Origin of the sequence: Arsenophonus apicola (genome assembly GCF_020268605.1) — a bacterium.
Taxonomy (GTDB): Bacteria; Pseudomonadota; Gammaproteobacteria; order Enterobacterales; family Enterobacteriaceae; genus Arsenophonus; species Arsenophonus apicola.
The window spans coordinates 3,114,260-3,229,602 of the sequence record NZ_CP084222.1; the positions used below are offsets into that span (position 1 = coordinate 3,114,260).

A 115,343-nucleotide genomic window follows, 5' to 3' on the forward strand; every position below is an offset into this window, starting at 1 on the left:
TCATCACCCAATTTACCATTCTTTTTACTCTCTTCTTCCATTTTGGCCTGAGCAGCAGCACGTACTTTTTCTTCAAATGCTTTTAATGTTGTTTCTATTTCTTGATCACTAAGTTTACTTTTATTAACAAATGCATCCTGTACACCGGCTAAAAGCTGTTGCCTATCAAGATTAATACCGATAGATTTTTGCTGCATTAAAGAATTATCCATGTAACGACCCAGCGATGCACCTAATGCATAAGCGCTACGCTGATCTTCATTATCAAATTTCTTATTTGCATCAGCAGCGAATACTTGCGACGTATTTAGCACCATAGACAAAGTTGTCACTAACAAAGTCGTTTTAAATAGTGATTTCATTCAGTTCTCCAATTACTTTTATTTATTTCAGTCAAGTCATAGTAAAATGTGTTAGCTAATCAACTGCGAGATAATACAATAAGTTAGGGGATTAAATATAGTTAAACCACGCTAATAAAAAGAAGTTACATGGTAAATCATAATAGAAAAAACTTCTCTAAGGCTGTATCTATAGGCATTATAGCGAATATCCAATCTATGTATTTCACTCCCGACAGGAGGTTCAAGTGGATTTACTTAAAAAATATGAAGAAAGACTTGAAGATTTGGAAAGCAAGTTATCTTTTCAAGAGATCACCATTGAAGCACTTAATCAAGTGGTTGTCGAACAACAACTTGAAATGGTTAAGTTAAAAGAGCATGTGCAACTGGTTACAGAACGATTGAAAGCCACACAATCATCACTGTTAACGCCAATTACGGAAGAAACTCCACCACCACACTATTAATCAGCCAGAAAATCAGCGAGCATATTTTCTCGCTGATCTATTGCAATCTCGGCGATTATTTTATCAACTTAATGGCAACCACAATCACCATGTCCATGAGAACAATCTTTGTCACCATGATGTTCACCATGACAACAACCACCCTCATGACCATCCTCATTATGGACATGGCCGTGTGCTAATTCTTCATCAGTTGCTTCCCGGATGGCAATAATTTCAACATTAAATTTTAAATTCTGACCAGCTAACATGTGATTACCATCCACGATAACTTCATCACCTTCTATACCCGTAATTTCTACTGGTACTGAACCCATATCGGTATCAGCTAAGAAACGCATACCAACTTGTAGCTCATCAACACCCACAAAAACATCTTTCGGTACACGTTGAACTAAATTATCATCATACTGACCATAAGCGTCATCAGCTGGGATCTCAATATCGAAGTGTTCACCAACACTGCGTCCTTCAAGTGCCTTTTCTAAACCTGAAATCAAAGAACCACGACCATGCAAATAATCAAGTGGCGCACTGGCCAATGACTCATCAACTAATACATCATCTTCTGTTCTCACTTGATAAGCCAGGCTCACCACTAAATCTTTCGCTACTTTTTTCATTACATCTCCTACAACGCCGTGGATAAAAAATTTTTCCGATTGTACAAAAAAAAAGTACAACTGTATTGAAACTTATAAAAAACGTTATTTTTATTACAAAGTAAAAATATCTATTCGCATATTTTTATCTTTGCTATGACTATCAGATCCATCTACCGTTTGAGATTGTTTATAATGACACTTCTGACATTCAACGTTTTCAAATGCATTTTTTTTGCCAAAGCATCAGCGTATCTTGAGATTGGCACTGAGGGCAAACAGCGCCAGCAATAAATCTTTTACGTGTTACAGACATCCACTATCTCGCTAATTAATCTTATGTTAATCCCAACTTTTTGGTTGTCCACGCTCTTGCGTTATTTCTATTTCAAACAATTCTTCAAGCTCTCTACGCGCTTCTTTGATTCGCGTCGCTTGACCAATTTCTCCCTCACCCGCTTTGGGGGAATTTTCTTTAAATATTTTAACATCTAGTCGACGAAAATGCTGTTTTGCTCGATGAGCCTGATGAGGATGTACACCTAGATTTATCAATGTCCGTTCACCCATCTCAAGAGCACTGACAAATGTTTCTCGGCAAAAATCCGTCACACCATTTTCTCTTAATTGATGCGCTTCAAAACGTCCTCGTGCCCTCGCTATAATATGAAGATTAGGAAAATTAGCCTGACATAGATGAACAATCCCCATCACTTCTTCTGGGTTATCGCTGGTAATAACAATCACACTGGCTTTTGCCGCACCTGCCGATCGCAATAATTGCAAATCTTGCGCATCACCATAATAAACTTTATAGCCATAGCGTCGCATAGTATGAATTGCACTAACATTTTGCTCCAATACCGTAATACGAATTTTATTGGCCATTAATAAACGACCAACAACTTGACCAACACGTCCAAACCCTACCAAAATAACTTGCGGATCGGTATCCTCAACAAAAGGTTTTTCAAGCGGTTCATTACGGACATTATACCAGTGAGTCAGTAATTTGCTGATTAGCTGCATTATCGGTGGCGTTGTCATCATAGATAAAGTAACAATAACTAATAACAACGACATCTGCTCATTATTTATGACTTTGACATTAATGGCAGTCGAAAAGATAATAAATGCAAATTCACCGGCCTGACTCAACACTCCAGCAAAAAGTAGACGTGAAGAACGACGCACCTGCGCTAACCAACCTAAAATATAGAGAATAACAAATTTTAATATTACCAAGATCACAACACCGATAATTATTTCTAATAAATGTGACCAAAGGATGGCTAAATTTAGTGACATGCCAACAGAAATAAAAAACAAACCTAACAATAATCCTTTAAAAGGCTCTATGGTGATCTCTAACTCATGACGAAATTCTGTATCAGCCAGTAATACACCCGCCATAAATGTGCCCAGCGCCATAGAAAAACCCAGTTTTTCCATAAAAAAAGCCGCCCCTAATACGACAAGTAAAGAAGCGGCAGTAAATATTTCATGAATACCGGACTTGGCAACCAAATGAAATAATGGCCGTAATAAATAGCGCCCTCCGACCCATAAACCAACAAAAGCCACTACTTTTAGCCCAATTTGATACCAATCGCTATCTGCTGTTCCGCTGGCAAGAAATGGAATAAGTGCCAATATCGGGATCACTGCCATATCTTGAAAAAGTAAAACGGAAAAACCTAACCGCCCACTTTCGGTATTATTCATGCTCCTTTCATGCATAATCTGTAAGGCAATTGCCGTTGATGACATGGCTAAGCCCAGCCCACCTACAACGGCGGCTTGCCAAGAAAAATGAATAATAATAAGCAAACCAGTAACTAATGCTGCTGTTATGATCACTTGAGCGGTGCCAATAATAAAAATTGAACGCCTTAATGTCCATAATTTAGTTGGATTAAGCTCCAGGCCAATTAAAAACATCAAAAAAACGATACCAAGTTCAGCGAAATGCATAATTTCATCAACATTTCTTATAAACCCGAGTACAAATGGCCCAATGACAATACCGGTTAATAGATATCCTAATACCGCCCCTAGACGAATTTTTTGGGCAATAGGGACCATAATGACCCCCGCAAGCAGGAATATCATAATAGAACGGAATAAACTAAATTCTTCCATAATTATAAACCTCCATGCTCTAAGGGTGATTTCAGCCAATCACGGTAGGCTTTAGCGCACTCCTGCATATCTTCCAGGGACTGTCTTCTTGCCATATAAATAATGACTGGCGATAACCACTGCATTTCACACATTAAAGCAATAAGTTCAAAAGGACGTAGCAATTCATTTAATGGAAAACGATTATAACCACCGTATTGATAAGCTTCCTGAGGCTCTCCGGTGGTAATAACTGATCGCCAGTATTTTCCTTTCAGTTGTTTACTTTGCTCACAAACAAAATTTCGCGTTAATACTCTATCAAACCACTCTTTCAAAAGAGATGGACAACTATAGGTATAAAGCGGATGCTGAAAAATGATAATTTCGTGCTGAGAAAGTAACTTTCGTTCATAACTAGCATTAATAAAGTAGTCTGGATAAGTACCATACAAATCATGTATCACAACATTGTCTAAATCCTGCACATATTCAATGAGCATCTTATTCGCCACAGATTCAGCAGGTTCAGGATGTGCATAGATAATGAGAATCTTGGGTGGTAGCGACATAATTAGCTCCTCAAAAGCGTGCCAGAAGCACAATTTTTAGTTAACATACACACCAAAGGCCATTTATATTCTTTAAAATTATAAATGATTTAATATATTATCAAGATACGGTTTATATGATTGTATTTTCTTCACTACAAATACGCTGTGGCATTCGGGTTTTATTAAATAATGCAACAGCTTCCATCACACCCGGCCAAAAAGTAGGCTTAATTGGCAAAAACGGCTGTGGAAAATCGACTTTATTTTCTTCAATCAAAGGTGAAATGCAACCTGAAGCAGGAAGCATTACTTTTCCTGCAACTTGGGCTCTCGCTTGGGTCAATCAAGAAACACCTGCCCTAAAAAAATCTGCCCTTGAATATGTGATTGATGGCGATCATGAATACCGCAAATTAGAAAAACAATTGCAACAAGCAAATGATAAAAATGATGGTCATGCTATTGCATTAATACATGGTCAACTGGATGCGATCAATGCCTGGACTATTCGCGCTCGTGCCTCTAGTTTATTACACGGTTTAGGTTTTTCCCAATTACAAATAGAAGAACCTGTTAGCGCCTTTTCTGGTGGATGGCGGATGCGACTAAATCTAGCGCAAGCATTAATTTGCCGTTCTGATCTCTTGTTACTGGATGAACCGACTAATCATTTAGATTTAGATGCGGTTATTTGGTTAGAAAAATGGCTTAAAAATTATTCCGGTACGTTAATCCTGATTTCCCACGATAGAGATTTTCTCGATCCTATCATTGACAAAGTGCTACATATTGAACAAGAAAACTTATTTGAATATACGGGTAATTATACTTCCTTTGAGCAACAAAGAGCGACTAAATTAGCGCAGCAACAAGCGCTTTACGACAATCAACAGGAAAAAGTAACTCACTTAAAAAAATATATTGATCGCTTTCGTTATAAAGCGTCAAAAGCCAAACAAGCACAAAGCCGGATTAAAATGCTAGAGCGTATGGAATTAGTTGCCCCCGCTCACGTTGATAATCCTTTTCATTTTTCGTTTCGGCCACCCGATTGTTTGCCTAATCCATTGCTTAAAATGGAAAAAGTTAGCGCAGGTTATGGCGACAAGGTGATCTTAAAATCGATTAAACTTAATCTGGTTCCTGGTTCAAGAATTGGTTTACTCGGCCGTAACGGAGCGGGTAAATCAACTTTAATCAAGTTACTTTCTGGTGATCTATTACCGCAACAGGGGGAAATTTCCTTAGCTAAAGGCATTAAACTTGGATATTTCGCGCAACATCAATTAGATTATTTGCGCATAGATGAATCGCCTTTACAACATCTTAGTCGCCTTGCTGTGCAAGAAACTGAACAGCATATGCGCGACTATCTTGGTGGCTTTGGCTTTAAAGGCGACAAGGTAAATGAGCCTTGTAGACATTTTTCCGGCGGGGAAAAAGCGAGATTAGTATTAGCCTTGATTGTCTGGCAGCGGCCCAATCTTCTGCTACTTGATGAACCAACTAACCATTTAGATTTGGATATGCGACAGGCATTAACAGAAGCATTGATTGCATTTGATGGTGCCTTAATTGTTGTGTCTCATGATCGCCATTTACTACGCTCAACAACTGATGAGTTTTACCGTATTCATCAAGGTCAGGTTGAACCTTTTGACGGTGATCTGGAAGATTATCAAAAATGGTTAACCGAACAGAATAAACAACAGCACCAACAAATTCGTCAAGAGCAGTTACAAGATAAGTTGCTATCAGGTAACTTAACTGCCCAAGATCGTAAAGAACAAAAACGACGTGAAGCAGAATTCCGCCAACGCACGCAACCAATCAGAAAACAGTTATCAATGTTAGAACAAAAGATAACAAGTTTATCCAATCAATTAGTTCAAATTGAACAAAAATTGGCTGACAGTGATATTTATAACCACAATCGTAAATCTGAGCTTAACAATTACCTAAGACAGCAAACTGAGACAAAATTCACATTAGAAGAAATTGAAACCGAGTGGTTAGCATGGCAAGAAACATTGGAAAATATGATAAAAGAGTTCGAATTTCAGGCATGATTCAATGCAACGCTGATCTTCTTATATATGATTAATAAAACATCGCAAAGCAAAGCATAAATGGATGAGGCTTGTGCCGTCAGTCACTACTCATCTAATTTGTTGATCATTAAACGGGCATTTATGATTAACGATCGGGCTTTTTCCTCGCGTTTTTGTAATAGCGCTAGGAATAATAAATCGGTCAGCGTGTTTTGTGCGGCACGAGAAGAAATTGATGAACTACGCCATTCATTTTCACTAGCGACACTTTCTAATACATAATCAGCTAACTTTACTAATGGAGTCTGTTGTTTATTACCAACAATAGCAATCACCTTAGCTCCATGTTGCTTAGCTATTGCTGCTGCCTCGCAAATATTTTTTCGCTTTCCACTAAATGAAATAGCGATCTGAATATCTTTTGTAGTAAGGGTTAGCGCTGTTGTTATCTGAACATGGTGATCTAAATCAACTAGCGTAGTAATACCTATTTTTTGCAATTTATAATAGAGATCTTTGGCTACTAACGCTGACCCACCAATGCCAACAATCTGTACTCTTTGTGCATTATTAACCAATGTAGCAACTTTATTAAAAACCGAATAATTAATTCGTCGTGTTGTTTCCATGACAGAATCAATTTTTTCTTGTGCCAGTTTCTGTGCAATAACCATCAAACTATCATTGCTGGCAATCTGATTATGAATAACGTTATGCATTCGCTCAGTAACTACTTGCTTACGCCCTAGTTCTTCACTAATAGCCAGTTTTAAAGCCGGGAATCCCTTGACACCAACTTTCTGACTAAATTTAACAATAGCGGATTGACTGACACCTATTTGCTCTGCGATTTGTTGTGATGAAAGTAGTAATACCGTTTGTGGCTGTTCAAGAATAAAGGTCGCAATTTTCTGCTGATTTAACGCTAATTGAGGTAACAACCATGAAATTTTACTCAATATCGCCATGCTATACTTAAGATTACTCATAATATCAAGCTTACCGATTAAAATAATTATGATAAATTATTCCTATTTTATTATCTATTATTCTAATCAATTAATAGCTGATTAAACAATAAATTAGCTAACAAAATATTATTTTCATTTTTCTCTTATTCTCTTATTACCATTAAAAAAGAATAGATTGCTTTGTGATCAATAACACACATAAAGAATAAATAATTCCTTAATATCTCTTAAAAACGACATATAGGAAATATCCAATGACATTAGATCTAAATAAAATGGTAACAGAAAGCCGTAACCCTGTTAGTAATAACATTGATACATTATCAACCTTAGATATATTAAAAATTATTAACCAGGAAGATAAGAAAGTGCCGATTGGTGTTGAACAAACGCTCGCTGAAATTGCGCTTGTTATTGACAAAGTTGCCTATGCTTTTCAGCATAATGGTAGATTGTTTTACAGTGGTGCTGGCACTTCAGGCCGTTTAGGCATTTTAGATGCAAGTGAGTGTCCACCAACCTATGGCACTCCACGTGACATGGTAGTCGGTCTAATCGCAGGTGGACACCAAGCGATTCTACAAGCGGTAGAAAACGCTGAAGATAATCCTCAGCTTGGTGCGGATGATCTTAAAGCTTTTAATTTCAATCAAACAGATATTTTAGTTGGCATCGCTGCCAGTGGCCGCACACCTTATGTGCTAGGTGCAATGAACTATGCTAAAACGACAGGAGCAACTGTTGCCTGTATTAGTTGTAACCCCAACAGTGAAATGGTCAACATAGCAGATATTGCAATAACACCAATTGTTGGCCCTGAAGTGATCACTGGCTCTTCACGAATGAAAGCTGGCACGGCGCAAAAATTAATCCTTAATATGATAACGACAGGTGCCATGATACGAATTGGGAAAGTATACGGTAACCTCATGGTAGATGTAGAAGCAACCAATGCTAAACTTATTGAACGGCAAAAACAGATTGTCATGGCTGCGACAGAGTGTGATAGAACAACAGCAGAACAAGCCCTTATTGAATGTAATAACCATTGTAAAACCGCTATCGTTATGATCCTTACCGGTTTTAGTGCCCAGCAAGCTAAACAAATGTTAGCTGATAATCATGGTTTTATTCGTGCCGCCTTAAAACAGCATACTGGCCATCAATAATCGTTTTAAAGGAAAAGAACCATGGCAAAAATAACTAATGAAATGCTAAAACAAATACTGGCAACTATTGGTGGCGCTAAAAATATTATTCAGTACGGCAACTGTATGACACGCTTACGTATCTCGTTGCATGACATACAACTAGTTGACAAAAATCGCCTCAAACAAATTCCCGGTGTTTTAGGATTATTGAAAGTGATAAACAACTACAAATTATATTAGGTCCAGGTAAGGCACAAACAGCTAATGATATGATAAAACAATTATTAGCAAACAGCTCTGAGACAGAAACAATATTACCCGCTAGCAATGATTTACAAAAAATTGCTGCTGACAACAAAAAACAATTAAAAACCAAACAAACTAGTGTTGTGCATAAATTTTTATCCACTTTTGCCACCATCTTTACCCCACTGATACCGGGTTTCATTGCCGTTGGTTTATTACTTGGCTTCGCAACATTGGCCAAACAAGTATACTATCCAGCGGGTCTACCCACTGAGGCAACACAACAGACTTTTCTTGTTCACTTAATACTTTATATGTCTGTCTTTAGCAAAGGCCTTTATGCTTTTCTAGGGATCTTGATTGGTTACAATACGCAAAAAGTTTTTGGCGGTTCAGGTATTAATGGTGCCATTATTGCGTCACTTTTTATTCTAGGCTACGATCCGCACGCAACAACAGGCTTCTTCTCCAATATGAGCACCTTTTTCAATTACACCATTGATCCTCGGGGTAACATTATTGGTATTTTACTCGCTTGTATCTGTGGTGCCTGGGTTGAGCAACAAATCAGGAAAATTATTCCTGCCAACTTAGATATGATACTGACTTCAGCAATCACATTGCTTATTGTTGGCGCCATTACCTACACCATTATTATGCCGATTGGCAGCTATTTGTTTACTGGTATGTCCTGGTTATTTATACACTTAAATGGCAATCCATTTGGTACCGCTATATTGGCGGGTCTATTTTTGATCGCGGTTGTTTTTGGTGTCCATCAAGGTTTTATTCCGGTATATTTCGCATTAATGGAGACACAAGGGTTTAATCCTCTTTTCCCAATCCTGGCTATGGCTGGCGGCGGTCAGATTGGTGCAGCATTAGCGCTCTATATTAAATCAGCTAAGGATTCTAGCTTACGAAATCAGATACGCGGGGCAATAATCCCAGGCATATTAGGTATTGCTGAGCCTTTAATCTATGGTGTGACGCTACCGCGCATTAAACCTTTTATAACTGCTTGTTTAGGCGGCGCCGCTGGTGGTTTTTTTATCGGATTAGTTGCCTGGTTAGGTCAACCAATTGGCCTCAATTCGGTTTTCGGTCCATCCGGATTAATTGCTATTCCATTGATGACATCTACAACTGGGATTTTTAACGGTATACTTATCTATATTGCTGGCTTACTGATTTCCTATTTATTTGGTTTTATTTTTACTTATTTGTTCGCTAGTAAAAATGCCGAACTAAATTAATGCAAAAAAGGGGCTGCCCTTTTTTGCATCACTATTGCAACCAAATAAAAGGAATACAAGCGAGGGTAAAAATACTCATTGTAATATTAAAAATAAACCAAGCATTCCGCCCGCGAAGCAGGATACCGATTAACGAACCAAAGCCAACCCAGATAAAACCACCGATTAAATTGACAATCAACATAACAAAACTTATGATCAGAATCGAGTTAACGTAGTTATCAGCCACACTATAACTACTAACCGCCCCTAACCCCATCATCCATGCCTTGGGATTCAAGAATTGTAATAAACTCCCTTGATACCATTTAATTGATTTAGCAACTTGAGACTCTGTATTAAGTTGCACATGGTGGGATGTAGCGAGTTTCCAAGCAAGCCATAATAAATAAAAACTCCCAACGAGTTTCATTATAATTTGTAACACTGGCGAAACCAGTAAAAGAACAGCAAGACCACCAGCAGAAATAAATAGTATACTCTGGATACCTAATATTACGCCGAATATTAAAGGTATTGAACGCCGTAAACCATACTGAGCCCCTGATGACGTAAATAATAAATTATTTGGACCAGGAGTAATCGCCACAATAAATAAAAAAGTAAATAGCGCAAAAATCAGCCCATGACTCATTTAAGATCCTTTGATTAACTATGATTAATCTTTTTTCATATTAAAAATAACAATATATTATCAGAATATATGTAAAATTAATTATTTAGATTTACAATTATGAGTAAAAATTTTCAACCAATAAATTGGGCTAAAAACCCTCATTTACAAACACTATTACCCCGTATTGTGAGGAAAAAGCCGCAAATCAAACCACTATGGCAACGCCTCGAATTGCCTGATGGTGATTTTATTGATCTCGCTTGGAGTGAAGATCCTCAATCTGCAAAACATAAACCTCGGCTAGTCATTTTTCACGGCTTAGAAGGCAGCTTTAGAAGTCCATATGCCCATGGCATGTTGGAAGCGACGAAAAAAAGAGGATGGCTCGGTGTAATTATGCATTTTCGTGGCTGTAGTGGAGAACCAAATCGGCAAAAACGTATTTATCATTCCGGTGAAATTACCGATGCCCGTTACTTCCTCAAATGGCAGAAAACAATTTACGGTCAAGTACCAATTGCCGCTGTTGGCTACTCGCTTGGTGGTAATATGTTAGCTTGCTATTTAGCTGAAACTGGGCAATATGCTGATGTTAATGCCGGAGTCATTGTTTCTGCTCCTTTAATGTTAGAACCTTGTTCAATTCGTTTAGAAAAAGGGATTTCACAATTTTATGAACGTTATTTACTAAATGGCCTTAAACGTAATGCAACACGCAAACTCATTCGCTACCCAGGTTCATTACCGCTTAATTTGCTACAACTAAAAAAACTAAAACGGCTGCGTGATTTTGATAATGTCGTTACGGCAAAAATACACGGTTTTAAAGATGCGACGGATTATTATAATCAATGTAGTGCTCTGCCTCGGTTACCCAATATCCGTGTGCCAACACTGATTATTCATGCAAAAGATGATCCTTTTATGGCGCCTGAAGTTGTACCAAATATCACCCAATTACCTGCTAATATCGAGTATCAAATAACAGAACATGGTGGTCACGTTGGGTTTGTTAGTGGCACATTAAAACAACCTCAAATGTGGCTTGAGCAACGTATACCTGATTGGTTAACCCCATATCTGGAGCCGTAATTTATGATCATTCCATGGCAACAACTAGCAGCGGATACTTTAAATAATTTGATCGAAAGCTTTGTCTTACGAGAAGGAACAGATTACGGTAAAGATGAGAAAACACTGGATGAAAAAGTTGAGGATATTAAGCAGCAATTACGATTAGGAAGTGTTGTGCTTGTCTGGTCTGAATTGCATGAAACGATAAATATTTTGCCAAAAACACAATTAGATCCTTTAATAACTGTATATATTACTATCTAAAAATAAATTTTACGTTATTGTAATTAATGTGTTAAAACATTGTGTTATCTAAGTGCGTAATGGAAGCTATTTATATGTCAGCTAATCATCCGATCATTGCGGTAACAGGCTCCAGTGGTGCGGGCACCAGCACTACTAGCCTTGCATTTCAAAAAATCTTTACCCAGCTAAAACTTTCGGCAGCAACCATTGAAGGTGATAGCTTTCATCGTTATACTCGCCCTGAAATGGATGTTGCTATTCGTAAAGCTAAAGAACAGAGTCGTCATATTAGTTATTTTGGGCCTGAATCCAATGACTTTGGTCTGCTAGAACGAAGTTTAATCGAGTATGGCGAAAAAGGGACAGGAAAACGTCGACATTATTTACATACCTATGATGAAGCAGTCCCCTACAATCTTCAGCCTGGAACTTTTACGCCATGGGAAGCATTGCCTAAAAATACCGATATACTATTTTATGAAGGGTTACATGGTGGTGTTGTAACATCAAAATATAATGTCGCTAAACATGTAGACTTATTAGTCGGCGTTGTGCCTATTGTTAATCTTGAATGGATCCAGAAGCTAATTCGTGATACATCAGAACGGGGTCATTCAAGAGAAGCTGTGATGGATTCAGTTATTCGCTCAATGGGAGATTACATTAAATACATCACCCCACAATTTTCTCGCACCCATATCAACTTTCAACGCGTTCCAACCGTCGATACCTCTAACCCCTTTGCCGCTAAAGCCATTCCTTCTCCTGATGAAAGTTTTATAGTGATCCGATTTAATGGTCTGACCCAGATCAATTTTTCCTATCTTTTAGCCATGTTACACAATTCATTTATTTCATCAATAAATACATTAGTTGTTCCAGGCGGGAAACTAGGTTTAGCACTAGAGTTAATTATGACTCCATTAGTAAAAAAGCTCGTCTCTAATAAGAAAATTATCCATAAAAGAAGCTAACAATACAGCATTATATTTTTACTTATATCAATTTTTTATTCTTATACCCACTTTAAGATTTAAACTGTGCATAAAATTATCTTTTATTTATAGTATAATAATAACGTTAACATTTCCTTGTTAATTATTTTATATAGTAATTATTTTATAATGTTAATATTTATTTTTGCTATAATTTGATAACTTATGAAATAATATATTATTATTCCAGTTTTATTTTTTATTTGTAATATTTACTTAGTGATACTTATTAATAAATACAATAAAACTAATCAACTTATTGCTAAAATATGAAATTTTTGGCTTATACAATATTGCTGAATCGAGACAGTAGAGACAGGATGCTTTTATTATGCTACAAAGCAAAAGCACATTTATAGTATGGTTAAGATCAATACCAAAAATTCCGAATCAATATACCCTATAGTTAATATTAACTTTCCCAAACTAAACAAGTTAGTATGCTATGTTAGAACTTTATAAGATGAGTCAGCCTTGTGAAGACTCGTATTTTGGTATTCAGGCTGCAATAACATTAGAGGATTAAGCGAATGGTTTTCGGCAAACCACACACAGACCCTACTCTTGAATGGTTTTTGTCACACTGCCATATTCACAAATATCCATCCAAAAGTACTCTTATACATCAGGGCGAAAAAGCAGAAACTCTTTATTATATTGTAAAAGGTTCTGTTGCTGTTTTGATTAAAGATGAAGAAGGAAAAGAGATGATCCTTTCCTACCTGAATCAAGGGGACTTTATTGGTGAACTTGGATTATTTGAGGAGGGGCAAGAACGCACAGCTTGGGTTAGAGCTAAAAGCGCCTGTGAAGTCGCTGAAATTTCTTATAAAAAATTCCGCCAATTAATACAGGTAAATCCAGATATCTTAATGCGGTTATCAGCGCAAATGGCTAAACGCTTACAAACAACGTCTGAAAAAGTCGGTAATCTCGCTTTTTTAGATGTCACAGGACGTATTGCACAAACATTATTAAATTTAGCCAAACAACCTGACGCGATGACGCATCCAGATGGGATGCAAATTAAAATTACTCGTCAAGAGATAGGTCAAATAGTAGGATGCTCACGCGAAACAGTGGGACGTATCCTAAAAATGCTAGAAGATCAAAATCTAATTTCTGCTCACGGTAAAACTATTGTCGTTTACGGTACGCGTTAATATTCTATAAACCAGTACCTACTTTTATGTAGCGTATTGGTTTTATAAGTTTGTTTTTTATTATTCTTATTAAATATATACTTCAATTATGAATATATAGCACACAATAATAATAAAAAAATCGAATAAAACGGTTAATAAATAAAATAAATTGGATAGCTGAATGATGATACTGATTTAATATGATATTCGAAATTAAAAATAATCAGACTATCTATCAGAAAATTAACTAGATAGCTAAAGTATAATGATCAAACCCTATTGAGTTTATTTTCCAAAAATGATTTTAATACCACGGCATTATTATGATCTTCATCTTTGCTGGAAAAAAGAAGCACCAAACAACCTGATTTTGTTTTAAGCAATAAATGTTGCCAACTATCAGGATTATTTTCTAACTCTGCAAAATAAAGTCGCTTAAACAACTCAAAATTTGCTGGATATTTATGAAACCATTTTCTTAAATCATTTGAGTGAGCAACATTTTTATTCCATTCATCATAACGAAGGTCTTGCTTTTTAATGCCTCTAGGCCATATCCTATCAACCAAAACCCGATAGCCATTATTACTGGCTTTGTCAGCAAAAACCCGTTTACAGATGATCATCTTGCTACCATTTTTTGATAATAAAGAATTTAACAAAAATTTTTTTATTATTTTTAATAGTAGTCTTTTATCGATAGTAAATACAAAAACACATGTTTTAATAATATTTAAACAAACCCTTTACCATAGACTACTTTTCACCCTATTGAAGTTTACATCTCAAGCAAAATAAAGCCTACTTTATCCAATATTGATAGTTATATTAATCATTGAATATAAATAGCCAAACTTGAACTAATTCTTGATAAATTAATACTTTAGAAAATTATTTAATAACTCATGTCCTTGCTCACTCAAGATACTTTCCGGATGAAATTGAACACCTTCAATAGGTAGTGTTTTATGCCGGATACCCATAATTTCATCAATATTTCCATCATGTAACGTCCATGCAGTCACTTCAAAAGTTGCGGGCAATGTTCCAGCATCAATCACCAAAGAATGATAACGAGTTACCTGTAATGGACGATTTAATCCTTTAAAAATACCTTGCTGATTATGATGAATTGCGGATACTTTACCATGCATTACTTCTCTCGCTTTAACAATAGAAGCACCAAAAGCCTGTCCAATCGCCTGGTGACCAAGGCAAACACCCAAAATTGGGATCTTACCGGCAAAATAGGAAATTGTTTCAAGTGAAACACCCGCCTGGTTAGGTGTACATGGACCTGGTGAAATGACTAAATGTGTCGGCGCTAATGTTTCTATCTCCGAGATAGTTATTGCATCATTACGCTTAACCACGACATTAACCCCTAATTCACACAGATATTGATAAAGGTTATAGGTAAACGAATCATAGTTATCAATTATCAAAAGCATAACTAGCTATCCAAATGATTTTTATAGTAATAATTCCTTAATTTTGATCTTTATTATTAAGGAAAATTGTACAGATTATAATACCATAATAACAAAGTTGGCTATCATACCATAACCGCAGAAAAAAATAGCTCATAAAAATCAATCAAAATGTTTCATTTCAATAAATAAACATAATAATTATTAATTAGAATAATTATAAGTGATAACTATAAATCATTATAAACTTCGTTATAATATTGACCATAAGGTTTTAAGTTATTTGATGTTATTTCGTTATATCGATAAATTTCACCAATATATTTAGTCGCTTCATCAAATTTGTTATCAATAAGATAATTATCATAGACTTCATTATAACATTTTATATTTCTTGGATTTGCCATAATTCCAATATCTACTGCCATGTGATTAATAATTTCTCGTTGGATCTCAATATTTTTAATCGTCGCAGCACCTTCACTCGCTAAAAAATAAGAAATAAAATTTGATTTAGATTCTATATTTGGCTTTTCTGTATAAAAAATATGCCCAATTTCATGGGATAGTGCTTGTATAGTCAAATTAGGATGATTCAAAACTCGATTTGAAATAAAAACAGTTTTCCGTCGCAAATCGGTAGCAGTTCCTTGCCCTCGTTGCGCTACAACTAATTTCCAACCATCAACTTCCAATGTTTTCAATGCTCGGCTCAATGTTGCTGAACTTGAAATAAGTATTTGTGTTTTTTCAGAAAATCGAATCTTTTCGCCCGGTGTGTATTTAATTTTCTCATCCAAAAAATAAGTAGACATAGGCGCCATATTTAACAATTCTGAAAATTGATTATTGTTATGTTCTATTTTAGGTTCAACAATATTTTCTATTAGTTTCTGGCAACTAGGTAGTAGCTTACTCAAACAATAATTCCTCATTAGCAACAATGATAACGATATAAATTAATAAACTGATGGATATTTTGTTTTATTATAAAGTAAAGTTTTACCGGTAATAGCAAGATAAAGGCAGATAAATTATTTTAGTTTTTTAATTGTCATTGAATATTAAAAAATTATGTTAAATTTAATAGCAGAAAATATTTTCTGCTATTAAATAAATTATTCTATACTGGCAGAAATAATTTTTATTTCTTCAGTCGGTACATTTTGGTAGGGACCAATATTTGTTGTTGTTACACTCGAAATTTTGTCAACTACATCCATTCCGTCAATCACTTTACCAAAAACGGCATAGCCAAAATCACGTTGGCCATGATCTAAGAATGCATTATCTGCTGTATTGATAAAAAATTGGCTAGTTGCACTATCCTTAGCTGATGTGCGCGCCATTGCAATTGTGCCACGTAAATTACGTAAGCCATTATCAGCTTCATTTTTGATTGGCAAGCGAATATTTGGTTGAGGTTGCAAACCACTAATAAAGCCACCACCTTGGATCATAAAACCAGGGATCACACGATGGAAAATAGTATTTTGATAATAACCTTCTTTTACATACTGAATAAAATTATCGGTAGTTATAGGCGCTTTTTTATTATTTAATTCAAGTAGGATATTCCCCTTAGAAGTCACTAATTTAACAATAGTAGCCTCAGCTGCGACAGCAAAAGAAGAGATGCTAACCATATACGCTACCAGTAGCGGCACAAAAAAACGTTTTAACATTCAAGTTCCTTTTAATTTTTTTTAGATGAAAATGTAAGCTAAAATTTAGTACCGTCAGGTCATTATACTAAGTAAAAATACATAACTGGCCTAAATTGACCTAATTAAATAATAGGATCTATTCTGTCACATTTCATATTTTTTTCTTATGTAAAAAATGTTATTTTTAATAAAATTGATTAACGGATAATCATCTATCTTTCATGTAGCTATCACTATCTTAATTTATCCTCTACAAGGTATAATTTCTCTACTTTAAGCCGAAATCAGCGAGAAACAATGATGACAAACAAAAATTACAACTATCACCAGACAAAATTTGTCACAAGCGCGCCTGATATTCACCATTTACCAAACGATCATGGGATAGAAATTGCCTTCGCTGGCCGTTCTAACGCCGGTAAATCTAGCGCATTAAATGCACTTACCCAACAAAAAAATTTAGCGCGTACCAGTAAAACACCTGGCAGAACAAAGTTAATCAATCTGTTCGAAGTCGCAGAGGGTATTAGACTGGTTGATTTACCTGGCTACGGTTATGCAGAAGTCCCCGAATCAGTTAAACGCCAATGGCAACAAGCATTAAGCGAATATTTACAAAAAAGAAAATGTTTAAAAGGATTGATAATATTAATGGACATTCGTCATCCATTAAAAGATATGGATATACAAATGATTGAATGGTCTGTGGCAATGAATATTCCAATACTTGTATTGCTAACGAAAGCAGACAAACTAGTTCCGAATAAACGAAAAGCGCAAGTTATTGCCGTACGTAATAAATTAAAAACCGTGGCTGGTAATTTACAAGTTGAAACTTTTTCTTCATTAAAAAAAATGGGTATTGATAAATTACAACTTAAATTAGATGAATGGTTTAACGAGCAACATTCTAAACATAATTAATCTACATGATGGATAATTAAAGGTATTTCTTTATCACCGCCGTTACATTTTCTTAAATACAAATAAAAAAATGCTCTAGTCAATTATTTGACTAGAGCAGCTTAATAATCAGCTTATCTGATTACACAAAGTAATAGATTTTAAAAATAGAACATCTTACCTCTGTACCCTACACGAATTACTTTACTTTATTTCGCGAAGAAAAAAAAGTTTTTTTGTTACTTTTTTCATCAGATTGAGGCTATAACTTTACTTAATGTAATCAATACCGATTTTTTTGATAACTTTAGTACTTAATTAGTCAATATTATACATTTTTAGTGATAAAAACTGCATGGTTTGGTCAAAACAGTAGGGTTACTCATCTAACAAAAGTCAGTGATTACCCACTATGTTATTTTGTCACAAATAAAATTAGTTGGTTTGATTAAAATTTTTATCGACAAATAGCATAAATGCAGCCTTATTCTTGCAAAATATTTTATTATTTAATGTGCTTCATCCCAATTATTACCAATACCAATATCAACTTTTAGTGGAACAGTTAGTTGCATACTTTTTTCCATTAACTGACGGATTTTTTGTTGTGACCTCTCAACTGCAGACTCTTTTACTTCAAATACTAATTCATCGTGTACTTGCATCAACATATAAAGATCAGGTTTTACCGATTCAATCCATTTATCTAATGCGATCATCGCTTTCTTTATAATATCAGCCGCCGTTCCTTGCATTGGTGCGTTAATAGCTTCACGTTCAGATGCTTTACGTCGCATTGCATTACGAGAATTAATATCAGGCAAATAGAGTCGACGTCCGGCTAGCGTTTCAACATATCCTTGCTCGGCAGCTTGCTTACGAGTACGTTCCATATAACTTAAAACACCAGGATAGCGCTCAAAATAACGATCCATATAATGCTGCGCTTGGCCACGCGTAATTCCTAACTGACGGGATAATCCAAAAGCGCTCATACCATAGATTAAACCAAAATTAATCGCTTTTGCGCTACGACGCTGTTCATTAGTAACATCAGTCAACAATACACCAAAAACCTCTGCCGCAGTTGCTCGATGAATATCTTTTCCTTCGGCAAAAGCATCACGCAATCCTTTATCCTGCGAAAGGTGAGCCATAATACGCAATTCGATTTGCGAATAATCTGCGGCTACAATTTTATAACCTTCCCGAGCAATAAACGCTTGACGGATCCTTCGTCCTTCCTCAGTTCTAACTGGAATATTTTGTAAATTAGGATCACGGGAAGAGAGTCTGCCAGTTGCCGTTACTGCCTGGTGATAGGAAGTATGTACCCGTTTCGTTTTGGGGTGGATCATCATCGGTAGTTTATCGGTGTAAGTCGATTTCAATTTTGACAAGCTACGGTGTTGCAAAATAATTTTTGGCAGCTCATGACTAAAGGCAAGCTCCTCTAAAACTTCCTCATTCGTGGAAGGTGTTCCACTAGGAGTTTTCTTTACCACTGGCAATTGAAGTTTTTCAAACAAAATGGCTTGCAACTGTTTAGGTGATGCCAAATTAAATTCTTGCTCAGCAATAGCATATGCTTCTTTTTCAATTTCCATTAATCGGCTTGCTATCTCCTGAGATTGTTTAGCAAGCTTATTTGCATCAATAAGCACTCCAATCCGCTCCATACGGGCTAATACCGGTACTAGCGGCATCTCTATCTGTTGAAAAATGCCTTTTAATTTTGGTTCTGCCTCTAGCTGAGGCCATAGGGTTTGGTGTAATAATAAAGTGACATCTGCATCTTCGGCTGCATAAGTTGACGCTTGTTCGAGTGGGATTTGATTGAACGTTAGCTGATTTTTTCCTTTGCCAGCAATCTCTTCAAAAGTTATAGTTTTATGATTGAGATGCCGTTGAGCTAAGCTATCCATATCATGACGTCCCAGTCCGGCGACACTATTTAATACGTAAGATTCCAGCATCGTATCAAAGGCCATATTTTTTAATTCAATATCATAATTTGCCATTATGCCATAATCGAATTTTAAATTCTGACCAATCTTTTGAATATTTTTGTCAACTAAAATCGGTTTTATCGCCGCTAATACCTCATCTAAGGGTAATTGTTGTGGCGCATCAAGATAATCATGCCCTAGCGGAAGATAAGCACCGTTACCTTCTTCGATGGCAAAAGAGAGTCCAATGAGATGGGCTGATAGCGTATCAAGGCTGTCAGTTTCGGTATCAAAGGCAAAACACTTTGCCGATTGCAATTTTTCAACCCATTGCATCAAATCAGCTTTGGTCAATATCGTTTGATAATGTTCTGTTGATAATGCGGCAACCGGCTCTTTAGCTAAAAAAATATCATTATTGTTAACAGAAGTAGTGGTTGAAGATTGAGCAGTTTTTTTCGTTAGCCAACCACCATTTTGTAAATCAGCTAACCAACACTTAAATTCATAACGACTAAAAAGCGCGTGTAACTTTTCAATATCAGGCGCCTGCATAACCAATCCATCATAATCTGTCGTTAAGTCAACATTAGTCTTAATTGTGGCTAATTTATAAGATAAGAAAGCAATATCTTTATGTTGTGCCATCTTTTCTGCTAATGTTTTCGATCCACGAAATCCCAATGGTGCAATTGCTGATAAGTTCTGGTAAATCGTTGCCAGATCGCCAATCCCTTGCAATAAAGCTAATGCTGTTTTTTCTCCTACCCCAGGTACACCAGGAATATTATCAGAAGAATCACCCATCAATGCGAGGAAATCAACCATCAACTCAGGCGGCACGCCATATTTATCAACAACCTCTGCCGGCCCTAAAATGGTGTTCGTCATAGTATTAATGAGTGTAATATTAGCAGTCACTAATTGAGCCATATCTTTATCACCTGTACTAATTAATACAGGTAATCCTTTCTTACTAGCCTGTAAAGCTAATGTACCTATTACATCATCAGCTTCTACACCAGCAACAACCAACAAAGGAAGCCCCATGGCAGCAACCATTTCATGTAGCGGCGCTATTTGTTCACGTAAATCATCAGGCATCGGGGGTCGTTGAGATTTGTACTGCTCAAATAATTCATCTCGAAAAGTTTTTCCTTTAGCATCAAATACGACCGCAATATGACTCGGCTTATATTGCATAATTAAACTACGGAGCATATTAAGAACACCATACATAGCACCAGTTGGTTCACCTGCACTATTGGTTAATGGGGGAAAAGCATGATATGCACGATAAAGGTAAGAAGAGCCATCAACTAGGATATATGGGTTTTCTGCAATTTGAGCCATAGTCTTTTTCATCATCAAAGTAATTAATAGTGATAGAATGCCACACTCATGAGAGAGAAACGAATTTTGCCTGAATTTATTTTCAATTTGTCACTTTTCCAACGCTGATAGCACCAGAACATCCTGTGGATAAACTTGTGTGTAAATCTTCTTATTATACTATATTCAATAGTTAAACAGATTTAGCTTAGAAAACAATATTAAATGAGAATCAAGACGTTACGGATAAAAATAATATCGCGCTGCTATTTTTGTTGGTTAACATTTTTTTGTGGATATTACAGAATAATATGCCAAAAAAAAGAAAAAATCCGCTGTTGTACCAATATGTTAAACCGTTGGCACAACAGGGTGCAATTCCAAACAAGCGGAAAAAAGATTTACTTATTTGCTAATTAAAAAGTTAACAACATCAGAATAAGCTTTAGCATAATGGTCGGCATCTTCAATGGTTATACCGTTGTTACGTACCATATACTTACCATTAACAAACATAGCTGGCACGCCACGTAATTGAAAATCGTTCGCTGCTTGCTGCTGTTTTACCACCAACGATTTAACGACAAAACTATTTAGCGCTGCATCATATTCTTCACTTTTGACGCCAGCTCTAATAAATAATGCTTTAATATCAGCGGGTGTATTTATCGATTCTGACTTTTGGATCCCTTCAAACAGCAACGGTGACACTTTATCCTCAACTTTTAACACCATTGCTACCGTCCAAGCTTTGGTTAACTCAGCGCCTAATGGCCCCAAAAAATCAACATGGTAGCGTTCCATTTTAATATCTTTAGGTAAATTTTTGGCTACTGTTTGTGAAACATGATAGATGGATTCAAATTGATAACAATGTGGACAGTAAAAAGAAAAAAACTCTACTACGCGAGGTGCATTTTGTACCGCTTTTTGTATTTTGATAAATTCAGTACCCTCTGTGTAACTTGCTGCAGAAACACTATAAGACATTACTAACCCTATCAAGGCTAACCAAAACTTATTCATATTACTCACTCTCCAAAAATATTTTCCATTTATTAATATGCTAAACCGGGTTGCAAAGGCTGCTCATTTAGCGCATTGATCTGTTCAGAAAAAAGTAACATCTGTTTACGCCAAAAATCATATTCAATCATCCAAGGAAAAGCACGCGCAAAAGCCGGATCTTCCCATCGCCGAACAATCCATGATAAATAATGAACCATCCGCATTGCCCGTAAAGGCTCAATCAGAGTTAATTGCTCCTTATCAAAATGCGCATATTCAGTATAACCTTCTAATAATATTTCCAGTTGAATTCGTTGTTCCCGACGTTCGCCATTTAAAAGCATCCATAAATCTTGTATTGCTGGGCCATTACGAGCATCATCAAAATCGACAATAAAAGGGCCATCTCGCCACAAAATATTACCAGGATGACAATCCCCCTGTAAGCGGAGGCAACGATATTGTTGAGACCAGCGTTTTTTTACTTCTTCAATTAGTTTATCAACAACTAATAGGAAACTCGGCTTTAAATCAGCAGTCAATAAAGAAGTATTAGCTAAAATTTCACGAGGCGTAATTAAATATTCATCAATTCCAATAGTTGGGCGAGAGGTAAAGTTGTGTTGGTATCCTATTTGATGAATACGTCCAATTAATCGGCCAACCTCTTCCAACTGTAACAAGTTATCAGCCTCATATTGCCGTCCACCAACAGCTGGAAAAACTGCATAGAAAAAACCTCTATACTCCAATACAGTTTGCCCGGCAAAAAATAGCGGAGCTACAACAGATAAACCTGCTGCATGTAAAGATAACATAAGATCATGCTCTTCTTGAATCTGAGTCTGATTCCAGCGAGCTGGACGATAAAATTTCACAACGTAACGCTTACGCTGTTCATCTACAAACTGGTAAACTCGGTTTTCATAACTATTCAACTCAAATATCCCTGAATCAGGGTATAATCCAACTTCTAATAACGCATCATGAATTAAATCGGGGGTAATCGTTTTGAAATGAAAAGCACTTTGCTGTGTCACTTTATTATCTCTATCAGGTTAATCTTTAATAATGCCCCGGGCACGTAAAAGCGCTGTTTTGAAATCGTCTTCATAATCTTTTTTCAATCCAGGTATCACAGCTTCCGTTGGAGAACTACGCATTTTTAAATGATAGATCAAAGTATCGTCGGTCAAATCACCTAGATCTCCTTTAAAACCAGCTTCATCAGCTAATTTTTGTAATAATTGAACCAAATTTAATTCTGGATATACCTGCCATATGGGGTACAGTAGTTCAATAACTTCTTTTAACCGATGATATTTCATTTTTCAATGCCTTAATAACAAATTATTTATACAAATTATCCAGGATTATTGACTAGGAAAAGTGTTACTTTGTCAATTAACATAAAATTTATATTTTTCTCCTATTCTTTACTATCATGTATTAAGTTAAAATATCAACTATCTAATCGATAAATATATTTATAATAAGTGTACCTAGCCGAATTAATTTTGGTTATATTCCATTAGCAATAATGAATAAAAATGACGGTTTTAACATACATTATCTACATGCAAAATAATTAACATATTGTAATGAATTTGCTACATAATTTAGATATAACTAATTTTTTTAATACACATATTTGTTTTATTAATTATCGCTCGCTCAAAAAAGCTGTTTTAATTCCTTTCAACACAATTTTTAAAGGTAATTGCTCATGATGCAACAGCATTTAAATGAAACAATTTCACATCACAATAACGAAGATATTCGCATTGTTCTATGTACAACACCCGATGAGGCAACCGCAAAAATCATTGCCAAACAATTAGTTGTTAAAAAACTCGCCGCGTGTGTTACGCTTTTACCACAAGCTATTTCGTTTTATCGCTGGCAAGATGAGCTAGAACAACAAACTGAAGTACAAATGCTCATCAAAACACATATCACTTTACAAGATAAAGTGTTTTCACACATTAAAACCTACCATCCTTACCAAGTTCCCGAATTGTTAGTAATAGCAGTAACCGATGGCGATATTAATTATTTGGCGTGGCTTAAAAAATCTCTAAATTAAATAAATATTGCCAAATATTTAGCGCTATTTACTGTTAAAAGTATTAATCATCAGCTGTGTTAAAAACAACCTATCCATAGAAAATAAATCTTTTGTTACTAAAAAACGCTAATAATCATTATCAGCGTTTTTCTTTAGTACATCCAATATGATAAATCTATCATTAGCAATATCACATACGAGAATTATAAAATAAATTCTTTAATTAACAGTTGTTTCATGTAAGAAAATTTGGTTAGGTTATAGTAATATTTACGCTCGGAAACTCTAACAAGCGAAGTTTTATCTCCTACAAATCTATACCCGAATGATAATTGTCACTATTAAAATGAGGGAATAAAAAATGTTTGTTGATTTTATACTTAATTGGCATTTTACTTACGTTATAAATAAGTTACAGCAAAACAAAACTAGCCCGGCAGATATTTTCTTAGAATTTAAAATAAATTCACAAACATTAGTAAATATCTCTATTTCATCATATTCAAAAAATGAAGAAATTATTACTATTCATTTTAGTATTTATCCGTTTGTAAGGCAGCCAAATCACTATTTAAATACGTGCCAGCGTAATCTTATTGTAAAAAGATTAATACTGGGTACAAAATTTAATAAAAAATCAAAACAGGAGATATCATTTTTTTCATAAAAAGGTTTAGCCATTTAAAAATAAAAAGGTTACTTCAATGGGAAAAACCATATCAGACAAACAGTTAGGTAGCTTGCACACATTTTTAAAACATGAGAAAGATCCCTGGGGAATTAAAGACTTAAACTCAAGATATGTTTATGTTAATAACTTTACGCATCTAGGAATAAAGCTCGATTTTAATATAGAAGGTATCCTTGATAGCGAATTACCTCATCCTGTGGCTGAATTATCCTCAGATTTAATAATACATGATAACAATGTAATTTTTAATGACAAAAAAGAGGCTGTCATTCAAACCTCATTTAATTTCAAAGAAAAAAAATTAAAACCCTACTTTTTTGAAAAGCGGCCATTTTATAATGAATCTGGTGAAATTATAGGAACAATTTACCACGGACGTGAATTAGCCAACTTATGTATAAACATCTGCCATCCTTCTGTATATTTATTCACTCCTCCTAATGATCTTTTTTCCAATAGAGAACTAGATATCGTTTTCCTTGCCCAGCAAAAACTTAGTAGTAAAGAAATAGCCAAATGCTTAAATATTGCTATCCAAACCGTAGAAGTCCATCTGAAGAGCATTTATAAAAAAGTGGGCGCACATTGTTTAAGACAATTCATTGAATACTGTAAATCAACCGGATTTGATAGATATGTTCCACAAAAATTTTTAAAAAACGGAATAAAATTTGTTAAATAAATCAGATACAAAACAATTAAGGGAGTTAATATATGTCTGACCATGCTTCATATTCACTATATAGGGTGCCTCTTAATGCCAGATTAAGTTTATTTAATGTAACATTAATCAGAATAGGGCAAATGACCTCACTATCACAATTTATGCTCGGCGCAATGTTGGGTCATGCCATGACATTTGAGCAGGCAATGATAGCAACATTATGCGGTACTTTAATACTAGAATTATTAAGTTTGGGTTTGGGAATTGCCGGGGCAAAAGAGGGATTATCAATTAGTTTACTTTCTCGGTGGTGCGGATTTGGGCGTCTAGGCTCAGCGCTGGTCGGGATAATTATCGCTGTTAGTTTGCTCGGTTGGTTTGGTATACAAAATTCAATTTTAGCTAATAGCCTCAATTATTCAACTAATAATTGGTTCGGCTTCAGCTGGGCTGCTATCATCTCAGGCTTGACGCTAACAACGTTAGTTGCTTTCGGCGTTAAGGCTTTAAATTGGACAGCAAAAATCTCTGTACCCCTATTTAGTCTGGTAGTAGGCTGGATTTTCTTTTTATTAGTAAAAGATCACAATATTATTAATTTAATCACCACTACACCTACCGGAACAGCAATGGGTCTAAGTGCTGCGATCACAGCCGTTGTTGGTGGATGTATGACTGGCGCCTTCACTACACCAGATATTAGCCGTTATTGTCAAAGTAGTAAGCATGTCTTTTGGATGACATTAACCTCAATTATCATCGGTGAATTTATTGTTAATGGGATTGCAATATTAATTGCCCACGCACTAAACACTCATGATGTAGTGACAATTATGGGACAAACAGCCGGATGGATAGGTCTTCTTACGGTTATTTTATCAGCTATAAAAATTAATGACTTGAACCTTTATTCTTCATCATTAGGGGTTGCTAGTGCTGTTGAAGGGCTGACAGGCAAAAAGTTGTCTTACGTTTGGCTAACAATTACTTTGGGATGTATAGGAACTATTTTATCTGTTTTAGGTATCTTAGAGGGGTTTGTCACTTTTCTCACTTTTCTCGGTATCCTTTTCCCTCCTATTATAGGAGTAATGTTGATTGATTATTATATCATTCACACTAATCGTAAATTACTCGATTGTTCTAGACAAAAGGGTGAATTACCAAGCTTAACATCAATACCCTTAGTCGGATGGAATGCCATTATATCCTGTCTATTAGGCAGCGTTGTTGGCGCTACAACCGACTTTGGCATACCATCATTAAATTCTTTATTAAGCGCTAGTATCGCATATTGGTTACTGTGCACTTTTTTAACAAAAAAATGAATCAACTATTTTTCAGATAAATATCTAATAGAATAAATATCTGTCCGCCTATCCCGCAAATAAGGTATCTCTAATCTGCTTTTTGCTTGTAAGTTAAAATCAACCTCGCAAAAAGCAAGATCTTCATCATTGTAAGATGCTACTTTTAACGACTGTCCACGTGCTCCTATTAATTGACTACCACCAAAGAAATTGAGATCTTTTTCTTTGCCCCATCTATTCACAGCCACCAAATGAATGCCATTTTCCAAAGCTCGACTGGCACAATTTATCGACCAAATATCTTTATTTTCTTTATGCCAGGCAGCGGGAAGAAACAGAATATCTGCTCCTTTCAAGGCTAGAATTCTTGCGAGTTCAGGAAAACCAGCATCATGACAAATCATTACCCCAATACGGCACTTTGGCGTGTCAAATATAGGTATCTTATTCCCTGCAGTAAACCAAGTTCTTTCATGGTTAACCAAATGCGTTTTTTGAAACGTTCCAATCCAACTTTTATTGTTTGGCGTCCAAATACCTGCTGAATTAAAAATTTTGCCTAAAATTTCTCCCCGTTCAATAAATCCGCATATAATGGTTAAATTTAGCTGTGTTGAGAGTTTACTTAATAACTGGTCAGTTTCTCCACCATTCGATTCACTAAGCGACCATAGTTTAGTACGTAATAATTCTGGCGAATAGCCAGTTGTTGCTAATTCAGGGAAACAGATAATATCCGTATTATTCGATGCCGCTTTTTTACATAATCTTTCTATTTTTAATAAATTACTTTCCTTATCACCCAAAATTGTATCAATTTGAGCAAGCGCAATCTGTAACAAAATTTATTCCCATAAAATAATTAAATCGTCAATTATATTAATAATTTTCATCTATAACAATACCTAAAATCTAGGTATTTACCTTAATAATACACTGTTTTATAATTACAAGATATCTGAAAAATAAATATTAAATAGTTGTTCACTAAACGTTATAAATTAATTTTTAATTTAATTAAAAGATTTCGTCAACACTTGGGAAATTTATTTAAATATCTATCAATAAAAATAATTTGGAGATAAAATCGTGTAGATGTTAATTTTTTATAGTATTTAAATTTGTCCTCAAAATTTCATGCAAGCGGTTATGTATATACTTTATAAAAAACATTTAGGATGAATTTTTCAAATACATTGATACAAAAATATTTTTATTAGTTTTAATATTATTGTAGCTAATTAATAGCATAGTTAGTCTTAATCGATTTGATGCTTGTTTAGTATTCTAAGAAAATAATTTTAGGTAAGTTACTATGTTTAATATACAACCAAAACGTAAAACAACTTTTCAGAGATTAAAACCCGGCATGGCTGTTTTCTATAATGAAAAAGTGTTAAAAATAATAAAGTTACGTAACATAAAACTAACAGAAAAGGGATTGATTTACCAATTTGATGTTGATGGTAGTAGTGGAATATTGATGGGCGAAAGTGGTACAAGAATCAGTATCATTAAAGAATAATAGGTTTATAAATATGAATCAATTCTAGTGATTTTTGCTTTTTATGTTATTACCTTAAAATTAATTATTAATATATTGATATATCTTATTAAAAATAATCAAACCGCCGTGAGTAGTACTTCAATAGAAAGTGTCTGCCGGTCTAAAATAGCAATAATTTATTTTACCGCTAATGTTGAATATCAATCTCCATTTAATTGATATAAATAACAAGATATTAAACATACTCTTAATAAACCACCAATTCTTTAACTAATAATTCGTTATAATATTAGAATATTTAATTCTTTTTCCCCATAATATAAAATGTTCTTTATAACAAATTAAATAAATAATTAAAGACTTCAGCATGATAGGTAAATTGAGTATGGTTAAAATTGGCATTACTGGCGTAATATTAGCAGGTGGACAAGCCCGTCGAATGAATGGGTGCGATAAAGGGCAAATCCAGATTGTAGGCAAACCCCTTTACCAATATGCAATTTCAAAACTGTTGCCACAAGTTGATTATCTACTCATTAATGCCAATCGAAATATTACCGAATATCAACAAGCAGGATACCCTGTCATTGTTGATACCATAGTCGATTTTGCTGGCCCTCTAGCTGGCATGTTAGCATCTCTTTATGCCGCTCAAACATCTTGGGTCGTTTTTGTACCTTGTGATGTTCCTGATTTTCCCGATAACCTAGTGATAAAACTTTGGCAAGGCCGCAAAGAAAATGTGGGCAGTTATGTCACTAGTGCCGGTTCAAACCATCCAACTTTTGCATTACTCCATCGTTCTGTTATTCCGGCACTAGAAGAAAATTTATTCAAGCATCAGCATAAGGTAATGTCTTTTATGGAAAAAATTTGCGCTTCCGCAGTAAATTTTGTTCAGGATGGCAAAAATTTTGTTAATCTCAATACATTGGCAGAATGCTATCAATGGGAGCAACAGCAAACAAATGATAAATAAAAATGTAATCCCACTACTGGGAATAACGGCTTATAGTGGCACAGGTAAGACAACGCTATTAAAGAAAGTTATTCCTTTACTTGGTAAAAAGAATATTCAAGTTGGGATCATCAAACATACCCATCACGACATGGACATTGATAAACCTAATAAAGATAGTTACCAATTACGCCAGGCCGGCGCCAAGCAAACATTAATTGCCTGTCAGCAACGTTGGGCATTAATGACAGAAACACCAGAAAACGCTACCCTTGATTTAACTTATTTAGCCAATCAATTTGATCCACAACAGACCGATTTAATTTTAGTTGAAGGATTTAAAGAAGAAAGTATTCCTAAAATTGCGCTATACCGAACGACAACTAACCGTCCCTTTGTGGATATTTTGGATCAACACGTAATAGCAGTTGCAAGTGATAACAAACAGACTACCCAACTTCTACAATTGGATATTAACTCTCCTGAACAGATCGCCGATTATGTAGCCAATTGGTTAGAATCAAATAAAAGCAATGACAAGTAACAAAATAGATTATATTTATTAACATAAATTTTATTATAAGCGCTAGATAAAAAATATAATCAACAATAATATTGGGTTATTCTGGACTAATCTAAGATAGCTTATAAAAATAAGACTAAAAAATAATTTGCTATTGATGATCAAGATATTAAGTAATTAATGCGACATCGTTTACACCGATTAAAATAAAAAATTTTATTTATTTATATTTGTAAGCAATTAAATAGCCACATAACATATATAATTAGATGATCAATCTTTTAATAAAGATAAACCCTTTCTATATTAGAAACTTATCTTAAGTAAGCTATTATTAAAATTATTTAAGTACGGTTTTAGCCAACCAGGAACGCGCTTAAACTACGCTGAAATTAAATCTTGCCATACTTAGCTAGTATCTTTTCAAAAGCCAAACTTTTATTAGGCTACTATCCAAGACACCTGAAACTACATAAAAATTAGCCAAATAATCAAGCTATTTTTGATTAAAACCACAAACAAGTATAAGGATTAGGCATGGGATATATAACAACAAAAGATAAAGTTGAAATTTTCTATAAAGACTGGGGGCCACACGATGCTCCAGTGATCTTCTTCCATCATGGCTGGCCATTAAGTTCTGACGATTGGGATAACCAAATGTTATTTTTCTTAGCACAAGGTTTCCGTGTGGTTGCGCATGATCGTCGCGGCCATGGGCGTTCCAGCCAAGTCTGGGATGGACATGATATGGATCATTACGTTGATGATGTTGCCGCTGTAGTGAACCATCTTGGCATACAGAAAGCTATTCATGTAGGCCATTCCACTGGAGGTGGTGAAGTTATTCACTACATCGCTCGACATGGTGAAGATCATGTTTCTAAAGCAGTGCTTATTAGCGCGGTTACTCCAATCATGATACAGAGCAACAATAACCCGAAAGGATTAGCTAAATCTGTTTTCGATGATATGCAGGCTAAGTTAGCCGCTAATCGTGCACAATTCTATTATGACCTCCCGGCTGGACCATTCTATGGTTACAATCGACCAAATGCCAAACCGTCGCAAGGCATTATTTTGAATTGGTGGCGTCAGGGCATGATGGGCAGTGCCAAAGCTCATTATGATTGTATTGTCGCTCTTTCACAGACAGATTTTACCGAAGATTTGAAACTTACTACTATCCCAACTTTAGTAATGCATAGTGTTGATGACCAGATTGTTCCTTATGAATCCTCCGCTCCGTTAGCGGCGAAATTATTACAAAACGGCACGTTGAAAACCTATACAGGTTTTCCACATGGTATGCCTACTACAGATGCGGATACTATTAATACTGAATTATTGGCCTTTGTACGGAGTTAACGGTTAGCCTTCAGAAGTTGGTGAAAAATGCCAACTTCTGATTTATAGGATATTGCATTCACACATCATTTAGAAAATTTATCAATGAAAATAACCACTAACAAGACAGGGATTATTTCATAGTAACAAACTCTTCTGCTGCCGTTGGATGAATTGCCACGGTATTATCAAAATCTTGTTTAGTGGCGCCCATTTTCAAAGCAACGGCAAAACCTTGTAAGATTTCATCCATGCCAAAACCGATACCATGAATACCGACAATTTTCTCTTCCTCACCAACACAAACTAACTTCATACGGCAAGGTTGACGATGAGCCGTTACCGCTGTGTACATTGAAACAAAAGAAGATTGATATACTTTAATTTTATCGCTACCAAATTTTTCTTTTGCTTGTGGTTCGGTAAAACCCACTGTACCTATTGGTGGATGACTAAATACCACTGTAGGTATATTGGTATAATCCAGAAACGCATCAGGTTTATTATTAAATAGACGTTCGGATAATCGACGGCCAGCCGCTACTGCAACTGGGGTTAATTCGACCGCCCCGGTATTATCACCGACTGCATACACTCTTTCTACATTTGTGTTTTGGAATTTATCAACTTTAATATAACCTTTACTATCCCGTTCTATACCAGCCAAATCAAGATCCAAATTGTCTGTCATTGGTTTACGGCCAATTGCCCAGATTAAGGTATCAACAGTTTGGGCTTTGCCATTTTCTAACTGTAAAGTTAAACTACCGTCAGAATTTTTAATGACGGCTTTAGGAATAGATTCAGTATGCAATGTTAGCCCTTCATTTTTCATGATCCCCACTAGTGATTTAACCACCATAGGATCAAAATGACGCAAAGGCGCATGCTGACGAACAAACAAATGGGTCTCACTACCCAAAGCATTTAACACGCCAGCTAATTCGACAGCAATATAACCTGCACCAACAACTGCAACTCGCTGAGGTAATGATGTTAATTGGAAAAAACCATCTGAATCTATCCCAAATTCCGCTCCAGGAATATCAGGCCAAGCAGGTCTTCCGCCAGTAGCAATTAGAATATGATCTGCAGTTAACTTGCTGCCATTAACTTCGATGGTATGAGCATCAATAAAACGTGCAAATCCATTAATTACCTTAACGTTATTAGTGCTCAAACCCAGTTCATAAGACTGGTGAATACGACTAATATAACTTTGCCGGTTAGTAATCAATTTCTGCCAATCAAATTGATTAATACTGGTATTAAAACCATAAGCAGGACCATAAGCTTGAATCGCTTCTGCAACTTGTGCGGCATACCACATGATTTTTTTGGGTACACAACCAACATTAACACAAGTCCCGCCTAAAGCTTTTGCTTCAATAAGAGCACATTTTTGGCCATATATAGCCGCACGATTTATTGAAGCAATTCCACCGCTACCACCACCAATAGCAATATAATTATAATGTTCACTCATCGTTAATTTATTTCCATTTTATTAATTAAATTACAGTTTAACGAACATTCTTATACAGGCTATTTATTAAGAACCCGTTAAAAACTACCAACCTACTCTATACGGAATAAAAAAATTTATTCCGGTACAATCCACTCTACGCAGGTATGGCCTATTCCTTCTGGTACTAAAATTTTATGTAACCATGGTAATAATGTACGGATTTGCTGTTCCAGTTTCCAAGGTGGATTAATGATGATCATACCCGAAGCCGTCATGCCTCGTTGATCGCTATCTGGACGCACGGCTAACTCAATCTTTAGTATTTTACGCATCCCACTATTTTGCAGTCCTTGGATCATTCGCTTAACTTGCTGGCGCAAAACTACTGGATACCAAATAGCGTAAATTCCTGTAGCAAACCGTTTATAACCTTCTAAAACCGCGTTAACGACGGACTGATAATCTGATTTTAATTCGTAAGATGGATCAATCAAAATAATGCCTCGACGACTTGATGGCGGTAACTTAGATTTTAACTGTTGAAAGCCATCTTGGCGTAAAACTTGTGCTCGCTTATCTTTTGCAAATTCTGATCGCAGTAAGGGATAATCACTAGGATGTAATTCAGTCAATACCAATTTATCCTGTTCGCGTAACAAAAACTTAGCCAATAATGGCGATCCTGGATAATAATGAAGCTCACCTTTAGCATTAAGTTTAGTCATTACTGCTAGGTAAGGAGCTAATACTGTCGGCAAATCATCTCTTTGCCATAAACGCGCAATTCCCTCACGATATTCTTCCGTCTTACCAGCATGCTTAGTTGTTAATTGATAACGACCAGCTCCAGCGTGGGTATCAAGATAAAGAACAGGCGTTTCTTTTTCCTTAAGGGACTCAATAATCAAACTTTGTACAATATGCTTTAACACATCAGCGTGATTACCTGCATGGAAACTGTGACGATAACTTAACATAAATTTATTACCATTTAATGTAGAAAACTATTTTATGAGAGCTAAAAATATAGCCATTATGCGGCTTATATTACCGCACATTTTATCATAGTAATATTAATCACTAATAATGACATAATGCCTTTATAGCATTATGCTAAATAGACTATTAACAATAAAAAGGTGAATGTAAGATGAGAAAAATACCATTATCAATATGTTGTATTGGGGTTATGCTTGCTAGTTACTCAGTATATGCTAGCCAACAAATAAATCTCTGTGAAATAAAAAAACAAAAATTACAGACCGAAATCGAATATGCTAAAAAACATGGTAATAAACATCGCCTTGATGGATTAGAAAAAGCGTTAAAAAATTTACAACATAATTGTACATCTGAATCTGTGTATCAAAAAAATAAAAATGAAGTTGAGAAAAAACGCTTAAAAGTCAAAGAACGTGAAGTTGACTTAAAAGCCGCGCAAACAAAAGGCGATAAGAATAAAATTAGTAAGCAGCAACAAAAACTACAACAAGCCAAAACTGAACTTCGTCAGGCAGAGGAAACATTGAAAGCAAGCAAATAAATCATCGGCAAATTAAACGGATTTAGATAAAAATAGGCCATGCTTAAAAATAACTTTGAGCAAATAATAGCCGTGCAGCATAAGGAGAGCAAAAGGTGAAAAACACGTTGAGTAAAAGTGTTGTTAGTGGTAAGAAAGCATTAACCTATTCAAAGAAGTGGGTTAATGTTATCTGTAATATTCCATTTATTGCCCATTTGATCCGTGCAGCAGAACGTTTTAATGACCGTATGGGCAATCAATTTGGCGCCGCTATTACCTATTTTTCTTTTCTCTCTTTGATCCCTGTCCTTATGTTTTCCTTTGCTGCAACTGGCTTTATACTAGCCTCTAACCCCGATTTATTGGAAAAATTGATCCGTGGTATTTCAAAAAGCATTAGTGATCCAACATTAGCCCAAACGCTGGAAAGAAGCATCGATACAGCTATTCGTCAACGTACTGCCGTCGGTTTGACTGGTTTAGCCATTGCACTTTATTCTGGTGTTAATTGGGTTAATAACCTTCGTCAAGCAATTTTAGCGCAATCTGGTGATATTTGGAAAAGAAACGAAGATGAGAATGAATCCATTTTTTTCCGTTATTTGCGTGATTTTCTTTTTCTCATTGGCTTATTAATCGCCTTAGTCATCACCATAACATTAACTTCTATTGCTGGTTCGGCACAAGCAACACTGGTTAGTCTATTGCATCTTGATGGTATTGAATGGCTACGTCCAATTTGGACAATAGTTGGTTTAACTATCTCAATTATGGCAAATTATCTACTCTTTCTATGGATTTTTTGGATCTTACCTCATCAACAATTTCGTCGCATTTCGCTACTAAAAGGAACACTAATCGCCGCTATTGGCTTTGAAATACTCAAATCTATTATGACTTGGGTATTGCCTAATCTGGCAAGCTCACCATCAGGTGCAGCATTTGGTTCAGTTATTGGGCTTATGGCTTTTTTCTACTTTTTTGCCCGTTTGACTCTTTTTTGTGCTGCCTGGATAGCCACAGATAAACCTGCATAACAATGCAAGCATAAAACTGACGCTCAATAATTTATTAGTGAAAAAATATTAGTAAATAAAATCCAAAAATTATGTTACATAAATACCGCTGAAAAAATTAATCACCAGTAACTATTTGCCGCATAACTGTATTTATTTTTAATGATAAGCTGCCTATTCATGATACCCATATAGTATTAAACTATAATTCTTTGCCATTCTTAATTAGCGCGGGTAACAGGTGAGCCTTCATTTACTTCCTGTTCCGTTGCGGATGTTGTCACTGCCGACCACAGAACTTGTTTAAACTTGTTCCTGATCTGCGCAATATCTAATCGTTTTTTATCCACTGGTTGAGATAAAATAAAGGTAGGTTCTTGCGCAACCAACCGTTTAGCATCCTCTGTTATTACAGCTAATGTTAATTCTGCTAAAAAAGCTTGCCGTAAGCGCTGGAACTGTTCCGGCGCAATATCTATGACACCATTCTGTTGTGAAATCAGACGCTGATTAATTAATATGTCAGTACTTACTCTGGCATAAGCCGCAAACAGTTGATCTAATTGCTGCTGTTTTTCTTGTACTATTTGTTCAAATATGGCCCGAGACACACCTTTATTATTAATGGCAGATAATTCTGCTAATAAGCCCTCGGTTACACTCTTCATTTTTTCAGGCGCTGCTGATACTAATAATGCACAGCTCGCTCTCTGATATTGAATACGGCAATCCATATTCAATCCAACAGCTTTGCCATATTTTTTGTCAAAAGTCTGTTTTATTGAGCGAAAAATAGTCTCTCTGGCTAAATCATCACGCCAATATCGCTTTAACATTTCAGAATCGTTAATGGTTCGCCAACCAAAATCCCAAGTCAGCGATAAAATATCTTTTGCTGGATCTAAGCTGGTTAAATTAATTATTTGTGGTGTAAGAACAGGCAGAGTGGCCATAGTAACCGGCATAGAGCGCTTTCCATTAAGTGTTGAAAAAACCTGATTAATATTTTCCGTCAATGTACGGCTATCTACATGGCCAGCGACATAAAGCGTCATTATATCAGGCGTATACCATTGTTGAACAAATTTGTTGATTTCTTCCAATTTAACCGGCGTAACTGGCATCGCACCCGGCTCATGGCCAATTAACGTTGATCCTCTTATTCTCGCCCGCCATAAAGGATCTTTTACATTAGCTGGGTGTGTTACTACCAAATTCTTTGGCAACTGCGTTATCATCATTAAGGATTTTTTATCAAATTGACCACCCGCTGCCGAGCCAGCCAACCATTGTAGTGCTTCTTTAAGTAATTCAGGTCGATTATTAGGTAAGCTTAGGTTATATAGGGTGACATCATAAGAGACAATCGCCGGCGGGATCGGTGCTGCTGGATCAATCGCATTGTGCCATAACTGCTGTAATTGCGAACTGCTTAAGGTTTTACTATGAAATAGTGCCATTTTGGGGATCAAATAGGTAAAGCCTCTTTGACTTGCTGTTTCTACCATTGAACCCGCTTTAATAACTAATCGCAATTGGATCCTATCATTCGGCCGCTGCGGTGTTTGTAATAGTTGCCAGGAAAAGCCATTATCTAATTTACCCTGCTGCCAGGCAGGATCAGGTTGCAAAGTTTCTGCCGGCAGTTGGCTGGACAAAGCCATTAGTACGCCACCAATAAAATACCGCATTTTAATGCCCTGCATGCAAACCTCTTGTTGTTAATTGTTGGATTTAACCATCAAATGCCACATTTATTTTTTATGGAAAGTACCACCTCAGGGCTTAGACAGTCGATCTCTGGTTAATTCTCATAATATTTGTGATGTTTTTAGATCCATAAGACTATCATGTTAGCCTTTAGGTTCACCACTAAGTTTTTTAACAGAGTATTGATGTAAATCGAATTTTATTAATCACATTATGGTTAAAAATAGTCGTTTAATACAGGCCTCTAATATTATCAGCTTAAACAATATAAAACATATTAATAATTGACTGTAGTACAATCAATAAAATCGTTAATTTATAAACAAAATTACTTAAATATAACGAATAACAACATCTATCACTAATGATCAAGTTTAATTAATGGGCTAATACAATTTTGACCTCTATATTTGTGTTAGAATTCTCATTCTAATAATTTTGTGAAATATTATTCTTATAGAAATTGATTAGTTTATTGAGTAGAAAAAACAATAGCGACTATCTAAGCCCTAGCCGCTATGATGAGAGGTTAACTATTTAAACATACCCGCTAATACTTTATTACTTTGACTAAATTCAGCATTTTTTATTCCAGCTAATGATATTTCATCAACTGGTATAATATTAGCCTTTTTTCTCCTCATCGATAGTTGAAATAATCTCATTTATAGCAGACAAACTAACTTTATCAATCGTTAAATCGTCAGCTAACTTATTTTACCGTTATCATTATTAACATTAATAGCATCTATATTTATTGTATTTCTACTGATATTGATACTAGACCGGTTTCTATAATCTCTATAGTTCCACTATTTTCCATATCACAAATAATTTTATTTTTAGATGCTCAGTAGCTGAAATTAAGTTTCTGTTAATTAAAGAGAACCTTATTTTTTTGTTTATTATTGATTTATTAAAATCTAATTTACACTATTTATTTTATCATTACCTGCAATATAATCTGAATTAATTATATCGGAAAATAGTTTAGTTGTTAAAATTTATAATGCTATCATAATTAACAAATAATAACTTAAGAGAAAATGTTACTTTTCCTTTATTAATATAAAAATATGCACAGTCCAACTTAATACTTTTAGTTTTTATTGTAGAGTTCAAAAATTCTTCTTGTGTATAATTACCATTATGACCAATAGCTAACTGCGCATTTTTTATTAATAAAATTACCTATTATATTGACACCCAGCTTATTCCTCAATAAATACTATTTATTATTTATTGGATTATTATCTGTTAAAATAATATTTGTATATTTAGCTTGAATTGTTGCGTCTTTTCCAATAGTTAAACCGGAAACAGGTATTGGATTTGATAACCTACTCTTTCCAATAATGGATAATTTATTCTGATTAGAAACTCTTACAATATTATCACCGATAATGGCATAAATCGTATTTGCTGATAGAGAACTATGATCCATTATCTTAACATGACGGGAGATAAGATCTAAACGTCCTTCTTCGCTACGATGAACATGATTAATACCTTTAAATACAATATCGCCATTTTCAGTCGGTAAAAGTAATTCTCCTGTCTGCACTTTATCAAAACCCACGTCTCTAAATCTGGCTAGAGAATGTTCATCTATATAAAAAACTTTTCCTACTAATAACCGCTGAATTGTTGAACCTGAAAACCAACAACCCTTACATTTAATACCATTAGGATTAGCAATAATTAGCTCTGCTGGTTGACCATTAACGGCTAACACACCTCTGAGGAAACTTTTTTTATCTGAAGTCACTTCATTAACAATAATTTTTGCTGCTACATCATTTGTATTCTCAATAATAACACCTTCTTGACTAATATTAAACTTTTGATAATAATTATGAGAAATACCATTTTCATCCGTTTTTTCAATATTAATATGTTCAATACCATTTTTAATTTCAACGCTAAGATCTTTTTTCTTAATATTATCGATAACTATATTTTGACTAGCAGTGACATGGAAAGAATAAAAGATACTGGCAATACTTAAAACGATAAAACTTAATTTATTTTTTCTCATATAACAACTCCCTTTAATTAACATAATAACACTTAGACTAAAGCGTTTTTATCTTAAATAGGTATTATATTTTTCGTCAAGAAAAATAAAAAAGAAAATATAATTATTTGTAACAATATTATTATTTTTTTACAGAAATAAACTTCAATAATAAAAACTGCTAATCCATTTTGCATTTTAAATATTGATCAGATTTTAATTTGATTAATAATAAAATTTATCATTCATATAACTAATTGCTGAATAAAACAATAGCACCTATATTGGAGTAGGCGCTATGACTAATAACTTATTTATATAGAAATAAATACTTTATTTTTCTGTTGACATTTTCCAACGCAGATCGATTTTTTTACTATTAGCAAGTTTCCAACTTTCATTAGTATTAATATTAGCTAATCCCGCGACATGAACAATAGGCTTAATTTTGTTATTAAGAATTTTAATATTACCATCTTTAGCTTTTAATTGCTGGGTATCAACCATTAAACCATTACTAGCTGCGATATTACTTCCCGATGTATCAAGCAATTCTTTAGCTTTTATGTTTACTACCCCACTTTTAATAGTATATTGCCCAATATTTGTTGTTTTTTTACCCTCGACCTTAATAATCCCTTTATTTTTTACATAATCAGCATTAATTTCCAAACGGCCATTACCCATTAAACCAGCATTATTGATAAACTCTTTACTTTTAAATACTAACTTAGAATTGTTGAATAAGAATTGGCCATATGATGATGGTTTATCACCTGTAAAATGATAATACTGATAATAATCTTCTTTATTATTAAACATGTTGCTTTTTACCACAACAATTGCATCATTAATACTTAAATAACTATTGATATTTTCAAATAAATCAACATTAATATTCATATCAGAGTTATTCATTTCAAAAGATGCATGATCAAATTTTAATAGCTTTGATTTGATGAACGATTTGTTTAAATGCTTATTTTCATATCTATCATTTCGTTTTTCACCAATAATCAATTTAGCATCTTGCTCATTAATAATGTCATTATCAACATTAGCATAAAGCCTTTTAACGCGTAGCTGCCCTTTATTAATAATACGACTATCACCCGTTTGTGTAATGCTCAATTCATCAAATTTTACACTTGCTTTTTCGTTAATCAACAAACCTGCATAAGGGCTATTTTCAAGCTGACCAAAGTGACCCGTAACCGAGTGAACATAGTCAGGATAAGCAGCTACACGATATAAATCCATTTTACCGTTTTCACCTTTACGAATAAGGGAATAATTAGCTGGAACCTCTTGCTTGGTAGAAAAATTATTTTTTACAAAATATTGATAAGGATTATCTTTAGGAGAAAATTTAATTTCATTATTGCCAATAATGGTTTTAAGTAAGTTACCTTTTAGATAACCATCAGACATCGCTGTTTCATTAGTGATAAGTGTTAATACTCCTCTATCATGAACTGACTTAATATTATTTTTAAATATAATCTTGCCTCCAGCTGAGGGATTAATTTTCAAATCTCCATTTTTATAGTGAATAGTACCTCCCTCTGAAAATAATGTTGATTCCTCATCGTTGATTAATTTAATTTTACCGGTTACTAGTAACTGTTGATCAGTACCGGAAAACGAACAACCATTACATTCAATACCATTTGGATTAGCCACCATCAAATATGCATTATCGCCTTGAACCCGTAATTCACCATTGAGTAAGCTTTTTTCATTAGATGTGACTTCGTTAATAATAAATTTTGCTGCTGAGTTCGTTAAAGAGGTTGGATTCTTAATAACCACACCTTTTTCACTGACATTAAACTTTTGATAATAATTATAGGAAATGCCATTTTCATTCGCTTTTTCAATATTAATATGTTCAATACCATTTTTAATTTCTACTGCCAGATCTCTTTTTTTATTATTATCAATAATAATATTTTCACTAGCATTAATATGAAAAGAAGAAAGAATGCTAGCAATACTTAAGGCGATAAAACTTATTTTATTTTTTCCCATATAAAAATTCCCTGTAATTAATAAATTAACGCTTAGACTAAAGCGTTTACATCTTAAATAAATATTAGGTAATGTGTCAAATTAAATAAAAAACATAAATATAATTATTAATAAAATTATTATAATAAAAATATTAATTATAATTAATATAAAATTTAATGATAAAAGTATTTTTAAATATTCTTATTATTTAAGATAATTTTCAAACTAGTATTATATTATTCATTTTATAAATAATTCCTTCTTGATTTATTTTTTTCTGTAGGGATTTAGTGGGTTATTTAATTTATTTAAGCTAAATATTACCCTACATCTGATAATATTAATATACAAGCTTGTTAGCTTAATAATAAAAAAGTGACAATAATACTAAAAATATTATTATCACTTCAGTTAATAAAGATATCAATTAGTCGCGAGTGACCACTAATTTATTAGTTAAATCGGCAGCAAAACAAGCAACCTGTTGACCATAATAACTATTTAACTCTGGCCGTGAGTGGCTACAGTGGGCAACAGCATGTAGACACCTGGCTGCAAATGCACAGCCTGGTGGTGGATCAATTGGACTTGGTAATTCACCGGTTAATTTAATCCGTTCACGATGTAAATCAGGGTTGAGCCGAGGGGTGGCCGATAATAACGCTTGAGTATAAGGATGGCGTGGACAGTTAAAAATTTGTTCTTTAGTGCCTTTTTCAACACAGCGACCTAAATACATCACCATCACCTCATCAGCGATATGCTCAACCACCGATAAATCATGAGAAATAAAAACATACGACAAACCAAAATCCTGTTGTAGATCCATCATTAAATTCAATACCTGTGCCCGCACAGAGACATCTAGTGCTGATACAGGTTCATCCGCAATCACAATATCCGGCTCAAGCATCAATCCACGCGCAATAGCAATTCGCTGTCTTTGCCCGCCAGAAAACATATGGGGATAACGCTGTAAATGTTCTGCCTTCAACCCTACTTTTGCCATCATATGCAATATCTTTTCTTTACGCTCCATCGCAGAGAGTGGGGTATTAATTAATAAAGGTTCTTCCAGGATTTGAGCAATTTTTTTACGTGGATTCAACGAGGCATAAGGGTTTTGAAAAACCATTTGGATTTTTTGCCGCCGCAATTTATGTGCCGTTTTATCTTTAACAAATAAATCCTGTCCTTGATAGTAAAGTTCACCTGCAGTCGGCGTCTCTATCATCGTTAATAGCCGCCCTAGCGTCGATTTACCACATCCCGATTCGCCAACTATCGCTAATGTTTTACCTTTTTGCAGCTCAAATGAAATGCCATCCAAGGCTTTTACCGTTCTATCCGCTGAAAATAGGCCACCTTTGACTGGATAATATTTTTTCAGCTCCGTTGCCTTTAGTAAGGGAGTTATTAATGGCTTACGTTTATTCATATTGTTGGCCTCCCATTATCATCCAGTGGAGCATGACATTTTACTTGCCTATCAGCGATAACATTCAATTGTGGCTCCTCAGTTCGACATTTTTCACCGACAAAAGGACAACGAGGATGAAGTAAACAGCCAATGGGGCGATCATATTTCCCCGGAACCACACCCGGTAGTGAAGCTAAGCGCTGTTTATTCACCGCAAATTCAGGCAATGCTCTCAATAGTGATTGAGTGTAGGGGTGACGAGGGGCAGTAAAAATATCACTGGCTTTACCCGATTCCACCACCTGCCCAGCATACATGACAATAATGTGATCAGCCGCTTGCGCTACTAAGGCTAAATCATGGCTAATTAGTACTAAAGCCATATTTTCTTGTTGTTGCAAACTTAACAACAGTTCCATAATTTGTGCCTGAATAGTTACATCAAGCGCCGTTGTTGGCTCATCCGCAATCAATAATTTAGGACGACAAGCCAGTGCCATTGCAATCATGACACGCTGGCTCATTCCCCCCGATAACTGATGCGGGTAAATGTTAAAGCGTGATTTTGGCTCAGGAATGCCTACCATGGTTAATAAATCTATCGCTCGCTGATAACAGCGACGATGATTACCGCCCTGATGAATTTTTAGCGTTTCCATAATCTGATAGCCAACCGTAAAACAAGGATTAAGGCTGGTCATCGGATCCTGAAAAATCATCGCCACTTCTGCACCAATTAATTGACAGCGCTCTTTTTCTGTCATGTTTAATAGATCACGGCCAGCAAAAGCTAATCTATCGGCGATCACATGGCCTGGCTTATCAATCAGCCCCATAATAGCCAATGAACTGACTGACTTACCTGAACCTGATTCACCGACGATACCTACCACCTCACCGGCTTTTACTTGATAGCTAATCTGATCAACTGCACGAAAAGGAGTACTTTGCTCACCAAAATGCACCGAAAGGTTTTTTATCTCTAATAATGCCATTAGATCACCTCATTATTGCTTGAGTTTAGGATCGAAGGCATCGCGCAAACCGTCGCCCATCAAATTAAATGCCAATACCGTTAGCAAAATGGCTAAACCAGGAAATGTTACGACCCACCATGCACTTTGCGTGAACTGCAAAACATCCGATAACATCGTACCCCATTCCGGAGTTGGTGGCTGAGCGCCCATACCAAGAAACCCTAATGCCGCCATATCCAAAATAGCATTGGAAAAACCCAAAGACGCCTGCACAATTAAAGGAGCAAAACAATTTGGTAAAATATTAATAAACATTTGGCGTAATGCACTCGCACCAACCACATGCGATGCCGTTACATATTCACGATTGATTTCCAATAATACAGCCGCTCGGGTCAGTCGCACATAGTGTGGTAAAGCAACAAAAGCCAATGCCAATGAAGCATTGACAATGGAGGGACCAAAAACCGCTACTAACACTAATGCCAGTAATAAACTGGGTAAAGCCAGCATAATATCGACAACGCGCATGATGGCAATATCAACCAAGCCACCAATATAACCGGCAAATAAGCCAAGTGAGACGCCCATAATCAGGGAAAGAATAACGACTAAACTACCAACCAATAACGATAAGCGTGCACCATGCATCAACCTAGATAATAGATCTCTCCCTACGTCATCAGTCCCTAAAATAAATTGCCAATTGCCACCTTCTTGCCAAACCGGTGGCGTCAATAAAAATTGTCGAAATTGTTCATTAGGTGAATGAGGAGCAAGTAAGTCAGCTAATAAAGCCATAACGACCATGAGGACAATATACCCCATGCCAATAACCGCTCCTTTATTGCGGCTAAAGTAATGCCAAAACTCTTGTAACGGTGCCAATGGCTCTGGCATCTTATCTATTTGTTGTTCAATTGCTTGAGACATAGTTGCCTTCCTTATTTTTTATACCGAATTCGTGGATCAACGATGCCATACAATAAGTCAACCAACAGATTAACTAATATTATCAAGGTTGCTATCAATAAAACTCCCCCCTGAACCACCGGATAATCACGACGTTGTAACCCTTCAATTAACCAACGCCCTAAACCTGGCCAAGAAAAAATAGTTTCCGTTAAGATCGCTCCGGCTAATAAGGTACCAACTTGCAAGCCTATCACTGTCACTACCGGCAACAATGCATTCCGCAACGCGTGGATCAAAATAACGCGACTTCGGCTTAACCCTTTTGCCCGCGCGGTTCGAATATAATCTTCACCCAACACTTCCAGCATAGAAGAGCGTGTCATACGCACTATTACCGCTAAGGGTATGGTACCTAAAACAATAGCGGGTAAGATCAAATGCTCTACTGTATCGATAAAATTGCCCGTTTCTCCCCACAGCAAGGTATCAATTAACATAAAGCCAGTTAATGGATAGCTATCATCCAGAAAAACACTATCACTCACGCGGCCTGAAACGGGAGTTAGATCCCAATGTACCGAAACCAGCATAATGAGCATGATCCCCCACCAAAAAATAGGCATCGAATAGCCGGTTAATGACATACCTATGGCGGTATGATCGAAAACAGAACCACGCTTAACCGCTGCTAATACGCCGATAGGTATCCCCACTGCAATCGCAAATATCATGGCACAAATACCCAATTCTAAGGTTGCCATAAATCGTGGCCAAAATTCTTGCCAAACAGGCAAACGACTTTTTAAGGAAATCCCCAAATCGCCTCGCAACACATCATAAACATAATTTAAATATTGTTGCCATAACGGTTGATCCAACCCTAATTGTGAGATCATCTGTGCATGACGCTCCGGACTTAAACCGCGTTCACCAGCCATAATCGTCACGGGATCACCTGGGATCATATGGATAAACGCAAAAGTCAGTATGGTAATACCGATAAACGTAGGGATCACAATACCCAAACGCCGAAATATAAATTGCCACATTCGATGATTTCTCTGTTAAATGTTGACTAATATACTTAAGTTGTTTGATTTCATTTGATTGAAAAACTAGCAAAGCCAACTATTACTCTATCAGTAGTCCCGATAGAGTAATTAATTAACAATCAACTCAGTACAATTAAATTTATTTTTTAATATCAACCACTTCGAAATGATGTTTGCCTAGCGGATCAACCACAAAACCCGTCACTTCTTTACGAATAGGCTTATATACCGTTGAGTGAGCGATAATCAAAGCAGGGACTTGTTCATGCATAATAGCCTGAGCCTGTCGATACAATTCAATACGTTTATTATGATCAAATGTTACACGCGCTGGCTGAATGACAGCCTCATAATCTTTATTACACCATTTGGAGTAATTGATACTTTTTGCTTTAGCTGCACAGCTAAATAAGGTAGCGAAAAAGTTATCTGGATCACCATTATCCCCCGTCCAACCAATCATTACCGTTTGATGCTCTCCATTCTTGGCACGTTTTAGATATTCACCCCATTCATAGCTAACGATGTTGGCTTTAATTCCCACTTTTGCCCAATCGGCTTGGATCATCTCTGCCATACGCCTAGCATTAGGGTTATAAGGCCGCTGTACTGGCATTGCCCAAATATCGATAGTGGTACCTTCCGCAATACCCGCTTCTTTCAGTAACACTTTTGCTTTCTGTGGATCATACGGGTGATCGTGAATTGCCTGGTTATATCCCCACATGGTTGATGGAATAAGCGTTTTCGCTTTCTGGCCTGCACCTTGGTAAACTGCCTCAATAATGGCATCTTTATTGACGGCCATTGTTAGGGCCAGGCGGACTTTTACATTATCAAGTGGCTTTTTTTCAGTGTTAAAGGCCAAATAGCCAACATTAAGACCCGGTTGTTCCATTAATACGATTTGTTTATTTTGCCTAATACGTTCAAGATCCGCTGGATTTGGGAATGCCATAACCTGGCATTCATTTTTCTGTAACTTGGCATAGCGTACTGCAGCATCTGGTGTAATTGAAAAAACTAAACGATCAATTTTAGGTTTAGCTCCCCAATAATCACGATTGGCCTTATAAAGAATGCGTGAATCTTTTTGATATTGAATTAATTGAAATGGCCCGGTACCAATCGGATCAAGATCAACCTGTTCCGGCTTACCTTTTTTCATCATCTGTTCGGCATATTCCGCAGATAAAATAGAAGCAAAATCCATTGCCATATCAGCTAAAAAGGGTGCCTCAGAACGAGTAAGTGTAAAACGCACAGTATGTTCATCAATCTTTTCTATCTTATCGATGATTTTATCCATATCCATACCAATAAAATATTCATAGCTGCCACCAGAAACTTTATGATAGGGATGAGTTGCATCTTTTTGCCGCATAAAAGTATAAATGACATCATCAGCATTGAATTCGCGGCTTGGTTTGAAGTTTTTGCTAGTATGCCATTTGACACCTTTGCGCAAATAGAAAGTATAGACTTTTCCATCATCACTCACTTGCCAGCGTTCAGCTAATGCCGGTTTTATCTCTGTTGTACCCAATTTAAACTCTACCAGTCGATTATAAAGTGGGATAGAACTAGCATCATAAGTTGTTCCTGATGCAAATAATTGTGGATTAAACCCTTCAGGTGAGCCTTCTGAACAATAAACCAAAGTTTTTGCCTGTACATTAGTAGAAATAATTAATGTAATCAAACTGATACTAAGAGATAAAACCCCTGCTTTTTTCATAAAAATTTTCATATTGTGCTTCCCCTGTTGTCACTTTATTATATTTTTTAAGCAATTTATTAAATAGTGTCACTGATATTGTAATTTAGTTATATTTTTATCATCGACGTTAAACAATAAATCAATTGTTGACGCTCACGTCAATACTTTTATTGCTGTTTTTTTAAACAAGCAAGAAACAATGATAAAACCTATAATTCACAAAAATAGGATAAAACAATAAATAATTTGCAATTTATTAGTGATAAATTCTAAAAAATACAACCAAAATAAGGATTAACAACTATTTTCATCTGCATGTCTAATTGGTCAATTAATGAACAATTATTGCTTGATTATGGTAAGATTTGCCAGAAAATCATAAATTCATGACTGACGATGAAACATAAAAATAGAAAATTAATATCAGGCAGGTATCCACTTAAAGTAAATACCTGAGAAGTGATCAATAACTAAAAGTGAGACGAAAACCAGAAATCATATTATCTTGCTTAATATCTGACGAATTTATTAGTGGGAAACCAACGAAAATCGTATAGCCCAATTGTTTATAACTGCCTTTTAGTCCTAGCGATGTATCAACTAAATACTCATCACGCCAAAAGCGCGCTCGATCTTCAGAAACAGAACCATAATCCAATGTCGCATAGAGCACATGGCCCGGCAACGGTGTATACCAACTAAGTTCATTCTTAATGTGCAAACTTTGTGAACCAGATATAATATTAGTTAACATTGCGCCACGCACGCTGCTGCTGTCACCGATGCTTTTAGCCTCTAATAAGCTATCCAGTCGCGAACGACTTAACTGCATAGCGGCTGTTGCCTCATAAAGAAAAATTTGTTTACTTATTTGCCAGGGTTGATTAATAGCAACTGAAAAATTAAAAATTTGCGGTCTTTTTAAATCCGTTGCCGGCGAAGGCATGGCACCAAACCAATTAGCGCCTTGCTTATATTCCATTGCCAGATTGAGCTCACCTCGTGGTAGATATTGTTGATGCTTCAGACCAACATTCCAATAAGTTGCCCTACGCTTATGAACACTCATTTCTTGGCCAGCAAAGTAGCCATTATTGGTCGCAATACTAGTGCCAAAATTCAAGTAAGTCTTACTATCATAACGTCGCTTAATCAAGTATTGAGCTTGCGCAGTTAATGATTTAGAACGACTACTTTTGTACAAATTACCGACCGATGTTTTGATACCATTGGCAGAATATTGATCTTGATAATTACCTGATAAATTAAACTGCCAGTTCCGAAAAGGTAGTGAGTAAAAGAATGTCCCAATTTTAACCCCACGACTATGGTCGGTATCTAAATCACGACTAATATAAAAATAGAAAAAATCATTTAATAGTGTAGGGTTATCAAACAGTAACATATTATCAATCATTAAATTGGCATAATCTTTAAGACCACTATTATCAACAGAAAGTCGGCCGCGAATAGCCCGTTTTTTCTGTCGATTAATGGTTAAGATACTACTATTAGCTGTATTAGGATCATCATCAACAGTAATTTTTGGTTGGGTTGAAGGCGAGTTCTGTAAATTTTCTAATCCTTGCTCAATGTCGCGAACATTAAGAATGGTTGTTTGCGGAAAAGCAGTACGCAGAGAATAGTGGCTTTTACCTGTATCAGCGTAACGAATATCAGAAATAAGACCCGGGATCAGTTCAATGCGTAAAATGCCATAAATGAAACTTTGTTCCGGTAGCGAAATTTTTGTCGTTACATAGCCAGAATCAATAAATATTTGATTCACTTTGGTGAGAAAAATTTTTATCCCCTCATCACCTAGACATTGACCAATAATATTATCTGCTAAGGTAGATAATTTTTTCTGTAGTGATATAGCAAATAATTCCTGACCATTAAAAAATACAAAATTAACATTCAAACAAGGAGATTCAATGGGATAAATTTTATTTTTATTAATATGTTGTAAGTTAATTGGAATAGCGACCGGTTGCTGTTGTGTGATCTCTTGTTTTGCCTCTTTTAAGGATAATTTGCCAACACCAACTCGTGCATAACCGTGACCATAAATAGCCAATAATAAGAAACATAGATACTTTTTCATCAGCATTCCTTCGCTATGAATTAAAAACGTGAATTCCCTTCACTGATAGATAACAAAAAGATAAAATTAATTTTTTTATAAAAATAAAAATATCAAAAATTAGCAACTATTTTATTCTTTATTAAACAAAAGACCAGAAGAGTAAAATTAATTATCATACTTATTGAATAAATTCAGAAAAAATACATTGAGACTTTATCTCTAATGTATTCAGTCTGATAATAAATTAAGTTATAGAATCAGTAGGTATGATTAAATAGGCAGAAAGGAAAAATTCTACTAAAAGCAGGGCTAGGAAATTTGGTCGGCGAGAGAGGATTCGAACCTCCGACCCACTGGTCCCAAACCAGTTGCGCTACCAGGCTGCGCTACTCGCCGAAAACGGTGTGCATCTTACTGCGACACGATAAAGTCGTCAATAATTTTTTAGTGAATATTTACTATTACGATGATAAAAAAATCAACAAGTTACTTTTTAATAAGTAAGTAAATAACTAAAGATTTATTTTGACAACAATATAATTAACAATAATATAAGACAACCCTTGATTATAATTTATATCAATTAGTATTATTTAATCATATTAATAACACATTAAAGATATTATAAATTCTATATGAAATAATAAGTTTAAAAAAAATTAATTGTCTTTTTAAAAAAGTTAAAATAAATTAATCAAAAATTTATAGATAGCAAATCATTTATTTTATAAGGATATAGCATGAATTTATCAAAAAACAATAACCATAAATTAGCTTTATTAGCATTAATGATATCAATATCATTTTCTAGGGATATATTTGCGTCTGAATTATCTGGAATAAATAATAATTCTATACCATCAAAACAAGCCACTGAAATTGTTAGTTCTAATGGAAAAATTAATTTAAATTCTACCGATAAGCCGTTAACGATTAATATATTACCAGCAGTTTCTTAGGGGCAGTTTAAAATTTCTCATAATAAATATGACAAATTTAATATTAGTGAACATGGCATAAAAATTAATAATGCCACTGAAAACCCAGCCAACCTTATTATTACTGAAGTGATTTCAGCAGAAAAATCCAATATCAATGGTAATATTGCAATTTTAGGCAATAATAAACCTCATTTAATTATTGCTAATCCCAATGGTATTAATTGTAGTGAACACTGCAGTTTCAATAATGTCGATCGTGTCAGTTTAATTACTTACCCATTTGAGAATAATATTCCCTCTAGCTATTTAACTAATAATATAAGAGGAAAACACATTCATTTTAAAAATATCAAACCAGGTAATTTTACCGATGCTAAGACAATACAATTATTAGCAAAATCAATCCATTTAGAATCCAGCCAATTAAATGTCAATGATATTACCATTGCAGTTCATGATACGCCTGTTATTAGCAATATTTTTACTACTATAAATAATATTAATGCGACAAAATTTATTAATATTACTGACGATATCCTACAAAATATAATCCTAGCTAAAAATGCAAAATTAACCATTGACGACCATTCAGCAATAAATAGTAAGCATAGTCATTTTACAATAAAAAATGGCATATTTAATAATTCTGGTACCCTTTTCAGCAATAAAAATAGTCACTATGAAATAATCAATGGAGAATTTTATAATAACGGTACCATAAATAATACTGAAATATTAGTCGTTACTGGAATCAATGCAAGTATTGACAATCAAGCAAAAATAAAAGGTAAAAATAGTCATTTTCTTATCAGAGATGGAAAATTTAATAATAATGGTAAGATAAAAAATACAGGATTAGTCGAAGTATTTGGCGATAATGCCATTATTAATAATCAATCTGAAATAGAAAGCAAAACTGGTCTTTATGAAATAAAAGATGGAACATTTTACAATAGCGGAATCATCGATCATAACCAAAAAGTCAACATAAAGGCAAATAACGCATATGTTGTCAATCAGTTTATATTAACTTCAGCAAAATACGATTTAACAAAGATAAAATCTAGTAAACTTCTTGATTTTAGCTTTGTATTACCCCATAAACGAAATGCTAATAACAATATTGAAATCGATCTTTCTAAAAATATTATGTGATAGATCTGTTTATTTTACTAATTAATATAAAACTATCATTAGCAATGATAAAAATTTATTTATCGCTGTTAAAAATACAATTTTTTAATGCAGTCATAATATTAGTAATATAACTATTTTTCTTTCTAGTAAAGACAAAGATTAATTATAAATAAAAATCCCTTGAAGATTAATTCAAGGGATTTTTAATCGATGAATAAATTATTGTAATAACGAGATATCGGCTACCTGTAAAAACAGATCACGCAACTGACTCAGCAAGGTCAAACGATTGATCCTTACTATTTGATCAGCATCCATCACCATTACATTATCAAAGAAAGCATTGATAATCTCACGCAGTGAAGCCAATTCGATTAATGCGCTCTGGTATTGTCCATCAGCAAATAATGGTGCTAATTTATCTTGTAATACAACTAGATGAGCCGCTAAGGTGACCTCTTCGGGTGCTTTTAACACGCTAGCGGCAACATTGTCATTCAATTTCTCATCTGACTTATTCAGAATATTGGCAACCCGTTTATTAGCCGCCGCCAGTGCTTCAGCCGCTTCCAAAGTCCGAAAATGGGTAACAGCTTTCACGCGGGCATCAAAATCGGCCGGTTTAGTTGGCCGGCGAGCTAGAACAGCCTGGATAGTATCAATACGATATCCTTGCTCTTGATACCAGGCACGAAAACGCCCCAACATAAACTCGACCACGTCATCGATAACATTTTTATTAGTTAGCTTATTACCATATAGCTGAGCCGTCTGCTGCGTTAACTCTAATAAATCTAGATCGTATCCCTTTTCAACAATAATACGTAATACGCCAAGCGCCGCGCGACGTAATGCAAAAGGATCTTTATCACCTTTAGGTGGTTGGCCAATGCCAAAAATACCTACCAGGGTATCCATTTTATCGGCCAGTGCTAAGGTAACCGCAACACGATTATTGGGTAATTGGTCACCAGCAAAACGAGGTTGATACTGCTCTTTGATTGCTAGCGCTACATCTTCAGCTTCACCATTTCGACGAGCATAATGCATCCCCATAATACCTTGTGTGTCAGTAAATTCGAACACCATATTGGTCATCAAATCACATTTGGACAACAGACCCGCACGAGTAGCATGATTAACATCAGCACCAATTTTAGCCGCGATCCAGCCGGCTAACACTTCTAAACGATCGGTTTTATCGCGCAATGTACCCAGCTGTTTTTGGAATAAAACTGTTGCCAATCGAGGTAAATATTCTTCTAAACGCTTTTTACAATCGGTTTTAAAGAAAAATTCAGCATCTGCCAGACGTGGACGGATCACCTTTTCATTACCGGCAATGATTTGCTGTGGCTCAGAAGATTCAATATTGGCAACAAAAATAAAATTGGCCATTAAATTGCCAACCTGATCATAAACTGGAAAGTATTTTTGATCGCTTTTCATCGTATGGACCAAAGCTTCCGCCGGTACTGACAAAAATTTCTGTTCAAATTTTGCGTTTAATACAACTGGCCATTCAACCAAGGATGTTACTTCTTCTAGTAAACTATCAGACAATTCAGCAATACCACCTAATTGCTGTGCTACCTTATTTGCCTGATGCTTGATGAAAGCCTTACGCTCTGCATAATCAGCAATAACTTTACCACGTTCACGTAAGATCGCCGGGTATTGTTCAGCTGAATCAATAGTCAGTTCAGCTTCACCCATGAACCGATGGCCACGGATCACGCGACCACTGTGAACACCCAATACTTCACCTTCGAGCAGTTGATCACCAAATAACATGATTAAAGTATGAACTGGACGGACAAATTGGGTTTCCTTATCTCCCCAGCGCATTAGTTTCGGGATCGGTAACTGGCTCAGTGCGTTAGCTACCATATCGACAAGCAACGCTTGTGCCGCGCGACCTTTGCTAGTTGCGCGATAAAATAACCACTCCCCTTTATCAGTGACCAAACGTTCTGCCTGCTCAACGCTAATTCCACAACCTCGCGCCCAACCTTCAGCGGCCTTAGTGGGCTTACCGCTAGCATCAAAAGCCTGACTAATTGCTGGGCCACGCTTCTCAACTTCACGATCAGCTTGATAGGCGGCCAAGTCGGTTACTTTTAATGCTAAACGGCGAGGGGAAGCATACCAAAGCACTTCACCATGCGGCAGCTCAGCCTGCGCTAATTGATGTTTAAAATTTGCCGCAAATGATTCAGCTAACGAACGAAGAGCCTTCGGCGGTAACTCTTCTGTGCCGATTTCCACCAGGAAAGTCTGTTGCATAATGACAGCCTCTTAGTTCTTATTTTTACAGATTGGAAAACCCAGTGCTTCGCGAGCAGCATAATAAGCTGCTGCAACCCCTTTAGTTAAGGTGCGAATACGTAAAATATAACGTTGCCGTTCAGTAACTGAAATCGCTTTACGGGCATCTAATAAATTAAATGTATGGGCAGCTTTTAAAATACGCTCATAAGCGGGTAAAGGCAGTGGCGTATCTAGCGATAATAAATATTGTGCTTCTTTTTCATACTCTTCAAAACATTTGAATAGGAAATCAACATTAGCATATTCAAAATTATAAGCCGACTGCTCAACTTCATTTTGAAGATAAATATCACCATAGGTTGTTTTTCCTAACGGGCCATCAGACCAGAGTAGATCATAAACACTATCAACGCCTTGAATATACATAGCCAAACGCTCAAGACCGTAGGTGATCTCTCCGGTAACGGGCTTGCACTCTAAACCACCGACTTGCTGAAAATAGGTAAACTGGGTGACTTCCATCCCATTTAGCCAAACTTCCCAACCAAGTCCCCAGGCTCCTAAAGTTGGATTTTCCCAGTTATCTTCAACAAAGCGAATATCATGAATTGTAGGATCTAACCCCAATGCTTGTAATGAACCAAGATATAGCTCTTGAATATTATCTGGTGAGGGTTTAATAATGACTTGAAATTGATAATAGTGCTGAAGACGATTAGGATTTTCACCATAACGTCCATCAGTTGGCCGACGAGAGGGTTGCACATAAGCGGCAGCAATCGGCTCCGGGCCTAGTGCTCGCAAGCAAGTTATCGGATGCGACGTCCCGGCACCAACTTCCATATCCAATGGTTGAACAATGGTGCAGCCTTGACGCGCCCAGTAATCCTGTAATGTTAGGATCAATCCCTGAAAGGTTTTGGTATCGAACTTTTGCATGTTTAGATTCGCGCGATAGATAGATTGTGATTTTAAAAAAGTGGTTCAGTATACCCTTTGGCGAACAGATATGCAGCACCGATTACACATTGATGTTGTTTTACGCGGAAAATAGCTTCATAAATCTTTAGTAATTTTAAGTTTGCTGTTGCATTAATCCCATCACTAGTTAACTATTTACATTAAAAATTAACACAACAGTTAACCGCCAAAAGATATTTTCAATTTGGCTTATTATAAAACTTTTGCTCTACCATCTTCATATAATTAGGCAAAACTATTTATAAAATAAAATCAGTGTCCGCTACAATTTTACCGGCAACTTTAATAACAAAATCTGGTTCAAAATCATCATCAGCATTGATACTGATACGATAAAAATGGTCTTTATTGCTATAAGATATGACGGTTTCTCCAGGAACACCGTGAAATCCGACCCCAAAATGAATAAAATTTTTACCATTGTTAGCAATATTATGACTGGCATTGATCGCCGACAAATCAATTTTATCTCTGTTAGTGCGAAAGTCCATTATCATATCAGGCGAGGTAGGTAATGACTCTTCAAAAGCAGTATAAACAAAAACATCAGAAGAAAGCGTTTCATTTTCTAAGGAAGTAGCAAGCAATTTCTTCAGATTATTCGTTTTCACTATATGTTCAGATTGTTGAGACTCTTGATAGGGAGGAGTAAAGAGAACATAAGAATGAATCGCGGCTATATTTTCACTAAATTTGGTTGGATCTACATTATTTCCACCCCAAAGTATATCTTGTCCCAATCCGCCATAAATAATATCACTTCCTGCTCCACCATTGATAATATTATTAAATTCATTGCCGATAATGATATCATTTCCTCGACCACCAATCGCATTTTCAATAATGACTTCTTTGGCTATTGATATATTTCCTTTTAAACCACCAACATTAGAAAATGAACCCGGATTCAAATTTATCTGTTGATCTTGATAATAACCAGCAAAATCAAAGGTGTCATTACCATCAGCATCCCATACCGTGAAAATATTACCTTTATCATCTTCATTTATTAAATAATAATTTTTATCCGCATTAGCATTAAATCCATATATAGTATCCCCTTTTCTGGCTGCCATGTTAGCACCATATAATTGCTGTACAGCATATATATCATCTATAAGCGGGGTATATGGATAAGCACCGCCAAAATCAGCATTAGTATATTTTTCACTCCAATTACTCATAACCGTATATTTAAGCGAATCTTCTAGATAATTAGCTTTATTCCAATAAGATTCTCGTTCATGCTTCCATTGCAAATATTGCGGTGATTCAATATCAGAAACGATATTAGTATAATTTCCAGGATGAGTTAAACCGAGCGCATGGCCAATTTGATGGACTAATACCATTCGACCATAAATACCCTTTTCAGGTTGTAATATATGACGATGTGTCTGTATGTTAAAAAAACAGGGTATGCTATCTAAATTCATATCTTGATTTGATAAATAAGAAAATTTCCCATCCTGTAAGTTCATACTAGGAAAAAATCTAAGAGTACTCGCGGTATTTTTATCTACCTCAATGAATTTTATATTAATGACATCAGACCAGGCATCTAAAGATTCTTTTACCTGTATTCTTTGTTCATGCGTTAATTCATTAATTTCATCACTATCATCAGAAGATGTAAATGAATAAGTTATTTCATTATTTTGAAACCGTAAACGAGGGTTATTATTTGCTATTATAGAATTTAATATTTGTTGACTAGCTTCAAAGGAATCATAAGATTGTTTAGTATTTCTTGTGACTTCACTCCCTCTTTTATTATAATTAAGCTGAGCCACTACCTTATAATAATATTGTGACATTTTTTTAGGTAGATAATTTTCAATCATGAAAACCCCCTAATTCATATTAAAAGTAAAAAATGATATAACCGAAGTATCGATTAAAATAATTCAATATTATTTTAACGAATCATTTTCTAAGGCTTTATTTATAGATTCAACTGCTAATAGATTTGAGCTAAGAAACTTATCTGCTATAGAGTATGAATATTTATTAAACGAAATAAGGTTCATCATAAATTCAGCAAATTGGTCTGAATTGGTAACTTCTGTAGAATCAAGTATCTTTTTTAATCTCCTAAAAATATCATTAAATTCCTTACCATTAAATCCATAATATTCTGGATGCGAAGATAAAAAATCTTCTAAGTCCATTTTTTTTAAAATTAATTTTGCCATATCAAAAACAAGATGTCCTGATACATCTTTCAATCCAAATTAGCTATCGTTTATTCTATCTATTAATTTATCTGAGTTTTCAAATAATAGTATTAATTGTTTCCAAAACTCGCTATTTGCCAGACTTTGCTCTATGGCTAACTTTAAATCATCATCACTAAGATAAACATCAGCTTCATATACTTTAGGTGTTGGTGCTGATTCATAATTTTTTTTCACAAAACCATTTTCAGAGGAAAAAGCATGTACTATTACTGTTTTATCTTATTTATGTGCTATCACTTGACCGGAAGGAATTGAACCAAATCCACCGAAAAAAGATTGTAACTCAATGGTTTCTACTTTTTGCCAATTATTAAGGCCATATAGTTCTATTGCTAAGCCTTCAATAATATTACTTAAATCGGTAGAATCCATATAATTTATAATTGAAGGTCTTCCCTGCGGCTTAATAAATAATTTATTGCCCTCTAAATTGAAAACTGAATTCTGACCTAGTAGCGTCTTTTGCCGCATACGTTGTAAATTAATTGTCCCAGTAACAATATTTGTATAGTTAAATCTACCACCCGCAACGCGGGCAAATTGATCTACTGAAACAATATCATGCAATTGCTTTGTCACTAAACCTATGTGATCACCTTGACTAATAAAAAATTTCCCTTCTCCTAAGCTTATCATCATACTTTTTAAACTGTAATCCGAGTTATAAAAAAATACCAATCGACCAGCTAGCAATGCCGATAATTGTGTAACATTGTCTATTTTTTTTATATTTGTTAACAAGCTACTAATACTCGTTTTATTATTGTCTGCCGTTAAGATTGCCCGCAAATCTTCTTGAAAGACGGCTGCTTGTTCAAATGTCAACTCTTGAGAATCGCTTAAAATTCGAGTCATAAACTCCAATAACTCTGATTCAATTGGTTCTTTTTTCAAGGCTTCCTGAGCAATGTCTTTAATCGTGTTTTGGGGTAATCCGCTGCCATATGGCTGGGCTGCATATACCTTTAATTTACCTAATTCTGGAGAATATCGCTCTATCTTATCACTGACAAAGTTACCAATCTGTTCTGCCATAATAATGCTATTACTATTATTGAGATAACCACCTAATTTACTATTATTATTACCACTAAATAGGCCATTTCCCAAACTTACCAGCATATGAACCAATTTTTCCTCTTCGGTATAAAAAAATAAAATTTCTCCAGCTTTAGCTTGTATTAATTCATTCATGCTTCTAACTTGCCGGTAACTACGCAATATACGCATCGATGGATCAAAGATATTTTTAGCATTTGAATCTCGCGCTATTGTTGATAATCCACGTATTAATGGCTCCTTACATTGTTCATCTATCTTATGAGAACGATATAATATATCGCTAATATATTCCCAATTATTTTTATAGGTTTTATTATTAAGTTCAATTGCATGAACGACATTGAGAAGTGGATTTTTATTAATTGTATAATTAATTGTAGGATTAATATCAGTCTTTGCTGTTAGTACTTTTATATACCAATCAGGTGAGTTTAATGTTTTAGTACCTTCAATAACGTCAATAATATCAATAGCAGATTGATTGAAATATAATCTAAAATTTGCTACAGCCATTTGCTCACCAGCAAAATCTTTATATTTAATTAATTTTTTAGGGAAAGCTTCACGGTATCTTTTTTCCCATATTGATTCTTCTAAAATAAGTGGGCCATCTAAGGATGAGTTGTCAATATTTTTAAAACGATGAGCAGTTAAGTCAAAAACATATTCCTTATTGTCTTTTTTGCCAACTACAGTCAAATGATTCATAGGACTTTCATCTAGTTCATTATTCCAGATAGATACCCCTCGATATCTAATATCTGTCATGTCATGATCGCGCATATATTTCGCAATAGCAGTTATTGATGAATCATCTTCTGTAATTAGATCATCAATCTTTTTAGCAATAGAGGGATTCGAATGTAATTCAGTTAAATACTTTTCTGCCGGAATATCAGCGGTCAGATTATTTGGGTTGAATTTTTCTCCAATTTTTAATAAAAATCGATTTTCGTTTTTCTCAGGTGACAAAGTAATCTTCATATCAAAATGACCTTTTTGAAAATCTTGAGTTAATTTTATCATCTCCATTTGATCATAATTAATTACTCTTCTTTTAAATTTAAATTTTGAATAAAATTTAACGGCTTTCGCTAGGGATTTAGTCATAACCTCTGAAATAGCAACACCGAGAATTTCAGCAGCAATATTCATTATCCCTTCTTTTAGATAATTTTTATATTCCTCTTCCTGATCACTCATTGATGCTTTTAGAAATGAAGGTGTTGCAGCCAAAATACTTCCGTATACCATTCCAGTTAAATTGCCCATTAAAAATGAAAAAAAAGTATAAGGGACTATTATATCTTCTAAGCGACTAAATAGTTCAATAAGTAACGCTTCAGTGTGCGATTTGATTAATATATCGGCTTTTTTTATATTAAAATCGATAATAGATTCAAATATAAAAGAGTAGTCTGTATTTTCTCTTTTTAATTTAAGCTCTAAAGGATTAAGCTCACTGTAATTATTAAAATGGAATTTTACCCATGATTTTAATTTTTCACTTGCAGAAATCGCGCGCTTAAAATCACGAAATGAGGGATAATGAAGACATTCACCGGTAAAAACGGATATCACGGCAATAGGTGTGTGGTCCGCTTCAATGCTGTTAGCCGTTTTATCAATGCCAGTAACAGGCCCGCGATCCCAATCAGAAAACACTAACAATCCCGGACTATTTTCCACTAAATAGTATAAAGCGTCCTTTTTACCATAAGTGGTTAATACATGCTCTAAATAGTCATAAAAGGCCTTTTTTATCTCCTCATTTTTTTTAATTTTTTCCATTTCAGCAATATAACTATTTTGAATATCAGCAGAATTTATTTTATTGATAAGTTCTTTTGTATATTGATCAGGATATAACGCGCCTAGTACTTCATCTAATTTATAATTTAGGTTTTCCGATAACCACTTACGCTCACGGCCTAATAAAATATCCCGCACAGTGTACATTTTTTCTATAGGTGGATAAAAATACTTTTGAGCACTTTCTATTTCTGGGTTATATGATTCAGATTTATAGCGGAGTTTTACCAAATCATTTAAAGAAGTATTATCAACATTACAAATTTTGCTTTGTTGTGCTAAATATTTGGCTAAATAATTTTCCAAATGTGGCATTTTTTCTAGTAACTTATCTTTTTCTTCTTTTAATAAATCAATATTTTTTAACATATCAATTTGATTCTTTAAATTTATTGCTTCCTCATTCAAATAATTAATCAGTACAGGACTAAATTCTGTTGGGAATTTTATGTTAATATTCTTTTTATTCATCAAAGGTGAGTTAATTTCTTCAATATGTCGGGTTAAATATTCAAAAATATTAAAAGTATCAGATATAATGTTATCATTATCATCCGTATAACTATATATTATCTCTGTCTTAACAATATCTTCTATCGTTAAATCACCAAAAGCATGTTGATCAGTTTCATAGATAGAATAAACTAACCATAATGCATAAACACTGATAACTTCAATTGGCAAATTAGGTTTATCACTATTTTTATTAAAACTATATTTTTCATTAAATAGCCGAGTAAGAATATTTATTTTGTGAATATTTACTAACAGTTCCGTTTGATCATTAATATCAATTTTATCAAAATAAGAATTAATTACTTCTTGATAAATTTTATTTAACTCAAATCTAATAGGTGTAGATGATATATTATTAAGTTTATTGTTAATATCATTTTCCACAGTATTTAAAAATTGATTTTCAACTAATAAATGTGAAGAATCTATTGATATAAGAAAATTATCTAACTTTTTGATCAATGATTCTTTTTGGTTATTAATATTTTCTTCGCTTTCATTTTCATTTATATCAATAAATGATAAAATAATATTCGAAATTTCATATATTTTACCCTTTATACTAGATAGAGGCTCTGAGTTTATTTGATATCCCATATTATATATTTGATTTATCGTTGTCGATTCTTGTGCTAAAATTAAAATTCTAGAATAGATCGCCAAATCATACTCATGTGCTTGTATCTCTTTTTTTAATAAATTATTAACATTAATTTGGTCTTCTAATCCCGAAGCTAATATTTTATCATTTGATATTTTTTTTCTTAATTTATAAATTTGTGTATTTAATTCAATATATTCATTAGTATTTTTGATATCGATTTGCTTATTAATATTATTTATTATTTTTATAATTAAATTTATCAGCTTATCAACTTTAATTGAGTTATGGTACTCTGGTAAACTTGCCTGTCTAATTTCTCTCTCTTTAATAATGTTATGATTTATTACCGAATCAAGACTATTAACATTAGCATTTTTTTCAGCAAAATTACCAGCCACTGGCTGTATGTTAGTCACCATGTTTTCGTCATTATTTTTTAACAGTCTGTTTTTATTACTAACTTTATCATCAACTGAAATATAATTATGATTAAAAACATTAGCCGATACTTTCATTAATCCTTACCTTAAAAATTACATAAATTACAATAGATTTCTTATTATATATTCTTTCAAAAAATTATGTTAATTTTTTGTTAAAAATAATAGCGATAAATAACTATTTAAAAAATAAATAAAAATAGAATAATAAATGAATAGTCATGATAATGACTAAATTAGAGTCAGTAAAAAATAATCTTTAATACAATAAACAAAGGCAATTTCAATTTAAGAAAATAATGTAATAAGATTGTTCTTAATATAAAAAATACTATTTCAAGCCAAAAAATTTAACGATATTAGTTATTCAATCTATTAATTACATCACTATGTGCTGCTGGCTAGCTTTTATTATTCACATCATGGAATAATAAAAACCGTTATTATCATCTATTATGAAACTTCTTCAGAATAGTCAATTAGTTGGAATCAAAGGAGGCAAAAGAATCAATGTTTATTTCACTTTATTACAAATAAACTCATACCATGTTTTATTGTTATTAATACTTAACAGGGACAAATTCAACTTCACTAACTCATTTCTCAAAAAACACTCGCTTCCATACGTTAACATAGTAAGATATGATATTTACTTACTTATTTTCTCTCAAGATAATTAACATAACGTTGTGATATAACAAATCTTTGTTTATTAGCGTCGAATAAAATATTGCAGTAAAACGATTCAATATGAATCACCCCGTTAAAGTAAAGTTGAATAAACAGATGTGATTAACATGAAAATATTATTTTTAATGCTGACATTATTAACGCTAACCAGCTGCGCTTCACGGCCACAGCCAGCATTGATGGATCTTGACAAAAAAAGTCGTGAATTTAACCATTCTGCCCTGTTAAATATTAGTCATATTCAGAAGATCAACGCTTCTTTTAATAGTGGCCAAAAATGGCAATATTCAACGTTTTTTCCTGCCACTGCTGAACAAACCTCTCCTGTTTATTATTATGCACTGGCTAATGCTCATAGAATTATTATTTATACTGATAATGCCAATTTTTGGCTTATGGTTAAAAATAAGCTGAAAGCACAAGGAGCAACGGCAGCTATTGAATGGCAATTTAAAAAAATGTTTTTAGCTAAACAAGCTCAAATTACATTCATTAAAGATTAAAATAACTAAAAAATAAATTAAATAATCTTGATTAAAATAATCAATTACTAATTTCGCAGTTGATGTATTTATTATAACCTTTTGTATATAAAAAGGTTAATTAGCTAACACATGGTTAATTTTAACATTTAAATGATAAAATCAATGTTCTTTTACTAACCAATAAAAATGGTCATAATAACAAAGTATCAAAGACTTATTTAAATAACGCTTTGCCAACCTTACAAAATGTAAAATAAATGACAATTTACCTATTTCCCAATTGATTTAAATAGCTATTTTCCGCAATCAAAATGCATTGCCTATTTAATACCCCCCATATCTTAAAGAAAAATTACCACTATTATTGTCACAGCAAGTCATAGTGCTACTGTTAAAATCCTTATCATAAACTTATTAATATCGAATAATAGATCGATACCTCACAATAGGAGTAATAAAGTAATGACACCACTACGTTGCCATTGGGTAACTGCCGATGAGGAATATATTGCCTATCATGATCAAGAGTGGGGAAAAGCAGAAAAAGATAGTCATAAATTATTCGAAATGCTTTGCCTTGAAGGACAACAAGCCGGACTCTCTTGGTATATTATTTTGAAAAAACGTGCTGGCTATCGTGACTGTTTCTACCACTTTAATCCAGTTAAAATTGCCAAAATGACTCAGCAGGATGTTGATCGTCTAATGCAAGAACCCCGTATCGTGCGTAATCGCATGAAAATCAATGCTATTATTACCAATGCCCAAGCTTACTTAGCGATGATCCAATCAGGTGAGGATTTTAGTCAATTTCTCTGGCAATTTGTCGATGGAAAAACACAAATCAATCATTGGCAACATCAAAGTGAAATACCTACTCATACCGTTATTTCTAATCATCTTTCTCTTGCTTTAAAAAAACGTGGCTTTAAATTTGTTGGTAGCACCATCTGTTACGCATTTATGCAAGCAACCGGTATGGTTAACGACCATTTAAGCAATTGTATTTGTCGGCAGAAAAAAAACGAGTAATAAAAATATCATTATGATAAATTTATAATCACATAAATATAAAAAATTATAATATTCGGCATTAATTTGTTAACCAACCCATTATTCTATTAATAATAACAGAATATTGTGCTGGTTTGTTTACTAGTCATTTGCACAGTTATGAAGAAAAGCATGATACATTCACAATTTGGTAAAAAATTTTCCAGTTCATCGAGTATCTCTCTTTTAATGAAAGATCTAAATGAGGGCTTACGCACACCTAACGTCATTATGCTTGGTGGTGGTAACCCAGCGTACATTCCTGAAATGGATCAATATTTTCAGCAATTATTGATAGATATGGCTAAAAATGGCCAGCTCAATGAAGCATTATGCAACTATGATGGCCCGCAAGGAAAAGATGCCATGCTGGAAGTATTAGCAAATACGTTAAATGAGCAAGTAGGCTGGAATATCAGCGCTAAAAATATCGCATTGACTAATGGCAGTCAGAGCGCTTTTTTTTATCTATTTAATATCCTAGCAGGCCGTTGTGAACAAGGAATTAAACGGAAAGTTCTTTTCCCTTTAACACCAGAATATGTAGGTTATGCCGATACTGGACTTGATGATGATATTTTTGTTGCCAATAAACCGCAAATTGACATCCTGCCTAGTGGTCAATTTAAATATCGAATTAATTTTGAATCGCTAACAATAACCGATGATATTGGTGTTATTTGCGTTTCCAGACCCACCAATCCGACTGGAAATGTCATTACCGATGAAGAAATGATGCAATTAGATGCTTTGGCCAAACAGCATGCTATTCCTCTTTTAATTGATAGTGCTTATGGTATTCCTTTTCCAGGTATTATTTTTAATCAAGCAACACCAATCTGGAATGAAAATATTATTCTATCTATGAGCTTATCTAAATTAGGATTACCTGGCTGTCGCTGCGGTATTATTATTGCAAACGAATCTATTATCACCGCTATCAGTAACATGAATGGCATCATTAGCTTATCCCCTGGTAGTATAGGCCCAGCATTAATGCTAGCGATCCTTAAACGTAATGATCTATTGAGACTTTCACAAACTGTAATAAAACCTTTTTATCAACAACGCGTTACTGAAACCGTAAAAATTATTCGCCGTTATATACCCGAGAGTCGCTGTCTGATCCATAAGCCCGAAGGCGCAATATTTCTATGGCTTTGGTTTAAAAATTTACCGATCAATAGTCAAACACTTTATTCACGTCTTAAAAAACGCGGTGTATTAATGGTGCCGGGGGATTATTTTTTCCCAGGACTTAATGGACAATGGCCTCATTCGCATCAATGCATGCGAATGAACTATATTCTACCACTGGAAAAAATAGAACAAGGAATCGCGATTTTAGCGGATGAAATTGAAATTGCCTATCAATAGCATAAGTTAAATAGCTTTATTAAATATACTAAACAATATAATTCTATCTATGATAAAAAAACCTCTTATCATATACAAGATAAGAGGTGATAAAATAATAACGAGGACTTTGAATTGTAAAGTTAACGGGATCATATTCAAGGGTATTGCTAAATGAAATGATCTATTTTCCGAGCTCTTTAACACCGTAACTATTACAACATATTCAGTGTTCTGTTAATTAAATAATAAATTGATATTTTTACCACTATTTCGAACAATTATTTTTCAATTTAATTAAAATTATAATCTAATCATTTTATTAATAATCCAGCTATCAAGGTTGACAGAATAAGAAGCATTAAAGTTAATACTGTACTTGATGTTGTTAGATGCTGACGTTTAAATCTACAAACACGTTATAAAAAAGATGGAAAAAACGATTCACTGGATAAGTTATCAAGAAAAGCTAAACATGCTTAACATTTATTATTATCCTTCTCTTTACCGATTAATCAAATTTCAACCGCAAAGAGTATCCTTATCTGCCATATTTTAAAAAACAAAGAATGGACTAACCCTAAAGAAATATAGAAATTGTTAATCAATTTCTTTAAACCAATCATCCATTGCAAAGGAAAATAAACTTTTCTGCAACCCATTTTCTATTAACTGTGCTTTATCTTGGACATACAACAGAAAATAATGGTTAAAAAGGTTTATTTCTATTCACATGCTGGTATTTTTACCATTAATGTTTATCATTAAAATTTCATATTCGCTTGGAGAAGCTAGGCTTATACCTTTAATGACAAGATTAATCCTCGTTATCTATACTATCTGTTTAAATATTTTCAGTTGCCTGATACTGTTAAGCGGCTGCTCAAGTATTATGACCCATGTTGGACCTCATCAAGGTTACTATTCAGGCACCAAAGCCGATAGCCGAATACTTAAAGATAGCGATACCGGCTGGGTGATAAAACCGCTTGCCATGATTGATTTACCTTTTTCTGCGCTACTTGATACCGTTTTACTACCATATGATTATTTTCAGATTGAAAAAGTTGTATCGCTCCCCTCCCCAAAAGAACGCGTTCAAAATTGGGAAAATGATCAAGTCGCAAATGCCACTCAGCAAATATCAGCAAAAAATTAACATTGATTCCATAACTGCCACACTTAATTTTTAAGCAGAAAATTAACCTGACTTTAAATACTGAAATTAATAAAATAGGTAAAATAAATATTCAATTAGTTGTGATAGAAGTTTTTTATATTTATCAATAAGTAAAAGCTTGCATTATTAAAATCAGCACTCATAGCCGACTTTAATTTAATAGCCGAATTATATTAAAGGAAACCTAAACATATTTTATCCAATCATTATTTATACCAATTTTCAACATATGAGCTACCATTATTTTATTAGATTGAAACAACTTTTTTATTTTATTAACTTGAGAAATAAATAATGAAAAAAACACTTATGGCTTTAATTACTATCAGCATCATTCCATCTCCTGTGTTGGCAAATGAAAGTAAAAATGGTGTTTATATCAGTGCAAAAATGGGTGCATCGATTCTACAAATGTCAGGCCAATTTTATCCACTTAACGATTTATCAACCAACCTTGCTGAGAAACAAAAAGGGGACAACCATAGAACTGCCGTATTAGGTACTGGCCTCGCTTTAGGCTATGATTTTATATGATAATTTTAAACTTCCCGTTAGAGCTGAATTAGACTTTACTAGCCGGGCAAAGGCTGATTATAATTATTCAAAATCTCAAGAAAATGCCGTGTTTTTTTTTAGAAGCACAATTAAAAAATCAAATAGAAGCAAATACATTAATGTTTAACGCTTATTATGATTTTAAAAATCCATCTGATTTCACTCCTTATCTCTCTGCTGGCTTAGGTTATGCTTATATAAGCCAAAAAACATCTCCAATAGCAACGCTGGGTATATCCGGAGGGGGAATTAGCACCGAAACTCTCCAAACACGTTCTCATGCCACCAATAACTTTGCCTGGAGTGCTGGCGCAGGTATCAAATATATGGTTAATCAAGATTTTTCATTCGACCTTAGCTATAAGTATCTGGATGCTGGCCAGGCTGAAGTAGATTATTTCAATTTAGAAGGCGTAAAAACTAATTCAAAAACTCAAGTTAGGACCCATGATATTATGTTAAGTGCAACTTATCATTTCTGATGATTAATAGTGCTACGGGATATCACATAAAAAAATAATTTTTATAATAAACAAAGAATATACTCTGTTGTATAAACTTAGTGTATTTATTTGCATAAATACAATTTTTATCAATTAGTTATTAAGAATAGAAAGCGAGATATCCCTCGATTAACATAAGCTAAACTCACTATATGGCAGTAAGACATAACTCAATTGGATAACAAAATAGTGCTAATTCAAATCAAACAATCCCGGTCGCAACAATAAAAATTTGTTGATAGCCATCAATATTACGCAAATAAGCTATATTGCTGTCATCCGGAGAAATAACCACTGCATCACCTAAGGGTGGCATATCACTACGCCCCGTCAAACGAATCAGTTTTCCGCCAGGAATTTCACATAACATCAAGCTATTATCGCAAATAAACGCCACATACCGACCTTGACTATCCCAACTAAATGCTGACTTAATATCCCATGCAGACTGGGTAATTTGCTCCATGGCGCCACTAACCGGAGAAACCAACCAAAATTGTACAATGCCCCTATCATCCTTCATTAAAAAACCAATTTTACTTCCATCTGCTGAAGTGCGCAGCCAATGGCGCGGCTGATTAACTACCCCTGGATACTTAAGTTGATGAGTATAAGTTAAACGCTGCTGTTTAATCCCTTTAGGTGGTGCTGGCATGCTAGTTTCGGTACCCTGGATTGGCTTATCACCGGCAATAGCATACTGCTCAGCAGATTCAGGTAAATCAACTATAAAAATTTCGGCTGCGACTTTTCCATCTAGTGAGTAAGTGTCACCAATAAATGCAATCGCCCAACGTTGCTTTTCCCCATTAGCTCTCTGATACCCATTTTGACCAATCCAACCTTCTTCATAAGCACGGCTGATTTCATCACTACCCGGTTTTGGTCTCGGCGTTGTTTCGCTGATCACAACACAATAATAATGGCCACTATACTCACGTTGATGTTTTTTGTGACCCAAAATTCCGACATTAATGGCATGATAAGGGATCGCAATCGCCACATTACGCAAATCAAGCTCCGGATCACACTCATGCATCACGTGATCATTGTAAGTAAAACTAAGCCTACTATTATCTGGACTAAATACATGAACATGAGTGCCTCCTCTCAATGCGCCCGCTAAAAAAGGCGGCGTAATGCACATGGCTTCAATATTTTCGGCTACATTAGTTCTTATATCGCTGACAATCACCCCCCGACGATGATGAAAATCATAATGCCAATTTTCGTCTGGATCTTCTGGGCCATGAATAAAAGCATATCTAGGTGGATTTTCACTACTTACGGTAGCAACACCAACATATGCGCCATTTTTGGCGCAATAGATCTGTTTTTGTTGTTGCGTTTTAATATTAACTTTTTCTATCGTTAATCCAGTAAAAGAGGCATTATTTGGTCGTATATCAAAAACAATCCACTGGCTATCTGATGTCCATACATTTATATTAGTCAGTTGGTGATTGCGTTTATCAAAAGTAATTTGCTGTTCTTGGTAAGTCATTTTATTATCCGCATTCTTTTGTCGTGGACGATAAAAAATAGTGTAATTATGTGAACACCACAAAAATATTAGTCAATACTTTATTTTTATAATACAACTTTAAACCTTAAGGTTTGTCATATCTAAAAAATCATTATGTTACTTAGCATACTTTATATTATTGGTATTACAGCTGAAGCCATGACAGGTGCTTTAGCCGCTGGTCGTCGCAAAATGGATGTTTTTGGCGTTATTATTATTGCGTCCGCAACCGCAATTGGTGGTGGTTCCGTACGCGATATCTTATTAGGACACTATCCTCTTGGTTGGGTTAAACATCCTGAATATATTGTTATTGTTGCTTGTGCCGCTGTTATTACTATCTGGATTGCGCCAATGATGAAACATTTACGACGATTATTTTTAATTTTGGATGCCATTGGTCTTATTGTCTTTTCCATTATTGGCGCTCAAATAGCGCTTGATATGAATTATAGTTATATCATCGCCGCTATTGCAGCCGTAGTAACAGGTGTTTTCGGTGGCGTGCTGCGCGATATGCTATGTAATACAATCCCGCTTGTTTTTCAAAAAGAGATATATGCTGGCATCTCTTTTGCTGCGGCATGGCTTTATATCGGCTTAATACTACATACGCCATTACCTAAAGATATGGTTATTATCATTACCTTAATAGCCGGTTTAACCGCACGTCTACTCGCCATTCGTTATCGATTAGGATTACCTGTATTTAATTATGAGAATAATGATTAAGATTTCCATATATCTAATTAAATCAGCATGTTATTACTTCGACTAATTTTGATTAAAAAATCCATTTATTTTAATTTGGCCCAAAACCTTTACTAGCTGTTTAACATCTTTATTCTCAATAAATTGCACTAATTTTTTTTGTTGTTTACGCGACAAGATAGCACTATTTATTTCTTTAGAAAATAAATCATCCCAATAGGTTATTTTGCTAAAAAACTTTTCTGGTACAGGTACTCCTAACCCTTTTACCCATTCAGGAAAAGGGCGTTTTTGCGCTGATAAAAATTGTTGGTAAATAAATTTTCCTTTATTCGTTTTAAACATTGCCACTTCATTGATTTGTTCCAATGTTAAACTAGCCCAATCCATTAAATTGGTTATTTTCCCCGCTCTGATTAAAGCTAACCAGCCTTTTTCATTGATCCCTTCCATCTTAAGCTGTTTCGCCAACCAAACTAAACGAGCAACAAACTGACTTTCGCATCTGATTGAGTAATGAAAACAGCTTAATTGGTGATAGTTTTTTTGTTCGGGTACCGACAGCATTTTCCGTTGTTTAATTCGCCAAACAATCTTGTCAAATTTAGGGATCCCATGACCAGATAATGATATTTGTATTGCATCTTCAGGCAAAATTTTCATCGCTTGCCAACGGGTTAATGAACCCATACTAATATGACGGATCTGTTTTCCATCTATTTTCACAGGCAAAACAACAATGATAGGATTAATTTTGCCAGTTCTTCCTATATTAAATTTAATAGTTTTAACTTGAGCAATACTATTTTGTGTCGGATATTTCCAAGCAACAGACCAATTATTTATACCTACTTGCCAGTATTGGCCTAGACTATATGGCAGTTGTTTTAATACAATACCATCTGTTACAAAAGGCATTGGTTGATTGTAATAATAGCGTTGCCATTGTGTAATTTGATCAACACTAGTAACTAAATGAGAATAACGTTTGGTTAAGGGAAAACCCCATCTTTCTAATTGTGCAAATTGTGTTTGCATATTCGACGGCCCATTAGGCCAACTCCAAATAAATATGCCAATTTGTTTCTCTTGTTGAACCAATAAATTCTTACGCATTAACCAACCCGCAACTTTATTGCGGGCATTAGCTCCACCCGCAATGGCTTGTTGGTGACCAGACTGATACCAAAACAATTCACCTTGTAAAATTAATTGCGTAGCATGATTTGGAATCGTTTTGGGAATTGCTGGCAAAAAATGGGCTTTTTTTGTCCAATCAATTCCTTCTATACCATTACCCCGACTAATTAATGCAGCTAATTTACCCTTTTGATAGGCCAACGTAACAGCCACACCATCGACTTTAGGTTGTAACCAAACTTCATGGCGACCCGCTATCCATCGAGGCACTTCATCAGTGGTTATCTTTTTTAAGCCAGTATGAACAACTGGGTGTATTTTTCTTCCTTTAACGGGTAAAGAAAGCAAATGCGTTTTATCTAGTGGGAGACGAAGACAATTTGACCAATGTTTCCATAACGCAAAAATTTGATCGTAAGTTTCATCATTAACCAAGCTTTGGCCATTAATATAATATGCTTTATTCCAGCGTTTTAATTTTGAATTAATTGCTTTGATTTCCCTATGTAAAACTACTTCAGGCCAATCCGGGCATTGCATACTTTCCGCGATTGCTGAGTTTATATTTAATAACATCATTAATAAAAAAAAGCGTCGACGATAGTAAACTGAAACTAAAATAAAAGATCTCATAATAAACAGCATCCATGCATAATTTTAATCATCTATTTATTCCATTCACGGCAATACGTTCAATATACAATTCCAATTATTGAGAGGTGGTAAATAGAAAATAATTATGAAGATATGCATTAATTATTTTTTCTCAAAGCGCTTCGCAAAAATGGTAATGATTTTCAAAAATAATTCAGATCTTTCATTAAAAATGTTACTAAAGCTGTATGTTACTGATTGCATGTGTATACTATTAAAGAGCTTTTGTACTTTTTAAAATTTTATTAATTAATTAGCCAGTTAATCAAGAAATCATCATGATCCAAGGAACGTTATATATTGTGTCTGCCCCAAGTGGTGCAGGCAAATCGAGTCTTATTCAGGCTTTATTAAAAACTCAGCCTCTATATGACACACAAGTTTCTATTTCGCATACCACTAGAGCGATACGCCCTGGTGAAAAAAACGGTGAACACTACTATTTCATTACTGAAAGCAAATTTCAGCAAATGATTGAGCACAATGATTTCCTTGAATATGCCTGCGTTTTCGGCAATTATTATGGAACCTCTCGGGCAGTTATCGAAGAAATTATTAATAGTGGTGTCGATGTATTTTTAGATATCGATTGGCAAGGCGCACAGCAAATTCGCCAAAAAATGCCCTCAGCTCGCACTATTTTTATCTTACCACCGTCTAAAAATGAGTTACTACGCCGTTTACGGGGTCGTGGGCAAGATAGCGAAGAAACGATTAATCGGCGGATGGAACAAGCGGTTGCTGAAATGAAACATTATAGCGAATATGATTACATTATTGTTAATGATGATTTCAATACCGCATTAGGAGATTTACAATCTATTATTCGATCTGAGCGTCTACGTTTAGAACGTCAGGTTCTGCGACATAATACTTTAATTAATAAATTATTGGCAGACTGAGTAAAGGTTCAGTATTATATCCGGTCATTTCTTTATCTTTGGAGTCATATTATGGCACGTGTAACAGTTCAAGATGCAGTAGAAAAAATTGGTAATCGTTTCGATTTGGTTTTAGTTGCGGCGCGTCGTGCGCGTCAATTACAGATTAGAGGTAAAAGCCCTTTAGTTAAAGAAGAAAATGATAAGGTTACTGTTATTTCGCTGCGTGAAATAGAATCAGGGTTGATTAATGCTCAAATTCTTGATGTCCGTGAACGTCAAGAAGAACAGGAACAAGAAGCAGCAGAAATGCAAGCAGTATCTGCTATTGCTGAAGGTCGTCGTTAACTGAAAAGGTAGGCCTGCCTTGTACCTGTTTGAAAGCCTCAATCAAATCGTTCAGGACTATCTGCCAAAAGAGCATATATCGTTACTGAAACAAGCTTATGTTGTTGCCCGGGATGCACATGAAGGCCAAACCCGTTCAAGTGGTGAACCTTATATTACCCATCCAGTTGCGGTGGCATGTATTTTAGCGGAAATGCGTTTAGATCATGAAACATTAATGGCCGCATTATTACATGATGTTATCGAGGATACCCCGGCGACTTTTCAGGATATAAAACAGCTTTTTGGTAAAACCGTTGCTGGCCTGGTTGAAGGGGTATCAAAACTCGACAAACTCAATTTCCGTGATAAAAAAGAAGCTCAAGCAGAAAATTTTCGCAAAATGATTATGGCAATGGTGCAAGATATTCGTGTCATTTTAATCAAACTCGCAGATCGAACCCACAATATGCGAACTTTAGGTTCACTTCGTGCTGATAAGCGCCGCCGGATCGCGAGAGAAACATTAGAAATTTATAGCCCACTGGCACATCGTCTTGGTATCCATCATCTCAAAACTGAATTGGAAGAGTTAGGCTTTGAAGCACTCTATCCAAATCGCTACCGAGTTATTAAAGAAGTAGTAAAAGCAGCTCGCGGTAACCGAAAAGAGATGATCCAAAAAATATTGGCAGAAATTGATGGTAGATTATCAGAAGCCAGGATCCCATGCCGAGTATTTGGTCGAGAAAAACATCTCTATTCAATATATCGTAAAATGCACTTGAAAGAGCAGCGCTTCCACTCAATTATGGATATTTATGCCTTTCGCATTATTGTTAAGGACGTTGATACATGTTACCGCGTTCTTGGGCAGGTACATAGTTTATACAATCCTCGGCCAGGTCGAGTGAAAGATTATATTGCGATCCCCAAAGCAAATGGCTATCAATCTTTACATACATCAATGATTGGCCCACATGGTGTACCGATTGAAGTACAAATTCGTACCGAAGATATGGATCAAATGGCAGAAATGGGTGTCGCTGCTCATTGGGCATATAAAGAACAAGCAGAATCTAGTACAACTGCTCAAATCAGGGCACAACGCTGGATGCAAAGCCTACTAGAACTGCAGCAAAGCGCAGGTAATTCTTTTGAATTCATTGAAAGTGTAAAATCTGATCTTTTTCCTGACGAAATTTATGTTTTTACCCCGGAAGGTAGAATTGTCGAATTACCTACTGGCGCAACCCCGGTTGATTTTGCCTATGCTGTTCATACCGATATAGGTCATGCCTGTGTTGGAGCCCGCGTTGATCGTCAACCTTATCCTCTGTCACAATCGTTGACTACCGGGCAAACTATAGAAATTATTACTGCACCAGGCGCAAGGCCGAACGCAGCTTGGTTGAATTTCGTTGTTAGTTCCAAAGCCAGAGCAAAAATACGCCAACTACTTAAAAATCTTAAACGAGAAGATTCGATTAGTTTAGGTCGTCGCTTACTCAACCATGCTTTAGGTAATGGCAAGAAATTGGGCGATATTCCGCAAGAAAATATCAATAAAGAACTGGCAAGAATGAAACTTCACTCAATGGATGATTTACTTGCTGAAGTTGGCCTTGGCAATACCATGAGTGTCGTTGTAGCGCACAATTTATTAGGCAATGTTAGTATAAATAACGTTATTACAGATAATAGTGATAACCGTAGTAAACTACCGATTAAAGGAGCAGAAGGGGTATTAATTACCTTTGCCAAATGTTGTCGTCCCATTCCCGGTGATCCCATAGTTGCTCATATTAGCCCAGGTAAAGGTTTAGTTATACACCATGAGTCTTGCCGTAATATTCGAGGTTATCAAAAAGAGCCAGAGAAATTTATGCAAGTAGAGTGGGATGAGGGGGTTAATAATAATTTCATTGCTGAAATTAAAGTCGATATGATTAATCACCAAGGGGCATTAGCTAATTTAACCGCAGCCATTAATAGTGTAAATTCTAGTATCCAAAGTATGAATATCGAAGAGAAAGATGGGCGTGTCTATTGTGCATTTATTCGCTTAACCGCTAAGGATCGTATTCAATTAGCTAATATTATGAAAAAAATCCGTATCATGCCTGATGTTTTACGCATCAGCCGTAACCGGAACTAAGTTATGAACTCAAAACGTTATGCTCGCATTCGGCAAATAATCGCCATGCGCCAACCTGATCTGACGGTTTGTCTTGAAAATGTCCATAAATCACATAATATTTCTGCCGTGATCCGTACTGCTGATGCGGTTGGAATACCACAAATCCATGCAATCTGGTGCCAAAATAGCACCAAGAGTTTATCTGCGGCAGCAGCGGGTAGTAATCATTGGGTAAAAGTAAAAACCCATGCCACTATTGAAAAGGCAATCTCTACCTGCAAAGCTGCGGGTATGCAAATCTTAGCCGCTCATCTTACTAACCAAGCTATCGATTTTCGTCAAATAGATTATACTCAACCAACCTGTATTATTTTGGGACAAGAACGAACGGGTATTTCCAAACAAGCTCTCAAACTGGCTGATCATAATATTCATATTCCTATGATGGGCATGGTACAGTCATTAAATGTCTCTGTTGCTTCTGCCTTAATTCTTTATGAAGCACAACGACAAAGACAAAATGCCAATATGTATGACAGCCTTTTTAGTCAGCTATCAGAAGAAGAACAACAAGAATGGCTCTTTGAGGGCGGTTATCCAGTATTAGCAGCCGTTTCAAAACATAAAGGGCTCCCCCGTCCATTAATTAACGAACATGGCGAAATTGTTGCCTGTGATGAATGGTGGGCAGCAATGCAATCGACAAAAGTACCAGGTAAAAAACGCACTCTGGAGAATTAACCGCATGCGGGGGAAATTACTTGATGCTATTCCATTAACATCACTAAACGGTGTAGGTGCATCACAAGCAGAAAAACTCAATAAAATTGGCCTTCGTACTATCCAGGATCTCCTCTTTCACCTACCTTTACGTTATGAAGATCAAACTCAACTTTATACAATTAGTGATGTTCAACCGGGCAGCACTGTGACCGTCAGCGGCGAAATATTACAAACTAAAATCGTCTTTGGACGTAAACGAATGATGACCAGCCAAATTAGTGATGGTTCAGGAATATTAACCCTGCGGTTTTTTAATTTTTCTACCGCTATGAAAAATAGCCTAGCCACTGGTAAATTTGTTATTGCTTATGGTGAAATACGGCGAGGCAACTTAGGGCCAGAAATTATTCATCCCGAATATAAAATAAAACCTAATGCCGACAATATTGAGTTGCAAGATACATTAACACCCATTTATCCAACAACTGAAGGGATACGTCAGATAACTTTACGCAAACTTATTGATCAAGCGCTAACGCTACTTGATACCTGTGCGATCAATGAGTTGATCCCTGCGCCGTTTAATCAAGGGCTAATAAGCTTACCACAAGCTATTAAAACTCTTCATCGTCCGCCACCCGATATTCCACTGAATATACTGGAAAAGGGTAAACATCCGGCGCAACACAGATTAATTTTTGAGGAGTTATTAGCTCATCAGTTAAGTATGCTAACGGTTCGGAGTGAAACCCAACAATTTTCTGCCCAACCACTACCAGCAGAAAAAAAATTAAAACAACAGTTGCTGACACGATTACCCTATTCACCAACCAAAGCCCAACAAAGAGTTGTCAGTGAAATTGAAGCGGATATGGCTAAAGCCAGCCCTATGATGCGTTTAGTCCAAGGCGATGTCGGTTCTGGTAAAACATTAGTGGCACTATTTGCCGCAATTCGTGCTATTGCTCATGGTAAACAGGCTGCACTAATGGCACCTACTGAGTTATTAGCAGAACAGCATGCCAATACTTTTCGCCAATGGCTAGAACCACTTGGTATCCAAGTTGGTTGGTTATCAGGTAAACAAAAAGGAAAAGCCAGGCTGAGTCAACAAGAAGCTATTGCACGAGGCGAAGTCGCAATGATAATTGGTACCCATGCCATTTTTCAACAACAAGTCGAATTCAACGCCTTAGCATTAGTGATCATTGATGAACAACATCGCTTTGGTGTACATCAACGTCTGGCGCTATGGGAAAAGGGTCAGCAGCATGGTATTTATCCTCATCAATTAATTATGACTGCAACGCCGATCCCACGTACACTCGCTATGACGGCTTATGCGGATCTGGATAATTCAGTTATTGATGAATTACCACCCGGCAGAACTCCCGTCACAACAGTTGCCATTCCTGATAGCCGCCGCAATGAAGTTATTCAACGAGTAAAAAAAGCCTGCCAGATAGAAAAGCGACAAGTATATTGGGTATGCACATTAATTGATGACTCTGAAGTGCTTGAAGCACAAGCGGCTCAAGCGACACAAGAAGAACTTGCGCGCGCATTGCCTGAATTAAATATTGGCTTAGTACATGGTCGGATGAAATCGGCTGAGAAACAACAAGTGATGGCAGATTTTACCACCAATAAACTACAACTGTTAGTCGCAACGACGGTTATTGAAGTTGGAGTCGATGTGCCAAACGCTAGTTTAATGATTATTGAAAATCCTGAGCGTTTAGGGCTTGCCCAATTGCATCAATTAAGAGGCCGCGTTGGCAGGGGCAATATTGCCTCACATTGTGTATTACTGTATAAAACACCACTCACTTACGCGACTAAATTACGTTTACAGGTACTCAGAGATAGTAATGATGGTTTTGTCATTGCACAAAAAGACTTAGAAATTCGTGGCCCAGGAGAGTTGTTAGGTACTCGCCAAACAGGCAATGCAGAATTCAAAGTGGCTGACTTAATGCGCGATCAAGACCTACTGCCGGAAATCAGGAATACCGCTCAATATTTGCAACAACATTATCCGCTCCATAGCAATGCTCTGATCGAACGTTGGTTACCTGAACGTTCACAATACAGCAACGCCTAATATTAATTAACCACATCAATTGATTACTAAGCAAAAAACCGCTGAAAATCAGCGGCTCCGTTACATTAATCAATGATATTTCTGTTATCCATTCATTATTGGTGCTGAAAATATGGGTAACCATAGATAAAATTTAATCACTAATGCATTAATAATATCAATAAAGAAAGCACCCACCATTGGTACGACAAGAAAAGCCAAATGAGAAGGGCCAAACCGTTCTGTTACGGCTTGCATATTAGCAATTGCGGTCGGCGTTGCTCCTAAACCAAAACCACAATGACCAGCTGCTAATACTGCGGCATCATAATTTTTACCCATAATTGGAAAGGTAACAAAAATAGCATAAAGCCCCATGACAATCGCTTGTATTAGTAAAATAATGAGCATCGGTATGGCTAACGAAGCAAGTTCCCAAAGTTTTAAACTCATCAATGCCATTGCTAAAAAAAGTGACAAACTAACATTACCTAAAACTGAAACCGCGCGATCAAATACTCGGTAGAAACCAACCCATGATAAGCTATTACTTAAAATAACCCCAGTAAATAAGACACAAACAAAAGTAGGTACAGTAAACTGATAACTGTCCAATAGCCATTGCGAAATAAATTTACCCACCACCATACAAATAGCAATCATGGCTAATGTTTCTATTAACACTAAAGAACTTATTACTCGTCCTGTTTGTGGCTTTTCAAATGCCATAGGCATTTCTTTATTATCGTCATAATCTTGACTCACTGCTGGTGTTTTCATATTACGAACCAAAAAGCGCGCTATCGGACCACCAATTAATCCACCAAATACTAAACCAAATGTTGCACAAGCCATTGCAACTTCAGTCGCACTCTGAAAGCCATAATATTCGGTAAAAACTTTACCCCAAGCACCGCCGGTACCATGACCACCAGACAATGTAATGGAACCGGCTAATAAACCCATCAATGGATCGAGACCCAATAACTTTGCCAAAGCAATACCGACTGTATTTTGCACTAGCAGTAAACCCATAACTACAAAGATGAAAATAAGTAGCGTTTTACCACCCGCTTTTAAGCTAAGTAAATTAGCATTGAGTCCAATTGTGGCAAAAAAAGCTAACATCATGGGCTCTTGCAAAGATAAGTCAAAGCTTACTCCCCAATCTAACGTTGTCTTCAATAACAAAAGAATGAGAGCAACAAGTAACCCACCGGCAACGGGTTCAGGAATAGTATATCTTTTTAGAATAGCGACCGATTGTACAAGTTTACGTCCAAGTAATAATACTAAAGTGGCAGCAACAAAGGTGCCATAGACATCAAGATGATACATTTACGTACCTCATTTTATTGTTAATTTCTATGAAAAAACAAAAAGGATGTAGTGAATGTTATGTCACAACACAAAAAGCAGGCTCATTGATTAAAGTTAATTTTTCATTTGAACACAAGTGAAAAACAAAAATTTGATAGGATTAAGCATTTTTAAGAGTATATTCTAATCGATAAATAACTATTCTTAAATTTAACCATTAAAATGGGCTCTTTATCCGTTAAAAGCCATATATTAATTATGTCTTTAGCTTTTCAAACCCTGGTAAATAAATTCTGAGAATAGGTTTATCCACACCATCTACTATTTTTGTTGGTGATGCTAAAAATTTCATTAGCCAAATAATTTCTTTTTATTTTAATATTAATCCAAATAGTTCATCACAGCATAAAGTAAGATTGTAACTAAACAATAATGATAAAGAGGGCATACGGTTGCGCTGGCTAAAAAACCTGATTCTTACGCTTGTTATACTGATTATATTTATATATCTGATCATACAAACCCAGTGGGGGGCAAAACAATTAAGTGACATACTAAGCAAATATACCCTGTACGATGTAAAAATAGGTGTTATTAGTCATCACCTAACTAGGCCTGGCGAAATTGTATTACAAGATATTGCTATTCATAATAAACAAAATAGCTTTAAGCTAAATGTCAAACAAATTACCTTTGAATTGCAGTGGCAAAAAATATTTACAGACTCATGGTTACATCGGTTAATTGTTACTGAAGGTGAATTAACGCTACCCTCTTCCCGCCAAATTTTTCCTTTCAATAGCAAAATATTGCAGCTAGAAAACATGAATGTTAGCTATCGAATCGGCAATATTGGTCTGTCGGCAAACAATATGACAGGTGGAATAATACCCTGGCAACCAACTGCTCATAACCCATTTGGAGAGGGAAATTTTCAATTCACTACCGAGCAGTTTGAAATTAATAACATTCACTTAACAACCTTGCTTGTAAAAGGAAGTTATAAAACTAATTTTCTTTTCATCAATGAGCTTTCTGCCTATCTCAATAATGGGGTCATTAATGCAAGCGCTATTCAATACACCGATCAAGCACTTACCTTAGCAAAACTGATGTTAACCAATACCGGTTGGCAATTTTCTTCATCACTTTCCCAATTGGCCAATAAGCTACTAGATATTAAAAAATTAAACATAAAACAGCTGAATTTGACTGATACCCACTTCGAAGGAAAAGATTGGGCCATTGCCGGCTTATCAGGTAAAGTGAATAACATCGTCCTTTCGGCAGGCAACTGGAACCATTCCAACAGTGAAATTAGTCTAAATATAGATGAATTAATATATAAAAATCAGCAAATTAGTCAACTAATGGCCGATATGACATTTGCCAATGATATTCTGCATATAAACCGTCTTGCTGGCTATTATGACAAAGGTCTTTTTAACATCGAAGCAAAATGGCATACCAAACAGCAATCTATCAATATTATTAACGCACAATTAGCCGGCATACGTTATCAATTAGCGGATGATTGGTTTAATTTTTTTCAATCTGTCGTACCTAATTGGCTGAATTCATTACATATTACCAATTTTAAATTAACTAATTCTTTACTTATGGATGTTAACGTTAATTTTCCCTTTGAATTGACCAATGTTAATGGTTATTTGTCCAATATGGATTTAATCAAACAAAAAAAATGGGGATTATGGCAGGGAAAAGGCGGGTTTATGGCTAGTAGTGGTACCTTAAACCAAATTACGTTACGACAACCTTATATACAAGTTCTACCCCACAGCGACCGCTCTTTTAAGGCCGAGCTCAATAGTAATGTCGAAAATGGCTTAGTAAAATTGACTTCAAATATTCAACAGCAGGCCAATGATGGTGCTTTTTCATTATCAGCCAATGGAATAAATGTAGATTTAGCAATATTAAATCATTGGGGATGGAAAAATTTACCCATACAAACATTAGCAGATTTCGATTTCACACTTAAAGGCAACTTGTTGGCTAAACCGATCGCGCAAACATTGACAGGAGAACTATTCTATCAAACCGTTAGTGGAGAAAAAAAGGCTTACTCTATGATCAAAGGTGAAATAACGGTACAAAGTGATAGTCAAATACCATTAACTACCGCTAACGAAGAAAAACCTTAGTTGCATCGATTAGCTGACAATTTTTGCATTATGGCTAGCAAGCCACATCATTTCTGTTTTTTACGATCAGCTAATACCATGTAAGTGCCGGTAAATAGTGAGGCGTGAGCACTTTTTTCACTACCAATATCGACATCTAACTCGACTACTGCCTGGCATCCTCTTGCAAGCCGATCTAACGCACCGCGTATATTACAAAGATCAGCCACTGCATTTGGACGACCAACAATTGGTTTATGATAACGAATATGCCCATCAACCAAAATAATATTACCACCCAATGTCTTTCCTGTAGCAATAACCATATCAGCCCCCAACCGGTTAAAGTGGCTAGTGAAAACTGACTACCCGCAAAAATACTATGGTGTGGATTTTGATTTCTGCCTTCAGACATACTGGTGATAAAACTCTGACCGGTATACTGTATGATCTTTATTCCCATCTTGTCGCTTAAAGGAATTTTTTCATGCCAAATTTTTTGTAATTGATTACACCAGTCAGGTCTACGCAAAATTTTATCCAGCGTTTGTACCTTTTTTATCATCAAAAAGTGCTTCACTGGTGTAAGAAGCTGACTTGCAATAGGACCCCGATTTTTAAATCCTAAACAACGAAAAAAAGGCACTGCCTCCTCACGGACACTAGAAACAATTCTTTTTACACCTTCCTGACGGGCAACAGATTCCAATGCCATGGCAATCAGTTTTCCTAATCCTTTACCTCGCATACTAGGATGGACTGATAAAAAACGGATAGCGCCTTCATCATCTGCATTTATATATAAGCGACCAATGGCAAGTATTTGACCCGCTTCATTCACTATCATCTGATGATGAGCAGTGGAATCATAACCGTCTTTTTCAGAGCCGGGTGGTTGATGGAAAGGTTTACGCAACATCTCCCAACGAAACTGATAATAATTTTTAAAATCGGCTTCTGTTTTTGGTACTCGCAGATGATACATAAAATTCCCTCCTTTTAATAAATAATGGCAGAGTTTATAGACTAAACCTGCAAGTAAAATGTTACTGGACCATTATTCGTTAAACTAATTTGCATATCAGCAGCAAACTGCCCTGTTTCTGCTTTTATTCCTTTCGATCGGCACTGTTCAATAAAATAATGATAGAGTGCATTGGCTTTATCAGCAGACGCACTATTTGAAAAACCAGGTCTCATTCCTTTTTTGGTATCAGCCGCTAAGGTAAATTGGGAAACAACCAGCAAACTTCCGCCTACTTGCTGAATACTCAAATTCATTTTATTCTGCTCATCATTAAAAACACGATAACCAATAATTTTTTCACACAACCGTTTAGCTTTCTGCTCACTATCCTCTTTTTCAATCGCTAAAAAAACTAATAAACCTTCGGCAATTTGACCAACACATTTTTCTTTAACTATCACATTAGCCTGAGTCACACGTTGAATTAGGGCAATCATACAAATCCTGTATAACAACAAAGATAATAATAAACTAGCTATTATTTCTGCAATATCGATAACTACTCTTTGGCAAGGATGCTGAAATCATAGTTAGCAAAATATTTTGCGACACTATTTTTATCAGTAACATGCCAGCTTTTAATACCCAACTGTGCAGCTACAGTAACATTTTCCTCGCTATCATCAAAAAAAATAGCGTCTTTCGCAGCAAATCCCTCTGATTGTAAAACATATTTATAGATTTCCAGATCAGGTTTACGCATTCCGAGATCTTGGGATAAGTAGAGAAAGTCTGAAGAAGCTGCGATTTCAGGATAATGAGAGGGCCAATAATTTTGATGTAAACGATTTGTATTCGATAAAATAACAACTCGATGGCCTTGCTCTCGTAAGCGCGTCATAATTTCAATCACATCATAACGTAATGAAACAAAGATAGCATTCCATCCTAGAGCAAACTCTTCAAAACTTAACGACAAACCTAATTTTTCATTAGTAAATTCAGCAAATTCAAAATCAGAAATTTTATCACATTCATGGAGTTTTACTGTTTCATCTAGTTCAAATTTTTGCGCCAAACTGGCAATTGGAATCTTACTCAATTCACTCCATACCTGTAGAGCTCGGTTAAAGTCGATATTAATAATTACATTACCCATATCGAAAATATACAGCATAAATTCTCTCCATAGTGATTAATATAACTCTACTATATCATTATTAAAGCAATCAAACAGAAGAAAATAATAATTGATGATAAATAAAAAACTTCCATAATAATTATTAAGTTAATTGATGCAATATAAAATTAACTTAATGCAATGAAAATAAATTTAAAACTAATTATTAGTCATATTAAAAAAATAGACATGTATATTAATTTAAAATTAGAAAATAATTTTATTGCAATCTCCATTAATATCAGGCATATAAAACTTTTAACACTATTTAATTTTAGATAATCAGGTTATAAAGTGATAGTTATCTATTGAATAGACTTGAAAAAAAATAGGCTTAGTTAACCTGTGTAGTGGGATTATAACTTTGATTTTTTGCTATTTAACATATTATTCTATAACCATAATACCTAATTTTAACGTTATCTGTTATTGATTGTATAATGATAGCGCAATGTTTTGTTGATCTAATAACTGTAAAAAATAGTAAAATTTTATATTAAATGAAATTTTCATTATTAATTGAATATAAAATCAAAATTATACAAAAATTATCAATTTAAAATTTATTAATTATTTAAACTGCTAATTAAATAAATGGTTTTATTTAATAACAATTTTTATCGCACCAGATTTAACCGCGAATAAAGCAGAAACATAGTGTCTTTTTTGTTGCTAATAATTTAGGTTAATAACAATGAAAATTTTTCGTATATTGATGATGGGAATGCTGATTATGGATGAGCCAGCGTGGGGGCAAAACTACCTTGCACCAAGAGATAGTCGCTTAGGAGATAACTATAATGAGCTAGAACTTCGTGATATGCCTGATTTACCTAAATATGCACCTCGCCCAAAAACACAGCAAGACGTAGTGGCGCTTTTTAAAAAGGGAGAAAAAGAAAACGATGAGTACAGTAATTATGCTCTGTTTTCTTTATTTTCCGTAGGCTGTTTTGAATTAGGTAAACCATATCAAGAAGCTAGAGCAGAAGAAGAGTGTAATATTGCGAACTATTTTTTACTGAAGACATTAGAAATTAATCCTAATAATGTAGTAGCTTTATATTATTCTGCTACCAAGTATAAAAATGGATACGGGGTCAAAAAAGATATTTTAAAAGCAATAGATTATTATGATAAAGCTTATCGTATTGGCGGAAATAAAATCTTTGCCGCTATTGACTCACTTTTTGTTATTTACTTTTATGGGAAACGTGGTGTCCAACAAGATCTCAATAAAGCTTAACACTATATAGAAATAGCGGCAAAAAATGGTAGTCAGAAACACCAACATTTTTTAAATAACTGGGATACTCATGTTTTTCTTTTAAAGGCACAGCAAGGATCGGATAAATGTTTAGAAAAAAATAGGGACGACCCAAAATGGGTAAATAAGTGTATTCAACGTTCTGAAAAGGAAATAGCTGAGTACATCGAAAAAAACAAAGCGACTCAATCTGAAAAATGGCAAGAAAACCCCTACAAAAATTGATCTGAGTAACAAGAGCGGCCTGATCAAACATGCCCACTGCGAATGAAATTAATCATAATAATTGATTCAATTCTAAAAAGTAGCTAATAACACGCTATAGAATCGATTTAAACATAAACAATAAACCATATCCTTTACAGTCATTTTATATAACCAATAAGAATCAAACAAAGGTATTATATAACACCTTTGTTTGCATCAAAAAGCCAATAATTTTATTTAAACTTCTTTATTTCGGTAGGCACGACGGCGGTCGTTTTCTGTTAAATAACGTTTTCTTAAACGAATTGATTGTGGCGTAACTTCCACTAATTCATCATCATCGATAAATTCTAACGCCTGTTCTAATGTTTTTTTGATCGGCGGGGATAAAGTCGTTGCTTCATCGGTTCCTGAAGCACGCACATTGGTCAATTTTTTACCGGTTAAACAGTTAACAGTCAAATCATTAGAGCGGGAATGGATACCAATAATTTGTCCTTCATAGACTTCAGCACCATGACCAAGAAATAACTTACCCCGATCTTGCAAACTATAAAGCGCATAAGCTACCGCTTTACCTTGACCATTTGAGATCATGACACCATTTTGGCGGCGACCAATTTCACCAGGACGCACATCATCATAGTGACTAAAGGTTGCATACAGCAAGCCTGTCCCTGAGGTCATAGTCATAAATTCAGTTCGAAAACCAATTAGCCCACGACTTGGAATAATATAATCAAGCCGTACTCGTCCTTTTCCATCAGGCAACATATCACGCAGTTCACCTTTACGTTCACCTAATGCCATCATAACATCGCCTTGGTGCCGCTCTTCAATATCGAGGGTAACCTGTTCAAAAGGTTCTTGTTTACGACCTTCAAATTGACGGAAAATTACTTTAGGTCGAGAAACAGCTAATTCGAAACCTTCACGGCGCATGTTTTCAATTAATACTGAAAGGTGCAACTCACCACGACCGGAAACACGGAAAGCATCGGGATCTTCAGTCTCTTCTACCCGTAATGCAACATTATGCACTAACTCTTTTTTCAGACGATCTAAAATTTGACGAGAAGTTACATATTTTCCTTCACGGCCACAAAACGGTGAAGTATTAACACAAAAATACATACTTACCGTTGGCTCATCAACGGCCAGTGCTGGTAATGCTTCAATATTATTTGGATCACATAAGGTATCTGATATATTTAATTCCCCCAGACCTGTTAAGGCAATAATATCACCGGCTTGAGCAATTTCAGAGTCGATACGCTCTAATCCTAAATGCGTTAAGACCTTACCCACTTTAGCACTACGTGTTTTGCCTTCACTATTGACAATAGTGATGGTCTGATTGGGTTTCACCGCGCCACGCTTAATGCGACCAATACCAATAACACCCAGATAATTATTGTAATCAAGCTGAGATATTTGCATTTGGAAAGCACCTGCCAGATCTACCTGCGGCGGAGCAACATATTTTACGATTGCTTCATAGAGTGGCGTCATATCTGCCGCCATCTCATTATAATCGGTTCCAGCAATACCATTTAAGGCTGAGGCGTAAATGATCGGAAAATCAAGTTGCTCATCAGTCGCCCCTAAGTTGACAAACAGATCAAAAACTTGATCAACTACCCAATCAGGCCTAGCACCTGGACGATCGATTTTATTAACCACCACAATCGGTTTTAAACCGTGAGCAAAGGCTTTTTGCGTAACGAAACGGGTTTGCGGCATCGGGCCGTCCATTGCATCAACCAATAGCAATACACTATCAACCATTGACATAACCCGTTCAACCTCACCACCAAAATCAGCATGGCCCGGGGTATCAACAATATTAATTCGATAATCATGCCATTTGATGGCGGTATTTTTTGCCAAAATTGTGATGCCACGCTCTTTTTCCAAGTCATTGGAATCCATTACACGCTCATCGAGGTTATTACGTTCACCAAAGGTGCCAGATTGTTGTAATAATTTATCGACCAGTGTCGTTTTTCCATGATCGACGTGGGCGATGATGGCGATATTTCTTAAATTTTCAATAGACACAAATTGTTACCATATTATCTAACTGGAAAGGATTAAATGACTCTGGCCAAGCAGTGGCTTGCCGGTAGGCATCTACACATATGCTGTTATTTTACACATAATATTGGCTGAGTGAAATAAATGTGAACTGTATCAAGTTAAATAATCCGCCGAAATGAGCAGATTATTGCTTCAAAGGCATTTAAACGATGGGATAAAATTATTCCTCTTGTTTGTTAGCAAATGCTTTCCTTACATTCTAAATGGCCCTTCTTGCAACCCTAAATGACAATAAACTTTCCTCTTTAGAGAAGATGTTTAGAGTAACTTTTTTGACACCAATTATTGTTAAAAATATCAAGATAATTATTATGATCGTAGCTGCTAAAAATGGATTAAGATAAATAAAAGCATTTATTAAAAATTTTTCTTAGCTATCAACCCAATTAGATTGTTAGCTAGTTAAGATATTTGCGATTTTCATTTTAGGCAAGCTAGCATAATTTTCATGGCTCCAGGCCTTTTTAAAAATATTAATAACGTTACCATTATTCGATACCCATAGATAATTGCTGAAATAATTTTCTGCTATTTGACTAAACTCTTCATCTTGCTGCAATATTAACTTTTTCACATCAGCAATAATTTTCTTTTTACCATCAACATTGTCTGAAAGATAAAATTGAGTGAATGGTTTAATACAATTGTTAATATCTTCACTTTGTCTAATTTTTCTTTGCGTAAGGAATAATTTTCAAGGTTTTTTGTATAAAAATATCTTTCAATAAAGGATCAGATTGAGACTAATTTAACTGATTTAGGTATTGTATAAACTTTGGCTCTACTATTTTTTCCATAGCTCAATTAATAGATTAAACTGTTTATCATTAACACCATTTTTGAGAAAAATACTAGTGACTATTTTTTAAATATTACTACTCTCTGGCGTTACCCATTGATAAAGAAAAGAAAAGTATATACTATTTTGAAAAAATTTTTCTCAATATTTTCAGATAATACAAAATCATTATTTTTTAAGTTAATTAATTGGACTAAATTATTTTTTATTTCGGCAAGTAAAGTATTAAAAAGCACCGCTGTTCTTTCTGACTTTAAATAACCAGTCTTAGCTAGATAAATAATTTTTTCATAGCCACTAAAATTGGTCGCAATTTTACCTTTAATATCGATATTCCTTTTTATAATGTGGCAAAGAGTTGCAAAATTTTTATCATATCTTGCTGATACTGAAAACTGTAAATCTGACGGAATTATCGTGTTACGAATATCTTTAACGACATTAGTAATACTACTTTTTAGTTGTTTTAATCGACTACCTATATTATCTGTTTTTTTATAAATGGATTAAGATCATTTATCCTCTGATAACTGCTAACATTATTTAGCATTATAAACTCCTTTCATTATTAAATATGCTTATTTCCATGATTATAAGTCAGTATTTCACACTCAATAATCTAAGCAAACTAGCGATAGCAAAAATTAGCTGCAAAAGCAGCTAATTGGCTGTTTTGAACAAAATTTATCCGGTATTACGCATGCCAGCAGCAATCCCGGCAATCGTTACCATTAGCGCTTGTTCAATATAGGGATCCGGTTGTTGCTGTTGTCGAGAGCGATGCAATAACTCCGCCTGTAAGACATTTAAAGGATCGGTATAAACATTTCTTAAGGCAACGGATTCTGCAATCCACGGTAGATCCGCCATTAATGTTTTATCTTTCGAGATAGCAAGTACACTGTTAATATCTTGCGCCAGCTGGTGACGTAGCTCTTCGCCTAATGGCCAAAGTCGTTTTTCAACCAGCCGCTGATCATAATATTCAGCTAACCATAAATCAGCTTTAGCAAAAACCATCTCCAACATCGCAATGCGAGTCTTAAAAAAAGGCCAGTTATGCCACATATCATCAAGCACTGATTTCATGCCACTATCAATCACATGCTGCAATGCTGCCCCTGCGCCTAACCAGGCAGGTAACATTAAGCGATTTTGCGACCAGGCAAAAATCCATGGAATAGCCCGCAATGTCTCTACACCCCCGTCCTGACGACGTTTTGTCGGCCTCGACCCTAGTGGTAATTTAGCTAATTCAAGCTCGGGTGTGGCAGCACGAAAATAGGGAACAAAATCCGGTTTTTGGCAGACATAATCGCGATACATATTACATGATATATCAGATAATATTTCCATAACCGCACGCCATTCCGGTTTAGGTTCTGGTGGTGGCAATAAATTAGCTTCCAGTATTGCGCTAGTATAAATAAATAAACTACTCATCGTCACTTGTGGTAAACCATACTTGAAGCGGATCATTTCCCCTTGCTCAGTGGCTCTTAATCCGCCTTTTAAACTACCGGGTGGCTGAGACAGCAACGCTGAATGTGCGGGTGCTCCGCCGCGGCCTACGGTACCACCACGACCATGGAATAGAGTTAATTTAACTTTTTCTTTGTCACAAAGTTTAATCAGCGCTTCTTGAGCGCAATACTGAGCCCACGAAGCCGCCATCACACCTGCATCTTTGGCTGAATCTGAGTAACCGATCATAACCATTTGTTTATCATCGATAATCTCACGATACCAGGGAATAGTGAGCAATTTTTGCATTACACTTTCAGCGTTATTTAAATCATCTAGGGTTTCAAATAGTGGCACCACTGGCAGTTTTAATGAACATCCGCTTTCTTTAAGCAACAATTTTACCGCTAATACATCAGATGGCACTTTCGCCATGGAAATAACATAAGCGGCAATAGCATCCGCCGGTGAATCAGCAATCACCTGGCAAGTCGCTAATACTTCTTGCGTTTCTGCACTAGGCTGCCAATTTTTCGGACAAAGTGGCCGTTTAGAGCTGAGTTCAGACAATAGAAAAGTCTGTTTTTCTTCCTCTGACCAATTTTTATAGTCACCTAACTCAAGGTAATGGAGTAACTCTGCTAATGCATCAGTATGGCGGCTACTTTCCTGCCGGATATCAATCCGTACTAATTGCAAACCAAAACAACGAATGCGACGTAAGGTATCGAGTAATTGTCCATTGGCGATAATTGGCATACCGCAAGCAATCAGGGATTGATAACAAGTGTAAAGTGGTTGCCAAAGTTGTTGATTATCATAAAGATAGTCTTCAGGTGGCAAGACCTTTTCACCTTTAATACAACTGTCCAGATAATCGAGTGTATTACGTAAACGACTACGTAAACCTTTTGCAATCTGACGATAAGGCTCATCAATATCATCACCACCCGCTAATTGTCTCAGTTCAGGCGTTGCTTCTGACATTGATAATTCAGAGACCAAGATTTGAATGTCAGCTAAAAAAAGTTCAGCGGCTTTCCAGCGACTGAGTAAAAGCGCTTCTTGTGTGACAGCGGCGGTAACAAATGGATTACCATCACGATCTCCCCCCATCCAGGAAGTGAAGCGGATCAAATTCGTGTCAACAGGTAAATTAATCGCCAAACTCGTTTCAAGCTGTTCATTAAGTTCACGTAAAAAAGCAGGAACGCCTTCCCATAATGAGTTTTCAACCACGGTAAAACCCCATTTGGCCTCATCAATCGGCGTAGGGCGATTTTTGCGGATTTCATCAGTATGCCAGCATTGGGCAATTAATTGACGTAACCGTCGCATAATATTATTACGTTCATAATCCACTAAATCATCATGATCTAACTGTGCGAGACAGCTATTCACTTCAATCAATTTGTGAATTAAAGTTCGGCGTGCAATTTCTGTTGGATGGGCAGTTAAGACTAATTCAATCGATAATTCATCGATCGCTTTGGTTATTACCTTTTTAGTAAATCGTTTTTCTTTTAAGCGAGTAAAAAGATTGGCCAATACCTCAGGATTACTGGATGCTTCACCATGAGGAGAAATGCTATAGTATTGCTCTGCGACATTGGCTAGATTAAGAAATTGATTAAATGCCCTGGCGACAGGCAGTAGTTCATCATTAGAGAGATTCTGTAAGGTTTTCAATAAAGCTTGACGCTGTGCTTTATTTCCTGCTCGGGAAGATTTTGATAATTTACGGATAGATTCTACTTTATCTAAGATATCCTCACCCAAAGCATTTTTAATTGTATCACCTAATAATTTACCTAACATACTTACATTACTGCGCATCGCTGAATATTGTTGATCCATTAAGACTCCTAACTTTCACTGCCCAAACATTTATTTATGCATTATATAAGTTGAAACAGTTTTATCAGTAGATAATTACCCTTTCCACGCTAATAACAGAATAGCGAAATAATACCATTCTCTTATGATATAACGGATATTGGCTTTATCATCAAACCTAAACCTATATCAAAAAGTATGGCATCTTTATAAAAGTTTATAATTGACTTATTGCCACTATGAAGCGTATTTCAGTTCAAGCTAGGGAGCAATTCCAGCATATTATTAGATGAACGACTAGCTAATATTATTAACTGTCCAGTACAAGTGACCCAACTAAGCAGAGTAATGACGCCTCTGCTTTTGTTGGCTATCAATGCATACGGAAGCACGATGACTATGCCATTATTATGGCGATTAAAGTAATTGTGATAAACGATTCAGATCAGACTGGATTGCACCCGCCATCACATCACGTCCAGCACCTGGGCCTCTGATTACTAATGGATTATCACGATACCAACGACTTTTAAGGGCAAAAACATTATCACCCGGTAACAAAGCTGCCAAAGGATGATCAGGCATAATAGCTTCAACGCCGACTTTGGCTCGTTTCTTTGTGGCATCAAAGCGAGCAACATACCGCAAGACCATGCCCATTTCCTGAGCAGCCTGGAGACGTTGTGCCATTTGTTCATTAATGACCATACTATTTTCAAAAAACTCATCCAGATCACCGGTTGCCGCTTCAGTTGTAACTAATGACTCGACCCGCACCTGTTCAGGTTCAATTTCATAGCCCGCTTCCCGTGCCAAAATGATCAATTGACGCATTACATCTTGCCCAGAGAGATCAATTCGTGGATCTGGCTCGGTTAAGCCTTGCTGCCAAGCTTGTTCTACCAATTGATTGAACGGTACCGTGCCATCGAATTGTAAAAATAACCAAGATAAGGTAGCAGAAAAAATACCACTAATAGAAAGGATTTTATCACCACTCTCTTTTAAATCACGTACAGTATAATTTATTGGTAATCCAGCCCCGACTGTCGCATTATACAACCAGTATCGACCTGTTTTTGCAAAAGCATCACGGATCTGACGGTAGTCATCGCTCAACAGAGCACCAGATACCTTATTGGCACTGATTAGATGAAAACCATAACTAGCAAAATCAAGATAGCTTTTTGCTAATAGGTCACTGGCTGTTATATCCAGTACAACCAGATCATCAAACGGATGATCCCGCATCCAGAGTAAAAGTGCTTCATCTTGATGTATTGTTGCATCATGATCAAAAAAAGCTAATACTCTACTTGGATCGATGCCCTCATAATTTAACAGGCTACGGCAACTATCAACTACCCCGGCGAGAATAAATTCGAAATCACTACGGGCGGAAATTGTTTTTTGCTCGGTGGCAAACAATTCCAACCAGCGAGAACCAATGTTACCTTTACCAAACAGAACCAAGCCAATACGTTTTTCCGCCCGAAATAAGCTCTGGTGTAATCCCTGCACTAAATGTGATGTTTGAGTCGCGCGTAAAACAGCTACCAGACTTATTTCTTCTTCAGAGTGCCAAATAAATTCAACCGGTTGATCTTTTAATTGTTGATAGAAACGATGACTATGCAGCGGATTTTTACCCACACCGGCTCCGACAAGGGCAACCAAAGAAAATTGATCACGTAATGATAAATCTTCTACTACCGTCATCTCCTTCAATACTGCCAGAGCACTAGCGGCAACCTCTGAGGTATAACATAACTGGATCAATTTTCGATCTGGATGTAAGCCAGTCGCTAATGGCCGCAACTGTCTTCGCTTTAGCAATAAATCGATCTCTTTATAGATTTGGCTAAAATTTTGCTGATTTGCCAGGTTTAATTCAACCAGACAAACATCATCATGGCTAGTAACAATTTTGACACCCGTACCTGATGCCAAAACACGCTCTATTTTTGTCGAACCCTGTTCAGGCTGATAACTACATCTAAGTTGTAAATCAATATTAGTGACAGAAATTGGCTGTAACGTGCGAGTATGAAGTACCGGTGCGGCTAAACGCGCTAATTCGCTGGCTTCATCAAGGCGTAATAATGGCAGCAAACAAGCATCTTTGACTTTGCGCGGATCAGCACTGTATACACCAGCAACATCACTCCAAATAGTTACTTTATTAACCTCCGCCAATGCTCCTACTTGGGTTGCTGAATAATCACTACCATTACGCCCTAATAATACCGTTTTACCTTGTTTATTTTGGGCAATAAAACCAGTCACCACCAACCGTTTATTAGGATGTTGTTGCAAAAGCTGTTGTAATAATGGGCGTGAGAGGGTTTCATCTACCTGGGGTTGAGCAGCAAATTCTGCACGCAAGAAAAGTCGTGCATCTAACCAATGACTTGGTAAACCAAATTCTTCCAATACCGCGGACATTAAACGCGCAGACCAAATTTCTCCATGACCAACAATTTCTGCATAAATATCATCATGAATAGTTTTCTCGACTAAGGTGCTTAAGCGATCAAGATCAGCTAAAAAAGCTAACTTTAATACCTGCCCTTTTGTGCCTGGTAATAGCCCAATAATAAGATCCTGTTGATAACGGCGTATTGACTGCTGTACCTGACTGGCTAAAGCACGATCAGTTTGACTTAACTTCAGCCAATCAATTAACTGATTGGTTGTTGTTCCTGCCGCAGATACCACCATTAAATCACCTGGCTGGCTATAATTTGCCATAATATTAGCCACTCGCTGATAACATTTCACATCAGCTAAACTACTACCACCAAATTTATGTAATTGACGATGGTGATATTTTACTGCTCTCGCTGTCACTGCATTCATGATAAAAAGTTACCTCTTCGCTACTCGCTGAAACGCGTTACCTAATCTTCAATAGCTACTGAAAAACTTAATAATTTTTTATTGGTAGTTGCTAGCTTACATCAAATAATGCGCTGCTAATATAGCACTTAACCAATGACATATGGTTAACATTGTTGGTTTAGCTAACATAATATCCATTCACTAAAAGAATTGAAAAGCTAATCAAACATAACCAAATGGACATCAAGATGTTAATACATCTGGAAATCCAAAATACTTTACGTTTAAATCAAGTAGTGGGATAATTATCAATATTAAAAAATGACAATAAACAATAGAATATTAGAAACTTATTAAACAAATTTTTGCCAACTAAGGCTATATTTATACAGCAACTAAATAAATTCTTCTATTGATTGACTTAACTTAAGGTATCCCATGGCTGAGTGGAATGGTGATTATGTTAGCCCTTATGCTGAACATGGTAAAAAAAGCGAGCAAGTAAAAAAGATCACAGTATCTATCCCATTAAAAGTACTTAAAATCTTGACAGACGAACGCACTCGTAGACAAATTAATAATTTACGCCATGCGACAAATAGTGAATTGCTTTGTGAAGCATTTTTACACGCGTTTACTGGGCAACCGTTACCAAATGATGATGATTTACGCAAAGAGCGTGATGATGAAATTCCAGAAGCTGCAAAAATCATTATGCGCCAAAGAGGTATTGATCCAGACACTTGGGAATATTAATTATTTTCCTTATTTTTCAAAGAGTAAATAATTAAAGTTTTTGCAAAAATGGTCTTGGTTTAATTGTTTATTAATTGAATTATTTTAGTTTTATATAACAGTAACACTCCGATATTAAGCGAAGTGTTACTCCTATATTATAAGCATGATTTTGCTTGTATCATTGAGCGATTATTATTTTTTCATGCCTGGAATATTGAATCGCTGCTTGAAGCGATCAACGCGGCCACCAGAAGCCACATCACGCTGTTTACCGGTATAGAATGGATGGCATTTACCACAAACATCCAAATTCAGATTATGATTAACAGTTGATTTAATTTTCATTACATTACCGCAAGAACAAGTCGCAGTAACTTCTTCATATTTAGGATGAATATCTTTTTTCATAGAAAACCTCTAGTTAGGCCGTATCGCTATCTAACCCTAACGCTAGACACCATACGTCAAATCGATTAACAATAGTGATTAGTAACCATCAAGATTACTAATAAAGGTGGCGGATCATACAGAAAATCTGCTTATAGCGCAATGAAATCTATTCAAATAATGTGATACTCTAGCTTTTATGTCTTATAAATAACATGTATGACAATAATTAGGAACATTTAATAATGGCTATTGTTCAAGTGGCGCTCCCTGTTCCGCTGATGAGCGCTTTTGATTACCAATCCAATTTTCCTTTACCCATTAAAGGTTGCCGGGTATTGGTACCTTTTGGTAAGCGTACTATCTTAGGTATTGTACTATCGCATAATCAAGATAGTAAACTCAGTTGTGAACAATTAAAAACCATTGAACAAGTTTTAGATCAAGAATCACTATTTTCAGATAGTTTATGGTCATTACTCCTTTGGGCCTCTCAGTATTACCATCATCCGATCGGTGAAGTCCTATTTCATGCACTACCGGTTTTACTACGGCAAGGCAAAGCGGCAACATTTTCTCCGCTATGGCAGTGGCAAATCACTGAGCAGGGTAAAATTTTTGCCCTAAACCAGCTTAAACGAGCACCGAAACAGCAACAGGCACTCGCATTATTACAGCAACAACCCCTTTATCGACACCAAATAGTAGAATATGAATTGAGTGAAAATGCGCTACAAGCACTAAAAAAGAGAAACTTAATTCAACTATTAGCCATCCAGCCAGAAATGGAAAGTTGGCATGCTGATTTTCACATCTGTGGTGAAAAACCAAAACTCAATCTAGAACAGTCCACTGCGGTAGGGACTATAAGTTCTCAGCCAACATTTACGCCTTGGTTATTAATGGGCATAACGGGTTCTGGTAAAACAGAAGTGTATCTCAGTGTCATTGAAAATGTTTTAACGCAAGGTAAACAAGCATTAGTCCTGGTGCCCGAAATTAGTCTTACCCCGCAAACTATTCAACGATTTAGTGAGCGATTTAATGCTCCCGTGGATGTGCTACATTCTGCATTAAATGATAGTGAGCGACTGGCGGTCTGGTTGCGTGCACAAAAAGGACACAGTGCGATTGTGATTGGTACACGCTCCGCATTATTCACAGCTTTTGCTAATCTTGGCTTAATCATTATTGATGAAGAACACGATAACTCTTACAAACAACAAGACGGATGGCGTTATCATGCCCGTGATCTGGCTGTTTTGCGTGCCAAAAAAGAGAACATTCCCATTATTATGGGAACAGCAACACCTTCGTTAGAAAGTCTCTATAATATTGAGCAAGGAAAATATCACCGTCTAGATCTCACCCAACGCGCTGGAAACGCTAAACCGGCAAGTCAACATTTACTCGATTTAAAAGGCCAGCCATTAAAATATGGTATGTCCAGACCATTAATTCAGCGTATGGAAGATCATTTGGCAGCCAATAATCAGGTGATGCTATTTTTAAATCGCCGCGGCTATTCACCAACATTAATTTGCCATGATTGTGGCTGGATTGCTGAGTGTTCACGGTGTGATCGTTATTACACATTACACCATCATCAACGTCAGCTTCGTTGCCATCACTGTGATAGTCAACTGCCAATCCCAATACAATGTTCACACTGTGGCTCTACGCATCTGCTGCCTGTCGGTTTAGGAACTGAACAGTTAGAAGAGGCGATTAATCAGCTTTTCCCTGAGATACCGGTTACCCGCATTGACAGAGATACCACTCGGCGTAAAGGGGAATTAGAAAAACAGCTAGCAACTGTCTATGCAGGTGGTGCTCGGATTTTGATCGGTACCCAAATGCTCGCAAAAGGACACCATTTTCCTGATGTTACTCTGGTTGCCCTACTGAATGTCGATGGCGCACTTTTTTCCAGTGATTATCGGGCGACAGAAAGATTTGCTCAACTTTATATCCAAGTATCTGGACGGGCTGGGCGAGCCGGTAAGCATGGCGAAGTGATCCTACAAACCTACCACCCTGAACATCCATTATTATCGACACTATTAGAAAAAGGCTATAACGCGTTCGCAGCAGAAACACTAGCGGAACGACGAGATGTTTTTTTGCCACCACATAGCAGTCATGTCATGATCCGTTCAGAAGATCACCATAACCAGACTGCACCTAATTTTTTAAACAAGCTTCGCCAATATATAGAACAACATAACATGCGCGACTCGCAACTTTGGTTATTGGGTCCTATACCGGCAATCCAGGCTAAACGGGCAGGCCGTTTCCGTTGGCAATTACTGTTGCAACATCCTTCGCGCTCCTATTTACAACAATTTCTTTCGCATATATTACCTGAAATTATGGCCTACCCTGAAAGTCGAAAAGTAAAATGGAATATTGATGTAGACCCGACCGAAAATTAGTCGTTGCAATTACTCATCTACACCTATTGAATCAAATAAAATTAGCTTTATGCGAAGCTAATCTATAAATAAATCTAATTAAATAATTCAGAGAAATTTATTTAAAAATTTGGCGGCTAACGTGCTTAAAATAAGTAAACGCAAAGATTAAATCGACGCTATTATTAATTAAGGACGCGAGGTGGCGCTATGGAACAAAAGATCAATCACCACAACGCAACGATGAAGGATGTTGCTAACGCAGCCGGAGTGTCTACTGCAACCGTTTCACGCGCACTGACCAAGCCAGATCAAGTTTCTGCCAAGACGCGCCAGAAAGTTGAACAAGCTGCGTCGAAAACGGGTTATGATGCCTTTTGTCTGACAAAAAATACAAAATCAAGCAAACCTAAAACTATTTTTGTCGCTATACCCGATATTACCAACCCTATTTGTCCTGATATTATTAGTGGTATTGAGCAAGTGGCTGCTGAACAAGGATATATGGTACTAATTGGTGATTGTAAACATTATCAAAAACAACAACACCCACTTATTGATATATTTATTAGCCAACAAATTGATGGCATCGTGTTACTCAATTCTAATATTCCGTTTACACTCACCAATAGAAAAGCAAAAGATTTTCCACCGATAGTGGTTGCAAATGAATTTGTACCTGAATTCAAACTTGCTACTATAAATATTGATAATCTAACATACTCTTTTAACGCAATTAACTATTTACAAAAACTGGGTCATAAATATATTGCTTGCATAACAGGCCCAGAAACCGCTCTGTCTTGCCAATATCGTTTGCAGGGTTACATTCAAGCGATACAGCGGGCAGGTAATAAAGTGCAACAGGAATATATTATTAACAGTGATTTTAGTTACCAAGGTGGAGCTGGAGGCATAAAAAAACTTTTTGCATTACCTAAGCCACCTAGCGCAATTTTTTGCCATAATGATATTATGGCTATCGGTGCTATATGGCAAGCCAAACGTATGGGGCTAACATTACCAAAAGATGTATCTATTATTGGATTTGGCAATCTCAACTTTGCACAATATAGCGAACCCGCTCTTACTACAATCGAGCAACCTCGCTTTGAAATTGGTCGCCAAGCAATGTTACTACTTTTAGCAAAAATTCAAGGCCATAGAATAGATAAAAATGCAAAATTGCTAGACTGCCATTTAATTATCTGTGATAGTGTTTGTCCACCTACAAACTAGTCAAAAGTGATTAGGTTAAGTAACCTATAATGAATTAATGTAACTTTTTTATTAATCAGCGAATTGAAAAGTGGCACAAAAAGATTACGTAAGACGAGGACGCACAACGTCCCGCAAAAATAAACATTCAGGCAAGAAAAAATCAAATCAAGGATTGCCAAAAACAACCCTTGTTGTCGCTATTGCCATCGTCGTTATCTTTATTGGCGGTTTATATTTCATTACGCAAAATAAACGCGTTCCGGTGCTTAACAGAACAATCACACCAAACACCAATCAGCCAGTCAGCAGTCTACCTCCTAAGCCAGAAGAACGATGGCGCTATATAAAAGAGCTGGAAAAGCGGGGCACTGATCTGCCAAACTTTAATCGCTCAACTAAATCAAATATTAATAACACAACTGAATTAACCAATGAACAACGTCAGCTTCTGGAGCAGATTGATGCGGATAGACGCAATCCTGTCACTAATCTATCCGAAGTACCTAATAATGATAATGTTCCCCGCTCACGCGTCATCATTAATGGCCCGCCAATAGAATCACCTCTGCGGTTAAAACCCGCACCCCAGCTTCAGCAACCAACCAATAGCCAACAAAAAATAGTGGTACAATGTGGTTCATTTAAAAACCTGGAGCAAGCAGAATCAATTAAAGCTAATCTGGCATTCGCAGGTTTAGAAAGTAGAATTAGTTCGACAGATGACTGGCATCGTGTCGTCCTTGGGCCTTACAACAAAGAAACAGCAGAAAAAATACGTGACCGAGCTAAATCTGTCGGCTTATCTGGCTGTATTCTTCGTACAAGTAAGGGTTGAAAAATGATTATTATCCCCCATTTACATTCCTAATAGCGTAAATACAGACTTTTTATGTAATAAAAAAACTAAAAAGTATGTTTACATACTCCCCTAATAAAATAACCAAGGGCTGACTCATGACTACAATCGTAAGTGTTCGCCGTAATGGCCATGTTGTAATTGGTGGTGATGGACAGGCGACGATGGGTAATACCGTCATGAAAGGCAACGTCCGTAAAGTGCGCCGCCTTTATAATGATAAAGTTATTGCGGGCTTTGCAGGCGGTACTGCTGATGCATTTACACTGTTTGAACTTTTTGAACGTAAACTAGAGCTTCACCAAGGACATCTAACCAAAGCCGCTGTTGAACTGGCCAAAGATTGGCGTACTGATCGTATGCTGAGAAAACTTGAAGCGCTTTTAGCTGTTGCAGATGAAAACAGCTCATTGATCATTACAGGTAATGGAGATGTTATTCAACCAGAAAATGATTTGATCGCTATTGGTTCTGGTGGTGCTTATGCACAAGCCGCTGCGCGTGCCCTGTTGGAAAATACAGAAATGAGCGCACGTGATATTACAGAAAAAGCGTTAAATATAGCGAGTGATATCTGTATTTATACCAATCATAATTTTAACTTTGAAGAACTCTCTTCAAAATCTTAAGGATTTAAACATGTCTGAAATGACGCCTCGTGAAATTGTCAGTGAATTGGACAATCATATTATTGGTCAAGACAAAGCAAAACGTTCTGTCGCTATTGCGCTACGTAATCGTTGGCGTCGTATGCAACTTGATGAAGCATTGCGCCAAGAAGTAACACCAAAGAATATTTTGATGATTGGTCCAACAGGTGTTGGTAAAACTGAAATTGCTCGTCGTTTAGCAAAACTGGCTAACGCTCCCTTTATCAAGGTCGAAGCAACAAAATTTACTGAAGTCGGTTATGTAGGTAAAGAGGTTGATTCTATTATCCGTGATTTAACTGACGCTGCTGTAAAAATGGTACGCCTGCAATCTATAGAAAAAAACCGTTACCGTGCCGAGGAACTGGCCGAAGAACGTATTCTTGATGTTTTATTGCCACCAGCTAAAAATAATTGGGGACTACCTGATCCCCATGTAGAACCCTCTATTGCCCGTCAATCGTTCCGCAAAAAACTAAGAGAAGGTGAGCTAGACGATAAAGAAATTGAAATTGAAGTTGCTACTACACCAGTAGGTGTCGAAATTATGGCGCCTCCAGGCATGGAAGAAATGACCAGCCAGTTGCAATCTATGTTTCAAAATCTAGCCGGGCAAAAACATAAACCCCGTAAGATGAAGATCAAAGAAGCCTTCAAAATACTAATAGAAGAAGAAGCAGCAAAACTGGTTAATCCAGAAGAACTAAAACAGCAAGCAATTGATGCGGTTGAACAACACGGCATTGTTTTTATCGATGAAATTGACAAAATCTGCAAACGTGGCGAAACTTCTGGCCCAGATGTGTCTAGAGAAGGGGTACAACGTGATTTGCTACCTTTAGTTGAAGGCTGCACCGTTTCTACTAAACATGGTATGGTAAAAACTGACCACATTCTATTTATCGCCTCTGGCGCATTCCAGGTTGCGAGCCCATCTGATTTGATTCCGGAGTTACAAGGCCGATTACCCATCAGAGTTGAACTCCAAGCGTTGACGGCAGAAGACTTTAACCGTATTTTAACTGAACCAAATGCGTCTTTAACTATACAATATAAAGCATTGATGGCAACCGAAGGTTTAAAAATTGAATTTACGCCAGAAGGTATTGGCAAAATTGCTCAAGCAGCCTGGCAAGTTAATGAAAAAACAGAAAATATTGGTGCTCGTCGCTTACATACCGTTCTTGAGCGATTAATGGAAGATATCTCTTTCGATGCCAGTGAACGCAATGGTCAAGACATTATCATTGATGCTGATTACGTTGCTACGCATCTGGATGAACTCGTTGCAGATGAAGATCTGAGTCGATTTATTTTATAATCTAGCGTCGTTAACTTTGCTGATTATAATCTTGCATGGGGGGCTAAGCCTCCCATTATTTTTATAACGATATACTTGTGGATTAATTACATGAATTTAATCACATCAAGAAACCCTATCCAAATACAAGCGTGGCTGGAAAGTTTACGCCCTAAAACACTTCCCTTAGGTATTGCGCCGATTATAACGGGTTCTGCATTAGCTTATTGGTCTGGCGCTTTTACTCTCTCGATTGGATTATTAGCTCTACTTACTGCGGCTGCACTACAAATTCTATCTAATTTGGCGAATGATTATGGTGATGCGGTTAAAGGCAGTGATACCGAGCAACGATTAGGGCCATTACGAGGTATACAAAAAGGAATTATTAGCCTAGCCGAAATGAAAGTTGCCCTAAAAATCACTATCATTATTTGTTGTTTATTTGGCTTAAGCCTGATCATAGTCGCTGCGAGAACGCCAAAGGATATTATTGGTTTTCTGATACTTGGCGTTATCGCTATAACAGCCGCTATTACTTATACTGTGGGTAAAAAACCCTATGGATATCTGGGACTGGGCGACATTTCAGTGCTGATCTTTTTTGGTTGGTTGAGTGTGATCGGAACTTATTATCTACATACTAACCACTTTACTTTGATGACATTATTGCCAGCAACTGCTTGTGGATTACTGTCAGTAGCTGTACTCAATGTTAATAATATGCGCGATATAGAAAATGATATTAAAGCGGGTAAAAATACCTTAGCGGTTAGATTAGGCGCCAAGGGCGCCCGACAGTATCATGCTGCACTCATCTTAATCGCAATTTTCTGTTTAATACTCTTTAGCCTGCTATATATTCAACACTGGACGGGTTGGTTATTCTTACTCGCTATACCGATGTTATTAAACCATATAAAGAAAGTTATTTATGATACTACAGCTGAGGGTGTGAAACCTTTATTGGAAAATATGGTAAAAGCGGCGTTACTGACCAATATTCTATTTTCTGTTGGACTTATTTTAAATTAATTATTGTCATTTTGATTTTTCTCAGTGTTTTTATGAGCTATGTTTTTGCAAAAAACAACCAGATAGAGATATACTGAACTTCCCGTGTACTTAAATAGACCGAAATCCTATGAAATATGATACTTCCGAGCTGTGTGATATCTACCAAGAAGAGGTCAATGTGGTAGAACCTTTATTCTCAAACTTTGGCGGACGTACTTCATTTAGTGGTCAAATCGTGACAGTCAAATGTTTTGAAGACAATGGCCTCATCTACGATTTACTAGAAGAACCGGGGGAGGGTCGGATCCTATTAGTTGATGGTGGAGGCTCTGTGCGTAAAGCGCTTATTGATGCTGAATTGGCAAAGTTTGCCATGAAAAATCAATGGGAAGGCATTGTCATTTACGGCGCAGTACGTCAGGTTGATGAATTAGCAGAATTAGATATTGGTATTCAAGCCATCGCTGCCATCCCTGTAGGTTGTACCAATGACGGTACCGGAGAAAGTGATGTACGCGTCAATTTTGGCGGCGTTACATTCTTTACAGAAGATTATTTATATGCAGACAATACCGGTATTATTCTTTCCGAGCATCCATTACTTTTAGACGATGAGCCAAATAACGATCAAGATATTGAAGACTAATACCTTGCCAGCTGGAAGCAAAGATTGTTGTATTATTCAATATCTATCGATTAAGTAACAATAAGGGCAACAAAATTTGCCCTCATTGCTATTTTTATCTAATGCAATAAAATATTGGACGATTATTGAACATCTTCCATTCGACCTAATAGACCGCGTAAACGCTCTTGCCAGGCATGCTGTTCTTGTTTTAAATTCTCATTTTCATGAGCTAATGTTCCATGTTTTTCTTTAGCACTCGCGACTTCTTGATACAAATTATTATTTTTCTCTTTAAGTTCATTAACTTCCATCTGTAAAAGCTCAATAGTTTCTAGAGCTTGTTGAACTTTAGCTTCTAATTTTTCAAAAACTTCAAATGACATTCTTTCGTCCCCTTTTTTAGCAATGCTACGATTGTAAGTAGCCTTCTTACGCCTGTCTAGTTGAAAGCTCTCGATAAATGCCGATCTAACCTTAATTATTTCTATTTATCCAACCAATTGCAAAAAAATACATCAAGTACAATGTCAGTTCGATCACTTTATCAGAGCGATTTCGCTCATTTTTTTTTTTTGACGTGATCCAACAATATTTGATCCTTTATTTCCGTTTACGTTCATTTAACGATAAATTGATTCAGAGCTTTCTCAGGAAATAATAAAGAAAGACAAATTTTATTGCTTAGTATTCATACTTTTTGCAGGATAAACATATGAGTAAAACTACTTCACCTACGCTTACAGGTCAATGTATCTCTGAATTTTTAGGTACCGCATTACTTGTATTTTTTGGTTTGGGTTGTGTCGCAGCCACACGCATAGCTGGCGCACAACTAGGTTTATGGGAAATCAGTATGATTTGGGGGTTTGGCGTGGCTCTGGCCGTTTACCTTACGGCAGGTATTTCAGGAGCCCACTTAAATCCGGCTATTACTGTTACTTTTTGGTTATTTGCCCATTTTGATAGAAAAAAAGTACTACCATATATTATTGCACAAATGTTGGGAGGCTTTGTCGCGGCCGCTCTCGTTTATGGGTTGTACTTCGAACTATTTCTAGATTATGAAAAAGTACACCAAATAGTACGTGGTTCACAGGAAAGCTTATTCACCGCGGGCATTTTTTCTACTTACCCGGCAGGGCAAATTAGCGTCCTACAAGCATTTGTGGTTGAAGTTGTTATTGCTATTATTTTGGTTTGTATGATATTAAGTTTAACTGATGATAACAATGGCATACCTCGTGGCCCATTAGCACCGCTACTTATTGGTATTCTAATTGCGGTTATTGGTGGTTCATTTGGCCCACTGACCGGCTTCGCATTAAATCCTGCTCGCGATTTCGGTCCCAAGCTAGTGGCTTATCTCGCTGGTTGGGGTGATATTGCCTTAACCGGTGGACGTAGCTTCCCTTATTTTGTGATCCCTTTAACAGCACCTTTTGTTGGTGCGATTATCGGTGCTTTTGCTTATCGCAAACTGATTGGCTACCATTTACCTGCTATGACAAATCAAAACAAAAAATAAACGCAAAAATAATCAAAAATATATTATGAAGTAAATTGGACAATTATTATGACAACTGAAACACCAACAAAAAAAAAATATGTTATTGCACTTGATCAAGGTACTACTAGTTCGCGCACCATTATCTTTGATCATGAAGCTAATATTATTAATATTTCTCAGCGTGAATTTCCTCAAATTTATCCAAAAAGGTTGGGTAGAACATGACCCAATAAAAATATGGGCCACGCAAAGTGCTACTTTAGCTGAAGCATTAGCAATTTCGGATATCCGCAGTGATGAAATCGCCGGTATTGGCATAACTGATCAACGAGAAACCACCATTGTTTGGGAGAAAGAAACCGGCAAACCCATTTATAATGCCATTGTTTGGCAGTGCCGTCGTACTGCTGATTTCTGTACCGAACTAAAGCGAGATAACCCAGAATTGGAGAAATATATTCGTAAAAATACGGGTCTGGTAGTTGACCCCTATTTCTCCGGCACCAAACTTAAATGGATCTTGGAGAATGTTGATGGAGCCTATGAACAAGCAAAAAATGGTGAGTTACTCTTTGGCACTATCGATACTTGGCTAGTATGGAAAATGACGCAAGGGCGTGTTCATATTACTGATTATACTAATGCATCTCGCACGATGTTATTTAACATTCATGAGTTGGATTAGGATCAAAAAATCCTTGATGCTTTCAATATTCCACGCGCCATACTACCAACAGTCCGCCCATCATCAGAAGTTTATGGACAAACCAACATTGGTGGTAAAGGGGGAACACGTATACCAATAGCTGAAATGGCGGGTGATCAACAAGCTGCTCTTTATGGCCAACTGTGTATCGAGCCGGGCATGGCTAAAAACACCTATGGAACCGGTTGCTTCCTATTAATGAATACTGGTAAAAAAGCCAAAATTTCCGATCATGGTTTATTAACTACCATTGCTTGTGGGCCACATGGTGAAGTGAACTATGCGCTAGAGGGTGCGGTATTCATGGCGGGTGCCTCTATACAATGGTTACGTGATGAACTGAAATTGATTGATGACGCAAACGACTCTGAATATTTTGCTAATAAAGTCAAAAATAATAACGGTGTTTATGTGGTACCTGCGCTAACTGGTTTAGGTGCACCTTATTGGGATCTCTACGCTCGCGGTGCGATTTTTGGCTTAACCCGCGGTGCTAATCGTAACCATATTATTCGTGCAACATTAGAATCTATTGCCTACCAAACTCGTGATGTCCTCGAAGCGATGCAGAAAGATGCTGACACGCGCCTGAGTTCATTACGTGTTGATGGCGGTGCTGTTGCCAATAATTTCTTGATGCAGTTTCAATCTGACATTCTAGGTGCTTACGTAGAACGTCCGATTATTCGTGAAAGTACTGCATTAGGTGCCGCTTTACTTGCCGGACTGGCGGTCGGCTTCTGGCAAAATTTGGATGAAGTTAAAGAAAAAATGCGTATTGAAAAAACCTTCACGCCAGGAATTGAAACCACTGAACGTAACTATAAATATAACGGATGGAAGAAAGCCGTTTCTCGTGCTAAAGATTGGGAAGAACACAATTAATCCCAATTAAGATCGATAAATAATAAAATAGCAGTAAATTATTACTGCTATTTTATATAAAAACATTATCACTTCTATACAAATAATTAATAAAAAATAAAATATATAATTCCTCACTAAGATTAAAAAAAACAAGTTATTTTAATTGTCATTTTTATGCCTATAATATAAAAAATAGCAAGCAGTGATTATTTTTTTAAGGTGTATATTATGAAAAAATAAAATATTAGCCATTCAATTATAATTTTGCCTGCAAATATCTCATCGAATATTGATTTTCGATGTATCTGATTGATTATTAATTAAATAACCCAATAAAATAAATTATGAATAACCATCCTTTTATTACTTCAAAAGACTATAGTCAATTACAGGTCAATATAAAAAATTTATTATTACAAAAAAAAAATCAGTATATAAATTTATCCGGTAATATTTCACTTTGTCGGACTTCATTTAAAAAATTTAATAACAATCCCAATCAATGTAAAAATATCATTTCCACTACATTAGAAAGTGAAATATTCACCACTGGATCACTAACTGTAAACACCCAAACTAATTTGCTTTTTATACAGATTAAATATGGCAATCAATATTATCATGTTAAATATGATCAAAAAGGCAATTGGCAATTAAATCTGCCGTTTATAGAGCAAATAAATCAAGCTACTCCGGTGGAAATAACCGTTTATGGTGAAACAGAAACTCCCTTATGGCATAAAGAATTTACTTTGACCGAATTGAACTACCAGCAAGATCAGATTAAGAGTCGTAATAAAAGGGCATCTCCGACCTTTCCAACAAAAACGTCTTCAATATCATCCAATAATTTTGCTAACCAAAAGTGGCATTTTAAGCAACAAAAAATGATTTTTGCTTATCAAATGCTCAATTTTACCGATCAAGTAGCTAGTCAAGCCAAGGTTTTTTCTATTCGTATGCGAGACAGAGCAGGTAATTTAGCATTAGATCTTGCCTATATGCCACTGCAAAATATTACTTCAGGTACCACACTGGCTGCGGCTATGGAAAAGCATATCAATCGCCATTTACCTGAACAGATGGGTGTGCAAGTGACTTACCATAATCGCCAGTTGATCATTACCGACCCGCAACAACGAACTATTGAAACGTTAGTGTTAGGTAAAACCGCCGCTATCACACCGATTATTTTATCGGAAAAGCTCTTACCCTCTGGCTCTGCGAACTATCGCCTTGCTTACAATACTGCACAACGCCATCGAATAACCCATTTTTCTTTTACTATAAATGGAACTGCGGAAAATGCCCCGCTTTTCTTTACCGATATTAATTTAGAACTTCCTCCTGAATTTGATAATCAACAGCTGGCAGAAATATTAAAAAACAAACTTAACAAACTAATGGCTAGTGATGATATCCAGATCCAATGGAACAGTAACGGTGAATATCTGGCAATCAGTGATCGTCAAGGCCGTCAGATAACCAACTTTGTATTACAAACCCATCGTAGCTATGATCAGTTAATAAAAATGGCCGATATTGCCACCCCTAATAACCATTCTACCCAAGCCAAACTTGGTATTATCCGTGGTCAACTACCAGGATCCATGATCAATGAAGAGTGGTCATGGCAATTACTGGCAGCGCCTCATTTCGGTACAGCACAAATTGATGGCACAACTGGACAATGGGAATATCAACCCGCTGACGATGAGAGTTTTGAGGGGTATGATCAATTTCATCTGCATGCTATCGATAAAGAGGGTAATACCAGCCCTCCTATTGCAGTCATTTTACAACACGATCAGCCACCCATTCCTTTTTTTCCAACCGTTAAAACCTTCATACTCAAAACACCTGATTATCAAGAACCTATCGCTAATCAGCAGCCTATTCCTGCTGATTTTAAGCTAGATGATGTTTTTATTGCACAAACCCATGTTCTTCGTCCTCAAGATCCGTATTTGCAACTTATCCAAAATCGTTGGGCACTAATTAAACTTAATGCCAGTAGCGCCTCTGGCGCGCCAGCGCCAGATTTTACCGCTATCGTTCATGACGCCGACGGTCTCGATTTAGGACGTGTTCTATTAACCGGCGAAAAAAAGTTACCCACCTCGCTTGATTTACCCAGACAGGATCATCTTGCTAGCCAAAGGGGTCATAACGATCAAGACAGTTATATTGCCCCACTCAAAGAAGAATGGATAAAACCGGGAATTTCGATTACTCTGACAGCCAATGGCCAACCCCTTGCTTTACCTCATTACCAGGAAGAAACGTTTGCATTTCAACCTAAAGTTGGTGCTGATCTAAATTTGCCTCTGCGTATCATGCGAATAGCACACCATATTGACAATGACTGGACTATTGATGACCCGATTGATCAATGGGGAAATGCTATAGTCGCTGGACTACCAATCAAACAATTAAACCTTTATTCCTACCCTGGTGTCTCTTTTAACCAATTTGTTTCTTTTAAGGACGGATTTTATGCCGTTTATACCGGCAATAAAACCGAACCAGGCAGTGATCCTCATGCCGGTAATGGCGGATTTAAAGGTGCTATTTCAGCCAGCTATGATTTAGCTTACCGTTTACGGCGAGCTAATGTTGGTAATAATGAAATCAGCTATGTTGCCTTCTTTCCCGATCCTTATGGTGGTTTAGGCGGTGCTCAGCAAGGTGGGGGTAGTGCGAGCGCCGGTGTTTTCATTCATGAAATCGGCCACGCAATGGATCTTCCCCATAACATAAGCGATCCTCACTACCCCTATAAATCAGGCTATCAAGCAAGTTGGAGTTATAATCAAGTGACTCAACAATATTTGCCAAACTTTTCTATTGATAAAAACCATAATTACTACCCTAATACTGATCCAATGAATAGTAGCTTAGGTTCACGATTACCAGGGCAGGTATTTGCCTTCTTTTCTGATTATAATACTTTGAAAAATTATCAATTTGTCAAACAGCAATATCAATGGTATCCCAATCAGATCAGTGGTGAAGATAGTGAAGATGGTGGATTTGCCGGGGATGGTTACTATCAAGTATGGGACGACACTCTTCAGCGATGGGTTACTGTGACACAGGATAATCATAAAAACTATAAATTTAGTGAAGAAACCGTTGCTTATCAGCATAATCAACCCGTTTATTGGCTCACCGGTCATCTGGTACAACAGAATGGACAAACACTAAAACTAAATACAGAACCACACCCACAAAATCAGCTAACGGTTTTTAGCACCCAAGGCAATCTTCCTAAACCCTACCATAATCTACTCACTGGAGAAGGGCGTCCACTACAGCCAAATTATCCCTATGCATTGAAAGTCACTTATGCCACAGAGCAAGGATTATTGACCGAGTTACTGCAAATACCGGCAACTTCAGTACAATCGTTAAGCTTACATATTGCCAATAAAGGGGAACTGGTGCGTTTCGAGATTCTTGAAGCACCCTTAGGCCAATTGAGTGATCGGTCTGTTTATCGTTATATTAATCCTGATGCGCTTGCTAATACACTATTTGATCATCGTAGTGAATTTAGCATTTCACATCCATTGCATTTAATTAGCTACTGGCAAGGTAGAGCAATTAACTGGTCAATCACAACAGGAGATAAATTAATTAATGTAAATGATAAAGTAAAAGTGACACAATATCGTCCGGCCAGTGCATTAAAAGCCGAATGGTTCGAAGGAGAAGTAGGCAAAAAGCAAATTTTTCCGCTGACACTTCCCCGGGAAGATGTTGTTTATTCACATCTTTTTAATACACGTCAGCAACAGACAAAAACTATTGCAACAGAATCATTAACGTTGCCTGAATCTTTTCAACAAGGAACGATTAACTGGCATTCCTCTGATCCTGAAGTTATTAACCATCACGGCCAATTAATTGGCCATGGTGCAACAACCATTACTGCAACCATAACTTATCCATAAGGATTAAGCCAAATTTTTAAACACCACTATCAGGTTCCCAAGCGATCGCAACAGGGTGGATTAAATTTAAGCATTTATGAGCTCAGTCAGCTAGACTTAGGTAACAAAAGCCTGACACAACCCCAATTTGATAAACTATTAAATAAAAAGAATTGGTTAAATAAAGCTCCTCTTTATGCCAAACAGTGGCAAGCAGACTCGCCCAAATATTGGTTGGGAAAAAGAAAGTTTGACCAATTTGATGCCGATTTTAAGTCTAACGTGTTAAATGGCGAACAATTGAAACCCACATTATGGCTTTTTTCTGGCTTTTTGGCGCCAACAGAAACCAAGCATTATTATTTAAGATTTAAAGCTGATGATATAGGGCGGGTTTATATTCAAGACAAAAATCGAACACATACACTCGACTACCGAGATTACCAAACAATTTATCTGGAAGCCGGCAAACATTATTCCATTTGGCTATTCTGGAGCACCAATAGTCACACTGTTGGTGATCAATATTGGGACACTATAGAATTAACCTGGCTGCCAGAAGGAGAAAAAAACTACCAGCCGATACCAAAAGAAAATCTCATTGCGATGCCAATTAATCCATCAGAAAGTTATCCTAGCGATTGGCTACCTAAGCCCTTACAGTTAACTATGGAGCCAGCAGCCACTGTAATAAAACCATCCGATACTTTCACCCCAATCCAATTATTCAATCCCAATCATTCCATTTTAGATATTGAAGAACATATTCTTTATAACGACGATAATAGTCAAACAGCGCTGACAGATATTACCAATAACCAAGAGCAGATGACGGTCACTCCCTCAATTAAACAACAAACCGCTGATAACCGAGAAAACAAAGCAGCAAAATCAATTGATACAGCAGAAAAAGATAGAGCCGTATTAGCTGAATTACTGGCAGATCAGCGCTTCTCTCACAATAAAGAAAAAATAATTACTGCTACATTGCTTAACGAGCGCGTTTCTCACCAACCAAAATCATATTGCCATTGTGTAACAGAAGCCATATTCGATTAATTTTATTCTCTAAATATATTTATTAAATGGGTAATTATTTTTTATCCATTTTATATGCCAGCGGCAACCAACATAATAAAATAAGGATAGACATAACAAACATCAACATCCCCAAACTAAATTGTCCAGTTTGGGGTAAATGTGCCGATAGCCAAGCTGCCACGCCTGAACCCACATTTTGCAAACCGCCAACCAGTGCCCCAGCTGCCCCCGCTAAATAAGGAAAAGGCTCCATGGCTCCGGTAGTTGCTAATGGAAATAACATACCTGCGCCAAAGAAAAAAAGTCCGGCAGGGATCAATAATGACCACACATTCATAAATCCAAACCAACCTGGTAACCACATGATAATTGCCGCAGCAACACAGCAAAATACTGCACGCCACATTAACTGAGAAAAAGTTTTTCCTTCACGTCCGGCATACCAGGCACCTAAAAATGCCGCAGGAATAGGCAAAATAAATAAAATACTGACAGTAATACTATTAAAACCTAATACGCCTCCCAATAATACGCCGCTACTTGATTCAAATACCACAACACCGGCCAATCCGCCAATCAATATTACCAGGTAAGCATCAAAGGTAAGATTTGATAACAATGCATAATAAGCAGAAAGCATATTTCTTTTTTCAGAAGCAGGTGGGCATGTTTCAGGCAACCATTTCCACATACTGATCAAGACAAAACCACCTAACAGACACAGGAAAATATAAGTTGCCTGCCAGCCTAAAAAATAGGCGATCACTCCGCCAATCATAGGTGCCAATAACGGACTTACTAATATTCCCATATTCAATATGCTATTAGCATAACGCAAGGCTGTTCCAATATAGAGATCACGCGGCATGGTTCTTGCCATTACGCCAGCAACACCGATCCCTAAGCCTTGCAGCGCACTTGCGATAATTAAGATCTGCAATGAAGGCGCGAAAATCGCTATTAGGGTGGCGATCAAATAGATAATTAAGCCAACTAAAATAACAGGACGACGACCAATGTGATCGGATATCGGTCCATAAAATAGTTGTGAAAAACCATAAAATAGCAGATAAGCGCCCATTACGCTTTGTACTGCACCGTCAGGTTCACCAAAATAAGCAGCAATTTCTGCAACAACCGGGACATAAATTGTCTGCGTCATCTGGCCGACAGCAATTAAAGCAATAAGCATAAATAGCAAATTGAAGTGTTCTAATTTTCTCATTTTATATAATAATCAATTAATTAAAAAAGTTTACAATAAATTAGGGGATAAAGAAAAACTGCCCCAGCAAATCGATGCGTTAATATCAATTAATCTAACAAATTTAAAAAAAAATTCGAGTTAAGCAATTAAATTATTTACCCACCTTGCCGAATCCCATTGACTTATTTTGTAAAGATAACTGTACAATTTTATATCATAATGAAAGAGACATAATTTAATTAAATAGTTAAAACACATTATCGATAATGGTTTTGCCTAAATTTGACATAATATGACCAAGAATTAATGCTTTATTTGACACATTGGGAGGCCAATAATATGGCAAATTGGGTAACAGGAAAAATTATTAAAAACCACAAATGGACAGACTCATTATTTAGTCTGATCCTCGAAGCGCCAATAAAACCGTTTATTGCTGGACAATTTGCTAAACTTGCGCTGGAAATCAATGGCCAGCGTATCCAACGCGCCTATTCTTATGTTAATGATCCCTTTGATAATCAATTAGAATTCTATCTCGTCACCGTACCAGAAGGGAAACTCAGTCCACATCTTGCCGCATTAAAACCTGGTGATCCCATCTATATCACTGAAGACGCAGCCGGTTTTTTTGTATTAGCAGAACTGCCTGATTGTGAAACCCTATGGATGCTCTCGACAGGTACCGCAATTGGACCTTTCTTATCTATTTTACAATCAGGCGAAAATTTAGCGCGCTTTAATCAAATCATCCTGGTACATGCGGTACGCTACGCTGAAGATCTGAGTTACTTAGCATTAATGCAAACCCTTGAGAAAAAATATCAGGGAAAATTGAAGATCCAAACCATTGTCAGTCGAGAAAACCAAACTGGCTCATTGACTGGTCGTATTCCAGCGCTAATTGAGAGCGGACAGTTAGAACAAGCAGTAAAGGCAAAAATTGATCCCTTAACTAGCCATGTTATGCTTTGTGGTAATCCAAACATGGTTAAAGACACCCAACAGCTGCTAAAAACACAAAGAGGGATGGATAAACATTTACGCCGTAAAGCAGGACAAATTACTAGTGAACAGTATTGGTAAGCAGAAAGTAAACAAATATTAATCAGTTGAAATAGTCAACTTGCTCAGTTTTTTTACCATAACGATTAGCTTTATCTAGACCTTTAAAACTCCCACAATCTAAAAACAATATGATAACAATAAATAAAGGTAGAAATCGTCCAATACCCCACTGCCAAAAGGGTGTTAATAAACTAACATCAATAGAAAATAGCAAAAAAACCAACAATAACAACAACAACCAGCCACCAGATTTACCACGATCATGTAGACGTTTGGTAAAAATCGCCGCCAATGGATAGAGCAACAATATGACTAATAGCAGCAGAATATAAGGAGAAAATGAAAAATAAATTTGTAGACTAGATGTCATAACCATTACTAAAAACCAAATAACGATACCAAACCAAAATGGTTTTCGACCAATCCGTCCTTTAAATGAGAGTGCCCATTGTTGTAATGTCATTTGTTTATCCTAATTAATCTCTTTATGATGAAATTAATACTGACGAGTAACGATGATGAAAACCTACGATCGCAAATTTGAGTTAACATTTGCATTAATCTTTATTGGAGCATTGCCACTTTTCCCTGTGCTGGCAAAAGAATTACCCGTTATGCCAGAAACAGAGGTTTCGGTTGCTTATTTATCACCAGATGCGGCCTTATTCAATGAAACTATTCCCATATTTCGTCAAAAATATAACCAGGATAATCCCAACTATCCAATACATGAATTTAAAGTGATCAAAAGCAAGGATATTAGCTTACCTTATATTCGCGCTGCCAGTCGAATTAACAACAAAATTTACTCCTCCGCTGTACTTGAACGAGGAAGTGAAAAAATTAAAAGTCTACAACTAACCTTACTGCCACCCGATGGTGCTAACAGTTATAAAATTAATCGACAATTGTTCGAACGTTATGTTATGGCAATTATTAATCACTTCGAAAAAACCACTTCGATTAACAACCTATCCCAATTAACCGCTGTATTGGATCGTATGTTAGAGCAACATAATCAGGTGCAAAGTGATGAAACAATAGTAGGCGCTATCCGTTATATTTTAGTAAAAAGTAAAGATAATATGATTACTTTCGCTATTGAGCCGGTTAAGCTCTCACTAAATGATGATAACATCACACATGAATGACAAAAAACAAAGTGAGTTAGTCATAGCATCTTTATACTATCCCTTTGCATAAACGAAATAATGATTGATTGTCTTTATCTCATTAATTAATAAACATTTTTTAGTTGGAGGAAAACATGCGGCATCCATTAGTCATGGGTAACTGGAAACTCAATGGCAGTACAAAAATGGTTAAAGAACTGATTGAAAATTTGCGTAATGAATTAAATAGTGTCACTGGCTGTGATGTCGCAATAGCACCACCAGCGCTTTACCTGGCGCAAGCAGAACAAGCGTTAGCTGGAAGCAAGATAGCACTTGGCGCGCAAGATGTTGACGTTAATCTGTCTGGGGCTTTTACCGGTGATACTTCAGCTGAAATGCTAAAAGATATTGGTGCAAAATATATTATTATCGGTCACTCTGAACGTAGAACTTATCATCAAGAAAGCGATGAGTATATCGCGCGGAAATTTGCCGTATTAAAATCGCAAGGATTAATACCGGTGCTATGCATTGGTGAATCTGAAGAAGAAAACAGCGCCGGCAAAACTGAACAAGTCTGCGCTCGTCAAATCGATGCGGTATTAAATAGCCTAGGTGCTGGCGCATTTGAAAATAGTGTTATTGCATATGAACCGATTTGGGCGATTGGTACCGGCAAATCAGCTACTCCAGCCCAGGCACAAGCGGTGCATAAATTTATTCGTGACCATATTGCCAAGCAAGATCGCGCCATTGCCGAACAAGTCATTATTCAGTATGGCGGTTCAGTGAATGCCAACAATGCTGCCGAGCTTTTCAGTCAACCCGATATTGATGGCGCATTAGTGGGCGGAGCATCGCTGAAAGCCGATGCTTTTACTACTATTGTCAAGGCTGCTGCCGTCGCAAAAAAAACCAACTAACATATTGATATTATTAAAATAATTTAAAATTAACCTGCAATACAATCCCGGTTCTAACTGTGTATTTATAGAACCGGGCAAGTAATTATCGATAAATCCCATACCCTTAAATTTATCTTACCCAATGTCTAATTTGAACTAATAACCAAAAGGTTTATGCAGCAAAATATTTAGCGCATAAACCTTTTTAGGATAACGTAAATTTATCTAATTCTACTAATATTCACTAAATCGGATCCAAGGGTTAATTTGCTTCCTTTAAAGATCGCTAATACAGGTAAAGAATAACTCTTCACTTTCAGCATTAGTACCGATAAAACCACTCACCATGCCGACACTGTCAACACTACTACCCGATTTTGTCGATGTCCAATACATGTGATTATTCCAACCATAAAAACTGGTATTGCCCCATTCACTCCATAATGATCCAATTCCATATTTAAATCTGCCAATACTAATCTGTTTAACTGTTGGCAACCTCGTGTTCCCAGTTTGTCTACTGCACCA

93 protein-coding genes, 1 tRNA gene and 4 pseudogenes (2 of these 98 running past the window's edge) are annotated in these 115,343 nt (G+C 36.0%); 50 read left to right on the forward strand and 48 right to left on the reverse strand.

Features of this window, described 5'->3' with window-relative positions; translation table 11 throughout:
* On the reverse strand, positions 1-362 hold the start of the coding sequence (gene fkpA / locus LDL57_RS14805) for an FKBP-type peptidyl-prolyl cis-trans isomerase (protein ID WP_180560391.1). Its footprint begins 376 nt before the window's first position; only the first 362 of its 738 coding nucleotides appear in the window; it begins with the start codon at positions 360-362; its stop codon lies beyond the left edge, outside the window.
* Between the two features lie 227 nt (positions 363-589).
* On the opposite strand from fkpA, the gene LDL57_RS14810 reads away from it, so the two are divergent.
* On the forward strand, positions 590-811 hold the full coding sequence (locus LDL57_RS14810) for a SlyX family protein (protein ID WP_180560390.1): 222 nt from the start codon (positions 590-592) through the stop codon (positions 809-811).
* Positions 812-879: 68 nt separating this feature from the next.
* Here the strand turns inward: LDL57_RS14810 and slyD are convergent, their stop codons facing one another.
* The 4 genes and pseudogenes from slyD to kefG form a co-directional block, all read right to left on the reverse strand.
* Positions 880-1,434 (reverse strand): peptidylprolyl isomerase, encoded by a 555-nt coding sequence (slyD, locus tag LDL57_RS14815; protein ID WP_180560389.1) that lies wholly within the window; start codon positions 1,432-1,434, stop codon positions 880-882.
* A gap of 93 nt (positions 1,435-1,527) precedes the next feature.
* Positions 1,528-1,729, reverse strand: a pseudogene (locus tag LDL57_RS14820) (YheV family putative zinc ribbon protein).
* 26 nt (positions 1,730-1,755) lie between these two features.
* On the reverse strand, positions 1,756-3,555 hold the full coding sequence (kefB, locus tag LDL57_RS14825) for a glutathione-regulated potassium-efflux system protein KefB (protein ID WP_180560388.1): 1,800 nt from the start codon (positions 3,553-3,555) through the stop codon (positions 1,756-1,758).
* 2 nt (positions 3,556-3,557) lie between these two features.
* The gene (kefG, locus tag LDL57_RS14830; protein WP_180560387.1) at positions 3,558-4,106 is read right to left on the reverse strand and encodes a glutathione-regulated potassium-efflux system ancillary protein KefG; all 549 of its coding nucleotides are present in this window, start codon (positions 4,104-4,106) and stop codon (positions 3,558-3,560) included.
* A gap of 116 nt (positions 4,107-4,222) precedes the next feature.
* Between kefG and LDL57_RS14835 the strand changes: the two genes are divergently transcribed.
* A complete protein-coding gene (locus LDL57_RS14835; RefSeq protein ID WP_180560386.1) occupies positions 4,223-6,157 on the forward strand; it encodes an ABC transporter ATP-binding protein in 1,935 nt (644 codons plus the stop codon).
* Positions 6,158-6,243: 86 nt separating this feature from the next.
* Here LDL57_RS14835 and LDL57_RS14840 read toward each other — a convergent pair whose 3' ends face one another.
* Positions 6,244-7,107, reverse strand: a complete 864-nt coding sequence (locus LDL57_RS14840; RefSeq protein ID WP_180560403.1) for a MurR/RpiR family transcriptional regulator — start codon at positions 7,105-7,107, stop codon at positions 6,244-6,246.
* Between the two features lie 257 nt (positions 7,108-7,364).
* Here LDL57_RS14840 and murQ point away from each other — a divergent pair, with 257 nt between their 5' ends.
* Together murQ and murP are read left to right on the forward strand one after the other, a co-directional pair.
* Positions 7,365-8,279: an N-acetylmuramic acid 6-phosphate etherase gene (gene murQ, locus LDL57_RS14845; protein ID WP_225506477.1), complete on the forward strand. Its 915-nt coding sequence runs from the start codon at positions 7,365-7,367 to the stop codon at positions 8,277-8,279.
* A 21-nt stretch (positions 8,280-8,300) separates the two neighbouring features.
* A pseudogene (gene murP, locus LDL57_RS14850) lies at positions 8,301-9,763 on the forward strand (PTS N-acetylmuramic acid transporter subunit IIBC).
* A gap of 31 nt (positions 9,764-9,794) precedes the next feature.
* Here the strand turns inward: murP and LDL57_RS14855 are convergent.
* Positions 9,795-10,397, reverse strand: a complete 603-nt coding sequence (locus LDL57_RS14855; RefSeq protein WP_180560384.1) for a LysE family translocator — start codon at positions 10,395-10,397, stop codon at positions 9,795-9,797.
* Between the two features lie 99 nt (positions 10,398-10,496).
* Between LDL57_RS14855 and LDL57_RS14860 the strand changes: the two genes are divergently transcribed.
* The 4 genes from LDL57_RS14860 to crp all read left to right on the forward strand — a co-directional run bounded on the left by LDL57_RS14860 (position 10,497) and on the right by crp (position 13,857).
* Positions 10,497-11,471, forward strand: a complete 975-nt coding sequence (locus LDL57_RS14860) for a hydrolase (protein WP_180560383.1) — start codon at positions 10,497-10,499, stop codon at positions 11,469-11,471.
* Positions 11,472-11,474: 3 nt separating this feature from the next.
* Positions 11,475-11,717, forward strand: a complete 243-nt coding sequence (locus LDL57_RS14865; protein WP_180560382.1) for a YheU family protein — start codon at positions 11,475-11,477, stop codon at positions 11,715-11,717.
* 74 nt (positions 11,718-11,791) lie between these two features.
* Positions 11,792-12,673, forward strand: a complete 882-nt coding sequence (locus LDL57_RS14870) for a phosphoribulokinase (protein WP_180560381.1) — start codon at positions 11,792-11,794, stop codon at positions 12,671-12,673.
* Positions 12,674-13,224: 551 nt separating this feature from the next.
* On the forward strand, positions 13,225-13,857 hold the full coding sequence (crp, locus tag LDL57_RS14875) for a cAMP-activated global transcriptional regulator CRP (RefSeq protein WP_032116089.1): 633 nt from the start codon (positions 13,225-13,227) through the stop codon (positions 13,855-13,857).
* Between the two features lie 251 nt (positions 13,858-14,108).
* Here crp and LDL57_RS14880 read toward each other — a convergent pair whose 3' ends face one another.
* The 4 genes from LDL57_RS14880 to LDL57_RS14895 form a co-directional block, all read right to left on the reverse strand.
* The gene (locus LDL57_RS14880; RefSeq protein WP_180560380.1) at positions 14,109-14,465 is read right to left on the reverse strand and encodes a DUF488 domain-containing protein; all 357 of its coding nucleotides are present in this window, start codon (positions 14,463-14,465) and stop codon (positions 14,109-14,111) included.
* A gap of 249 nt (positions 14,466-14,714) precedes the next feature.
* The gene (locus LDL57_RS14885) at positions 14,715-15,290 is read right to left on the reverse strand and encodes an aminodeoxychorismate synthase component II (protein WP_180560379.1); all 576 of its coding nucleotides are present in this window, start codon (positions 15,288-15,290) and stop codon (positions 14,715-14,717) included.
* Between the two features lie 209 nt (positions 15,291-15,499).
* Positions 15,500-16,189, reverse strand: a complete 690-nt coding sequence (locus tag LDL57_RS14890) for a hypothetical protein (RefSeq protein ID WP_180560378.1) — start codon at positions 16,187-16,189, stop codon at positions 15,500-15,502.
* A 198-nt stretch (positions 16,190-16,387) separates the two neighbouring features.
* Positions 16,388-16,954, reverse strand: coding sequence for a peptidylprolyl isomerase (locus LDL57_RS14895; protein ID WP_180560377.1), 567 nt, complete (start codon positions 16,952-16,954; stop codon positions 16,388-16,390).
* A gap of 282 nt (positions 16,955-17,236) precedes the next feature.
* Here LDL57_RS14895 and yihA point away from each other — a divergent pair, with 282 nt between their 5' ends.
* Entirely contained in the window at positions 17,237-17,860 is a 624-nt protein-coding gene (gene yihA, locus LDL57_RS14900; protein ID WP_180560402.1) for a ribosome biogenesis GTP-binding protein YihA/YsxC, read from the forward strand.
* A gap of 488 nt (positions 17,861-18,348) precedes the next feature.
* Here yihA and polA read toward each other — a convergent pair whose 3' ends face one another.
* The 4 genes from polA to LDL57_RS14920 form a co-directional block, all read right to left on the reverse strand.
* Entirely contained in the window at positions 18,349-21,141 is a 2,793-nt protein-coding gene (polA, locus tag LDL57_RS14905; RefSeq protein WP_180560376.1) for a DNA polymerase I, read from the reverse strand.
* A 384-nt stretch (positions 21,142-21,525) separates the two neighbouring features.
* Positions 21,526-22,146 (reverse strand): thiol:disulfide interchange protein DsbA, encoded by a 621-nt coding sequence (gene dsbA, locus LDL57_RS14910; RefSeq protein ID WP_180560375.1) that lies wholly within the window; start codon positions 22,144-22,146, stop codon positions 21,526-21,528.
* 32 nt (positions 22,147-22,178) lie between these two features.
* Positions 22,179-23,168 carry a serine/threonine protein kinase gene (locus LDL57_RS14915; protein WP_180560374.1) on the reverse strand — a complete coding sequence of 330 codons (990 nt, stop codon included), beginning with the start codon at positions 23,166-23,168 and terminating at the stop codon, positions 22,179-22,181.
* An 18-nt stretch (positions 23,169-23,186) separates the two neighbouring features.
* On the reverse strand, positions 23,187-23,456 hold the full coding sequence (locus tag LDL57_RS14920) for a YihD family protein (protein WP_180560373.1): 270 nt from the start codon (positions 23,454-23,456) through the stop codon (positions 23,187-23,189).
* 398 nt (positions 23,457-23,854) lie between these two features.
* Here LDL57_RS14920 and cutA point away from each other — a divergent pair, with 398 nt between their 5' ends.
* The 4 genes from cutA to LDL57_RS14940 all read left to right on the forward strand — a co-directional run bounded on the left by cutA (position 23,855) and on the right by LDL57_RS14940 (position 26,879).
* Positions 23,855-24,214, forward strand: a complete 360-nt coding sequence (gene cutA, locus LDL57_RS14925) for a divalent cation tolerance protein CutA (RefSeq protein ID WP_225506495.1) — start codon at positions 23,855-23,857, stop codon at positions 24,212-24,214.
* 343 nt (positions 24,215-24,557) lie between these two features.
* Positions 24,558-24,863 (forward strand): hypothetical protein, encoded by a 306-nt coding sequence (locus LDL57_RS14930; protein WP_180560372.1) that lies wholly within the window; start codon positions 24,558-24,560, stop codon positions 24,861-24,863.
* Positions 24,864-24,900: 37 nt separating this feature from the next.
* Positions 24,901-25,569, forward strand: a complete 669-nt coding sequence (locus tag LDL57_RS14935; protein WP_225506514.1) for a PAS and helix-turn-helix domain-containing protein — start codon at positions 24,901-24,903, stop codon at positions 25,567-25,569.
* A gap of 32 nt (positions 25,570-25,601) precedes the next feature.
* Positions 25,602-26,879, forward strand: a complete 1,278-nt coding sequence (locus LDL57_RS14940) for a purine-cytosine permease family protein (RefSeq protein ID WP_180560370.1) — start codon at positions 25,602-25,604, stop codon at positions 26,877-26,879.
* A gap of 5 nt (positions 26,880-26,884) precedes the next feature.
* Here LDL57_RS14940 and LDL57_RS14945 read toward each other — a convergent pair whose 3' ends face one another.
* Positions 26,885-27,703 carry a nitrilase-related carbon-nitrogen hydrolase gene (locus LDL57_RS14945; protein ID WP_225506517.1) on the reverse strand — a complete coding sequence of 273 codons (819 nt, stop codon included), beginning with the start codon at positions 27,701-27,703 and terminating at the stop codon, positions 26,885-26,887.
* A 473-nt stretch (positions 27,704-28,176) separates the two neighbouring features.
* On the opposite strand from LDL57_RS14945, the gene LDL57_RS14950 reads away from it, so the two are divergent.
* The 4 genes from LDL57_RS14950 (at position 28,177) to LDL57_RS14965 (ending at position 31,217) form a co-directional block, all read left to right on the forward strand.
* Entirely contained in the window at positions 28,177-28,386 is a 210-nt protein-coding gene (locus LDL57_RS14950; protein WP_180560369.1) for a hypothetical protein, read from the forward strand.
* A gap of 367 nt (positions 28,387-28,753) precedes the next feature.
* Positions 28,754-29,347, forward strand: a complete 594-nt coding sequence (gene mobA / locus LDL57_RS14955; protein ID WP_180560368.1) for a molybdenum cofactor guanylyltransferase MobA — start codon at positions 28,754-28,756, stop codon at positions 29,345-29,347.
* Positions 29,340-29,870, forward strand: coding sequence for a molybdopterin-guanine dinucleotide biosynthesis protein MobB (gene mobB / locus LDL57_RS14960; RefSeq protein WP_180560399.1), 531 nt, complete (start codon positions 29,340-29,342; stop codon positions 29,868-29,870). The genes mobA and mobB overlap by 8 nt, the downstream gene beginning before the upstream one ends.
* Positions 29,871-30,386: 516 nt before the next feature.
* The gene (locus LDL57_RS14965; protein ID WP_180560367.1) at positions 30,387-31,217 is read left to right on the forward strand and encodes an alpha/beta fold hydrolase; all 831 of its coding nucleotides are present in this window, start codon (positions 30,387-30,389) and stop codon (positions 31,215-31,217) included.
* A gap of 112 nt (positions 31,218-31,329) precedes the next feature.
* On the opposite strand, the gene gorA is transcribed toward LDL57_RS14965, so the two are convergent.
* Complete coding sequence (gene gorA / locus LDL57_RS14970; RefSeq protein WP_180560366.1) at positions 31,330-32,682, reverse strand: glutathione-disulfide reductase; 1,353 nt, start codon at positions 32,680-32,682, stop codon at positions 31,330-31,332.
* Between the two features lie 116 nt (positions 32,683-32,798).
* A complete protein-coding gene (locus LDL57_RS14975) occupies positions 32,799-33,641 on the reverse strand; it encodes a 23S rRNA (adenine(2030)-N(6))-methyltransferase RlmJ (protein WP_180560365.1) in 843 nt (280 codons plus the stop codon).
* A gap of 173 nt (positions 33,642-33,814) precedes the next feature.
* On the opposite strand from LDL57_RS14975, the gene LDL57_RS14980 reads away from it, so the two are divergent.
* Together LDL57_RS14980 and yhjD are read left to right on the forward strand one after the other, a co-directional pair.
* Complete coding sequence (locus LDL57_RS14980) at positions 33,815-34,207, forward strand: DUF1090 domain-containing protein (protein ID WP_180560364.1); 393 nt, start codon at positions 33,815-33,817, stop codon at positions 34,205-34,207.
* A gap of 95 nt (positions 34,208-34,302) precedes the next feature.
* Positions 34,303-35,226 (forward strand): inner membrane protein YhjD, encoded by a 924-nt coding sequence (gene yhjD, locus LDL57_RS14985; protein ID WP_180560363.1) that lies wholly within the window; start codon positions 34,303-34,305, stop codon positions 35,224-35,226.
* Positions 35,227-35,426: 200 nt separating this feature from the next.
* Here yhjD and LDL57_RS14990 read toward each other — a convergent pair whose 3' ends face one another.
* The 10 genes from LDL57_RS14990 to LDL57_RS15035 all read right to left on the reverse strand — a co-directional run bounded on the left by LDL57_RS14990 (position 35,427) and on the right by LDL57_RS15035 (position 49,514).
* Entirely contained in the window at positions 35,427-36,896 is a 1,470-nt protein-coding gene (locus LDL57_RS14990; RefSeq protein WP_225506534.1) for an insulinase family protein, read from the reverse strand.
* A gap of 1,247 nt (positions 36,897-38,143) precedes the next feature.
* Positions 38,144-38,953, reverse strand: coding sequence for a two-partner secretion domain-containing protein (locus LDL57_RS14995; RefSeq protein WP_225506537.1), 810 nt, complete (start codon positions 38,951-38,953; stop codon positions 38,144-38,146).
* A 312-nt stretch (positions 38,954-39,265) separates the two neighbouring features.
* On the reverse strand, positions 39,266-40,963 hold the full coding sequence (locus tag LDL57_RS15000) for a two-partner secretion domain-containing protein (protein WP_180560360.1): 1,698 nt from the start codon (positions 40,961-40,963) through the stop codon (positions 39,266-39,268).
* A gap of 409 nt (positions 40,964-41,372) precedes the next feature.
* Complete coding sequence (locus tag LDL57_RS15005; protein WP_225506540.1) at positions 41,373-42,383, reverse strand: peptide ABC transporter ATP-binding protein; 1,011 nt, start codon at positions 42,381-42,383, stop codon at positions 41,373-41,375.
* Positions 42,380-43,360 (reverse strand): dipeptide ABC transporter ATP-binding protein, encoded by a 981-nt coding sequence (gene dppD, locus LDL57_RS15010; RefSeq protein ID WP_225506543.1) that lies wholly within the window; start codon positions 43,358-43,360, stop codon positions 42,380-42,382. Before dppD ends, LDL57_RS15005 begins: the two co-directional genes overlap by 4 nt.
* A 12-nt stretch (positions 43,361-43,372) precedes the next feature.
* Complete coding sequence (gene dppC, locus LDL57_RS15015) at positions 43,373-44,275, reverse strand: dipeptide ABC transporter permease DppC (RefSeq protein ID WP_180560357.1); 903 nt, start codon at positions 44,273-44,275, stop codon at positions 43,373-43,375.
* A gap of 11 nt (positions 44,276-44,286) precedes the next feature.
* The gene (gene dppB / locus LDL57_RS15020; RefSeq protein ID WP_180560356.1) at positions 44,287-45,306 is read right to left on the reverse strand and encodes a dipeptide ABC transporter permease DppB; all 1,020 of its coding nucleotides are present in this window, start codon (positions 45,304-45,306) and stop codon (positions 44,287-44,289) included.
* A gap of 142 nt (positions 45,307-45,448) precedes the next feature.
* Positions 45,449-47,059: a dipeptide ABC transporter periplasmic-binding protein DppA gene (gene dppA, locus LDL57_RS15025; protein WP_180560355.1), complete on the reverse strand. Its 1,611-nt coding sequence runs from the start codon at positions 47,057-47,059 to the stop codon at positions 45,449-45,451.
* Positions 47,060-47,492: 433 nt separating this feature from the next.
* Entirely contained in the window at positions 47,493-49,136 is a 1,644-nt protein-coding gene (locus LDL57_RS15030) for a ShlB/FhaC/HecB family hemolysin secretion/activation protein (protein ID WP_225506546.1), read from the reverse strand.
* A 301-nt stretch (positions 49,137-49,437) separates the two neighbouring features.
* Positions 49,438-49,514, reverse strand: a tRNA-Pro gene (locus tag LDL57_RS15035).
* Between the two features lie 344 nt (positions 49,515-49,858).
* On the opposite strand from LDL57_RS15035, the gene LDL57_RS15040 reads away from it, so the two are divergent.
* Both LDL57_RS15040 and LDL57_RS15045 read left to right on the forward strand, forming a co-directional pair.
* Positions 49,859-50,077 (forward strand): hypothetical protein, encoded by a 219-nt coding sequence (locus tag LDL57_RS15040; protein WP_180560353.1) that lies wholly within the window; start codon positions 49,859-49,861, stop codon positions 50,075-50,077.
* 63 nt (positions 50,078-50,140) lie between these two features.
* Positions 50,141-51,214, forward strand: a complete 1,074-nt coding sequence (locus LDL57_RS15045) for a filamentous hemagglutinin N-terminal domain-containing protein (RefSeq protein WP_233458160.1) — start codon at positions 50,141-50,143, stop codon at positions 51,212-51,214.
* Positions 51,215-51,415: 201 nt separating this feature from the next.
* Here LDL57_RS15045 and glyS read toward each other — a convergent pair whose 3' ends face one another.
* The 6 genes from glyS to LDL57_RS15075 all read right to left on the reverse strand — a co-directional run bounded on the left by glyS (position 51,416) and on the right by LDL57_RS15075 (position 61,197).
* Positions 51,416-53,485: a glycine--tRNA ligase subunit beta gene (glyS, locus tag LDL57_RS15050; RefSeq protein WP_180560397.1), complete on the reverse strand. Its 2,070-nt coding sequence runs from the start codon at positions 53,483-53,485 to the stop codon at positions 51,416-51,418.
* A gap of 9 nt (positions 53,486-53,494) precedes the next feature.
* The gene (gene glyQ, locus LDL57_RS15055; RefSeq protein WP_180560352.1) at positions 53,495-54,406 is read right to left on the reverse strand and encodes a glycine--tRNA ligase subunit alpha; all 912 of its coding nucleotides are present in this window, start codon (positions 54,404-54,406) and stop codon (positions 53,495-53,497) included.
* Between the two features lie 281 nt (positions 54,407-54,687).
* A complete protein-coding gene (locus tag LDL57_RS15060) occupies positions 54,688-56,292 on the reverse strand; it encodes a M10 family metallopeptidase C-terminal domain-containing protein (RefSeq protein WP_180560351.1) in 1,605 nt (534 codons plus the stop codon).
* Positions 56,293-56,361: 69 nt separating this feature from the next.
* The gene (locus LDL57_RS15065; protein WP_180560350.1) at positions 56,362-56,676 is read right to left on the reverse strand and encodes a hypothetical protein; all 315 of its coding nucleotides are present in this window, start codon (positions 56,674-56,676) and stop codon (positions 56,362-56,364) included.
* Between the two features lie 6 nt (positions 56,677-56,682).
* On the reverse strand, positions 56,683-56,862 hold the full coding sequence (locus LDL57_RS15070; RefSeq protein WP_180560349.1) for a hypothetical protein: 180 nt from the start codon (positions 56,860-56,862) through the stop codon (positions 56,683-56,685).
* Between the two features lie 45 nt (positions 56,863-56,907).
* Entirely contained in the window at positions 56,908-61,197 is a 4,290-nt protein-coding gene (locus LDL57_RS15075) for a hypothetical protein (protein WP_180560348.1), read from the reverse strand.
* 722 nt (positions 61,198-61,919) lie between these two features.
* Between LDL57_RS15075 and LDL57_RS15080 the strand changes: the two genes are divergently transcribed.
* From LDL57_RS15080 to LDL57_RS15105, 6 genes are all read left to right on the forward strand, one after another.
* A complete protein-coding gene (locus LDL57_RS15080) occupies positions 61,920-62,315 on the forward strand; it encodes a hypothetical protein (protein WP_180560347.1) in 396 nt (131 codons plus the stop codon).
* A gap of 444 nt (positions 62,316-62,759) precedes the next feature.
* A complete protein-coding gene (locus LDL57_RS15085) occupies positions 62,760-63,329 on the forward strand; it encodes a DNA-3-methyladenine glycosylase I (RefSeq protein ID WP_180560346.1) in 570 nt (189 codons plus the stop codon).
* A 153-nt stretch (positions 63,330-63,482) separates the two neighbouring features.
* Positions 63,483-64,727: a valine--pyruvate transaminase gene (locus LDL57_RS15090; RefSeq protein WP_180560345.1), complete on the forward strand. Its 1,245-nt coding sequence runs from the start codon at positions 63,483-63,485 to the stop codon at positions 64,725-64,727.
* Between the two features lie 871 nt (positions 64,728-65,598).
* A complete protein-coding gene (locus tag LDL57_RS15095; protein ID WP_310740141.1) occupies positions 65,599-65,865 on the forward strand; it encodes a YceK/YidQ family lipoprotein in 267 nt (88 codons plus the stop codon).
* 315 nt (positions 65,866-66,180) lie between these two features.
* Positions 66,181-66,420 carry a hypothetical protein gene (locus tag LDL57_RS15100; protein ID WP_225506549.1) on the forward strand — a complete coding sequence of 80 codons (240 nt, stop codon included), beginning with the start codon at positions 66,181-66,183 and terminating at the stop codon, positions 66,418-66,420.
* 140 nt (positions 66,421-66,560) lie between these two features.
* Positions 66,561-66,923: an outer membrane protein gene (locus LDL57_RS15105; protein WP_233458159.1), complete on the forward strand. Its 363-nt coding sequence runs from the start codon at positions 66,561-66,563 to the stop codon at positions 66,921-66,923.
* Positions 66,924-67,146: 223 nt separating this feature from the next.
* Here the strand turns inward: LDL57_RS15105 and LDL57_RS15110 are convergent, their stop codons facing one another.
* Positions 67,147-68,448: a YidR family protein gene (locus LDL57_RS15110; protein WP_180560343.1), complete on the reverse strand. Its 1,302-nt coding sequence runs from the start codon at positions 68,446-68,448 to the stop codon at positions 67,147-67,149.
* A gap of 135 nt (positions 68,449-68,583) precedes the next feature.
* Between LDL57_RS15110 and LDL57_RS15115 the strand changes: the two genes are divergently transcribed.
* Complete coding sequence (locus LDL57_RS15115; RefSeq protein ID WP_225506555.1) at positions 68,584-69,201, forward strand: trimeric intracellular cation channel family protein; 618 nt, start codon at positions 68,584-68,586, stop codon at positions 69,199-69,201.
* Positions 69,202-69,243: 42 nt separating this feature from the next.
* On the opposite strand, the gene ligB is transcribed toward LDL57_RS15115, so the two are convergent.
* The gene (gene ligB / locus LDL57_RS15120) at positions 69,244-70,953 is read right to left on the reverse strand and encodes an NAD-dependent DNA ligase LigB (protein WP_225506585.1); all 1,710 of its coding nucleotides are present in this window, start codon (positions 70,951-70,953) and stop codon (positions 69,244-69,246) included.
* 299 nt (positions 70,954-71,252) lie between these two features.
* Here ligB and gmk point away from each other — a divergent pair, with 299 nt between their 5' ends.
* From gmk to recG, 5 genes are read left to right on the forward strand one after another with little or no spacing between them, the layout of a single operon-like run.
* Entirely contained in the window at positions 71,253-71,876 is a 624-nt protein-coding gene (gmk, locus tag LDL57_RS15125) for a guanylate kinase (protein WP_180560340.1), read from the forward strand.
* A gap of 51 nt (positions 71,877-71,927) precedes the next feature.
* On the forward strand, positions 71,928-72,203 hold the full coding sequence (rpoZ, locus tag LDL57_RS15130; protein ID WP_180560339.1) for a DNA-directed RNA polymerase subunit omega: 276 nt from the start codon (positions 71,928-71,930) through the stop codon (positions 72,201-72,203).
* 19 nt (positions 72,204-72,222) lie between these two features.
* The gene (gene spoT / locus LDL57_RS15135) at positions 72,223-74,340 is read left to right on the forward strand and encodes a bifunctional GTP diphosphokinase/guanosine-3',5'-bis pyrophosphate 3'-pyrophosphohydrolase (protein WP_180560338.1); all 2,118 of its coding nucleotides are present in this window, start codon (positions 72,223-72,225) and stop codon (positions 74,338-74,340) included.
* Positions 74,341-74,343: 3 nt separating this feature from the next.
* A complete protein-coding gene (gene trmH / locus LDL57_RS15140) occupies positions 74,344-75,063 on the forward strand; it encodes a tRNA (guanosine(18)-2'-O)-methyltransferase TrmH (protein WP_180560337.1) in 720 nt (239 codons plus the stop codon).
* A 4-nt stretch (positions 75,064-75,067) separates the two neighbouring features.
* A complete protein-coding gene (recG, locus tag LDL57_RS15145; RefSeq protein ID WP_180560336.1) occupies positions 75,068-77,149 on the forward strand; it encodes an ATP-dependent DNA helicase RecG in 2,082 nt (693 codons plus the stop codon).
* An 84-nt stretch (positions 77,150-77,233) separates the two neighbouring features.
* On the opposite strand, the gene gltS is transcribed toward recG, so the two are convergent.
* Complete coding sequence (gltS, locus tag LDL57_RS15150) at positions 77,234-78,466, reverse strand: sodium/glutamate symporter (RefSeq protein WP_180560335.1); 1,233 nt, start codon at positions 78,464-78,466, stop codon at positions 77,234-77,236.
* Positions 78,467-78,900: 434 nt separating this feature from the next.
* On the opposite strand from gltS, the gene LDL57_RS15155 reads away from it, so the two are divergent.
* A complete protein-coding gene (locus tag LDL57_RS15155) occupies positions 78,901-80,613 on the forward strand; it encodes a hypothetical protein (protein WP_225506588.1) in 1,713 nt (570 codons plus the stop codon).
* A 47-nt stretch (positions 80,614-80,660) separates the two neighbouring features.
* Here the strand turns inward: LDL57_RS15155 and fabY are convergent.
* From fabY to yihX, 3 genes and pseudogenes are all read right to left on the reverse strand, one after another.
* Positions 80,661-81,577 (reverse strand): annotated as a pseudogene (fabY, locus tag LDL57_RS15160) (fatty acid biosynthesis protein FabY).
* Between the two features lie 41 nt (positions 81,578-81,618).
* Complete coding sequence (dtd, locus tag LDL57_RS15165; protein WP_180560333.1) at positions 81,619-82,056, reverse strand: D-aminoacyl-tRNA deacylase; 438 nt, start codon at positions 82,054-82,056, stop codon at positions 81,619-81,621.
* Positions 82,057-82,118: 62 nt separating this feature from the next.
* Positions 82,119-82,736, reverse strand: a complete 618-nt coding sequence (yihX, locus tag LDL57_RS15170) for a glucose-1-phosphatase (RefSeq protein WP_180560332.1) — start codon at positions 82,734-82,736, stop codon at positions 82,119-82,121.
* Between the two features lie 697 nt (positions 82,737-83,433).
* On the opposite strand from yihX, the gene LDL57_RS15175 reads away from it, so the two are divergent.
* Positions 83,434-83,985: an SEL1-like repeat protein gene (locus LDL57_RS15175; protein ID WP_180560331.1), complete on the forward strand. Its 552-nt coding sequence runs from the start codon at positions 83,434-83,436 to the stop codon at positions 83,983-83,985.
* 465 nt (positions 83,986-84,450) lie between these two features.
* Here the strand turns inward: LDL57_RS15175 and typA are convergent, their stop codons facing one another.
* From typA to LDL57_RS15190, 3 genes are all read right to left on the reverse strand, one after another.
* Positions 84,451-86,274, reverse strand: coding sequence for a ribosome-dependent GTPase TypA (gene typA / locus LDL57_RS15180; RefSeq protein WP_180560330.1), 1,824 nt, complete (start codon positions 86,272-86,274; stop codon positions 84,451-84,453).
* A 1,522-nt stretch (positions 86,275-87,796) separates the two neighbouring features.
* Positions 87,797-90,433 carry a phosphoenolpyruvate carboxylase gene (ppc, locus tag LDL57_RS15185; protein ID WP_180560329.1) on the reverse strand — a complete coding sequence of 879 codons (2,637 nt, stop codon included), beginning with the start codon at positions 90,431-90,433 and terminating at the stop codon, positions 87,797-87,799.
* Between the two features lie 396 nt (positions 90,434-90,829).
* Entirely contained in the window at positions 90,830-93,271 is a 2,442-nt protein-coding gene (locus LDL57_RS15190; RefSeq protein ID WP_180559034.1) for a bifunctional aspartate kinase/homoserine dehydrogenase II, read from the reverse strand.
* A gap of 420 nt (positions 93,272-93,691) precedes the next feature.
* Here LDL57_RS15190 and metJ point away from each other — a divergent pair, with 420 nt between their 5' ends.
* Entirely contained in the window at positions 93,692-94,009 is a 318-nt protein-coding gene (metJ, locus tag LDL57_RS15195) for a met regulon transcriptional regulator MetJ (RefSeq protein ID WP_180559035.1), read from the forward strand.
* A gap of 174 nt (positions 94,010-94,183) precedes the next feature.
* Here metJ and rpmE read toward each other — a convergent pair whose 3' ends face one another.
* Entirely contained in the window at positions 94,184-94,399 is a 216-nt protein-coding gene (gene rpmE, locus LDL57_RS15200; protein ID WP_180559036.1) for a 50S ribosomal protein L31, read from the reverse strand.
* Between the two features lie 224 nt (positions 94,400-94,623).
* Here rpmE and priA point away from each other — a divergent pair, with 224 nt between their 5' ends.
* From priA to rraA, 7 genes are all read left to right on the forward strand, one after another.
* Complete coding sequence (priA, locus tag LDL57_RS15205) at positions 94,624-96,813, forward strand: primosomal protein N' (protein ID WP_180559037.1); 2,190 nt, start codon at positions 94,624-94,626, stop codon at positions 96,811-96,813.
* Positions 96,814-97,002: 189 nt separating this feature from the next.
* Entirely contained in the window at positions 97,003-98,031 is a 1,029-nt protein-coding gene (gene cytR / locus LDL57_RS15210) for a DNA-binding transcriptional regulator CytR (RefSeq protein ID WP_180559038.1), read from the forward strand.
* Positions 98,032-98,101: 70 nt separating this feature from the next.
* A complete protein-coding gene (locus LDL57_RS15215; protein WP_180559039.1) occupies positions 98,102-98,848 on the forward strand; it encodes an SPOR domain-containing protein in 747 nt (248 codons plus the stop codon).
* A 119-nt stretch (positions 98,849-98,967) separates the two neighbouring features.
* Positions 98,968-99,498: an ATP-dependent protease subunit HslV gene (gene hslV, locus LDL57_RS15220; RefSeq protein WP_180559040.1), complete on the forward strand. Its 531-nt coding sequence runs from the start codon at positions 98,968-98,970 to the stop codon at positions 99,496-99,498.
* Between the two features lie 10 nt (positions 99,499-99,508).
* Positions 99,509-100,840, forward strand: coding sequence for an ATP-dependent protease ATPase subunit HslU (gene hslU, locus LDL57_RS15225; RefSeq protein ID WP_225506602.1), 1,332 nt, complete (start codon positions 99,509-99,511; stop codon positions 100,838-100,840).
* A gap of 90 nt (positions 100,841-100,930) precedes the next feature.
* The gene (locus tag LDL57_RS15230; RefSeq protein WP_180559042.1) at positions 100,931-101,854 is read left to right on the forward strand and encodes a 1,4-dihydroxy-2-naphthoate polyprenyltransferase; all 924 of its coding nucleotides are present in this window, start codon (positions 100,931-100,933) and stop codon (positions 101,852-101,854) included.
* Between the two features lie 109 nt (positions 101,855-101,963).
* Positions 101,964-102,482, forward strand: coding sequence for a ribonuclease E activity regulator RraA (gene rraA, locus LDL57_RS15235; RefSeq protein WP_180559043.1), 519 nt, complete (start codon positions 101,964-101,966; stop codon positions 102,480-102,482).
* Between the two features lie 122 nt (positions 102,483-102,604).
* Here the strand turns inward: rraA and zapB are convergent, their stop codons facing one another.
* A complete protein-coding gene (zapB, locus tag LDL57_RS15240; protein WP_180559044.1) occupies positions 102,605-102,847 on the reverse strand; it encodes a cell division protein ZapB in 243 nt (80 codons plus the stop codon).
* Between the two features lie 329 nt (positions 102,848-103,176).
* Between zapB and LDL57_RS15245 the strand changes: the two genes are divergently transcribed.
* The 4 genes and pseudogenes from LDL57_RS15245 (at position 103,177) to LDL57_RS15260 (ending at position 110,538) form a co-directional block, all read left to right on the forward strand.
* Positions 103,177-103,989, forward strand: coding sequence for an MIP/aquaporin family protein (locus LDL57_RS15245; RefSeq protein WP_180559045.1), 813 nt, complete (start codon positions 103,177-103,179; stop codon positions 103,987-103,989).
* A gap of 48 nt (positions 103,990-104,037) precedes the next feature.
* A pseudogene (glpK, locus tag LDL57_RS15250) lies at positions 104,038-105,562 on the forward strand (glycerol kinase GlpK).
* A gap of 326 nt (positions 105,563-105,888) precedes the next feature.
* The gene (locus LDL57_RS15255; protein ID WP_225506612.1) at positions 105,889-109,500 is read left to right on the forward strand and encodes a M66 family metalloprotease; all 3,612 of its coding nucleotides are present in this window, start codon (positions 105,889-105,891) and stop codon (positions 109,498-109,500) included.
* A 279-nt stretch (positions 109,501-109,779) separates the two neighbouring features.
* Complete coding sequence (locus tag LDL57_RS15260) at positions 109,780-110,538, forward strand: PA14 domain-containing protein (RefSeq protein ID WP_180559048.1); 759 nt, start codon at positions 109,780-109,782, stop codon at positions 110,536-110,538.
* Between the two features lie 34 nt (positions 110,539-110,572).
* Here LDL57_RS15260 and emrD read toward each other — a convergent pair whose 3' ends face one another.
* Positions 110,573-111,745: a multidrug efflux MFS transporter EmrD gene (emrD, locus tag LDL57_RS15265; RefSeq protein WP_180559049.1), complete on the reverse strand. Its 1,173-nt coding sequence runs from the start codon at positions 111,743-111,745 to the stop codon at positions 110,573-110,575.
* Positions 111,746-112,066: 321 nt separating this feature from the next.
* On the opposite strand from emrD, the gene fpr reads away from it, so the two are divergent.
* Complete coding sequence (gene fpr / locus LDL57_RS15270) at positions 112,067-112,813, forward strand: ferredoxin--NADP(+) reductase (RefSeq protein ID WP_180559050.1); 747 nt, start codon at positions 112,067-112,069, stop codon at positions 112,811-112,813.
* 22 nt (positions 112,814-112,835) lie between these two features.
* Here fpr and LDL57_RS15275 read toward each other — a convergent pair whose 3' ends face one another.
* Entirely contained in the window at positions 112,836-113,258 is a 423-nt protein-coding gene (locus tag LDL57_RS15275; RefSeq protein WP_180559051.1) for a DUF805 domain-containing protein, read from the reverse strand.
* Between the two features lie 52 nt (positions 113,259-113,310).
* Between LDL57_RS15275 and LDL57_RS15280 the strand changes: the two genes are divergently transcribed.
* Both LDL57_RS15280 and tpiA read left to right on the forward strand, forming a co-directional pair.
* The gene (locus tag LDL57_RS15280) at positions 113,311-113,946 is read left to right on the forward strand and encodes a DUF1454 family protein (protein WP_225506614.1); all 636 of its coding nucleotides are present in this window, start codon (positions 113,311-113,313) and stop codon (positions 113,944-113,946) included.
* Positions 113,947-114,062: 116 nt separating this feature from the next.
* Positions 114,063-114,833: a triose-phosphate isomerase gene (gene tpiA, locus LDL57_RS15285; RefSeq protein WP_225506617.1), complete on the forward strand. Its 771-nt coding sequence runs from the start codon at positions 114,063-114,065 to the stop codon at positions 114,831-114,833.
* A gap of 258 nt (positions 114,834-115,091) precedes the next feature.
* Here tpiA and LDL57_RS15290 read toward each other — a convergent pair whose 3' ends face one another.
* Positions 115,092-115,343: the end of an Ig-like domain-containing protein gene (locus tag LDL57_RS15290; RefSeq protein WP_180559053.1), read on the reverse strand. It continues 4,530 nt past the right edge of the window; 252 of the gene's 4,782 nt are visible here — the last part of the coding sequence; its start codon lies beyond the right edge, outside the window — the gene reads right to left on this strand; its stop codon occupies positions 115,092-115,094.

Coding starts and splice junctions, on each gene's coding strand:
- tpiA (WP_225506617.1), top strand. CDS start 114,063: ATGCGGCATCCATTAGTCATGGGTAACTGGAAACTCAATGGCAGTACA.
- LDL57_RS14940 (WP_180560370.1), top strand. CDS start 25,602: ATGTCTGACCATGCTTCATATTCACTATATAGGGTGCCTCTTAATGCC.
- crp (WP_032116089.1), top strand. CDS start 13,225: ATGGTTTTCGGCAAACCACACACAGACCCTACTCTTGAATGGTTTTTG.
- rraA (WP_180559043.1), top strand. CDS start 101,964: ATGAAATATGATACTTCCGAGCTGTGTGATATCTACCAAGAAGAGGTC.
- priA (WP_180559037.1), top strand. CDS start 94,624: ATGGCTATTGTTCAAGTGGCGCTCCCTGTTCCGCTGATGAGCGCTTTT.
- fpr (WP_180559050.1), top strand. CDS start 112,067: ATGGCAAATTGGGTAACAGGAAAAATTATTAAAAACCACAAATGGACA.
- LDL57_RS14920 (WP_180560373.1), bottom strand. CDS start 23,456: ATGAAATATCATCGGTTAAAAGAAGTTATTGAACTACTGTACCCCATA.
- LDL57_RS15060 (WP_180560351.1), bottom strand. CDS start 56,292: ATGATTGAAAATTATCTACCTAAAAAAATGTCACAATATTATTATAAG.
- dppB (WP_180560356.1), bottom strand. CDS start 45,306: ATGTGGCAATTTATATTTCGGCGTTTGGGTATTGTGATCCCTACGTTT.
- dppD (WP_225506543.1), bottom strand. CDS start 43,360: ATGGCATTATTAGAGATAAAAAACCTTTCGGTGCATTTTGGTGAGCAA.
- trmH (WP_180560337.1), top strand. CDS start 74,344: ATGAACTCAAAACGTTATGCTCGCATTCGGCAAATAATCGCCATGCGC.
- LDL57_RS15190 (WP_180559034.1), bottom strand. CDS start 93,271: ATGAATGCAGTGACAGCGAGAGCAGTAAAATATCACCATCGTCAATTA.
- glyQ (WP_180560352.1), bottom strand. CDS start 54,406: ATGCAAAAGTTCGATACCAAAACCTTTCAGGGATTGATCCTAACATTA.
- LDL57_RS14880 (WP_180560380.1), bottom strand. CDS start 14,465: ATGATCATCTGTAAACGGGTTTTTGCTGACAAAGCCAGTAATAATGGC.
- LDL57_RS14975 (WP_180560365.1), bottom strand. CDS start 33,641: ATGTTAAGTTATCGTCACAGTTTCCATGCAGGTAATCACGCTGATGTG.
- LDL57_RS14990 (WP_225506534.1), bottom strand. CDS start 36,896: ATGCGGTATTTTATTGGTGGCGTACTAATGGCTTTGTCCAGCCAACTG.
- LDL57_RS15080 (WP_180560347.1), top strand. CDS start 61,920: ATGAAAATATTATTTTTAATGCTGACATTATTAACGCTAACCAGCTGC.
- kefG (WP_180560387.1), bottom strand. CDS start 4,106: ATGTCGCTACCACCCAAGATTCTCATTATCTATGCACATCCTGAACCT.
- mobA (WP_180560368.1), top strand. CDS start 28,754: ATGGTTAAAATTGGCATTACTGGCGTAATATTAGCAGGTGGACAAGCC.
- LDL57_RS15090 (WP_180560345.1), top strand. CDS start 63,483: ATGATACATTCACAATTTGGTAAAAAATTTTCCAGTTCATCGAGTATC.
- LDL57_RS15175 (WP_180560331.1), top strand. CDS start 83,434: ATGAAAATTTTTCGTATATTGATGATGGGAATGCTGATTATGGATGAG.
- dppA (WP_180560355.1), bottom strand. CDS start 47,059: ATGAAAATTTTTATGAAAAAAGCAGGGGTTTTATCTCTTAGTATCAGT.
- dtd (WP_180560333.1), bottom strand. CDS start 82,056: ATGATTGCCCTAATTCAACGTGTGACTCAGGCTAATGTGATAGTTAAA.
- LDL57_RS14835 (WP_180560386.1), top strand. CDS start 4,223: ATGATTGTATTTTCTTCACTACAAATACGCTGTGGCATTCGGGTTTTA.
- slyD (WP_180560389.1), bottom strand. CDS start 1,434: ATGAAAAAAGTAGCGAAAGATTTAGTGGTGAGCCTGGCTTATCAAGTG.
- metJ (WP_180559035.1), top strand. CDS start 93,692: ATGGCTGAGTGGAATGGTGATTATGTTAGCCCTTATGCTGAACATGGT.
- LDL57_RS15085 (WP_180560346.1), top strand. CDS start 62,760: ATGACACCACTACGTTGCCATTGGGTAACTGCCGATGAGGAATATATT.
- LDL57_RS14855 (WP_180560384.1), bottom strand. CDS start 10,397: ATGAGTCATGGGCTGATTTTTGCGCTATTTACTTTTTTATTTATTGTG.
- LDL57_RS14930 (WP_180560372.1), top strand. CDS start 24,558: ATGTTTGTTGATTTTATACTTAATTGGCATTTTACTTACGTTATAAAT.
- ppc (WP_180560329.1), bottom strand. CDS start 90,433: ATGGATCAACAATATTCAGCGATGCGCAGTAATGTAAGTATGTTAGGT.
- LDL57_RS15105 (WP_233458159.1), top strand. CDS start 66,561: ATGTTTAACGCTTATTATGATTTTAAAAATCCATCTGATTTCACTCCT.
- zapB (WP_180559044.1), bottom strand. CDS start 102,847: ATGTCATTTGAAGTTTTTGAAAAATTAGAAGCTAAAGTTCAACAAGCT.
- LDL57_RS14995 (WP_225506537.1), bottom strand. CDS start 38,953: ATGAGAAAAAATAAATTAAGTTTTATCGTTTTAAGTATTGCCAGTATC.
- LDL57_RS15255 (WP_225506612.1), top strand. CDS start 105,889: ATGAATAACCATCCTTTTATTACTTCAAAAGACTATAGTCAATTACAG.
- yihA (WP_180560402.1), top strand. CDS start 17,237: ATGACAAACAAAAATTACAACTATCACCAGACAAAATTTGTCACAAGC.
- rpoZ (WP_180560339.1), top strand. CDS start 71,928: ATGGCACGTGTAACAGTTCAAGATGCAGTAGAAAAAATTGGTAATCGT.
- LDL57_RS14950 (WP_180560369.1), top strand. CDS start 28,177: ATGTTTAATATACAACCAAAACGTAAAACAACTTTTCAGAGATTAAAA.
- LDL57_RS14885 (WP_180560379.1), bottom strand. CDS start 15,290: ATGCTTTTGATAATTGATAACTATGATTCGTTTACCTATAACCTTTAT.
- LDL57_RS15005 (WP_225506540.1), bottom strand. CDS start 42,383: ATGAATAAACGTAAGCCATTAATAACTCCCTTACTAAAGGCAACGGAG.
- LDL57_RS15040 (WP_180560353.1), top strand. CDS start 49,859: ATGAATTTATCAAAAAACAATAACCATAAATTAGCTTTATTAGCATTA.
- LDL57_RS15000 (WP_180560360.1), bottom strand. CDS start 40,963: ATGGGAAAAAATAAAATAAGTTTTATCGCCTTAAGTATTGCTAGCATT.
- gmk (WP_180560340.1), top strand. CDS start 71,253: ATGATCCAAGGAACGTTATATATTGTGTCTGCCCCAAGTGGTGCAGGC.
- hslU (WP_225506602.1), top strand. CDS start 99,509: ATGTCTGAAATGACGCCTCGTGAAATTGTCAGTGAATTGGACAATCAT.
- LDL57_RS15075 (WP_180560348.1), bottom strand. CDS start 61,197: ATGAAAGTATCGGCTAATGTTTTTAATCATAATTATATTTCAGTTGAT.
- LDL57_RS15280 (WP_225506614.1), top strand. CDS start 113,311: ATGATGAAAACCTACGATCGCAAATTTGAGTTAACATTTGCATTAATC.
- gltS (WP_180560335.1), bottom strand. CDS start 78,466: ATGTATCATCTTGATGTCTATGGCACCTTTGTTGCTGCCACTTTAGTA.
- LDL57_RS14935 (WP_225506514.1), top strand. CDS start 24,901: ATGGGAAAAACCATATCAGACAAACAGTTAGGTAGCTTGCACACATTT.
- gorA (WP_180560366.1), bottom strand. CDS start 32,682: ATGAGTGAACATTATAATTATATTGCTATTGGTGGTGGTAGCGGTGGA.
- cytR (WP_180559038.1), top strand. CDS start 97,003: ATGGAACAAAAGATCAATCACCACAACGCAACGATGAAGGATGTTGCT.
- LDL57_RS14865 (WP_180560382.1), top strand. CDS start 11,475: ATGATCATTCCATGGCAACAACTAGCAGCGGATACTTTAAATAATTTG.
- recG (WP_180560336.1), top strand. CDS start 75,068: ATGCGGGGGAAATTACTTGATGCTATTCCATTAACATCACTAAACGGT.
- yihX (WP_180560332.1), bottom strand. CDS start 82,736: ATGCTGTATATTTTCGATATGGGTAATGTAATTATTAATATCGACTTT.
- LDL57_RS15230 (WP_180559042.1), top strand. CDS start 100,931: ATGAATTTAATCACATCAAGAAACCCTATCCAAATACAAGCGTGGCTG.
- murQ (WP_225506477.1), top strand. CDS start 7,365: ATGACATTAGATCTAAATAAAATGGTAACAGAAAGCCGTAACCCTGTT.
- LDL57_RS15110 (WP_180560343.1), bottom strand. CDS start 68,448: ATGACTTACCAAGAACAGCAAATTACTTTTGATAAACGCAATCACCAA.
- LDL57_RS14965 (WP_180560367.1), top strand. CDS start 30,387: ATGGGATATATAACAACAAAAGATAAAGTTGAAATTTTCTATAAAGAC.
- dppC (WP_180560357.1), bottom strand. CDS start 44,275: ATGTCTCAAGCAATTGAACAACAAATAGATAAGATGCCAGAGCCATTG.
- LDL57_RS14860 (WP_180560383.1), top strand. CDS start 10,497: ATGAGTAAAAATTTTCAACCAATAAATTGGGCTAAAAACCCTCATTTA.
- LDL57_RS15115 (WP_225506555.1), top strand. CDS start 68,584: ATGTTACTTAGCATACTTTATATTATTGGTATTACAGCTGAAGCCATG.
- hslV (WP_180559040.1), top strand. CDS start 98,968: ATGACTACAATCGTAAGTGTTCGCCGTAATGGCCATGTTGTAATTGGT.
- cutA (WP_225506495.1), top strand. CDS start 23,855: ATGATGCAACAGCATTTAAATGAAACAATTTCACATCACAATAACGAA.
- LDL57_RS15100 (WP_225506549.1), top strand. CDS start 66,181: ATGAAAAAAACACTTATGGCTTTAATTACTATCAGCATCATTCCATCT.
- LDL57_RS14840 (WP_180560403.1), bottom strand. CDS start 7,107: ATGGCGATATTGAGTAAAATTTCATGGTTGTTACCTCAATTAGCGTTA.
- ligB (WP_225506585.1), bottom strand. CDS start 70,953: ATGAGATCTTTTATTTTAGTTTCAGTTTACTATCGTCGACGCTTTTTT.
- emrD (WP_180559049.1), bottom strand. CDS start 111,745: ATGAGAAAATTAGAACACTTCAATTTGCTATTTATGCTTATTGCTTTA.
- LDL57_RS14895 (WP_180560377.1), bottom strand. CDS start 16,954: ATGTTAAAACGTTTTTTTGTGCCGCTACTGGTAGCGTATATGGTTAGC.
- LDL57_RS15275 (WP_180559051.1), bottom strand. CDS start 113,258: ATGACATTACAACAATGGGCACTCTCATTTAAAGGACGGATTGGTCGA.
- LDL57_RS15245 (WP_180559045.1), top strand. CDS start 103,177: ATGAGTAAAACTACTTCACCTACGCTTACAGGTCAATGTATCTCTGAA.
- LDL57_RS15095 (WP_310740141.1), top strand. CDS start 65,599: ATGACCCATGTTGGACCTCATCAAGGTTACTATTCAGGCACCAAAGCC.
- rpmE (WP_180559036.1), bottom strand. CDS start 94,399: ATGAAAAAAGATATTCATCCTAAATATGAAGAAGTTACTGCGACTTGT.
- LDL57_RS14870 (WP_180560381.1), top strand. CDS start 11,792: ATGTCAGCTAATCATCCGATCATTGCGGTAACAGGCTCCAGTGGTGCG.
- kefB (WP_180560388.1), bottom strand. CDS start 3,555: ATGGAAGAATTTAGTTTATTCCGTTCTATTATGATATTCCTGCTTGCG.
- LDL57_RS14980 (WP_180560364.1), top strand. CDS start 33,815: ATGAGAAAAATACCATTATCAATATGTTGTATTGGGGTTATGCTTGCT.
- dsbA (WP_180560375.1), bottom strand. CDS start 22,146: ATGAATAAGTTTTGGTTAGCCTTGATAGGGTTAGTAATGTCTTATAGT.
- polA (WP_180560376.1), bottom strand. CDS start 21,141: ATGGCTCAAATTGCAGAAAACCCATATATCCTAGTTGATGGCTCTTCT.
- LDL57_RS15030 (WP_225506546.1), bottom strand. CDS start 49,136: ATGAAAAAGTATCTATGTTTCTTATTATTGGCTATTTATGGTCACGGT.